Below are 81,092 nucleotides of genomic sequence, written 5' to 3' on the forward strand. Positions count from 1 at the left end.
CTGATGACGGACCGTCCGCACCGCTATCTGGTGCGCTCCAGCGACGACCGGACGCTCGCGGCGGCCCTTATCGCCGATCCCTCGACCACCGGTATCCAGGTCGACGCCAGCGGCGGCGCCGACGGCGGACTGCACATCCAGGCCGTCGACTTCGCCCGCTTCACCGAACTGCTGCCCCGGGTCGCCCGCGCCCAAGGCATCCGACTCCTCACGGTCTCGCCCTCCGACGAGTCCCTGGAGAGCGTCTTCTCCTACCTCGTCGCGGCCTGAAAGGAGCCATAGCGATGTCCTCGCTCTACCATCCGACCGTCGCCCGGCTCACCTACCGGGCCCTGCTCGGCCGCCGCCGCGCGATGATCATGGGCACACTGCCCGCGCTGCTGCTGATCATCTCGGTGGCGGTGCGGCTGCTGACCACCGCCGACGACAGCACGGCCGACGGCATCCTCGGCGGTTTCGCCATCGCCACCATGGTTCCGCTGATCGGCGTGATCGCCGGTACCGGTGCGATCGGCCCGGAGATCGACGACGGTTCGGTCGTCTATCTGCTGGCCAAGCCGGTGAAGCGGCCCACGATCATCGTCACCAAGCTGATCGTCGCGATCGGCATCACGGTCGCCTTCTCCGCGATCCCCACCCTGCTCGCGGGGTTCATCCTGAACGGCAACGGCCACCAGCTCGCCGTCGCCTACGCCCTCGCCGCCGCCGTGGCCTCCGTCGCCTACAGCGCGATCTTCCTGCTGCTGGGCACCGTCACCCGGCACGCGGTGGTCGCGGGTCTGGTCTACGCGCTGGTGTGGGAGACGCTGTTCGGCAGCCTGGTGTCCGGGGCGCGCACGCTCAGCGTCCAGCAGTGGGCGCTCGCCCTCGCGCAGAAGGTCGGCGAGGGCGACCTGATCACCTCGGACGTCGGTCTGCCCACCGCCGTGGTGCTGCTGGTCGCCGTGACCGTGGCCGCGACCTGGTACGCGGCCAGCAAGCTGCGCACGCTCACCCTCGCCGGTGAGGAGTGAGCCGCCTTCTCCCTCGTCACCGGTGGCGGCGGTCGTGACCACGACCGCCGCCACCGGTGTTGACACCGGGCCCCGGTATTTCCTTGGCTCACTCCCGTGAAATCCGACCGGCTGCTCTCGATCCTGCTGCTCCTCCAGACCCGGGGCCGGGTCACCGCCGTGGAACTCGCCGAGCGGCTGGAGGTCTCGACCCGCACCATCTACCGCGATGTGGAATCCCTGTCCACGGCCGGGGTGCCGGTGTACGCGGAACGCGGCCGCCACGGCGGGATCACCCTGCTCCCCGGCTTCCGTACGGATGTCACCGGGCTCACCTCCGACGAGGCCCGGGCGCTGTTCGTACTGGTCGCGCAGAGCACCCATGCCGCGCTCGGCCTCGACAACGCCCTCGGCTCCGCGCTGCGCAAGGTGATGGCCGCGCTCCCCGCCGCGCACCGGCCCGCCGCCGAGCTCACCAGCCGCCGGATCCTCGTCGACCCCGGGCGCTGGTGGTACCGCCCCACGCCCGAGGCCGATCTTGACGTGCTCCAGACCGCCGTGCTGACCGACCGCAGACTGCGCATCCACTACCGGCACGGCGGGGCGACCGCACCGCGCGACTACACCGTCGACCCCTACGGGCTCGTCGCCAAGGCCGGGGTCTGGTACCTGGTCGCCGACCGGGACGGGACCCCACGGCTGTTCCGCGCCGACCGCGTCGTCGCCGCGTCCCTCCTCGACGAACCGGTGCGGCGCCGCCCCGGCGCCGAGCTGAAGGGGGTGTGGGAGGAGCTGCGGCGCGGGATCGAGGAGCGGCCCATGCCGCTGCGGGTACGCGCCCGGGTGCGGCGCACCGGGCTCGACCGGTTCCTGCGGATCGCCGGCGCGCTGGTGGTGCCGCCCCAGGAGATGGCCGGCGACGGGGAGTGGACCGAGCTGGAACTCGCCTATCCGACGCTGGCCGCGACGCGGCATCTGCTCCAGTTCGGTACGGAGGTGGAGGTGCTGGAGCCGCCCGAAGTACGCGCCGAACTGGCCACCGTGGCGACCGCCCTCACCGCCCTCTACGACTGACCCCGGGCCCCTGCCCCGGCGGGGGCCCGTCCGCCCCGGCCGCCCCGTCCGTCGTCAGTTCGGCGGCCACCGTCTCGGCGAACTCCACGACGACCGGGCTCAGCGCGTCCCACCGCCGTACCGCCCATCCGGCCGCCAGCGGCGGCAGCGAGGGGATCGGTATCAGCCGCAGCGCCGGATGCGCCGCGACCGGCTTCCGCCACCCCGGCAGCGCGGGCACCACCGCGTGCCCAAGCCCCAGTTCGGCCAGCAGGATCGCGGTGTCCCAGTCGGCCACGCTGGTGGTGGAGACCGGTTCGGTGCCCTGGCGGGTGAGGTGCTCCTCCAGCCGGTGCCGGGAGACGGAGTTCTCCGGCAGCCGGATATGCCGGATGGACGCCAGCTCCCCGGGCCCGATCTCGGTCCGCTCGGCGAGCGGGTCCCCGGCCCGTACGGCCAGTACCCAGGGCAGCTCGACCACCGGCCGCAGCTCGACACCGCGCGCCGGGGAGCCGATGGTGATCCACGCCAGATCGGCGGTGCCCGCGGCCAGCGCCTCGAAGCAGCGGCGGCTGGAGTTCTCCGTCTGGAACTCCAGGTTCACCCGCGGATGGCGCCGCCGGAAGGCCACCACCCCGGCCGACATGAAGTGCCGCACGGTGGTCGCGCCGGTGGTGACGCGCACCGTGCCGCCGCCCCGCCGGATATCGCGCAACCGCCCCAGCGCGTGGTCGAGCCCGACCAGGCCGTCGGCGGCCGCCCGGTGGAGGATCAACCCGGCCCGAGTCGGCGCCACCCCGCGCGGACGCCGCTCCAACAGGGCGATTCCCAGCTCGCGTTCGAGCCGTTTCACCCGCTGGCTCACCGCCGATTGGGTGCAGCCCAGATCACGGGCGACGGCACTGAGGCTGCCGGCGTCGCAGACGGCCGTGAAGGCCCGGAGATCGTCCAAGGTCACGAACCCAAGCTACAGCTAAGGGGTTTGGAAGAAATCCCGAGGATTGACTAGGGGTTGGGCTCGGGACGACGATCTATACGGCGCCCAGGGCGGCAACCCGCCCCCGGCCACGTCCATCGGCTCCGGACCGAACGGCGTGCTCCCGGGGGCGGGTGCCGACCCGCCCCTCTTTCGACGGATCCTGCTCCAGCCCCCGCCCAGGCGGCCTCGCCGGGCGGCTAGGCGGGGATCGGTTCGGTGGGGGTCTTGGTCTCCGGCGAGGCGGGCGGTGCGGCGGTGGGGCCGCCGCGGACCACGGTCAGGACCAGGAGGCCCGCCGCCAGGGCGGTGATACCGGAGATCAGGCAGATACGGTCGAGACCGGTCACGAACGACTCGTGGACCAGCGTCCGTGCCGCCTCGCCGTGGCCCTTGGGGGCCGCGGCGATCACCGCGTCGGCGTGGCCACCGCTGATGGCCTCGGCCGCCCGCCCGGCGGAGTTGGCCGGGACGGTCTCGCTCGAGTCGACCACGTCACGGACCCGCGACGCGAAGACCGTGCCCAGGAGGGCGATGCCGAGCGCGTAGCCCAGCTGCCGGAAGGTGTTGACCGCACCGCTGGCCATGCCCGCGCGCTCCGGCGGGGCGGCGCCGAGGGCCGCGGAGACCAGGACCGGCATGGCGAGCCCCACGCCCAGGCCGGCCGTGGTCAGCCCCGGGGCCAGCGCCTCCCAGCCCGAACCCGGCTCCAGCAGCGCGGCGTTGAGCAGCGCGCCCGCACCGATCAGGAGGAGCCCACCGCCGAGCGCGCGCCCCGGCGCGACCTTCTCCAGCAGCCGCCCGCCCGCCGCGCCGACGACCAGCGCGGCGCCCGCCATCGGGGTCACCGCGAGCCCCGCCCGGACCGGGCTCAGCCCCAGCACCGACTGCAACCACAGTCCCGCGTAGGTGAGATACGGGAACGCGGCGGCCTGGAGCAGCAGGGCCGCGGCCATCAGCACCGCGAAGGAGGGGCGGCGCAGCAGCCCCAGGTCCAGCAGCGGCTGCCGGGCCCCGCGCTCCACCGCGATGAAGACGACCAGCGCGACGGCCGAGGCGACCAGCGAGATGACCGTCCCGGTGTCGGCCCAGCCCTCCTCACCGCCCCGCATCAGCCCGTACGTCAGAGCCCCCGCGCATACGGTGAAGGCGGCGGCGCCCGGCCAGTCGATGCGCGCGCCCGGCGCACCACGTGACTCGCCAACCGTACGGAGCGTGATCCACACCGCGACCGCCGTCAGCGGCAGGTTGACCAGGAAGATCGCCCGCCAGTCCGCGTACTCGGTCAGCACACCGCCGAGCACCGGCCCGGCCGCCACGGCCGCTCCGCTGGTGCCGCCCCACACGCCGAAGGCGATCCCGCGGGCGCGCCCGCTGTAGGTGGCCATCAGCAGCGGGGTGTTGGTGGCGAACATGGCCGCCGCCCCCACCCCCTGCACCGCGCGGGCGGCGATCAGCACCCCCGCGTCCGGTGCGAGTCCGCAGGCCAGCGAGGAGAGGGCGAAGACGGTGAGCCCTGCCAGATACAGCCGTCGGCGGCCGAGGAGATCGGCGGCCGAACCGGCCGTCATCAGCAGCGCGGCGAGCGCCAGCGCGTAGATGTCCATCACCCACTGGAGGGAGGTGAAGGACGCGTCCAGACCGTGCGCCACTTCGGGCAGCGCCGTGTTCACGATCGTGACGTCTATCAGCAGCATGAAGTTGCCGAGGGTGATGGCGACCAGTGGCCACCATGGGCTGCGCATGAGGTACTCCGGGACATCGGACCGGGGCCCGGCCCGGACGCCGCACCCCCCGTGGTGCCCACCGTCGCGGCGGCCACCGTTACGCTCCAGCCCCTCCCGGACGTGCGGCGCTATCCGACACCGGCTACCGTGCGGCGGTGGAATCCGACAGCTTCGACGATCTGGACCGGGCGCTGGTGTACGCCCTCCAGCTGGACGGCCGGGTTCCCTTCGCCAAGGTCGCCAAGGTGCTGGGGGTGTCCGACCAGACCGTGGCGCGGCGCTACACCCGGCTGCGGACGACAGGGACGATCCGGGTGCTGGGGCTGACCGATCCCCTCGCGCTCGGTGAGGTGGTCTGGGTGGTGCGGGTGCAGTGCATGCCGGACACCGCGGAGGCGGTGGCCGAGGCGCTGGCCCGCCGCGACGACACCTCCTGGGTCAGCCTGATGTCCGACGGCACCGAGGTGGTCGCGCTGGCGCGGGCGGCCACCGGGGCCGACAGCGACACGCTGCTGCTGCGCAAACTGCCCCAGACGCCCCGGGTGGTGGGGGTGAGCGCGCACTGTGTGCTGCACGAGTTCTTCGGCGGTTCACAGAGTCTGATCACCAAGTCCGGTGCGCTGACCGAGGAGCAGGCCGGACGGCTGCGCCCGCCCGAGCCGGACCGTTCGCGGGGCCCGCGCGGACCGCTGGGCGCCGAGGACCAGAAGATGCTGAACGTGCTCGCCCGGGACGGGCGGGCGCAGCTGGCCGAACTGACCGCCGCCACCGGCTGGTCGCAGTCGACGGTCCGCCGTCGGCTCGCCGATCTACGTGCCGACGGCACCCTCTACTTCGATGTCGACTGCGACCACCGGGTGTTCCGGAGCGGTATCGTAACCGCCCTGTGGCTGTCGGTGCCGCCGTCGGACCTGGACGCCACCGGACGCGCGCTCGCGGAACATCCGGAAGTGGCGTTCGCCTGCGCGACCACCGGCTCCAACAACCTGCTCGCCACGGTGGTCTGTGCGGGCGTTCCGGAGCTCTACCGCTATCTGGCGACGCGGATCGCCGCGCTGCCCGCGATACGGCATATGGAGAGCTCTCCCACGATACGGAGGGTCAAGGGTCCGGGGCCGCTGCCGGTCACTCCACGCGGTTCCGGGTCCAACGTCCCACGTACACGGCCTGGTTGGTAGAAAGCTCCGAACCCTGCTTTGTTGAACTCTGTTCATCCAGACGACCGTACAGATCTTGACGCTTGTCAGGGACCTGCCGAATTCTGGGGCAAGCGCTTCCCCCCACGGATCGCGTCGTCTCCCCCACCCTCAGGGATCTTGACGGCGCGTCATCAGCGAAGACGGAGGAAACCCCTCTTATGCGTCGTCTTGTCACCACTCTCGCCACCACGGCCGTCGCCGCCGCCACAGCCGTCGCCCTCGCCGCTCCCGCCCAGGCCGTTCCCGCGGACAAGGAGCAGGTGCTCGCCAGCTGGACCGATACCAGCGCCAGCAGCTACGACACCTGGCTCTCGGCCAGCAACAGCCAGGGCTCCTGGGCCGATTACGAATTCGACTGGTCCACCGACTATTGCAGCTCCTCGCCGGACAACCCGTTCGGCTTCCCCTTCCAGACCGCCTGCGCCCGCCATGACTTCGGGTATCGCAACCACAAGGCGATGGGGATCTTCGACGCCAACAAAGCGCGGATCGACAGTGCCTTCTACGAGGACCTCAAGCGCGTGTGCAACAACTACGACGGTGGCACCAAAACCGCCTGCGACAGCACCGCGTGGACGTACTACCAGGCGGTGAAGATCCTGGGCTGAGCCCGGGACACACATCCCGAAAGCGCCGGGTGGCCCCCCACGGGCCACCCGGTCGACTAGGTCCGGGCAGGGAAGAGCCGCTCCAGGACCACCGCGATCCCGTCCTCCGCGTTCGAGGCGGCGATCTCGTCGGCCACGGCCTTGAGCCCGTCGTGCGCGTTGGCCATCGCGACCCCGTGCCGCGCCCACTCCAGCATCGGGATGTCATTGGGCATATCGCCGAAGGCGATGGTGTCGGCCGCCGTCGCCTTCAGCCGCCGGGCGGCCAGCGACAGCCCGGTGGCCTTCGTCAGCCCCAGCGGCAGCAGCTCCACCAGACCGGTGCCCGCCACCGTGACTCCGACCAGCCCTCCGGCGGCGATCAGGGCCGCGTCCGCGAGCGCGTCATCGTCCAGCCGGGGGTGCTGGATGTAGAGCTTGCTGAGGGGCGCGGTCCAGAACTCGTCCGGGTCGGTGACCGAGGTCAGCTCCATGTCGTAGCCCATCCGGTACCCGGGGCCGAACAGCACCTCGCCGTCGAGACCGTCCCGGGCCGCGGCCACGGCCAGCGGGCCGACCTCCGCCTCGATCTTCTCCAGCGCCAGCACCGCCACCTTGCGGTCCAGGGTGACCGAGGTCAGCAGCCGGTGCTCACCCGCGTGGTAGAGCTGGGCGCCCTGGGAACAGACCGCGAGCCCCTGGTAACCGAGGTCGTCCAGTATGTGCCGGGCCACCGGGACGGTCCGCCCGGTGACGACGATATGCGCGGCGCCCGCCGAGGTGGCCGCGGTGAGCGCGGCCCGCGTGCGCGCCGAGACGGTGTGGTCGGGGCCCAGCAGCGTCCCGTCCAGGTCGGTGGCGATCAGACGGAACGGCAAGGTCTCCGCGGATGTCGGCTGTGGGCCGGTGGCCGCGCGTGCGTCGCTCACTGTGTCTTTCGGGGGGCGACCGGTTCCAGCACCTCGCGTCCGCCCAGGAACGGCCGCAGCACCTCGGGCACTCGCACCGAACCGTCGGCCTGCTGGTGGTTCTCCAGGATCGCGACGATGGTCCGGGTGACCGCGCACAGCGTGCCGTTGAGCGTGGCCAGCGGGCGGACCTTCTTGCCCTCGCGCATCCGGATCGACAGCCGGCGCGACTGGAACTCGGTGGTGTTGGAGGTGGAGGTCAGCTCGCGGTACTTGCCCTGGGTCGGGATCCACGCCTCGCAGTCGAACTTCCGCGTGGCCGAGGAGCCCAGGTCACCCGAGGCCAGGTCGATCACCCGGAACGGCAGCTCCAGCGAGGTCAGCCACTGCTTCTCCCACTCCAGCAGCCGCTGGTGCTCGGCCTCGGCATCCTCCGGGGTGGTGTAGACGAACATCTCCACCTTGTCGAACTGGTGCACCCGGAAGATGCCCCGGGTGTCCTTGCCGTACGACCCGGCCTCGCGGCGGAAGCAGGACGAGAACCCGGCGTATCGGCGCGGCAGTTCGCCCGCGTCCAGGATCTCGTCCATGTGGTACGCGGCGAGCGGCACCTCGGAGGTGCCCACCAGATAGAGGTCGTCCTTGTCGAGGTGGTAGACGTCCTCGGCGGCCTGGCCGAGGAAGCCGGTGCCCTCCATGGCCTTCGGCTTGACCAGCGCCGGGGTGAGCACCGGGGTGAAGCCCGCGGCCGTGGCCTGCGCCATCGCCGCGTTCACCAACGCGAACTCCAGCAGCGCGCCAACGCCCGTCAGGTAGTAGAAGCGGGATCCGGAGACCTTGGCGCCGCGCTCGGTGTCGATCGCGCCGAGCAGCTCGCCGAGCTCCAGATGGTCCTTGGGGGTGATGCCCTCGGCCGCGAAGTCGCGCGGAGCGCCGACCGTCTCCAGGACGCGGAAATCGTCCTCGCCGCCCACCGGGACCTCCGGGTGGACGAGGTTGCCCAGCTGGCGCAGCAGCCGCTGGGTCTCGTCGGCGGCCTCGTCCTGCTCGGCGTCGGCCGTCTTGACGGCCGCGGACAACTCGCCCGCCTTCTTCAGCAGCTCGGCCTTCTCGTCGCCGGCGGCCTTGGGGATGAGCTTGCCGAGCGCCTTCTGCTCGGCGCGCAGCTCGTCGAAGCGGACACTTGAGGACCTGCGCCGCTCGTCGGCGGTCAGGAGCGCGTCGACGAGGCCGACGTCCTCTCCACGAGCGCGCTGGGAGGCGCGCACACGATCGGGGTCCTCACGGAGCAGGCGAAGGTCAATCACCCCACCAGGTTACCGGTGTGACCTCGCGCCCTCGACGCGATATTCCTTTGTGTCCTTATTTGCCCCTTTTAGTGGGTGTGGGAAACCTAGGGAATTCCTGTGGCGCCCGCCGTCAAGGAATACGTACACATTCCCTGAAAAGGGGCAAAGTGGAGGGCCCGGGGTGACGGTTTTCCCTTGCGAGTGGGGCGAGTTGACCGTGAGTTGTCCACAGGGGGTGGATCGGGTCCCAGAGTTATCCACAGCCTGTGTGTGAGTTCTGTGGATGTCGAGGTGGTCAATCGGTCCGCCGGAGTGCTCGGCGATGGATTCCCCTATCAAACCTCGTTCACACACTCCTTGAGAGGGGAATGGCTCACTCCAAAGAGTTGGCCAATCGAATTGCGGTGACGCGCACCCTCTGTCCGATGATGGTGATAAATGGGTCGACTGAACTGATCTGTCGACAATGTCGGATTGGTCTGTCGACTTATCCCCAGCGAGCGACCCCGCCCTGTGGATAACTTCTCCCTCACCCTGGGGACAAACCCCGTGGACGGCGCCGTCAACCGGCGTCCGCGAAGTTCAGGCTCGCCCTTCGCGACGTTCAGGCCCGTCCGTCCTGGCAGCGCGCCAGCCACTCCGCGGCCTCGCCGAACGCCTCGTCCGACGTGCCGTGCCGCAGTGGCGCGACCTCCGACGGGTCCACACCCGCCCGCGGATACGAGCCCAGGAAGCGCACCTTCGGACAGATCCGCTTCAGCCCCATCAGCGCCGACCCCACCCGGCGGTCGGTGATGTGCCCCTCACAGTCCACCGAGAAGCAGTAGCGGCCGATGCCCTCCCCGGTCGGGCGGGATTCGATCCGCATCAGGTTGACCCCGCGCGCCGCGAACTCCTGGAGCAGCTCAAGCAGCGCGCCCGGGTGGTCGTCACCGAGCCAGATCACCACGGACGTCTTGTCCGCGCCGGTCCGGGCGGCGGGCCGGGCGGGACGTCCGACCAGCACGAAGCGGGTCATCGCGTTCTGCGCGTCATGGATGTCGGTGACCAGCGGTTCCAGCCCGTACTTCGGCGCCGCGAACTCACCCGCGAACGCCGCGTCGTACCGGCCCTCCTGCACCAGCCGGGCGCCGTCCGCGTTGGAGGCAGCCGACTCCCACTGGGCGTCCGGCAGATTCCCCGCGAGCCAGTTGCGCACCTGCGGCTGGGCGACCGGATGCCCGGTCACCGTCTTGATATCCGCGAGCGAGGTGCCGGGCCGGGCCAGCAACGCGAAGCTGATGGAGAGCAGCACCTCTCGGTAGATCATCAGCGGTGCGCCGGTGGCCAGCTCGTCCAGGGTCGCGTTGACCCCGCCCTCCACCGAGTTCTCGATCGGCACCAGAGCGGCCGCCGCCGCGCTGGAGCGCACGGCGTCCAGCGTGGCCGGGACCGAGACCATGGGGATCAGTTCGCGCGTCGCGGCCTCCGGCATGGACCGCAGCGCGGCCTCGGTGAAGGTGCCCTCGGGGCCGAGGTACGTATAGCGGCTGGCCGACATCACGGTGGCTCCCTGTGATCAGACGAGGACCGCCACGATACCCAGCGGTGCCCGCACCGCGCCCGCGGCCGGGTCCCACCCGGACCGGCCAGGGACACCCCGCGGTGGCGACGGACAGGGCGGCTCATCCTTCCAATAGTGCCTGACCGACGTACTCTCCCGGACCGGCGCCGCCCGGCACCGCGAACAGCGCGCTCGCCTCGTGCCGCAGAAAGCGCGAGAGGTCGTCGCCCAGGTCCAGCTTCCGCTGCACCGGAACGAACCCCTTCATCGGATCCGCCTGCCAGGCGACGAAGAGCAGCCCGGCGTCCGGCGCACCGTCGTCGCGGAAGCCGTCGTGGTACGAGAAGGGCCGCCGCAGCATGGCCGCGCCCTGGTTCGACGCGGGCGCCGCCACCCGTACGTGGGCCGCCCCGGCGATGGCCAGCGAGCCGTCCCCGTTCACCTTGCCCAGCCCGACCGGGGTGTCCTCCGTACCCCCGGACAGCGGGGCGCCGTCGGACTTGCGGCGTCCGATCACCTTCTCCTGCCGCTCCAGGGAGAGATGGTCCCAGGAGTCCAGCAGCATCCGGATCCGCCGGACCACCGCGTAGGAGCCGTGTGCCATCCAGGCGGGCTCGCCCTTCGCGGGCACGAAGACCCGCCGCTGGAAGTTCTCGTCCGACGGCTTGGGGTTGTTCGTGCCGTCGATCTGGCCCATCAGATTGCGGGCCGTCATGGGATGGCCGGTGGCGCCGGGTGTGCGGTTGAAGCCGTTCATCTGCCAGCGCGGCCGGGCGGTGCCGCGGGCGTCGCGCTGGAGGGCGCGCAGCGCGTGGAAGGCGACCAGGCCGTCGTTGGCGCCGATCTGGATCCACAGGTCGCCGTTGCTGCGCTTGGCGTCCAGGGCGTCCGAGGCGAAGTCGGGCAGCGGAGCCAGCGCCTCCGGCAGCTGGTCCTCGAGTCCCGCCCGCCCGAAGAAGGTCCGGCCGAAACCGAAGGTGACGGTGAGGGCGGAGGGCCCCGCGTCCAGCGCGATCCCCGTGTCGTCCGGCGGCGTCCTGCCCTCGGTCAGCTGCCCGGCCGTCCTCGACCAGCGGCGCAGCAGTGCGGCGGCCGCCTTACGGTCCGCGCCGGGGACCAGGTCGAAGGCGACCAGATGGCCGTGGGCCTGGAGCGGAGTGGTGATCCCCGCCTGGTGTGTGCCGTGGAAGGGCACGGTGGTGCTGCCCACCGAGGTGAGCGGCTCCGGCTCCGAGCGGGTGGCCTCGGCGGCGTACGCGCCGGCGGCGCCGCCCGCCACTAGACCGGCCGCGCCCGCGGCGCCCGCCGTGCCCAGCAGCCGCCGCCGGGAGATCCGCGAGCCGGGGCCCTGCGACGCGTCCTGACTCTGCGACGCGTCCTGACTCTGCGCCGGGACCTGACTCTGTGACGCGTCCTTGTTGTTCTCGGAGGTGTTCTCGGACTTCTTTCCCGGGTTCCGCCGGGAGTGCTGCTGAGTGGTCATCGCGCGATCTTCACGGTCTTCGTCTCCGTCACCTGGTCGATGTCGGAGGTGCGTACGGTCAGGGAGATCTGCCAGGCGCCGCCCAGGGGCAGCCGCACACTCTCGGTGCTCCAGTGTCCGGTGGACAGGTGCTCCAGCGGCACCCGGAGCGGTCCGATGGCCTTCTCCTTGAGGGTCAGCGACAGCTTGACCTCCTCGGCGTCCACGGGCCGGTCGGCCCGGTCGAGGAGGAAGACATGGAGCGTGTTGTCCCCGGGGAGCGCGGGATCGAGCATCACCACGGCCTTGCCGCGGCCGCTCTTGCTGCCGGTGTCGTACGGGATCTCCACGCTCACCGGGTCGACGCCCAGCGGATCGGGCGCGGCCGCGGCCGCGGGCTGTCCGGTCTCGGCCCGGCCGGGCTGGGTGCCGCTGAGCACGGTGGCCACCGCGAGCAGCACCACGGCCACGACCGTCTCGGCAAGGACCGAGCGGCGCAGTCCGCTGCGCACCGGGTCGGTGTCGCGCTCGCGCCGGGCGGCGGTCCGGTCGACGGCGGCGCGCTGGCGGGCGAGTTGGGCGCTGCGCACGGGGTCGTCCGCGGTGCCGTCCTCCGAGGACTCCGCCGCGGACGCGCCGTCCGCCTCCGCGCCCTTGGCCCCGGTTCCGGCCCTGGCGGTACGGCCCGCCCGTCCGGCCGTCGCCGCCGCGGTCACCTTGGCCTTGGCCTTCGCCCCGACAGCCCCGGTCCCGGCCCCGGCCTTCGCCCCCGCCTCTTCGCGCGTCTCCGCGTCGTCCTCCGCCGCGTCCAGCAGACGGCCCGTCCAGCGGCGCGACAGGGCGGCGATACCCACCAGCACCGCCATCAGACCGACCTTGACCAGCAGCCACTTCCCGTATTCGGTGCCGGTCAGCGCCTTCCACGAACCCACCTGCCGCCACGACTGGTAGAGGCCGGTGAGGACGAGCGCCACCACCGAGCAGAAGGCCAGCCGGGAGAAGCGGCGCACCGCCGTCCGCCCGACCGGTTCGCCCGCGCGCAGCGCCACGGCCAGCGACGCCAGTCCGCCCAGCCACACCCCGACGGCGAGCAGATGGACCACGTCCACCGGCATCGCGAGCTCCTTCTGGATGCCGACCGAGGCGTGTTCGGCCATCGCCCAGGTCGCGGCCAGCCCGACCGCGACCACCGTGCCGCCGAAGCCGAGTCCGAAGGCCAGGTCCTGGCGGCGCCCGTGGTCGATCCCCTCGTCCTCGCCCGCCGCCTTGGCCGCCTCGGCCTCCTCGGTGCGCCGGGTGTACGTACCGAAGAGCACCGCCAGGAAGACCGCCGCCGCGCCGAGCAGCAGCAGTCGCGACAGCATCGCCGCGCCCGGTTTGGTCGACAGCACATCGCCGAGCCCGCCGAGGTCGAAGACCGCGCCGATTCCCTCGCCCGCGGTGTACGGACCGCGCAGCAGCAACAGCGCCAGGGTGGCCGCGAAGAGCGTCACCCAGCCGCCGACGGCGATCTTGCGCACCGACCGCGAGGAGCGGCAGACCCCGGCGAACACGGACGCGCCGACCAGCGCCGCGAACCCGCCGTAGGCCACGTAGCGCCCGATCCCGTACAGCGTGCCGACCGTGGTGTCGGACTCCCCGCCCTGGGAGACCTTGACGTCGGTCCTGGACGGGGCGCCGATGGAGAAGGTGAACGCGCCGTTGACCGGGTGGCTGTCCTCCGAGACCGCCTTCCACGCCACCGTGAAGGTGCCGTCCGGCAGCCCGGAGTGCAGCCTGACCGCGGCGGTCGAGGTCTTGCCGGCCACATGGCCGGGTTTTCCGGTGTCCACCCGCTTGCCCTTGGGGTCGAGCACCCGCACCGAGTCGTCGGAGAGCAGCACGCCCTCCGAGAAGTTCAGCGTGACCTCCGAGGGCGCGGTCTTCACCACCGATCCGTCGCGCGGGTCGGTCGAGGTGAGCTGGGCGTGCGCGGACGCGGTGTTCGCACCGACGGTCAGCGCGCACAACAGCGCGGCCAGCAGGGTCGCGCAGACCGCCGTCAGCCGCCGGGCGGTGACGGAGCGGGCGGGCCGGGCGGCGGCCGGTGAGGTCAGCGAGGGCATCGGGCGTCAGTCCTTGGGGCGGTACGTCGTCGGCTCGACCGGGACTTTGATCGCGATGGGATCGGAGTGCGCGAAGCGCAGGGTGAACTCGACCTTCTCACCGACCTTCGGCCGGTGGGTCAGTTTTGTCAGCATCAGATGATCTCCGCCGCTGGCCAGCTCCAGCCGTCCGTTCGCCGGGACGGCCAGCGAACTCACCTGCTTCATCCGGTTGTCGGCGGTGTGGTGCAGGGTGACGGCGGAGGCGAGCGGGGTGGAGACGGAGGTCAGCCTGTCCGCGCCGCCACCGGCATTCCGTACGGTCAGGAAGCCCGCGGCCATATCGTCCATCGACGGCTGCGGGAGGTACGCGCCGCTGACGGACAGCTTCGGCCGCCCGCCGCCCTTGCCGCCCGCGCCGCTGCCGCCGTCGTCGCCGTCACCGGGTCCGCAGGCGCCGATCGCGGCGGACAGACCGAGAACGAGCACCGCGGCGGCGGCCTTGCGGAGAGGGATGCCGCCGGTCACGGGTTCCGCCCCTTGACGATCTTCGGCAGGTCCTTGGCGTACTGCTCGGCGGTGGTGCCGGTGGTGTAGATCCAGTGCCCCTTGTTGTCCTGGGGCGCGTAGCCGATCACCTCGGCGCCATGGCCGACGGTGATGCTGCCGTCCTTCTCCTTCTTCGGCTTGTCGACGTAGATGCCCAGCGTCCGGGCGCCGGCCTGGATGGTGTCGAAGTCACCGGTGAGCCCGACGAAGTCCTTGCCGCCCTGGGCGTCGAGCCAGGAGCGGATCCGCTTCGGATTGTCGCGCTTGGGGTCGGTGGTCACGAAGACGACGCGGAGCTTCTCCCGCTCGGCCTTGGAGAGCTTCTTCTCGGCGATGCCGAGGTTGCTCATGGACAGCGGGCAGACGTCCGGGCAGTGGGTGTAGCCGAAGAAGAGCAGGGTGGGACGGCCCTTGGTCTCCTCGACGAGGTCGTACTTCTTGCCGTCGGTGTCGGTCAGGACGAGGTCCGGCTTGGCCTTCTCCTTGCCCTTGTCGAGCGAGATGGCCTTCCCCGACTGCTGGCCGCCCTTGACCTCGGCGGCGGCCGCGTCCCCCTTGTCACCGTCGCCGTCGGAGCCGCCGCAGGCGGTCAGGGTGAGTGCGGCGGCGGCGACAACAGCGGTGCCCAGGATGGTGGTGCGCATGGAGCTGTTCTCCCGTGAAGGTGTGGATGGGTGCTGCGTGGATGGCCGGGTCCGGCGTGCGGGCGGCGGGCCGGAGGGGCCCGCCGCCCCGCGGGACCGCGGCGTCGGGTCGGGACGCGCGGTCACGCCGTGGAAGCCTCTGGGTCAGGCGGAGCGGCGGCGGCTCGCGAGGACACCGAAGGCGACACCGGCGGCGCCGACGACGATGCCCGCGATGCCCAGCACCCGGGCGGTGGTGTCACTGCTGTCGCCGCCGGAGTCGGCGGCGTTCTCCTTGCCGTCCTCGCCCTCGCCCTTGTTGTCGTCCTTGTGACCGCCGGGCGCACCGTGCCCGTCCGAGCCCTCGGCCGGGGCGACCAGCTTGAGGACCGGCGCCGGGTTCTCCGGCTCGGCCGCGCCCTCCTTGGGCTCCTCGATCCAGCGCACGACCTCCTTGTTGTCGTACGTCTGGAGCGCCTTGAAGACGAGCTGGTCGGCGTCCTCGGGAAGCTGGCCGACGGAGAGCGGGAACTGCTGGAACTGGCCCGGCTCGATCTTGCCGCCGGTCCAGGTGACCTTGCTGACCGCCTCGGTGATCTTCTCGCCGTGCATCTCGATCGGCTTGTCCAGCTTCTTCTTGGTGACCTTCACGTCCCAGCCCGGCACCGGCTGTGGCATGACCGAGGCGAGCGGATGGTCGGTGGGGAGGGTCACCTCGAGCTTGGTGGTCGAGGAGTCGTCGCGCTCGTTGGGCACCTTGAAGTTGACGGTGCTGTAGCCGCCCTTCTCAGCCTCCCCGGGCTGCACGCTGACGTGCGCGAAGGCGGGGCCCGCGGCGAGCAGCACCAGGCCGCCCGCGGTGAGGGCACCGAGAACCGGCAGACGACGAAGACGCATGGCGTTCATGGGGTACTCCAGGGATCCGAAACGGATGATCAGTGGGTGGCGCGCGTGCGGCGAGGCCGCGGCCGCCCTCCGGAACCGCTGGAGGAGCGTCGCGTCGGTCAGGCCGCGAGGTCGCAGCGCGGCGGACCCCGTCTGATCACGCTGTGCTGGAGTACCAGGGCGGTGGTGGCGCCCTCGTCGTGCTCGGTCCCGCGCGGCCGCCGGGGCCCGGCCGAAGGCAGTCCGGCCAGTCCGGCGAGCAGCGTCCGCACCAGCCGCAGCGCGGCGCGCAGCCCCCGGACGAGCGCCACCTCGGCCAGCTCGCGCACCCCGTCCACCGAAAGCCGTACCGCCCGCCACACGGCCATCTCGCCGCGGCGCAGCAGCCAGCCCATGGCGACGGCGGCCAGCAGATGGCCCAGCGCCATGGGCAGCGACGGCAGCAGGCTGTCGAGGCCGGGGACATGCTCGGTGCCGGGTACGGCGCTCAGGGGTGCGGGGTGCGGGGAGTGGGCGGCGTGCGCGTCCCGTACCGAGGAGGGGTCGATGCCCGCGCGCTCGACGATCCGCTGCGCGGTGGCGGCGTCGATCCGGCCGGGCACGGGGGCGCACAGCAGGCGCGCGGCCAGGCCGATGACCCGGCCCTCGTGACCGTCGGCGCGCAGGGCGGCGGCCGCCTGTGCCTGGCCGAGCCCGAAGACGGTGTGCAGCGCCAGCTGGCCGATGGCCAGCACCATGGCTATCCCGGGCAGCGACCGCTCCCGCCCGGCCAGTGGCACCACCACCGAGAACAGCGCCGCGGCCCCCACGCCCACCGTCCACAGCGGCACGGTCGCACAGGAGGCGAACACATGCCCGGCCGCGGACAGCACAACGCAGACCGCGGTGAACACCGCGGCCCGCAGCATGCGCAGATCGGCGCCCGCACGGGCGACAGAGGAAGCCATGGCGGCGCCATCATCCCACTGGGCAAATGCGTTACCTACGGCGGGTAGGGCGTAACGGCGCACACCGGGACAGCCCCATACACCGGTGCGCCCGCCGTGCGCGTCCGCCGAATGAGCGGAGTCACGTCAATCGCACGCTTACGGACCATGGACCCAGGCAATACGTAACGGTATGTCGAGCCGCGGCCGGGAGGCTGGAGCATGAGCATCTGGTGGTCACTCCATTTGCCCCGCGAGGCGGCGAGCGTTCCCCTCGCACGACGACTACTCCTCGGCACGATGGAGACAGCCGGGGTGGACCCGGAGATCTCCTACGATCTGTCGGTCGCCCTCTCCGAGGCGTGTGCCAACGCGGTGGAGCACGGCGGAGCCGACGGCACCGGCGGGGATTACCGGGTCACGGCCTTCATCGACGGCGACACCTGCCGTATCGAGGTCACCGACTCGGGGCCCGGATTCACCCAGCGCGGTACGGTCCGTCGTGGATCGCGCACCCGCAGTGAGCGGCGGCCCGCCACCCCGCGCGGATCCCAGCACCCGCACGGTCCGGCGCCCGCACAGGCCGAGCACGGCCGGGGGCTCTTTCTCATCGAGGCCCTCACCGACCATGTCCGCTACCGCGACCGGCCGGGCCGCGGCGGTGTGGTGGTGAGCTTCGACAAGATCCTCAAGTGGCGTGAGGACTCCCTGCTCAGGGCGTCGTAGGCGGTCGGGTGGTCAGGTCCCGGCTCCTCGCTCGGGGGTCCGTGCCCAGGGCGCCGGTCAGGCGGTCCGCGGCGGCGGCTCGGGCGGCAGCGCCCGGCACAGGGCGTCCAGCGCCGCCGGGAAGGAGTGCTCGGGCGGGGTCGCATAGCCGACGACCAGCCCCTCCAGCGGAGGTGTGGTCGCGTCCGGGTGCCGGTAGCCCGCCAGACCGTCGAGGGCCAGCCCCTGCCAGGAGGCGGCCTGGACGGCGGACCGCTCGGTGCCGGGCGGGAGTTCGAGCACCGCGTGCAGCCCGGCGGCGATCCCGGAGACCCGGATATGCGGAGCGCGCTCGGCGAGCGTCGTCACCAGCGCGTCCCGGCGGCGCCGGTAGCGCAGCCGCATCCGGCGCACATGGCGGTCATAGCCGCCGGATTCGATGAAGTCCGCGAGCGTCAGCTGATCGAGCGCGCTCGCCCAGCCCTCCCGCTCGCCCTTGGCGGACAGCAGGGCGTCGACGAGAGAGTCCGGCAGCACCATCCAGCCCAGGCGCAGCGCCGGGGAGAGGCTCTTGCTGACCGAGCCCAGATAGAGCACCCGGTCCGGATCGAGCCCCTGGACGGCACCGACCGGCTGGCGGTCGTAGCGGAACTCCCCGTCGTAGTCGTCCTCCAGGACGAGTCCCCCGACGGCGCGCGCCCAATCCACGGCCGCGGCGCGCCGCTCGGAGTGCAGCGGACCGCCGGTCGGGAACTGGTGGGCGGGGGTGAGCAGGGCGGCCCTCGCGGTCCGCAGCGCCGGGTGGGCGGCCAGCTCCTCGGTACGGGCGCCGTGCGCGTCCAGCGGCAGCGGCACCGTACGCACCCCGGCGGTGGACAGCAGCGAGCGGTGGAAGGCCAGCCCGTACGACTCGACGGCCAGCGCCGGGCGCAGCACCTTGGTGGAGCTGAGCAGCCGCAGGGCGTGGGCGAAGCCGGAGCAGACCACGATCCGGTCCGGGTCGGTACGCACCCCGCGGGCCCGCGCGAGGTAGTCGGCGAGCGCGCGGCGCAGCTCGGGGCGGCCGTGCGGATCGCCGGGACCGAACGCCTCGTTGGGGGCGGCGGTCAGGGCGCGGCGGGCGGAGGCGAGCCAGGCGGTGCGGGGGAAGGCGGAGGCGTCCGGCTGGCCCTGGAGCAGATTGTGGGTGGGGCGCGGGGCGGGGGTGGCCCGGCGTCTGCGTCCGGCCGGGGCCGGGGCCGCGGGACGCCCACCGCGCTCGCGGCCGCCGGTGCGCCGGGGCGGGGGCGGTGCGGTGCGGGCGGCGACCCGGGTCCCGGAGCCCTGACGGGCGGTGAGCCAGCCCTCGGCGACCAGTTCGGCGTAGGCGTCGGCGACCGTGTTGCGGGCGATGCCGAGGTCGGTGGCGAGGGAGCGGTAGGGCGGCAGCCGGGTGCCGGGGGCGAGCCGCCCGCCGCGGACGGCCTCGCGCAGCGCGCTCATCAGCGCGGTCCGGCGGCTGCCCGCGCGGGTCAGCTCCAGATGGAGGTCACTGCCGAGGATCTCCGCCGAATTGACCCGCGATTCCGCCATGGAAATGCACCCTACAGCCTGTCGCATCGAGGCTTAGATTAATCGTCATGACCACAACGACTGCGACAACGGCCACGACGACAACCGCGACGACCGGCACGGCGGCGGGGGCGCGCCCCGCACGGGTCAACTTCGCCAAGGCGGCCCCCAAGGCGTTCAAGGCCCTCATCGGACTGGACGCCGCCGCGCGGCAGGGTCTGGACCCGGCCCTGGTGGAACTGGTGCAGATCCGCGCCTCACAGCTCAACCACTGCGCGTACTGCCTCCATATGCACACCACCGACGCCCACGCGGCGGGGGAGAGCCCCGAGCGGATCAACCTGGTGGGGGTCTGGGAGGAAGCGGGCGAGGCCGGGTTCTACACCGAGAAGGAGCAGGCCGCGCTCGCGCTCACGGAGGCGGTCACCCTGCTGCCGGGCGGTGTCCCGGACGAGGTGTACGGACGGGCCGCGCGCCACTTCGAGGAGGCGGAGCTGGCCCAGCTCATCGCGCTCATCCTCACCATCAACGCCTGGAACCGGATCGCGGTGACCACCGGCAAGGTGCCCGGCAAGGGCTGACGGCCGCGCGACGGCCCGGGGCAGCGCAACGGGGGAGCGGCGACGCCGCTCCCCCGCTGGGTTCCGCGAAACGCTCCGGCGAACCGCTTCGCGAAACGCCTCGCGGAGCCGGAAGGTGAAGGTCAGCCGGTGAGGCGGGCCATCCACGCCTCGATGTCATCGGCCCGGCGCGGCAGCGCGGCGGACAGATTGCGGTTCCCGTCCTCCGTCACCAGGATGTCGTCCTCGATCCGGACGCCGATGCCCCGGTACTCCTCGGGCACGGTCAGGTCGTCGGCCTGGAAGTACAGCCCCGGCTCGACCGTGAGGCACATCCCCGGCTCCAGGGTGCCGTCGACGTAGGTCTCGGTGCGGGCCACGGCACAGTCGTGCACATCCATGCCGAGCATGTGGCCGGTGCCGTGCAGGGTCCAGCGGCGCTGGAGGCCGAGCTCGAGCACCCGCTCCACCGGGCCCTCGACCAGGCCCCATTCCACCAGCCTGGTGGCCAGCACCCGCTGGGCGGCGTCGTGGAAGTCGCGGTACTTGGCGCCGGGCTTGACCGCGGCGATGCCCGCCTCCTGCGCCTCGTGGACCGCGTCGTAGATGGTGCGCTGGAGCGGGCTGAAGGTGCCGTTGATCGGCAGGGTGCGGGTGACATCCGCGGTGTAGAGGGTGTCGGTCTCCACACCCGCGTCCAGCAGCAGTAGATCGCCGGAGCGGACCTGACCGTCGTTGCGCACCCAGTGGAGGGTGGTGGCGTGCGGTCCGGCGGCGCAGATGGAGCCGTAGCCGACGTCGTTGCCCTCGACCCGGGCGCGCAGGAAGAACGTTCCCTCGATATAGCGCTCGGATGTGGCCTCCGCCTTGTCCAGCACCTTCACGACGTCCTCGAAGCCGCGGGCCGTCGAGTCCACGGCCTTCTGGAGCTGGCCGATCTCGAACTCGTCCTTGATCAGCCGCTGCTCGCTGAGGAAGACGCGCAGCTCCTCGTCGCGCTCGGCGGTGACCTTGTCGGTCAGCGCGGCCTCCAGCCCGGCGTCATGGCCGCGCACGATGCGGACCGGGCCGGTGGCGCCCCTCAGGTCGTCGGCGACCGTGCGCACATCCTTCACGGCCACGCCGAACAGCCGCTCGGCCTCGCTGAGGCTGTTCCTGCGGCCGACCCACAGCTCGCCCTGGCCGTCCAGCCAGAACTCGCCGTTCTCCCGGTTGGAGCGCGGCAGCAGATAGAGCGAGGCGCTGTGGCCTTCGCCGCCCGCCTCCGGCTCCAGGACCAGGACGCCGTCCTCGGTCTGGTCACCGGTGAGGTAGGCGTACTCGGTGGCGGCACGGAACCGGAACTCCGTGTCATTGGACCGGGTGCGGAGGTTGCCCGCGGGAATGACCAGACGCTCGCCGGGGAAGCGCGCGGACAGCGCGGCCCGCCGGCGGGCGGTGTGCGGAGCCTGCTCGACGGGCTCCAGGTCGTGCAGCTCGGTGTCCGCCCAGCCGGACTGCATGTTCGCGGCGAGCTCGTCGGAGACGCCCGGATACAGGCCGTTCTTCCGCTGCTGGATGGGCTGCTCCTCGGCCTCCGGGGTCTCCAGGGCTTCAGGAGTGGGCTCCTCGGTCACAACATCCTCCTCGAACTGGACCTCTCCCATCGTAGGTGGGGGGACAGGGCGTCCGGGAGGGCCGAGAACGCCACGTCGCGCCGGTGCCGAAGCGGTCGGCGCGGCCCGGTGGGAACCGCGGCGCGCTCGGCGGGAACCGCGGCGGGAACGGGGCGGCTCAGTCGAAGCGGACCGCGAGCAGGACCAGGTCCTCGGTGCCGTCCCCGGAATCCGTACCTCCGGGCAGCACGGTGCGCACCATGTGGTCCAGCAGCGCGTCCGGGTCGCCGCGGACGGCCTTGGGCGCGCTCGCGGCGGCGGCCTGGAGCCGGGCGAAGGCGCGGTCCCTGGGCTCCCCGGTGCGGTGCAGCAGCCCGTCGCTGTACAAGAGGAGCGTTTCTCCACAGCCGGGTTCCAGCTCCACGCTGGGCGCCTCCCAGCAGGAGAGCATCCCCAGCGGCGCCGACAGTGTGGTCTCCACGAACTCGGTGCGCCGCTCACCGGTGATCAGCGGCGGGCAGTGGCCGGCCCCGGCCAGCACCACCCGGCGCGGTCCCGGCTCGCAGTACGCGAACAGGGCGGTCGCGGAACGGGCGGGTTCGGTGAGGCGCAGCAGCAGTTCGAGATCGGAGAGGACGGCGACCGGATCCTCGCCCTCCATCACCGCGTAGGCGCGCAGGGAGGCCCGCAGCCGCCCCATCGCGACCACGGCGCTCGGGCCGGTCCCGGTCACCCCGCCGACGGAGAGCCCGAGCGCGCCGTCGGGCAGCGGCAGCGCGTCGTACCAGTCCCCGCCGCCGTACGGCCCGGGGTGGTGGCGGACGGCGAGCCGGACGCCCGGGACCCGGGACAGCCGTGCGGGCAGCAACTCCTCCTGGACGGTCGCCACGGCGGCGCGGGCGCGGACCACTTCGAGGAGCCGGGCGAGGTGGGCGGCGGCGTATCGGCAGTACAGGCCCACCAGATGGCGCTGGCGCTCCCCTGGTTCCGCGGGTTCGTCGTAGAGCCAGGCGGCGGCGCCGAGCCGTCCGGCGGGGCGGGTGGCGCCCATGGCGGTCCCGAGCCCCGGTACGCCCTCGGGGGCGCGGACCGGTCCGGTGCGCACGGGGCCGGAGCCGTCCGCCGCGGGGTCGTCCGCGGTGGCCGGGTCCGCGGTGGCGACCGCCCCGGTGGCGCTGCCCGCGTCGGGCCCGGGGGAGGGCACGGCCGGACCCGGCGGGGTGACGGAGCCGGGTCCGCCGGAGTCGGGGAAGGTGTCCAGCGGTACGGCGTAGCTGGCGGCGAAGCCGAGCCGGGCCGCGACCTCACGGTGGCGCGGGTCGAGATCGGCCTCGCTCGCGATATCGGGGTGGGTGACATCGGCGCGATCGGGGTCGGTGACATCGGCGCGCCGCTCGCCGTCCGGCTCGGGCAGCCCGTCGAGCAGATGACCGGCGGAGGCGGAACCGCGCGGAATCGTCTCGATCTGGCCGAGGTCGGCGTGGCCGAGGCCGAGGCCGACGGTGGTCACCGGGCCGAGCCCGTCGGAGGGTTCGAGCGCCACCAGACCGCGCTGGGCACCCACCAGGGCGGCACCCGCGCGCAGCACCTCGTGCAGTGCGTCGTCGAGCGTGTCGGTGCGGGTCAGCCGCTCGGTCAGCTCATGGAGGGTGGTCAGGTCCGACACCCACCCGGCGAGGCGGTCCTGAACGCCTGAACCGGGATCCGGACCCGGGTCCGGTACGGCGGCGGGTGGCGTAACGGGGTCGGCAGTTTGCGTGGGCGCCGGGAGGGAAGAATCGATTCCAGCCACTTTCGGCAGGTGAGGCGCGTTCATGGCCCGCTGCTTTCGCCCGCCGCGTCCGGCTCGCTCAATAGCATCGCAAACCCCCTGTCGTGCTGCGCCGCTACTGTGCCGCTACTGTCTCCAGATGTACACGCACCCACGGGGCGTGTCCAGCATTGTCCCGGTGGTCTTGTTGGTGTCTGGGGGGAAATTGAACTTGGCTGAAAAAAAGTCGTTAGGCTGTCAATTCGGGGTCGACTGACGTCAATCGACAGCGCGTCGTCTCCACCGCGGCGGGTACACATCGGAGAGGGGCGGGGGGCAGTTCGGATCGCCCCGGAACCCCACGGCCGGTCCAGGCGTCATAAACGACAACGGCCGCGCCCATCCCCGAGTGGCGAGGAAACGCACCACCAGGACGGCAAGCGCCATGCGCGCGCCACCCCTCGCCACGTTCCACGCTCGGCCTGCGGCGTGATGCGCTGCCTCGTACGCGCAGTGTGACTTGTGATCCATGAGCTGTGACGGGTCGAACGATGCCGTACAGCGACACGTAGTGCCTTGTGAAAGTGCCATGTAGTTGCGAAGTGCGACGGATACAGCCCTCGGCGTTAACGGAAAGGAACGAGCGCTCATGCGCGAGATCCTCGGAAGGCGACGCAAGTTCTCGCTGCGGCGCGGCGCACGATCGCCGCTGCTCCGCGCCGCGCTCACCTGCGCCACCGAGTGGCAGTGGCCCGTACTCCCGGGCATCGGGCTCCAGCCCGGCGGTGGACGGCTCCGGGTGTGCGGCTGTCCCGACCCGGACTGCGCGGTGCCGGGCGGCCACCCGTTCGACCCCCCGCTCCTGGCCGCCACCACCGACCCGCGCATGGTGCGCTGGTGGTGGACCAACCGCCCCACCGCGCCCCTTCTGCTGGCCACCGGGGGCCAGGCCCCCTGCGCGCTGAGCCTGCCGGCGGTCGCCGGTGCGCGGGCGCTGGCCGCCTTCGACCGGGCGGGGGTACGGCTCGGCCCGGTGGTCGCCACGCCCACCCGCTGGTCGCTGATGGTGGCTCCGTACTCGCTCGAAGAGCTCGGCGAGCTGCTGCACCAGCAGGACTGGGTGCCCAGCTCGCTGCGGTTCCACGGCGAGGGCGGCTATCTGGTGCTGCCGCCGTCCCAGACCGGTCCGGGCCGGGTGCGCTGGGAGCGCGCCCCGCTGCGGCGCGGCGGGCGGCCGTGGCTGCCGGAGGTGTCCACGGTGGTGGAGGCCCTGGTGGAGGCGAGCAGCAGCGCGCCCGACGGGGGCAGCCGACTGGCCTACTGAGGCCGGGGTCGCGGGCGCGGGAGTCGGTGGGGCCCGCGCCTATGGGCGTTCGCTGACGCCGCACCCGCGCGCCGCGCGTCAGCACGTAGTGCACTCCGCGGGTACGCACACCGCAGGTATGCACTCGCGGTCCTGCGCGCTTATGTACTTCCGCACCATGCGCCGATGCGCCCATGCGCATTCGCACCAATGGATATCCGCACTTCCGCATATCCGCGGAGGGAAGAGCGCGGTGGGGCAGCTGCCCCACCGCGTCGCTGTGGTGTGCGCGTACGTCCCTGTGTCCCGGAGGTCGTCGAGGCGTCTTCCAGGGGCGGGTCCGGGCGCTGTGGGCCTCTGAGCCGGGTTGCCCGCCGAGGGGCCAACTGCCGTGGCCCCGTCGTCCATTGATCGTCCGTCGGATCGCCCGTCGGATCGCACCGGCCGACCGGGGTCCGTACCGCCGTGCGTCGGCTCCGCCGTCGCGTCCGGCTCCGGACATGGAAGCGCCCGGTCGCTGGCGACGGGGGATGCACCAGCGACCGGGCTTTTAGAACCGTAACAAGAGATCGGCCGTTAGCAAATTCGATCGCGGATTTCCGGACGCGTATTTCCAGGCCGTAACGGTGAGTTGTGAGCAGGGTCACGTGTGCCGGGCGGGGTGGGACCGCCCGGCCGTGACGGTCAGCTCAGGGTCACCTGACGGTTGGTGAGACCGCCGCGCGCACGCCGCTGCTCGGGTGTCAGCGGGGCGTCGGAGGCGAGCGCCTCGCCGAGCCGCTCGGCAAGCTCCTGGGCGGGCTTCTCGGTGTCCTCGGCGGCCATCCCCTTGGGCAGGTCCCACACCGGGACGGTGAGCCCGTGCGCCCGGAAGGAGCCCACCAGCCGGGTGTTCTCGCCGAGCGAGGAGGCGCCCGCGGCGTGCAGCCGGGCGAGCGCGTCCAGCAGCTTCTCCTCCGGGGTCGACATCACCCAGCGCAGGTGGTTCTTCTCCGGGGTCTCGCACCAGTAGGCGGCGTCGACACCGGAGAGCCGGGCGGTCGGGATCGCGGCCGCGTTGGCCCGCTCCAGGGACGCGGCGACCTCCCCGCTCGCGTTCGCGGCGTCCTCGAGCCAGAACTCGAAACCCTCGTGCAGGGTCGGCGTGAAAGTGCCCTTCGGGTCGAGCAGATCCTGGAGCCGGGGACCGTCGCCGGGCGCCCGCTCGGCGGAGACCGGAGTACCGGGCTCGGCCGTGAGCGCGCGCCGCAGGGTGTCGGCGAGATCGCGGCTGATGTCACCGGAGGGGGTGTCGTTCTGGAGGCCGATCAGCACCGCGCCGTTGTCACGGCGCAGCGCGGGCCAGGCCATGGGCAGCACGGTGGCCAGGGTGACCGACGGCACGCCCTCGGGCAGCCCGTCGACCAGGCTCAGTTCGACGGTGGCGGCGGGCACCAGCTCGCGCAGGGCCACCCAGTCACATTCGCCGGGGAGCCCTTCGAAGGGGCGCTGCACGAGCTCGGTGACGGCGTGGGCGGCTTCCCGGCCGTGACAGGCCTTGTAGCGACGGCCCGAGCCGCAGGGGCAGGGTTCGCGCGCGCCCACCACCGGGATGTCGCCCGTCGTGGCCCGGTGGGCTGCGGCCTTTGTCTGGGGGCGGCGCTTCTTGGCCATGGTGTGGCTGTCTCCCGATCGTCCGGCAGGGCTGGCTCGTACGGTGCTCGTACGTCGCTCGCACGTTGCTCGTACGTTGCTCGTACGGGCGGGAGCCTAGCCCGTTGGCCGAACCTCGTCGGGTCGATGGGCCGCGTCGGTTACGCGAGCTCGTCCAGATCGGCGAAGTCCAGCTCTCGGTCGAAATCAGGATCGATGTTCGTGTCGAGTTTCGGCGCCGGCGGGTCCGGCTGCCGGGGGATGGCCGCTTCGGCGGTCCGGTTGACGTCCCCGCGTCCGATCTCCCGGTGGCCGATCTCCCGGTGGCCGATCTCCTCGCGACCGGCTTCGCCGAGCTCCGTGCCCAGCCCGGCGCCGAGGCCGTTAGCCAGACCCGCGGTCAGCTCGGGATCCAGATCGGTCGGGATCGTGACCCGCTTCAGAAAACCGTCACCAGCCGGAAGAAGCGCCCATACCGTGACTTCCCCGACGTCGTCCCGGACGCCCCAGTCGTCGGCCAGCGATCGGATGATGTGGAGACCGCGGCCACCGCGCGCGGTGACAGAGGGTTTGGCCGGAAGGGGCCTTGTGGGTCCGCCACCATCCGTCACCTCGACGGTCAGCCGCTCATCCTCGTCCACGCTCCACGCCGCCCGGACCGTGTGGTCACCCTGGTCGGAACGCCATGGACGGCCATGGCGCCATGCGTTGCTGAGCAATTCCGAAAGGATCAATACAGCGTCGTCTATGACCGATTCCGATACCCCAGTCCTGCCCAAATCGCCACGCATCCACTGTCTTGCCACGCGGACACCGGCAGGACCATGGGGTACGGCCATGGTCGACGACGTCGGCACCTGCCGTGCCACCACCAACGCCACCCCCGAGACCTCCTTAGCCCCACGCCACGGGATGGATGCCCCAATGGGCTGGAGCGGAAACAGGCCAAGTGGCATTGTGTGACGCACTCACCACGATTGAATGCGTACCGAACGCGCCGGTGCACGCCGTGTAATGCCCCTTATGTACGCCCGAGTTGGGACAGTACCTGTTTGGGGCGGTTGGTGATCACGGCGTCGACCCCGAGGCGGACGCAGAGGTCCACGTCCTCCGGCTGATCGACGGTCCAGACGTGCACGCGGTGCCCCGCACGCTGCAATCGCGCCACGTAACCCGGGTGGTTCCGGACGATCCGGATGCTCGGTCCCGCGATCCGCACCCCCGGCGGCAGTTGCCCGTCCCGGTGGCGCGGCAGCATGAACTGCATCAGGAAGACGGTGGGCAGGGCGGGTGCCGCGGCCCGCACCCGGTGCAGTGAACGCGCCGAGAAGCTCATCACCCGCACGGGCGAGGGCCCGTCGGGCGGTGGCGCGTCCAGGCCGTACCGCCGCAACAGGGTGAGCAGCCGCTCCTCGACCTGCCCGGCCCATCGGGTGGGGTGCTTGGTCTCGATCGCCAGTTCGACCGGCCGTCCGGCGTCCCGGACCAGCTCCAGCAGCCGCTCCAGGGTGAGTACCGAGGTGGAGTCGTGGTCGTGCCGGTCCGGCTCCTCCTTGTCCGCGGCCTGGCCCTTCCAGGAGCCGAAGTCCAGCGCGGCCAGATCGGAGAGTTCGAGCGCGGAGACCGCCCCCCGGCCGTTGGAGGTGCGGTTGATGCGCCGGTCGTGGACGCAGACCAGATGGCCGTCGGCGGTCAGCCGCACATCGCATTCGAGGGCGTCGGCGCCGTCCTCGATCGCTCTGCGGTACGCGACCATGGTGTGCTCCGGGGCGTCCTCGGAGGACCCGCGGTGGGCGATGACGGAGACGGTGTGCGGACCGGGGCGGATGTCCCGGGCAGGGCGCGCATAGGTCACCGCGTTATGGTGCCACCGCCCGGTGTGAGCCGTTGGACGCGGCCCCGCCGATCGTTGCCCGGAATGGCGGCAGGGCGATTTGTCCGGGATAAAGGGTGGTAGTCCACGGGGCCACCGCTCCTTACGGCGGTCTGACGCGCCGTGGGAAAAGCTGATGACGGTAATACGTACGCGTGGGCCGTCATGGAAAGACTGTCGTGCACCTGAGGAGACAGCTGTGAGCACCGAGAACGAGGGCGCTGCCGTACCGCCTGCGGCCGGACCGCAACCGGCCCCTCCGGCGCCGCAACAGGACCCCGCGGTGCCTCCCGCGCCGGATTTCGCGCCCACCGCGGGCACGGCTCCGGCGCCCCAGGACGCGCCGATAGCCGCTTCTCCGCCGACCGCGCCCCCGGCCCAGCCCCCCACCGCGTCCGCCTCCGGCGGTGCGGGCGAGGGCGGCGGGCCCGGTGGCGGGGTCCCCGGTGCTCCGGGCTCCGGCCCGGGCGGCGACACCGGCGCTGGGCAGTCCGCCTCGTGGTGGACCGCCGGCGGCGGACAGCCGCAGGGCGGCTCGGGCGGCGGACCGGGCGGACCGTGGGGGACCGCTCCGGTACCGCCGTCCGGGGCACCCGAGCGCAAGCCCCGCGGCCTGATCGCCGCCGCGCTGGCCGCCATGCTGGTCGCGGGCGGTATCGGCGGGGGCATCGGCTATCTGGCCGCCGACCATGACGACAGCGACACCACCACCGTCTCCGCCTTCGGCAACCCCAAGTCCGAGAGCCGCGCACCCGGCTCGGTCTCGAACATCGCGGGCAGGACCCTGCCCAGTGTGGTCACCATCGAGGCCCAGGGCAGCAACGGCGAGGGCGGCACCGGCACCGGCTTCGTCTACGACAAGCAGGGCCACATCCTCACCAACAACCACGTCGTGGCCTCCGCCGCCGAGCGCGGCAAGCTGACCGCGACCTTCTCCAACGGCAAGCGGTACGCCGCCCAGGTCGTCGGCCGCGCCAAGGGCTACGACGTCGCCGTGATCAAGCTGAAGAACGCCTCGGACGCCAAGCTGAACCCGCTGCCCCTCGGCAACTCCGACAAGGTCGCCGTGGGCGACGCCACCGTCGCCATCGGCGCCCCCTTCGGCCTCTCCGGCACCGTCACCACCGGCATCGTGAGCGCCAAGAACCGCCCGGTCGCCTCCAGCGACGGCGGCGGGGGCAACGCCTCCTACATGTCGGCGCTCCAGACGGACGCCTCCATCAACCCGGGCAACTCCGGCGGCCCCCTGCTGAACGCCAACGGCGGTGTCATCGGCATCAACTCCGCCATTCAGTCCGCCGGTAGCGGCGGCGGCCTCGGCGAGTCACAGCAGTCCGGCAGCATCGGCCTCGGCTTCGCCATCCCGATCAACCAGGCGAAGAACGTCGCCGAGCAGCTGATCAAGACCCGTCAGGCGGTCTACCCGGTGATCGAGGCCACGGTGAACATGAAGGACACCGGCGGAGGCGCCACCATCGCCTCCAACGGCGCCGGCGGCGCCCCGGCCGTGGTCCCCGGCGGCCCGGCCGACAAGGCGGGCCTCAAGTCCGGCGATGTGATCACCAAGCTCGACGACACGGTGGTCGACAGCGGACCCACCCTGATCAGCGAGATCTGGACCCATAAGCCGGGCGACAAGGTCACCCTCACCTACAAGCGTGACGGCAAGCAGTCCACCGTCGATGTCACCCTGGGGCAGCGCAAGGGTGACAGTTGACGCGCTAGGCTGATCCCCGCGTCACCCTGAGGGCGACGCGGGGAGGCTTGCCCGAGCGGCCTAAGGGAACGGTCTTGAAAACCGTCGTGGCAGCGATGTCACCGAGGGTTCAAATCCCTCAGCCTCCGCCGAGGTCAGCGAAGTAGCTGGTCAGAAGGGGTGTCCCTGGTTCGGGGGCACCCTTTCCGCATGTCCGCCGCCGCGGCGGCGAGCAGCGCTCGTGGGCCGGCCGTCGCCTGATGCACACTCATGTGCCGCATGAGCGCGGACGGAGTGCGCCAGTGGTGCGGGCGGGAGCTAGGCGGAGGCCGCCGCGACGCAGAACTCATTGCCCTCCGGGTCGGCCATCAGCATGTGGTGGCCGTCGAACTCCTCCAGGACCTTCCCTCCCGCCCTCACCAGCCGCTCGGACTCCGCTTTGATCCGTGCCCACCGCTCGGCGGGGCTGCCGTGCCCCGGCACCCGGATGTCGAGATGGAGCCGGTTCTTCGCCGTCTTCGGCTCGGGGACCTTGAGGATGGAGAGCCTGGGGCCGACGCCGTCGGGATCGCAGAGCCATGCGGCGTCGTCCGCGGAATCGTCCTCCGGGAGATCGAACTGTGCCAGCCACTCCTCGCGGGTCCTGAAGGGAGCGGGCGGCGGCTCGTCGACGTACCCCAGGGCCGTCTTCCAGAACTCGGCGAGGAGCGTCGCGTCCACGCAATCAAAGGTCAGATCGATTCTGGCTGCCATATCAGGACCGTACTGCGGACCGCTGACCGTCGCTCTTCCTCGGCCGGGCGTCCCCAGGGCGGCGTCCAGCCTGGCGACGATCTGGCCGAAAACCTATGGTGCGGTCGTTGACGCAGGTCAGAGCCGTCGTTTCGGCCGACTGGCGGGCAGTTGGGGTGCGAGGCGCGGCAAAGGGGCTTTTAGTTGTAGCTAAAGGTGGGAACCTTGGCTGAGGGACGAGCGAGGCTCGTCGACAGCGTGCGGCTGGGAGTGATGTGCATGCCGTGGAAGAGCAAGGGTCCGAAGGGGGAGGCCGCGGAGCTCGCGGGGTCCCGGCTGGCCCGTCAAGCCACCGTGGAGGTCGCGGGGTTGCTGGGCAAGCGGGATATGAGCAGAGCGGATCTGGCCAGGTTGATGGATGTCAGTCCGGGGCGGGTCAGCCAAATACTGTCCGGTGATGAGAATCTGACGTTGAGAAGTCTGGCCGCGGTGGCCGACGCACTGGAACTGGACGTGAAGATCAGCTTCGTTGAGCCCAAGGACGACGGAGCCCGTCGTGCCCTCGGCCGTGGCGACGACTCCTTCGTCTACGCCCCGTGAAGCCATGAACGGCCGTGTGGAGCGCGCGGATCAGGGATGGGGTGTGCCGCCGCCCGTGCTCACCGCCGACAGCGGCTCCTCGGCCAGGGCCTGGTCCCGCAGCCGTACGAGATCGCGGTCGGCGCTCCGCTTGCCCGTCCGGTAGCCGAACTCGAGCATCTTCACACAGGCTTCCTTGGCCATGGCCAGCGCCTGACGTTGATCCTCCGCCTCCTCCCGGGTGGGAGTGTGCAGTTCGGCGCGGAAGTCCTGGAACTCCCGCCGCCGACAGCTGGCCTCGATGTCGGCCTCGACCTTCGCGGCGTCGTCCAGGTACTGATCCACCTCCTCGTACAGGGTGTTGACGGTCGTCCGCTCCTTGGTCACGGGGGTTGAGCCGCGCAGGAACCCACGGGCGTCGAAGGCGAACATCCGCAGCTGGGCCACGGTCCCGAAGTCCCGGACCAGCCGGTGGCAGTGGCAGTACATGTCATGGGCGAGCCGTCGCTCCAGCCGGTCCAGCAGTACCGCGATGCCGAGCGTGATCACCGCCACGAAGGGCGGTGTGGACTGCTGGTTCTGCTGCTGCCGTACGCGCGGGGCCAGCGCCCCGCCCGCGGCGGCCGCGGCCACGGCGGGCGGTACGTCGGCCGCGTGCGGCAGCAGCAGGGTGATGGTGATCAGTGCCGCGGCGCAGGTGCATCCGGTGATCGCGGCGCACAGCGCCGTGGACCGCACGGTCCCCAGCAGCCTGCCCTTGTCGGCGAAACGGTGGATCAGCGAGATCCAGGTGACCAGCGCGCAGGCGGCGAGGGGTAACGCGACCCGCGCGAACCACTCCTGTGCATAGAGCTCGTGCAATGCTCCCCCTGCTCGCGCCTCGCTGCCGGTGCGCCGGAGGCGGGCGGCCGGTCACGGGGAGAGCGGGAGCCCCATCACTGTCCGCCCGGAGGGGCGGAAGGACCGGCGAGTGGTGTGCGGTACGTGCACGGAGCGCCTCGTCGCGTGGTCACGATAGTGCCCCTCGATCGAGTAATGCACGGTTCACGTTCCGCTTACCACCGGATCGCGCCGCCCTCAGCCGTGCCCGGGAGCCCCTTCGGCCCCACGTCCGCGCGGCCCCTCACGGCTGCCCGAGGGGCGGCGGCCAGACGGCCGGGGGCTGGAGGTGACGGGCGGCGCTGCGGGCCGCGGAGGCGACCGTGGCCCGCGCCTCCCGGCAGCCGAGCCCGGTGTCGACGGCGGCCTGGACCAGGTCGGGGGCGAGCTGGGCGCCCGCGCCCGTCTCGTACGCCCGGCAGGCCGCCCAGAACAGCCGGTCGTTGCGCTCGCCCTCGCGGGACTCGCGGACGAACCGTACGAGGGCGGTGAGCGCGGCGGGACGCCGCTCGGACGGGTGGCGGCCGGACGGTGCGCCGAGCCGCACCGTGGGCGGCGGCCGCAGCAGACTCAGCAGCGCGGGCGGGACGGGGGCGGGGGTCCAGGCGGGGGAGCCGGGAGCGAGGCGGTAACGGCCGTGCGCGGCGGCCGAACCGGGGCCGACGAGATAGCCGCCCGATCCCCGGATGTCGATCCCGGGGGCGAGACGGCCCGCGGAGTTGGGGACGGTGAGGCCGGGCGGACCGCTCAGCCAGAGATGACGGCCGCCGCCGGGGGTGAGGACGGTGACGGTGCGGGGGACGGGGAAGCCGTGCGCGCGGGCCAGCCGGGCGAGGGCGGCGGGGCCGTTCGTACGGGTCCGGGGCCGGTCGCCGCGTTGGTCCTGGTGGCGCCGCTGCTCCTGGTGGTCCCGGGGGTTCAACGGTCCGTACGGCCGTATGTCGAGGTCGACGCCGATGAGGTGATGCGGGGCGCGTCCGCACGCGATGCCGTACGCGGTCGCCCAGGGGGCCGCCGCGAACAGCGCGCGGACCGTCTCCGGGTCGGCGGAGGCGTCGTGGATGCCATGGCCCGGCCGGCCGCATGCGCCGCGGCAGGGCGGGGATTCGGGGTCGCGGTGGTGTGGGGAGCGCACGGCGGGCAGCTTCGCGCGGGTCAGCGGGATCACGCGGAAGCCATGCGCCGCGGCGTCGAGAGCGTGGGCGAGTGCGGTGGTCGCCATGACGTCCATTTTCGGACAAGTGTTCGGTAATGGGAAGGGGGTCGGGGAACGTGGTGAGGATGGCCGAAAGTATGCGGAACCGGTTCTCCGTCGTTCTCGCGCGGCGAGTCGGTGAGGGAGAGGCGGCGCATGGGGCGCGCTCCCCAGGAGCGGGGGCGCTCGTCACGTTTAACGCTGTTTCCTCATGCTTGCGTGGTAATTGAGGTGTCAGGTGTGCTTGTTCCGGGATGCGGTGGGGCAACTCTGCTTCCGCGAGGGTTCGTAGACGTCGAAGCAGATCGGAGCAAGCGGGATGGGGAAGATCCGCACCACCCTCAGCGGGCGGAGGTCCGGGAGCGTGCCCGGAGCGCACGGAGGCAGGTCGCCACCGACGAGCGGGGCGTAGCGAGGGGCGGGGAAGCCGGGGGCGTTGGGGCACGGGCGGGTTCGGACCGACGAGAGCGAACAGTGGTGATTCATTGACGCAAGGGGACGGGTGAGGTCATACGGTCGCGCGGTGGCATATCGGTGCCACCGCGCGACCGTATGTGCCGTCATGCTTGACAGCCCGAAATTATCTGACGGATAGTCAGGAAGCTCTTCGCTGAGGTCGGTCACACCACCCGTCCCGTCAAGGGGGTCAACTGCCCATGACCGGTGAGAGGACGGCCGGGAGTCCCGCGCCCGACGAGCTGTACGAACGGCTCAAGGCGTTCGAGGGGCGTACGACCGTACAGGGCGGCGAGGGCCGTGACCCCGTCAACGAGCCCATGATCAGGCACTGGTGCGAGGCGATGGGGGACACCAACCCCGCGTACCCGGGCATCGCGCCGCCCACCATGCTCCAGGCGTGGACCATGGGCGGACTGGCGGGCCACCCGGCCGGTTCGGCCCGGACGGGCGCGCACGACGAGCTGTTCGGGCTGCTCGACGACGCGGGCTGCACCTCGATCGTGGCCACCGACTGCGAGCAGGAGTATCCGCGCCCGCTGCGGCCCGGGGACCGCGTCCGCTTCGACGGGGTGATCGAGTCGGTCTCTCCGCGCAAGACCACCGCGCTGGGCTCCGGGTACTTCATCACCACCCGGATGGACATCCACGTGGGCGACGTGCTGGTCGGTACGCACCGCTTCCGTGTCCTCAAGTACGCGCCCGCCCGCCGGAGTCCACAGCCGAAGCCGAGTCCGCAGCCGCAGCCAAGGCCGCAGCCAAAGCCACAGCCCGCGTCCACGGCGCGGGCGGCGCGCCCCCGTCCCGTCGTCAACCGGGACAACGAGGGCTTCTGGGAGGGCGTCGCCGAGCACCGGCTGCTCCTCCAGCGCTGCGCCGGCTGCGCCACCCTCCGCTTCCCCTGGCTGCCCGGCTGCGGCCGGTGCGGCTCACCGGAGTGGGAGACGGCCGAGGCGTCCGGCCGCGGCACGGTGTTCAGCCATGTGGTGATGCACCATCCGCCCTTCCCCGCCTTCGAGCCCCCGTATGCCGTAGGGCTGGTCGAACTCGCGGAGGGGGTACGCATGGTCGGCGGAATCACCGGGGTGCCGTACGACAAGGTGCGTATCGGCATGCCGGTCGAGCTGGAGTTCCTGCGGGTCGAAGACACCAAGGGCGCCATGGAACTCCCCGTCTTCCGGGCGACGGCGGAGGAGGCCGTATGACCGTCCGCGCGGGCGACGCCCTGCCACCGCTGCGCGTCCCGATCACCCGGACCCTCATCGTCGCCGGTGCCCTCGCCTCCCGGGACTACCAGGACGTGCACCACGACGCCGAGGCGGCCGAGGAGAAGGGCTCCCCGGACATCTTCATGAACATCCTGACCACCAACGGTCTCGTGGGGCGCTACATCACCGACCACTTCGGACCGCGGGCGCGGTTGCGGAAGGTCGCGATCCGGCTGGGTGCGCCCAACTATCCGGGAGACGAGATGGTGTTGCGGGGCGAGGTCACCTCCGTCGCCGACGGTATGGCGGAGGTCGCGGTGACCGGTGCGAACGGTATCGGCAACCATGTGACCGGCACGGTCACCGTGCAACTCCCGGTCGCCGACGCCAGGGTGGAACGCGTCGGGCCGGTGGAGGGCCACCGATGAGCGCCCGCCGGACCGGCACCCTGGGCGGCGCCGCGGCCGTCGTGGGCATCGGCGCCACCGCGTTCACCAAGGACTCCGGCCGCAGTGAGCTGAGGCTCGCGGCCGAGGCCGTCCGGGCCGCCCTGGACGACGCCGGGCTCACCCCCGCCGAGGTGGACGGGCTCGTCACCTTCACCATGGACACCAGCCCGGAGATCACCGTCGCCCAGGCGTGCGGCATCGGCGAGCTGTCGTTCTTCTCGCGCGTCCACTACGGCGGGGGCGCCGCGTGCGCCACTGTGCAGCAGGCCGCGCTCGCCGTCGCGACCGGGGTGGCCGAGGTGGTCGTCTGCTACCGCGCGTTCAACGAACGCTCCGGGCGGCGGTTCGGGGCCGGGGTGCAGCACCGCGAAGCCTCGGCAGAGGGGGCCGCGCTCGGCTGGGTGCTGCCGTTCGGCCTGCTCACCCCGGCGTCCTGGGTGGCCATGGCCGCACAGCGCTATCTGCATGTCCACGGTCTGAGCCCCGAGGTCTTCGGCCATGTGGCCGTCACCGACCGGCGGTACGCGGCCACCAACCCGGCGGCGTACTTCCACGGCCAGCCGATCACCCTCGCCGATCACGCCGCCTCCCGCTGGATCGTCGAACCGCTGCGGCTGCTCGACTGCTGTCAGGAGACCGACGGCGGCCAGGCCATCGTGGTGACCAGTGTCGAGCGGGCCCGTGGCCTCCGCCATCCGCCCGCGGTGATCACGGCCGCGGCGCAGGGGGCGGGCCGCGGCCAGGAGCAGATGACCAGCTTCTACCGCGACGATCTCACCGGGCTGCCGGAGATGGCCGTGGTGGCGCGGCGGCTGTGGCGGGACAGCGGCCTCACCCCGGCCGAGATCGACGTCGGGATCCTCTACGACCACTTCACCCCGTTCGTCCTGATGCAGCTGGAGGAGTTCGGCTTCTGCGGACGCGGTGAGGCGGCCGGGTTCGTCGCCGAGGACGCGCTGGCCCTCAATACGCACGGGGGCCAGCTCGGGGAGGCGTATCTGCACGGGATGAACGGCATCGCGGAGGGCGTACGGCAGATCCGCGGCACCTCGGTCAACCAGGTCCCGCACGCCGCGCGCGTCCTGGTCACCGCGGGCACCGGGGTTCCGACATCCGGGCTTCTCCTCGGCGCAGACGGCTGAACCGCGCGCGTGTCTGCGGCTTCGGCCGTCCCCTGTCCTCCTTCATTTGTCATATGAAACGAAGAAAGCAGAGCGGCTGGACGGTCACGGGCTGGACCGCCGGTCTCGCCGCGGCGCTCGCCGCCTCGATCGCCGGTGCCGCCCCTGCCTCGTCCGAGGCCGTGCCCGCCCCTTCGCCCCGAGCCATACTCCCCGCACCGTCCGAGCTCAGCGGCGTCTCCTCGGCGAGAGCCGCCCTCCCCGACCCTCGTGACCTGGGGGCCAAGGTCTTCAGGGGCTGGGCCCTGGACACCTGCCACACCCCACCCCTCAGCACCCTGCGGGCCTGGAGCGGTTCGCGTTACCGCGCCCTCGGTGTCTACTTCGGCGGCCGCGGCCGGGCCTGTCCGGTCCAGCCCCACCTCACCACCTCCTGGATGCGCGGGGCCGCCGCCCTGGGGTGGCATGTGCTGCCCGTCTACGTCGGCTCCCAGTCGCCGTGCGTCCGCAACATCGACAAGACGCGTGTTCCGATCGGCGCCGCCCCCTGGGCGCAGGGGCGCGCGGAGGCCATGGACGCCGTGGCGCGCGCCAAGGCGCTGGGCATGAAGGAGCGCAGCGCGCTCTACCTCGATATGGAGGCGTACGACCGGTCGCTCGCGCGCTGCGCCGCCACCACGCTCTCCTTCATCCGCGCCTGGAACCGCGAGGTCAGCTCACAGGGCTACTTCCCCGGCTTCTACAGCAGCGCCGACTCCGGGGTGCGCCATCTGGAACAGGCCAGGAAGGCCGGAGTCGACGACCTCCCCTCCATCGTGTGGTTCGCCCGCTGGACCGGTAGGGCGTCGCTGCACGAGGAGCCGTCCATGGCCAGGACCGCCTGGCAGCCGCACCGCCGCATCCACCAGTACCGGGGCAACGTCGAGGTGACACATGGCGGCCGGACGCTGTGGATCGACCGCAACAAGGTGGACGCACCCGTCGCGATCGTCGACTGACCTGCCCCGCACCCCCGGCGGATCCCTGACGCTCCCCTCCCATCCCCTCCCCCCTTAGGAGGTGGTGACAGCCCCACGACTACAACCTGAGATTGACCCGGTTTCGGCACCTGGGACCGATCCGCGATGTCCTGCCCGCTCATAGCGTTGAGACATGACCACGACCGTGTGCACGGGCGCATCCACCGCCGCGTTCCCGTCGTTCTCCTCGTATGTGAAGGCACGGGGGCCGGTTCTGCTGCGCACCGCCCGCTCGCTGACCGCCAACGCCTTCGACGCGGAGGACCTGCTCCAGACAGCGTTGACGAAGACGTATCTGGCCTGGGAGCGCATCGAGGACCACAAGGCGCTGGACGGCTATGTGCGTCGGGCGCTGGTGAACACCCGGACCTCGCAGTGGCGCAAGCGCAAGGTCGACGAGTTCGTATGCGAGGAACTGCCCGAGCCGGACCCGGTGCCCGCCCCCGACCCCGCCGAGCGGCAGGTGCTCCGGGACGCCATGTGGCGCGCGGTCATGCGGCTGCCGGACCGTCAGCGGGCCATGGTCGTACTCAGGTATTACGAGGACCTCAGCGAGGCCCAGACCGCCGAGGTGCTCGGGGTGTCCGTCGGCACGGTCAAGAGCGCGGTCTCGCGCGCCCTCGGCAAGCTGCGCGAGGACCCGGATCTCTCCCGCGCGGCCTGACGACGGCCGATACAGCTGAGCAGCGAAACAGCTGAACGGCGAAACAGCTGAACGGCGAAACAGCTGAACAGCGGAACGGGGTTATCCACAGCGGGTTATCCACAGGGGATGACATACCAGCCGGTCGGAAGGAAAATCGACGGCACTTCTACCCGCGCGCAACCGGAACCCTGGAGGCCCCGGTGCTCAGCACGATGCAGGACGTACCGCTGACCGTGACCCGCATCCTCATGCATGGTTCGGTGGTGCACGGCGCGGCCCATGTGACCACCTGGACCGGCGAGGGCGCGCCCCAGCGCCGTACCTTCCGGGAGGTCGGCGAGCGTGCCGCCGCGCTCGCCGACGCGCTGCGCGATGAGCTCGGGGTCGAGCGCGGGGAGCCCGTGGGCACCCTTCTGTGGAACAACTGCGAGCATCTGGAGTGCTATCTCGCGGTGCCGTCCATGGGCGCCGTGCTGCACACGCTCAACCTCAGGCTGCCCGTTGAGCAGCTCAGCTGGATCGTGAACCACGCGGCGGACCGCGTGATCGTCGCCAATGGCTCGCTGCTGCCGCTGCTCGCGCCGCTCCTCCCCGGCCTCGGCTCCGTGGAGCACATCGTGGTCACCGGCCCGGGTGACCGCTCCGTCCTCGCCGGATGCCGTGCGCGGGTCCATGAGTACGAGGAGCTGATCGAGGGCCGCCCCACCCACTACGACTGGCCGGAGCTCGACGAGCGCGAGGCCGCCGCGCTCTGCTACACCTCGGGGACGACCGGGGAGCCCAAGGGCGTGGCCTACAGCCACCGTTCGATCTATCTGCACTCCATGCAGGTCAACAGCGCCGAGTCGTTCGCGGTCTCCGGGAGCGACACCCTGCTGCCGGTGGTGCCGATGTTCCATGCGAACGCGTGGGGCACCGCGCATGCCGCCTTCATGGCGGGCGCCTCGATACTGATGCCCGACCGCTTCCTCCAGCCCGAGCCGCTCGCCGAGATGATCGAGAGCGTCCGCCCCACCCTCGCCGCCGCCGTGCCGACCATCTGGCACGGGCTGCTCGCCGAGCTGGACGCGAAGCCGCGGGACGTGGCCTGTCTGCGGAATGTCTATATCGGCGGCGCGGCCTGCCCGCCCGCCCTGATGGAGGCCTTCGAAAAGCGCCACGGCATCCGTGTGGTGCACGCCTGGGGCATGACGGAGACCTCGCCGCTGGGCACCATCGCCCAGCCGCCCGGCGGTGTCTCGGATGAGGAGGCATGGCCGTACCGCGTCAGCCAGGGCCGCTTCCCCGCCTCCGTACAGCCCCGGCTGACCGCGCCCGACGGTGGCCGGGTGCCGTGGGACGGGGTGAGCCCGGGCGAGCTGGAGGTGCGCGGCCCATGGATCGCCGGGGCGTATTACGGGGGCGCGGCGGGCGAGCCGTTCCGCCCGGCCGACAAGTTCACCGAGGACGGCTGGCTGAAGACCGGTGACGTCGGCACCATCACGCCCGACGGCTATCTGACGCTGACCGACCGCGCCAAGGACGTCATCAAGTCCGGTGGCGAGTGGATCTCCTCGGTCGAGCTGGAGAACCAGCTCATGGGTCATCCGGAGGTCGCGGAGGCGGCGGTCGTCGCCGTTCCGGACCAGAGGTGGGGCGAGCGTCCGCTCGCCACCGTGGTGCTGAAGGACGGCGCCACCGTCGACTACGAAGCCCTTCGGGGCTTCCTCGCCGAGCGGATCGCGCGCTGGCAGCTCCCCGAGCGCTGGGCGCTGATCCCGGTGGTGCCGAAGACCAGCGTGGGCAAGTTCGACAAGAAGCAGCTGCGGAAGCAGTACGCGGACGGGGAGCTGGACGTGACCGAGCTCGACTGAGCGGGAGCCGGGGGTGGGACCGAGCGGGAGCGGGGGTGGGGTGGCGCGGGGGCGCACCCGGCCCCGCCCCACCCCGGCCCGTCAGTTGGTGCCGATCTTCGCCAACAGGTCCACTATCCGGGCCTGTACCTCCGCGCTCGTCGAACGCTCCGCGAGGAACAGCACGGTCTCGCCCGACGTCAGCCGCGAAAGCCGGCCGGGGTCGATGTCCGCCGAGGTGTAGACGACCAGCGGGGTGCGGTTGAGCAGACCGTTGCCGCGCAGCCAGTCCACGATCCCGGCCCGGCGGCGGCGCACCTGCATCAGGTCCATCACCACCAGGTTCGGCCGCATCTGGCTCGCGAGCGTCACCGCGTCGGCGTCCGTCGCCGCACGGGCGACGTGCATCCCGCGCCGCTCCAGCGTCGCCGTCAGCGCCGCCGCGATCGGCTCATGCTCCTCGATCAGCAGGACGCGCGGCGGGTGCTGCTCGCTGTCGCGCGGGGCGAGCGCCTTGAGCAGGACGGCCGGATCGGCACCGTACGCCGCCTCCCGCGTGGCCTGTCCGAGCCCCGCCGTCACCAGCACCGGCACCTCGGCGGCGACCGCGGCCGTACGCAGCGACTGGAGCGCGGTACGGGTGATCGGCCCGGTCAGCGGGTCCACGAAGAGCGCCGCCGGATACGCGGCGATCTGCGCGTCCACCTCCTCACGGGAGTTGACGATCACCGGGCGGTAGCCGCGGTCGCTCAGCGCCTGCTGTGTGGACATGTCCGGCGCGGGCCACACCAGGAGGCGGCGCGGGTTGTCCAGCGGCTCCGGGGGCAGTTCGTCGTCCCGCGGCGGGGTGTGGTCGTCGACGACCTCGATCGCGCCGTTCGGTCCGTCCAGCGGCTCCGGGCCCTCGGCGCCCTCGTCCGGCGCGCCGATCGCGAAGGCACGGCCCGAGCTCTGCGGCCCCGGCGCGCGATGCGGCTGTGCGCCGCCCCCCGTGCCGGGCTGTGGACGTGAAGGCGCCGCGGGCTGGGCGCCGGGCTGTGTCCCGGCCTGCGGCTGGGCCTGCGGCTGCGTTCGGCCGGTGGCCGCCGCGGCCTCGGGGGCCGGACCGCCCTGCTCCGGATCCTGCATATCGGGACGGGCGGCCAGCTTGCGCCGTCGGCCCGAGCCCAGGGTGGCCGTGCCGCCGGAGGGCGTCTGCTGCTGGGGCTGCGCCGGTGGCTGCTGCCCCTGCGGACGGCCGCCCTGTGGCTGGCCCAGGCGCTGAACTCCGGTGGGGTGCTGGCCGGTCGGGTGCTGGCCGATGGGGTGCTGCCCCGTCGGATGCTGCCCTGTGGCGTGCTCACCGACCTGCTGGGCGAACGGCACACCCTGGCCGAGCGTCCGCACGCTGATCGCGCGCCCCTGGGTGGAGTCCGCGCCCTGCGGTGCCTCGGCGGGCAGCGGCTGGGGCCCGGGCCGGGCGGGCGCACCCGGCGTGCCCGGCCCACTCGGCGCGCCCGGCCACTGACCCGACGGCGGACCGTTCTGCTGCGGGGCCTCCGGCTGCTCCTCGGACAGCGGGCGGCGAGCCCGCCGCCGTCCGGTCGGATGGGGCTGCTCGTCCGGCTGCTGGTCGTGTTCGGGACCGCGGGCGGCGGGCAGCGCGGCCATGGCCGACTCCCCCTGCCCGGGGACGCCGTTGGGCGCCACGGGCTCGCCGCGTACGGCCAGACCGCCACCGCCCTGCGGCTGGGCGGCGCCGCGGGGCGGCCCGTGCTGGGCGGGGACCAGTCCGGCCGGTCCCAGCTCCGGCGGCAGCGCGCCGGGCTCCTGCGTCCGGTCGGCCTCGGCGGGCGGCAGCGCGAACGGGCCCCGGGCGGCGCCGGGCTCCACCCCGGTCTGCCCCTGGGCCTGTTCCTGCTCGGCCACCGGCCGTTCCGGCGCCTCGGCCAGCGCCCGGCGGCCGCGGCGGCGTCCTGTGGACGCCGAAGCCTGTTCAGGCCGGCCGCCGTTGGTGTCCTGCGGGGCCTGGCCCCACTGCGCCTGCTGCTCGTGCGGGTGCTGTTGGCCGTGCTCGTACTCGGGGCCGCGGGCGGCGGACAGCGCGGGCAGGGCGCCCGGTCGAGCCTGCTGCCGCGGGGCGGGGTCGGTGGCGTCGGCCGCCGCCGGTGGCAGTGCGAGGGCGGACCGGGGGGCCGCGCCGTTCTCCTGGACCGGGGCGCCGCGCCGGGCGCGCCGCCCGCCGGGGGTCTGCCCCTGGGCGGCCATGCCCTGAGGCGGCACCACACCCATACCGGTGGGGCCGACCGGCTGCGGACCCTCCGGTGCCTCGTCGGCGCGGGCGTGGCGGTGGTGGCCGGTCCCGTTGCCGTCGGTGTCGGGGGTGGCGGTTCCGGGGGCCGGGGTCTCGTCGGGGTGCGGGCGGGCGCGACGGCGCCCGGTCGGCCGGGGCTCGTCGTGGTGCGCGCCGGTGTCACCACCAGCGGCGGCGGGCTGTTCGGCCGGAGCCCCCGCGCTCTGCTCGCCGTGCCCCGTCCCGCTGCCGTCGGTGTCGGGGGCGGAGCTCTCGTCGGGGTGCGGACGGGCGCGACGGCGCCCGGTCGGTGTGTGGTCGCTGCCGCCCCCGGAGGTGCCACCGCCGGAGGTGCCACTGCCGGAGGTGCCACTGCCGGAGGTGCCACTGCCGGAGGTGCCACTGCCGGAGGTGCCACTGCCGGAGGTGCCACTGCCGGAGGTGCCACCGCCGGAGGTGCCACCGCCGGACGTGCCACCGCCGGACGTGCCCCGCGCCTGCGTACCGGCGCCCGGTTCCGCGCCCGACGCGGCGTTCGCGCGCTCCTCGTCCGCGGCGGCGGCCGAGATCGGTACCTCCAGGACATAGGCGTGTCCGCCCATGCCCGGCATCTCATGGGTCTGGAGCACACCCCCGTGCCGGCGCACGATCCCGCGCACGATGGGCTCGTGCACCGGGTCGCCGCCCGCGTAGGGCCCGCGCACCTCGATCCTTATGACGTTCCCGCGCTGCGCCGCCGCGACGACGATCGTCGAGTCCCCTGTCGCGACGCCGCCCGAGGCAGCCTTGCCGGTCGAGTCGACCCCGGCGACATCCGCGACGAGATGGGTCAGTGCCTGCGCCAGCCGCTCCGGGTCCACCTCGGCCTCGATCGGCGGCGCGTGTACGGCGAACTGCGCCCGCCCGGGGCCGATCAGCTCGACCGCGCCCTCGACACCGGCCGCCACGACCTCGTCCATGGAGACCGGGCGCCGGGCCAGCTCCTCGCCGTGCGCGTCGAGCCGCTGATAGCTCAGGACGTTGTCGACGAGCGTGGTCATCCGGGTGTACCCGGCGGCGAGGTGGTGCAGGATCTGGTTGGCCTCCGGCCACAGCTGCCCGGCCGGGTCGTCGGCGAGGACGCCCAGCTCGTGCCGGAGCTCCAGTAGCGGCCCGCGCAGCGACTGGTCGAGTACGGCCAGCAGCTGGGCGTTCCGGGCGCTGAGGGACTCCAGCTGCTCCGCGTACCGCTCGCGCTCCCCGGCCAGCTGCGCCTGGAGGTCCTCCAGGGCCTGGGTGTGCCGGTTGGTGAGCTCGTCCCGTTCCGCGGTGTGCTGGGCGGCGAGGCCCTCCAGTTCCTCCGCGTGCCGGGAGGTGAGGCCCTCCACCTCCTCGGCGTGGGCCGTGACCAGGGCCTGCTCGGCACGGCGGTCGGTGAAGGTCATCACGGCGCCGACGAGTTGCTCGCCGTCCCGTACCGGTGCGGTCGTCAGGTCGACCGGAACCTGGTCGCCGTCCTTGGCCCACAGCACCTGGCCGCGCACCCGGTGCTTACGGCCGGACCGCAGGGTGTCGGCGAGCGGCGACTCCTCGAACGGGAAGGGGGAACCGTCCGGGCGCGAGTGGTGTACAAGAGAGTGAAGCTCCTGACCGCCCAGGTCACTGGCCCGGTAGCCGAGGATCTGCGCCGCGGACGGGTTGACGAGGACCACCTTGCCCTCGGTGTCCACGCCGACCACGCCCTCCGCCGCCGCGCGCAGAATCATCTCGGTCTGGCGCTGCTGGCGGGCGAGTTCGGCCTCGGTGTCGAGCGTCCCGGTCAGGTCACGCACGATGAGCATCAGCAGCTCATCGCCGGTGTAGCTGTACTGATCGGCGTAGGGGGTCCGGCCGTCCTCCAGATTGGCGCTGGTCACCTCGACGGGGAACTGCGCCCCGTCGGTGCGCCGGGCCATCATCCGGGTCGGCTTCGTACCGTTCGTCCGCTCCTCTTCCACGGGGCGGCGCATCGACCCGGGAATGCGATTGGGATCGAAGGAGGGGAGCAGATCGAGCAGACCACGACCGACGAGGGCGGTGCCCGGCGCCTCGAAGGACTCGAGCGCGATGTGGTTGGCGTTGACCACCGTGCCGTTGCAGTTGACCAGCAGCAGCGCGTCGGGAAGGGCGTCGAGTATCGCTGCGAGGCGAGCAGCGCCTCGGGATGGCCTGCTGCTCACGACGACGCTTCCTCCCTGACTACCGCACCTTGCTGACACTCGCGGTCATTCTGCCGCCCGGTCCTCGGAGTGTCTCTAGGGGAGTCTACGGGCAGCGGCGCCGGGCGCGACGGTAGATGAGAGGGAGCTCGCAGCACGACGTACGCGTCTCGGCGCACGCCCGGACAAACCTCTCCTGGAGCCGGCCCATCTCCGCCCCGGGGCAATCCTCCGGTCGGCTCCCATCACCACCCATCAGCTACCGGGCGTGCGCAAAACCACGGAGAAGCGATTCCACCGGGCGATTTCACACCCGTTGGTGCGGTCGAAGCGAGCGTTGACGGGCCGCCCGGCCCAGTGCCCGGTCACCCGCGCGGTGGCCGGCCCCCCGTACATCCCCGTGCACATCGCCGCGGGCGACACCGGCGCGAAGGGATCCCGACCCCACTCCGTCTGCGAGTCCAGCTGCCCGCACGCCGCCCGCGCCCGCGGATGCGAGCCACCGGTCGGGTGGCAGGACAGCACATACCGCGCGGCATCCATCGGGTCCCCGGTCTCACTCACGGTGATCACCAGACGGTCTGCGCTCTCCCCGTCGATCGGCATCGGAAGCGGAAGTGGTGTTCCCCATGCGGGGGCCATCGTGGCGACGGACGCGGCGGCGGTGACAGCGGCGGTGACGGCGAGGCGGTGCAACAGGGGCATGGGGCACTCCTGGTGTGAGCGATCCGGGGCGCGCTGCCCCTGTCCCCTCTAACGCGCCGCCCTCGCGCGCGTTGCGCCGCCAATAGGGCTTTGCGGTGGTGGCCGCCCGCCGAGTACCGTAGGGCGCGATTGGTGACATCCCGCAGGGCTGTGACATCATCTGCACACACCACATCGCGCTCGCGCGATGAGACCGGTGTGCTGGAGGCTTCGCCTAGTCTGGTCTATGGCGCCGCACTGCTAATGCGGTTTGGGCCTTAAAGCCCATCGAGGGTTCAAATCCCTCAGCCTCCGCTTCCAGAGGAGCCCCGGCCGATTCCGGCCGGGGCTCCTCTTGCTTGCGGTCGTCCCGCGCGGGCGACAACTGACGTTACCGCGAGTGTTCGCTCATATGCGTGAGGCGATCCTCCCCAAGGTGATCACGCCCCCGCAGCGCATCCCGCCGCGTCTCCCAGGCCGTCCGCGACACCTGGCGCGCCGACCCCCAAAAGAGGCGTTTTCGCAGGTCAGGCATGGTGGGGGAAACGGATTTCGCGTGACGCCGCAGGTCATGTAATGTTGTCCTCGCAACGCCGACCGGCAAGAAAAACCGCCGGGAAGCCAAGCGCTCGTAGCTTAACGGATAGAGCACTTGACTACGGATCAAGAGGTTGCAGGTTCGAATCCTGCCGAGCGCGCAGTTCAGGGGCCCCAGTTCGGGGCCCCTGTTTTTGTTGCGTGTCCCTCCGCGTGACGACGGGTCCTGGGCCGGGTGTACGGCGCCTTACTCCGTGATGGCCGACGTGACCACCCCGGCCACGAGGACGAGGGTCACCGCGGAGACCCAAGCGACCGGAGCGACGCCGGGGCGGCGGGAGAACGCGCCCCAGGTTCCTATGAGCGCGGCCAAGGGGGCGGTGAGGGTGGGAATGGCCATGGCGAGGTCCAGCGTGGACTTGTCGCAGACAGCGTGTTGCTCGTAGTCGCAGTTGGTCGTGGTCCAGGGGAGCAGCATCCCCATCAGGAACAGTCCCCCCGCCATCAGCCACAACACGATGGCGCCGAGCGCCCTCAGCCCCATACCGGTCACGTCCGGCCGCCCCTTGCGGGCCGCGGCCCTCGCCGCGTCGCGCTCCGCCTCGACCTGCCAGCCCGTCCGGTCGTCCCCCGCCTGGTCGTTCATGGCCGCGATGCTAGGCAGGCCGTCGCCCGGCCCGGATCCGTCCGCGTACTCAGCCGCTCCGCCGATGTACTCAGCCGCCCCTGCCAGGGTTTGAGGGGTAGTCCGGTCTTGCGTCCGCGGTTGTTGTGCGCGGTCCGGCCCCCGCCCCGCGGATCGTCAAGGGCACGAGACGGGGAAGCCGGACCGCTGACGGCGGACGGTGCAGTGTCCGCCGCCCATCTGGGAGTGGTGGTGACATCTGCGCTCCGGCGAACGGGGCGCTGTCCGCCGCACAGCCACCACACCCAGGGGTGTGAGGGCGGGAGCCGTGAGCCGACCCACGGACATCAGCTCCCGCCCGGTCTTCACCTCACTGGTCCGGCTGCGGGGTGAGGCCGGAGTTCTCCAGGAGGAACTTGCAGGAGTAGCCCAGGCTGCGCACGTGGTCATCGGCGGACTGCAACCCCGAGCCGAGACCCCGGCCGACCTTGTGCGGGATGGTGTTCAACCGGCACCGCCGGTCGTACCAATCCACCGTGCCCCGGTCCATGCGCTCAATCCGAGCCTCAGCCAGCGGTAACAGCGTCCGGATATGTGACCGGAGTGTCTGGTGCAGCTCCACCAGTTCGCTGTACGGAGGAAGCCCCGTCCGCATCACCAAGGCGCGGTCGATCGCTGATTTGATCTCCGCGACGTCTACAGCCGCTCGAAGAGTGTTGTCGGTGCCCATGGAGCGCATCTTCTGATCGCACGCCAGGACGTAGGAACCACCGCCAAACCCCAATTAGGGACGTCCCGCGCGGTGTAGAACGTCCCTAGTGCCGTCCTTGGGAGCAGGGAGAGACTCGGATGCCGAACGAGAGGCTACGTGCCGCCATGGCGGCCGGTTGCTGGACGTACGCCACCCTCGCGCAGAAGGTCGAGGTGGACCCCAAGTCCGCTGAGCGGTGGGTGAACCTAGGGCGTACGCCGCGCCGGACCACGGCCATGAAGGCGGCTGAAACACTGGGAGAAGACGTGCACGCACTATGGCCATCGCTCCGACAGTCGCGGCCCGCACGCGCGGTGAGCCCTGAACTGGTCGCGCTCTACGACCAGCGGGCGGACATCCCGGTGTCCGCGTTCGTGGACCTGCTGTCCGAGGCCCGTGAGCACATCGACGTCCTGGTGTACGCCGCCGTCTTCCTGCACGAGGCGTACCCCCGGCTCAACGACCTCTTGCAGGAGCGAGCCGCCGAAGGCTGTGCGATCCGAATCGCCATCGGTGATCCCGACAGCGAGAACGTCCGGCTGCGGGGCGAGGAAGAGAAGTTCGGCCACGGGATCGAGTCCCGGTGCCGACTCGCGCTCATGCACTACCGGCCCCTCGTAGGGACGCCGGGCATCGAGGTGCGGACGCATGACACGACGCTCTACAACTCGATCTACCGCGCCGATGATCAGGTGTTGGTCAATGCCCATGTCTGGGGAGTGAACGCCTTTGCTGCCCCGGTGTGGCATCTGCGGCGGAGTGGGGTAGGCGGCATGTTCGACACCTACGCCGCAAGCTTCGATGCGGTGTGGGCGACGGCGACACCAGCAGAGGAAGACTGACCGTGGCACGAACCGAGTACTACGACGACCCGAACGCCCCCGAGCCGAACAGCATGGTGGTCGCCGCGTCTGCCGTCGTCACCGATGAGGAAGGCCGCATTCTCCTCCAGCGCCGCAGGGACAACGATCTCTGGGCCCTCCCAGGCGGCGGCATGGAGATGACCGACTCACTGCCGGGTACAGCGGTCCGCGAGGTCAAGGAAGAGACAGGGCTGGACGTCGAGATCACGGGACTCGTCGGCACGTACACCGACCCGCGCCACGTCATCGCGTATACGGACGGCGAGGTGCGTCGTCAGTTCAACATCTGCTTTACGGCCAGAGTTGTCGGTGGCGAACTCGCCATCTCGGACGAGTCCACGGAGCTCCGCTTCGTGCCGCAGGGGGAGTTGGATGGGCTTGCTATGCACCACACCCAGCGCCTACGACTCTGCCACTTCCTAGAGCATCGTAAGCGCCCGTACCTGGGCTGAGAGCTGTACGGCCCGCGCAACGGCTCGAAGAGGACCCGTCTTGCCATGGCCGGGGCAAGGTCCGCAGCAGAGTACGCCAATCTCTCATCCAGGTTGGGGTTCCAGTTCGGCGTCTGCACGGGAGCTTGAATCGGGTAGGTTAATTCAAACTCTGACAAAAGCCCTGCATGTCAGTCACGTAATTGTCGCGATCCCATCGCTTGTTCACTCGAATGGGTGATGATGGGTGACTTTTTCATGAACCGCGCAGCTACGGTGTGCCTCTGCAATGGCGAATCGGGTTGCACTGGAACGCCATGCTCTACGGGGGATTGGGGGAGTGTTTATGTCTGCGCTTGAGGAAACCCTGGATCGATACAGCAAGCGTTCCAGTGATACGGAAAAAGAAAAGCAGGAACGAGCTGAACGCATGGTGCGTAGTGCGGTAAATCGCTGGGAGGGGTTTGACGGCATCGACTGCGAGGTTCTACCAAAGGGCTCCTACAAGAACAACACCAATGTCCGTTCCGATAGCGACGTTGACATTGCGGTGATCCATGAGGGGCTTTTTTATTACAACGACTCGGCGCTAGGTGAAGGAGATAGGGTCCGGCCAGCACCTACTGCGGGAAAGTATTTCGACGGTCCCGGGTTTCGGGCAGAGCTGGAGGAGGCGATGTGCGATGCGTATGGTGGGGACTGTGATACGTCGGGCACTACGGCGATCGAGATTGCTGAGAATGGCGGCCGCGTAAAGGCCGATGTAGTTCCGTCGTTCCGCCACCGACTCTACTACTACGCTGCCAATGGTGTTGTGTCCTACCATCAGGGCACTAGAACGTGGCGTACGAGCGGCGGATGGGTGGTCAACTATCCGGAGCAGCAGTACACGAATGGCGTCGCCAAGAATAGCCGCACCGGCAGGCGCTACAAGAAGATGGTGCGCATTCTTAAGCGTGTCGAGAATGGCTTGGTGGCTGCGGGAAATATTGATCCACTGCCCAGTTACTTCATGGAATGCCTTGTCTATTGTGTGCCGGACAGCCGGTTCAATAGTCAGGGTGTCGCGCCGCTCACGGACGACTTTACGGGTGTTGTTCGATACATCTGGAACCAGACCAAACCCGGTGGCGAAGCAAAGGAATGGCTCGAACCAAACGAGATTAAGGCGTTGTTCGGTGATGGCCAGAAATGGTCGATGGAAGATGCTCATGAGCTGTCCTTGAGAGCCTGGCAGCGCATGGGTCTGGGTGGCTGATGGGAGGCGTAAGAGTTCGCGTTGGCATCGGCATTGCCGCACTTGTAGGGCTGGTGCTTACGATACTCGCTGGTCAGGGCGTCTCGCAAACTCCGCTTCGAATTTACTCGATCGCCGGAATTATTGCGGCGCTTGTGTTCGCGTTGTGGGAGCGGTTTATCTGGAAATGGAAGGTTGTGCGTTACTTTACGGGTGTGCCGCTGGCGAATGGAACCTGGCGTGGTCATCTGGTTTCTTCGTATATTCGACCAGATGGTTCGGGTGTCCCTTCCATCCCCACGGGCCTGTACATTTCTCAGTCCGCCACCAAGATCACCGTTACTCTGTTTACCGGTGAGTCGAAATCGGTCAGTGAGACCGCCAAGATCCTTCGAGACCCGGACGGACGTTGGCGTCTCAGTTGGCAGTACGTCAATATACCCCGTCCCGGTGTCCGTGATCGGAGTGAGCGACACCGAGGGGCCGCTGAAGTCTTTATTGGTTCGCAATCTGGTGAGGGACTGGAAGGTTCTTATTTCACGGATCGCCGGACAGATGGCGAGCTACACCTTACCGAATGGTCGCCCGCTCGATACGGCAAGGCGGAAGTGGCGTTGGCCGCCGACGGTTTTCATGCGGCCCGCCCGTACGTACGGGATAGCTAGAGGTATAGGTCCCTGCGGTTGCATTGGCTGGCAAGCTGTTGAACCGAGTGCTCCCGCTTCGAGGCGCCCCTTCAGCGTGCAGCCAAGACTTAGCATCGTCGGTCTGGGGCTCCTGACGGCAACGCTGACGGCAACGACGGCGCACTACGCTCACCAACAGCCCTCCATGAGCACCGGGCCGGACTGCCGTCGAGACCCGCACCACGCCCCTGCCCGAACCTACGGGTAAAGAGGTCGCAGGTTCGAATCCTGCCGAGCGCGCAGCAGCTCAGAGGCCCCTTCCAGTTGATGGAAGGGGCCTCTGGCGTGTGCGGTGATGATCCAACTGGCATCAGCCGCGGGGCGGACAGTTTTCGCGTGATCGCGTCGGGGCGAGTTGGGCATACCGACGCGATGTGGTGCCGGTGCTAGACGCGGCCGAAGAACAGGCTGCCGGCGGCGTTGGAGTCGCCGGAGAAGAAGTGCTCACGGGTGGCTCGGACGAACTCCTGGCGCGAGATGGCGCCGTCGCCGTCCGCGTCGAGGGTGGTGAAGGTGTCCAGCGCGTCCGGCGAGGTGATCTCCCAGACTTCCCTCAGGTAGCGCGCGAACTCGTCCTTGCTGATCTCGTTGTCGCCATTGGCGTCGATGCAGTCGAAGATGGCGTGGGCGCTGCCCTCGACGATGTTGACGCGGCTGGTGTCGATGCTGGCGAGCCGGTTGGCCTGGATGAACTCATCCTGGCTCAGGCGCTGGTTCTCGGTGCCGGAGTGGCGCAACAGCTCCTGCCAGTACATCTGTAAGAACGCCTGAAGGCTCGTGGCGCGGGTGTCGTCGCGGTCGAGGCCGTAGACCTTGTGGTAGCGGTCGACGAGGAGCTGACAGTCCTCCCACTCGAGGTAGCCGTCCTTGTTGCGGTCCAGAGCCTGGAACTGCCGCCCCAGCTTTTCGCCGATGAGATCAGCCGTGGTGCTCATTTTCTGTCCCCTCCCATAGATCTGTACTGGTCTGACCAGCTTTGTTGATCTTGCAACCTTCTCGGGTTGCAACGTCCATGGTTCACCGGGTTCAGCGGCACCCGCAATGGCGCCGAGCCCTGGTGGGGCTGGGGTTGGTGGCGATGTCGAATGGGGTTGTTGGTGGGGGTATTCCGTCGGTTTGTGGACTCCTGGGCGACGGATCTCAGCCAACACAGCGGGGTGGACGACGCCCGGCTCCTAGCCGGGCGATTCCGGTGTGCGGGCCAGGAAGCTGGCGACGGTTCTCTTCACGCCTCCGGCGGGGGCTTGGATCAGCTGGGCGGTGAGGGCGAATCCGGCATCGGCCAGGAGACCGGTGAGGCGGTCGGGTGGGAGGAGGTGGGACTCGTAGGAGACGGGGTGGTCGCCGTAGGCGCGGGTGGGGCGCAGATGCTCGTCGTTTCCGACGTAGCCGCACAGCATCAGGTGTCCGCCGGGCGCCAGGGTGCGGTGGAACTCGGCGAAGACGGTGGGCAGGAGCTCCGGCGGCGTGTGGTGGGTGGAGTAGAAGGCGAGGACGCCACCGAGGTGGTCGTCCTCGATCTCCAGCGCGGTCATGGAGCCGACGGTGAAGCGAAGGTCGGGCCGGGCCGCTCGGGCCAGTTCGATCATCTTGGGCGACAGATCGATGCCGAAGGCCGGGACGCCCAGGTCGGCGAGGTGGGCCGTGACCTTGCCGGGGCCACATCCGATGTCGGCGACCGGGCCGCGGTCGCCGGTCCGTACGAGTTCGGCGAAGGCGGTCAGCATCGCGCGGGACAGGGGACCCAGCTCGGCGGGCGGCGGTACGCGTGCGGTGTAGGCGTCGGCGACGGTGTCGTACGAGTCCCGGACCGCGGTGAGGTAGGAGGGTTCGGTCACATCGGAAAGGTAGAGGCGGGCACTGACAACCGGGCCCCTATCCACCGGTGGTGGGAAGTTCGCGGGCGAAGCGGCGGAGGGCGTCGGTGAAGACGGCGGGGGCGTCGAAGTTCGCGAGGTGGCGGGCGCGGGGGATCAGTTCGACGCGGGCGTTGGGGTGGGCGCGGGCGAACGCCCGCTCTCCGGCGCGGAAGAGGGGGTCCTTCTCGCCGTTGAGGATGAGCACGGGGGCGGTTACGTGGCGCATCGCGGTCGCGTCGAAGCGGCCGAGGACATCGCCCCAGGCGGCCGGGAGGGTGTGGAAGGCGTAGCCGGAGCGGATGGTGGCGTCCACCACCTCCGGCGGGTAGAGACGGCGCAGGAACCGGTCGTTCCAGCGGGTCAGACGGTCGGCCGGGATACGGGGGACAAGGCCGGCCACCCAGCGGTAGGGGGCCGTCAGCGGGCCGCGGGTGGTGGCGCTGGCCCCGGCGAGGACCAGTCCGCGCAGCCGTTCCGGGAAGCGCCGCGCGAATTCCAGCGCGACGTAGCCGCCCAGCGAGTGCCCGACGACCAGGGCCGGTCCGCGGCCGAGGGAGTCCACGGCGTCCGCGACGGTCTCCGTCGCGGCGTTCATGCTCCACGGTTCGGCGGAACGGGCGCCGTGGCCCGGCAGGTCGGGGGCGGTGACCGGGAAGTCGGCTTTGAGGGAGCCGAGTTGGGAGCTCCACTGTCCCGCGCTGAAGCGTGTTCCGTGGACGAGGACGATGGGCGTCGATTCCATGGATGTCGGAGCTCCCCCAGCTCAACACGGCGCGGATACGTTCATGAACGCGTGTGAACGGACTCTATAGGTGGGGGTGAGGTGCCATGCACGAGGCGGTCGCGCGCGAGGTGTCGTCCTACGTGCGGTTCCAGAACACGGTGCGGAACGCGAGGGGCGGGGGCTGAACGCGGATGTGGCCGGTCCCCGGGTGGGAACCGGCCGCGTCGCGTGGGGTGTTCGGGTGGACGTCAGTCCTTGGTGGCCTTCCAGTAGACCGGGCCCTTGTCGAAGTCGCCGGTGTAGAGGACGACGGACGGGGTCTCGTCCTTGGGGAGCAGGAAGACCTTGCAGATCGTGGCGTTCGCGCCCGGGGCGAAGGTGTCCGGGTCCTTGCCCGGGCAGGACTTCACCGCGTCGCTGGGGGTGATCAGGATCTTGGCCCCGTTGCCCTTGCCGTCACGGAGGTTGGTGGGGGTGTTGAGGAAGGGGTACTTGACGGTGTTGTCACCGATGTTCTTGAAGGCCATCGTGACGTAGTACGGCTGGAGCGCCTTGTCCTCGGCCTTCAGCCCCATCCCGGAGAGGTCGGACTGGGAGCCCTTGGCCACGCTCCGGGCGGTGACCTCGAGGGTGGCCACCTTCTTGGAGCGCTTGTAGGTGAGGGCGGACTTCTGGCCGAGGGGGATGGTCTTGTTGGCGTCGGCGTCGACGCCCTTGCCGCCGGAGCCCTCGGAGCCGCCGGACTCCCCGGATCCGCCGGAGCCCTGGTCGCTGCCGCTACCGCCGTTGCTCTTGTCCTTGGCGGGGGACTCGCTGCTGCCCGCGTCCTGGGCGGCGTCCTCGTTGCAGGCGGTGGCGCCGAGTGCGAGACCGGCGGCGCAGAGGAGGGCGGCGGCGGTGCGGCGGGTGCGCCGGATGGAGCGGTGGTGCATGGTTTCGGTCCCCCGTGGTGAAGTGTGAGCTATGACGTGGTGCGGGTGTTGCGGCAGTGACGCGTGGTGCTGAACATCAGCATGGCCGTGACAAACGCGCCGGTCAGCCGGGGGGATCCATTCGCAGCGGGGCCGAGACGTGGCCGTTGCAAAGTAACCGGCCGTTCGAGGCGGATTTCCCTGCACGGAAACAATGCCGTAGTGTTCATTTCACCGACGCGGGGTGGAGCAGCTCGGTAGCTCGCTGGGCTCATAACCCAGAGGTCGCAGGTTCAAATCCTGTCCCCGCTACTGCTCACCGAGGGCCCGGCACAGAAAATGTGCCGGGCCCTCGGTCATGTGCGCGTACGACCGAGGGCCAAGGGCCGAGGGCCCGGGCACGGAGCCCGGAGCCCGGCCCTCGGGGTGGGGCCGTCAGCCCTTCGCCATGGTTCTTCCTGTGCTTCCCGCCACATCCGTCGCACTCTTCGTATCGGCCTCGCCTGCCCTGCCGCTCGTGTCCCGTTCCGGGGCCTTCCACCGCACCGGCCGCTCGGCCGGGTCACCTGTGCCGTACGTCACCACGGTCGGCTTCAACCCGTTCGGCACCAGGAACACCTTGCACAGGGTGATCCGCGCGCCCACCGCGAAGTCGTCCGGGTCCTTCCCCGGGCACACCGCCACCTCGCTGTCGGTGACGAGTGGCTGGTCGTCCGTACCGCTGCTGTCCTGCAACCCGGTGGGAGCGTTGAGGAAGGGGTAGTGGAGGGAGTGACCGCCGGTGTTCTCGAAACGCATGGTGACGTAGTACGGCCGCGCCGTGCGCGTCTCGGCCCGCCGCCCCGCCTGCCGCAGATCGGTCCGTGTGCCTTTCCGTACGCTCACCGCCGTCACCTCCAGGGTGCCGCGCCGATGGTCCGAGCCGCGCTTGTAGGTGACGGAGGCGGGGGTTCCGAGGGCGAGCCTCTTGCCGCCGCTACCGTCGGCCGCCTGGTGCGCGGAACCGGCTGACTGCGCCCGCCCGGACGAGCCGCTGTCGGCGCAGCCGGTGGTCAGGACGGCGATGCCGAGGGCGCCGATCGCGCAGGCGACTGCGGTTGCGGTGCGCATGCGGACCGGTATGTGGTGCATCGGTGTCCCCCGTTGTGATCTCAGTGTGGCTGTACTGCCGTCAGGCGGTGGGCCGTTGGGCGGCGTCTGCCCCGGCCCAGTCCATCATGCGGGTGGCAAAGGCGCGGGCTGTGCCTGTCATGAACCCGCAGCACCGCCGCGACGCGGCTGTAGCGCGCCGGAACGGCGGTCTACGGTGACCCGTATGAGTGCTCCAGGCATGACGGGCGAGGCGGACGGGCCGGACGACGCGAGCGAGCCGAACGACGCGAACGAGCCGAATGACGCGAGCGGCGCGAACAAGCCGGACGACGCGGACACGGACTCGGTGCGGCGGTTCTGGCAGGGACTCGGGCTGCCCGGACTCATCGATGTGCATACGCACTTCATGCCGCAGCGCGTACTGGACAAGGTCTGGGCGTACTTCGACGCGGTCGAGCCGCTCGTCGGCATCCCCTGGCCCGTCATGTACCGCGACGAGGAGGACGAACGGCTCGCGGCGCTGCGCGGGTTCGGGGTTCGGGCCTTCACGTCGATGCTCTATCCGCACAAACGGGATATGGCGGTATGGCTCAATCAGTGGGCCGTCGAGTTCGCGGAGCGCACGCCCGACTGTCTGCACACGGCGACCTTCTTCCCCGAGCCGGGCGCCGAGGGCTATGTGCGCGAGGCGCTGGAGAACGGCGCCCGCGTCTTCAAGGCGCATGTGCAGGTGGGCGGTTACGATCCGGCGGATCCGCTGCTCGACCCGGTGTGGGGGCTGCTCGCCGAGACGGGTACGCCCGTTGTCATCCACTGCGGCTCGGGCCCGGCGCCGGGCAAGCACACCGGCCCCGAGCCGGTTGCGGCCGTGCTCGCCCGCCATCCCCGGCTGCGATTGATCATCGCGCATATGGGGCTGCCGGAGTACACGGACTTCATGGCGCTGGCCGAACGGTACGACGCGGTGCACCTGGACACCACCATGGTGTTCACCGACTTCATCGAGACCCGCTGGCCCTTCCCGCCCGCGGAGCGCGGGCGGCTCGCCGCCCTGGGCGACCGGGTGCTGTTCGGCAGCGACTTCCCCAACATCCCGTATCCGTACGGGCACGCGCTGGAGGTTCTGACCCGGATCGGCCAGGACGAGGAGTGGCTGCGCGCTGTCTGTTACGGCAACGCGGCCCGGCTGTTCGGGATGTGAGGCCGGGAGGGGAGGGCGCGGGGCTCACCCGGTCGATCGTCCGGCCGCCCCACGGCCTCCTACTCCCAGGTCTGCTCAGCCGTGTAGCGGCAGCGCCCCGGCCAGGGTGCGCCACGCCTCCAGCGGGATGTCCGTGAGGGGGTTCGCCGTCACCACCTGGACCGCCAGATGGTCCGCGCCCGCGGAAAGGAACTCGTCCGCCCGGCGGCGTACCGCCTCGGCGTCGCCCAGGGCGAAGACGGACCCGATGAGGTGGTCGCTGCCGCCGCCCGTGAAGTCCTTCTCCGAGAAGCCCAGCCGCAGCAGGTTGTTGGTGTAGTTGGGCAGCCCCAGGTAGAAGGAGAGGTAGTTACGGGCGGTGGCGCGGGCCCGTTCCAGGTCCGTGTCCAGGACGACCTTCAGCTCGGGGGCGAGCAGTGCTTCGTTCCCCAGGGTCTGCCGGGCCGAGGCGGTGAACTCGGGGGTGACGAGGTACGGGTGGGCCCCGGCGGCGCGGTCGCGGGACAGCTCCAGCATCTTCGGGCCGAGGGCTGCCAGGACGCGGCGGGAGGCGGGGACCGGGGTCGGCGCCGCGTCCAGCGCCGTGAGGTAGTCCTTCATCGCGGAGTACGGGCGGGCGTACCGCTCGACCATCGTGCCGTGGCTCACCCCGAGCCCCAGCAGGAAGCGGCCCTCGTGGGTGGCGTCGATCGCGGCGTACCGCTCGGCGATGTAGCCGGGCTCGTGGTCCCAGATGCTGAGGATGCCGGTGGCCACGGTGATGCGGGAGGTCGCGTCCAGCAGGAACGCGGCCTCGTCCGGGCCGGGGCTGCCGCCGAGCCAGAGCGTGCCGTAGCCGAGCGCGTCCAGTTCCGCGGCCGCCTCCCTGACCCGCGGGTGGGCCGCGGGGTCGGTGGAGTGCAGGGCGCCGGTCCAGATGCCGATGGTGCCGAGTGCGGGATGAGAAGCCATGCCCGGGGAACCTGGTGATCCTTTCCGGAAATTCCCCCGGTGGTCCGTTCGGGGGACACCGCGTGGTGGGCGCGGGGACACCGCGTGGCGGGCGTGGCGGCACCGTCCCGGGACCGGATTCTCAGACTCCTCACAGATTGCGGAAAGGGAGCTCTCAGACGGCTCCCGCAGGCTACGGACCATGATGGCGACACCGCCCGCTGGGCGTACCGAGCTGTTGCGCCCCGACGGAAGCCCCGTCCGGGTGCTGGTGGTGGACGACGAGTCCGCCCTCGCCGATCTGCTGTCCATGGCCCTGCGCTACGAGGGCTGGGAGGTGCGCACCGCGGGCGACGGCGCCGAGGCCGTACGGACCACCCGCGAGCTGCGGCCCGACGCGGTGGTGCTGGACATCATGCTGCCGGATACGGACGGTCTCGCGGTGCTGGGGCGGCTGCGCCAGGAGCTGCCGGACGTCCCGGTGCTGTTCCTGACCGCGCGGGACGCGGTCGAGGACCGGATCGCCGGGCTGACGGCGGGCGGCGACGACTATGTGACCAAACCCTTCAGCCTCGAGGAGGTCGTCGCCCGGCTGCGCGGGCTGCTGCGCAGGTCGGGGGCGGCCGCGGCGCGCGCGGAATCGGTGCTCGCCGTCGGTGACCTGGTGCTGGACGAGGACAGCCATGAGGTGTCGCGCGGGGGTCAGGAGATCCACCTCACCGCGACCGAGTTCGAGCTGCTGCGCTATCTGATGCGCAATCCGCGGCGGGTGCTCAGCAAGGCGCAGATCCTCGACCGGGTCTGGAGCTACGACTTCGGCGGCCAGGCCAATGTGGTCGAGCTCTATATCTCCTATCTGCGGCGGAAGATCGACGCGGGCCGCAGCCCGATGATCCACACCCGGCGGGGAGCCGGGTATCTGCTGAAGCCCGGGGAGTAGGGGCGTGGTGCGTCCGGCGGCCGGAAGGGGCGCGGAGGGCCGTACGCCGCGGTCGGCCCGTCGCCGGACGGGGCACCCGCGCCGTCCCTGGTCGCTGCGGACCCGACTGGTGGTCTCGTCCGTCGTACTGATCGCGGTCGTCTGCGCGGTGATCGGCTCGGTCACCACCATCGCCCTGCGGTCCTATCTCCAGGGCCAGGTGGACGACGATCTGCGCGCCTCGGTCGGGCGCTTCGTGGACAAGCCCGGCCAGCCGCCCCATGACGATGTGCTGTTCCTCGCCTCCCCCGGCCAGCCCATCGGCACGGTCGGCGCGCGATTCGACGCTCGTGGCGCCATCGCCCAGGCGGGCCGGAGCAATGACACCCCCGTGACCTCCGATCCGGACGTCGAGGGCCGGGTGGACCCGCTGACCGGCGGCCAGCTGAAGGCGCTCGCGTCGGTGGCGCGGGACGGCCGCGTCCACACCCTCGAACTGCCCGGCCTCGGCGACTATCGCGTGATCGCCCAGCCCGAGCAGCAGAAGAACGGGATCGTGCTGGCCCATCCGCTCGGCCAGACCCGGCAGACCGTCAACACCTTGATCCTCGTCGAGGTCTGTGTGACCGCGGCCGGGCTGGTCGCGGCCGGGATCGCCGGGGCCGCGACGGTCGGCATCTCGCTGCGCCCGCTGCGCCGGGTGGCGGCGACCGCGACGCGGGTCTCCGAACTCCCCCTGCACAGCGGGGAGGTGGCGCTGCGCGAGCGGGTACCGCCGTCCGAGGCCGATCCGCGGACCGAGATCGGCCAGATGGGCGCGGCGCTCAACCGCATGCTCGGACATGTGGAGTCGGCGCTCGCGGCGCGGCAGGAGAGCGAGACACGGGTGCGGCAGTTCGTCGCCGACGCCAGCCATGAGCTGCGCACACCGCTCGCCTCGATCCGCGGCTACGCCGAGCTGACCCGGCGCGGCCGGGAGGAGATCGGACCGGACACCAGGCACGCCCTGGGCCGGGTGGAGTCCGAGGCCGGGCGGATGACCGTGCTGGTCGAGGATCTGCTGCTGCTCGCCCGGCTCGACGCGGGACGTCCGCTGGAGCGCGCGGAGACGGACCTCTCACCGCTGGTGGTCGACGCCGTCAGCGACGCCCGCGCGGCCGGGGCCGACCACGCGTGGCGGCTGGAGCTGCCCGATGAGCCCGCGGTCGTCCAGGGTGACGCCGCCCGGCTGCACCAGGTGCTCGTCAACCTGCTCGGCAACGCCCGGACGCACACCCCGGCCGGGACGACGGTCACGGCGCGGGTGTTGCCCGGGGTGTCATCTGTGCCCCAACGCCCTTATGTCTCACTGGAGATCGAGGACAACGGGCCGGGCATCCCGTCCGATCTGCTGCCGCATGTCTTCGAACGCTTCGCGCGCGGGGACGCCTCGCGCTCGCGGGGAGCGGGCAGTACGGGACTGGGACTGGCCATCGTGCAGGCGGTGGTGGCCGCGCACGGGGGCGCGGTGACGGTGGAGAGCGCCCCGGGGCGCACGGTGTTCGGCGTCCAGCTGCCCGTGCTCCCCGCCCCTCGGAGGATTGCTACGGAAGGCCCTGACGATCCCGTTGACCAGCGGCTTCGATAGGCGTCGCGGACTCACAGGCGGCCCACAGGCCGACCACACGGCCATGACAGCGCCGCTCGCGAATGTCGGGCCATGCGAATCGATACCTCTCACCTCCGTCCAGGACCTCCTGGACCACCCGGGCCGCCGGTACCTCCTGGACCGTCCGGGCTTTCTGGGCCACATACGCTTTCCGGGTCTCCTGCGGCGTCGCCCGGAACACCCCTCGCGACCTTGCCCGCCCGCGGCCCGGTGGTGGTCGTCGGCGATCGGCCGGTGCTCGACGTCGTCGTCCCCGTCTACAACGAGGAGGCGGATCTCGAGCGGTGCGTACGGCGGTTGCATGAGCATCTGGCCCGCACCTTCCCCTACCGCTTCCGGATCACCATCGCCGACAACGCCAGTACGGACCGCACCCCCGAGATCGCGGCCCGCATCGACGACACGCTCGACGAGGTCACCGCGGTCCGGCTGGAGCAGAAGGGGCGGGGACGGGCGCTGCGCACCGTGTGGGCGTTGTCCGAGGCGCCCGTGCTGGCCTATATGGACGTCGATCTGTCCACCGACCTCAACGCGCTGCTGCCGCTGGTCGCCCCGCTGATCTCCGGCCACTCCGACCTGGCCATCGGCTCGCGGCTCTCACGCAGCTCGCGGGTGGTGCGCGGGCCCAAGCGGGAGTTCATCTCGCGGGCGTACAACCTCATCCTGCGCTCCAGTCTGGCCACCCGCTTCTCGGACGCGCAGTGCGGATTCAAGGCGATCCGTAAGGATGTCGCGGAGCGGCTGCTGCCCCTGATCGAGGACTCCGGATGGTTCTTCGACACCGAGATGCTGGTACTGGCCGAACGGGCGGGGCTGCGCATCCATGAGGTCCCGGTGGACTGGGTCGACGACCCCAACAGCACGGTGCATCTGGTGCGCACCGCGACCGACGACCTCAAGGGCGTCTGGCGGGTGGGGCGCGCGCTGGCCACCGGCACGCTGCCGCTGGACCGGGTGCGCCGTCCCTTCGGGGACGATCCGCGCGACCGTCGGCTGAGCGGGGTGCCGGGCGGACTGCCCCGCCAGCTCGTCGGGTTCTGTGTGGTGGGCGCGCTCAGCACACTGGTCTATCTGCTGCTGTACTCCGCCTTCCGGCTCGGCACCGGTCCGCAGACGGCCAACGCGCTGGCGCTGCTGCTGTCCGCGCTCGGCAACACCGCGGCCAACCGGAGGCTCACCTTCGGGGTACGCGGACGGGACCGGGCGATGCGCCACCAGGCGCAGGGGCTGGTGGTGTTCGGCATCGGCCTCGCGCTGACCAGCGGCTCGCTGGCCGCCCTCAGCGCCGCGCCCGGCACCGCCTCGCACGGCACCGAACTGGCCGTGCTGATCGCGGCGAACCTCGCCGCGACCGTGCTGCGCTTCCTGCTCTTCCGGGCCTGGGTCTTCCCCTCGGACCGCGACCGCGGAGCCGCCGCCTCCACCGCAGACCACACCGTGAGGGCCGACCGATGACCACCTCCTACTCCTACGACCCGGCCGGTCAGCTCGGTTACGCCGGGCCGGCCACCGCTGACGCCGCCCGTCCTGATACCACCCGCACTGACGCTGTTCGCGCCGACCCGCGGTGGGCGCGGCCCGCGCTGTGGGGGCTGCTGGCGGTGACCGCCGCGCTCTATCTGTGGAGCCTGGGCGCCTCCGGCTACGCCAACCAGTTCTACTCCGCCGCCGCTCAGGCGGGCGGTGAGAGCTGGAAGGCGTTCTTCTTCGGCTCCTCCGACGCGGCGAACTCCATCACCGTGGACAAGCCCCCGGCCGCGCTGTGGCCGATGGGGCTGTCGGTGCGGCTCTTCGGGCTGAGTTCATGGGCGATCCTCGTTCCCGAGGCGCTGATGGGCGTGGCCACGGTCGGGGTGCTGTACGCGGCCGTACGGCGCCGGTTCGGCGCCGCCGCCGGGCTTATCGCGGGTGCGGTGCTGGCGGTCACCCCGGTCGCGGCGCTGATGTTCCGCTTCAACAACCCCGACGCGCTGCTGTGTCTGCTGATGGTGACGGCGGTGTGGTGTGTGCTGCGGGCGCTGGAGGACGCGCGCACCACCTGGCTGGTGCTGGCCGGCGTCTGCTTCGGGCTCGGCTTTCTGACCAAGACGCTCCAGGCGTGGTTGATCCTGCCGCCGCTGGCGCTGGTCTACGCGGTGTGCGCGCCGACCGGGCTCGGCCGCCGGATCCGGCAACTGCTGCTGGCCGGGGCCGCGATGGTGGTCTCCGGTGGCTGGTGGGTCGCGATCGTCGAACTGTGGCCCGAGTCCTCGCGCCCGTACATCGGCGGTTCGCAGCACAACAGCTTTCTGGAGCTGACCTTCGGCTACAACGGCCTTGGCCGGATCAACGGCAACGAGACCGGCAGCGTCGGCGGAGGCGGACGCGGCCCTGGCGGCGGTGGCGGAGGCGGCGGCTGGGGCGAGACCGGTGTCGACCGGCTCTTCGGCTCCGATATGGGCGGTCAGATCGCCTGGCTGCTGCCCGCCGCGTTCATCCTGCTGGTGGCGGGGGTCTGGCTGACCCGGCGGGCCGGACGCACGGATGTGCGGCGGGCGACGTTCCTGGTGTGGGGCGGTGCGTTGCTGATGACGTTCGCCACCTTCAGCTTTATGTCCGGGATCTTCCACCAGTACTACAACGTGGCCCTCGCGCCGTACATCGCGGCGCTCGTCGGCATGGGAGCGGTGCTGCTGTGGGAGCGGCGGTCCTCCGGGGCGGTGGCTCCGGCGCTGCTCGCGGTCACGGTGGCGGTGACCGGGGTCTGGTCGTATGTGCTGCTGGGGCGGTCCGCGGACTGGCATCCGTGGCTGCGCTGGGCGGTGCTGTTCGGCGGACTGGCGGCGGCCGCGGGGCTGTTGCTGGTGACGCGGCTGGGGCGTCGGGCCGCCCTGGGGGTGGCCGGGCTGGGGCTCGCGGTGGCGCTGGCCGGACCGGTGGCGTACACGCTGAACACGGTGGACACTCCGCAGAGCGGCTCGATCGTCACGGCCGGTCCCGCGGTGTCGGGCGGCCGGGGCGGACCCGGGGGCGGCGGACCCGGCGGCCCACCGGGAATGCCGGGCGGTCAGCAGGGCCAGAACCAGGGCGGCCAGACGGGCCAGGGCGGCCAACCGGGCGGCCAGAACGGGGCGTTGCCCGGCGGCGGCCTCCCGGGCGGTGGCGGTACGCCCCAGCAGAACGGCACCGGCACAGGCACCGGTGGCGCTCCGGGTCCGAACGGCCAGCAGGGCGGCCAGGGCATGCAGCGAGGTGGCGGCAAACCCGGTGGTCAGGGCGGCGGCATGGGCGGACTGCTCGGTGGCCGTGAGGTCAGCTCGCAGGTGAAGGCGGTGCTGGCGAAGGACGCCGACGACTACACCTGGGTCGCGGCGTCGATCGCCTCACAGAACGCGGCGAGCTATCAACTCGCCACCGAGAAACCGGTGATGGCCATCGGTGGTTTCAACGGCAGTGACCCTTCCCCGACTCTCGCCCAGTTCAAGGAGTATGTGAAGCAGGGCAAGATCCACTACTTCATCGCCTCCGGGACCGGCAACGGCAACGGCACCGGCAACGGCAGGGGCGGCGGCGACAGCGCGGGAACCTCGTCGCAGATCAGCTCATGGATCGAGAGCACCTACAAGAAGGTCACGGTCGGCGACACCACCCTCTATGACCTGACCTCGCCCTCGTCGACCGCGAAGTCCTGAGGCCGGAGGCCCCTGCGGAAATTACCTGTACGGCGTAGAGCGCCGCCTGTACGGTGTATGGCAAGCCCCTGCCATACACCGTATAAGCGCGCTCCCGGGAGAACCCCATGACGGCCTCGACCGCCGACACCGCATCCACCGCTCCGCCGGACAGACCGCCCGGTGGTCATCCGCGGCGCTGGCTGATCCTCGGCGTCATCTGCCTGGCCCAGCTCACCGTGTTGCTGGACAACACCATCCTCAATGTCGCGGTCCCCTCCCTCAGTGAGGAGATGGACGCCACCACCGCCGACATCCAGTGGATGATCAACGCCTATTCGCTGGTCCAGTCCGGACTGCTGCTCACCGCGGGCAGCGCCGCCGACCGCTATGGACGTAAGAAGATGCTGGTCGCCGGATTGGCGCTGTTCGGGGTGGGGTCGCTGTCCGCATCCCTGGCGCAGGGCCCCGGTCAGCTGATCGCCGCCCGGGCCGGGATGGGCATTGGTGGGGCGCTGCTGATGACCACCACCCTCGCCGTGGTGGTGCAGGTTTTCGACCAGGCCGAACGCACCAAGGCGATCGGGATCTGGGGCGCGGTGGGTTCGCTCGGGTTCGCCACCGGACCGCTGATCGGCGGCTCGCTGCTGGAGCACTTCTGGTGGGGTTCGATCTTCCTCATCAACCTCCCCGTGGCACTGCTCGGGCTGATCGCCGTCGTATGGCTGGTGCCCGAGTCCCGGAACCCCACCGGTGACCGGCCCGATCTTCTCGGCGCGCTGCTCTCCACGGTCGGGATGACCGGTGTGGTCTTCGCGATCATCTCCGGGCCGGTACACGGCTGGACCTCGATCCGGGTGCTCTGCTCGGCCTTCATCGGCATCAGCGTGCTGGTCGGCTTCGCGCTGTGGGAGCGTCATATCCCGTACCCCATGCTGGATATGCACTTCTTCCGCAACCGCCACTTTGTGGGCGCCGTCGCCGGGGGCATCCTCGTGGCCTTCGGGATGGGCGGTTCGTTGTTCCTCCTCACCCAGCATCTCCAGTTCGTGCTCGGCTACGACGCGTTGGACGCGGGGCTGCGCACGGCCCCGCTGGCCCTGGCGGTGGTGCTGGTCAATCTCTCCGGTCTGGGCTCCCGGCTGCTGCCCAAGCTGGGCACGCCGCTGACCGTCATCATCGGGATGGGGCTGCTGGCGGCCGGTCTCGCCGCCGTGGCGGTACTCGGCGCGGATGGCTATGGCGGGATGCTCCTCGGACTGGTGGTGATGGGCCTCGGTATCGGCGTGGCGATGCCCGCGATGGCCACGGCCATCATGTCGGCCATTCCCCCGGAGAAGGCGGGGGTGGGTGCCGGGATCAACGGCACACTCACCGAATGCGGCAACGGTCTCGGGGTCGCCGTGCTCGGCGCCGTGCTGAACTCCCGCTTCGCGGCGCTGCTGCCCACGGTCGCCACCGGGGCGGGGTCGCTTCCCGCCGCCGTGGCCGCCGCCCGGACCCCCGAGGAGCGGGCCTCGGTGACCGACGCCTTCGCCTCCGGGGTCGAGACCAGCCAGCTGGTCGGGGCCACGGCGGTGCTGGCGGGCGGGGTGCTGGCCGCACTGCTGCTCGGCCGGGCCGAACGATCTTCACGGACCGCCCCGGCGGCATAGCATCGGACATGTATGACCCGCTCCGCCTCCGGGGTCCCCCGGAGGTGTGGCGAGAGCGCATCGGAGAAGGAGAGCGCGCCATGGCAACCGGCAGCCGTGCCATTCGTCCGCGGTCCAGCGTATGGCTCTCCGAACGCAAGACCCCCAGGCGTAAAGGAGATCAGCAGCCGGTCGGGCTCGACCGTCTGAAGATCGTCGCGGCGACGGTCCGACTGCTGGACGCCGACGGGCTCGCGGGCTTCTCCATGCGGCGGCTCGCGGCGGAGCTCGGGGTCACCGCCATGTCCGTCTACTGGTATGTGGACACCAAGGACCATCTGCTGGAACTCGCCCTCGACGCCGCCATGGGCGAGATCGTGCTCCCCATCGAGGCCGTCGCCCCGGAGATGGCCCCGCCGGTGCCGCTCCCGGTGGATGCGGGCCCGATGGATGCGGGCCCGGCGGAGGCAGGACCGGCGCGGTCGGGGGCGGCGGACGCTGAGGTGGCGGAGGCCGGTGACCCTCGCTCCGCCGAGCCGCGCGACTGGCGTGAGCAACTGCGCCAACTCGCCGAGGAATCACGGAAGGTACTGGTCCGCCACCCCTGGCTCTCCCCGCTGATGGGCGAGTTCCTCAATATGGGGCCCAATGCGATGGCTTTCACCAATGCCGCGCAGGCCGTGATGCGCAACAGCGGTCTGCCGCTGGACAAGGTGTCCAGTGCCCTCGCGCTCGTCACCCAGTTCGTCTATGGCTTCAGCACCATCGAGGGCCGGTTCGCCATGCGCTGCCGGGAGGAGGGCATCGTCCAGGACGAGCTGCTCCAGGAGGTGATGACCACGGTCAAGGACCGGCCCGACTTCGACGGCACCCGGGAGATGTTCGCGGCCCAGGGGGATATCGGCGTCGAGGAGATGCGGGACCGCGACTTCACCTTCGCCCTGGATATCGCGATCTCCGGTATCGAGGCCCTGCGCGACGCCACCCTGCGGGCCCGCGAGGGCTGAGCCCGGACCGCTTCGCGCCCGCCGCCCCCAAGAGCGGACGCGATGCCGTCCTCACGCCACCGGCAACTCCTCGCCCTGCACGGCCTGTATGTCCAGCTCCACCCGCAGTGTGGTGCCGATCGCCGCGATCCCGGCCGCGACCACCTGGTTGTAGTTCATCGCGAAGTCCTCACGGCGCAGCTCCGCCGCCGCCCGGAAGGCCGCCCGTACTCCGCCCCAGGGGTCCGGACCGGTACCCAGATATGTCAGGTCGAGATCCACTTCTCTGACGATGCCGTGCATCGAGAGCTCGCCATGCACCGTCCAGCGATCCGGGCCCGCCGCGCTCAGATGCGATCCGCGGTAGGTCAGCACCGGGTATCGCTCCACATTCAGGAAGTCGGGCGACTTGAGATGGCCGTCCCGCATCCCGTTTCCGGTGTCGATGCTGGCTGCCTGGATCACCGCCTCCACCGTGGACTTCTCGATGTCCTCGGCGATCTCGATCCGCCCGCCGAAGTCGGTGAACCGGCCGTGCACACTGGATATCCCCAGATGCTGGGCCGTGGCGGCCACCGTCGAATGCACCGGGTCCAGTGTCCACACACCCGGCGGCGGCAGCTCCACTCCGCCCTGCCGCGCCAGCACCACCGTGCCCAGATCGGCCCGCCCGGAGGCGGTGACGATGGCCGTCGAGGCGACCGGCGCATAGCCGACCGCGGTGGCGATGACCGTATACGGACCGGCCGCGAGCGGCTCCTCCGTGCGCACCGAACCGTCCTCGGCGGCCTGGGCGCGCAGCACCTGCGCACCCGTCATATCCGTGACGGTCAGCACCGCGTGCTGCACCGCCCAGCCGTCCCGTGTGCGGATCCGGGCCCGCAGCCCCGCTGCCCCGCCTGTGCCCGCTTCCGTGGTCCCCATGCCGCCTCTCGCTCCCGCTCCTGTGTTTCTGGTCTTGGTGCGCCGGATCCGGGCGCCGATGTGAGGCCGTCCCCTGCCTTTAGTACACCGCCGCCCGGATCCGGGTTCCCGGTCACGGCGGACGATTCCGCCGTCCCGGTCCGGGCCGGGACGTGTCTCCGCTCGTCACGCCCCGGCCCGGGGTTCTCAGTCGCCGGGGTGGGCGAGGTCGACGTCGTGTCCGTCGACGCCCTCCCCGGAGACCGCCAGCGCGCCCGCGACCGGCGGATAGCCGCTCGCGATCACCGTGTAGTCGCCCGCGTCCAGGTCGGTGAAGGCATAGGCGCCGTCCGTCCCGGTGGTGGCGGTGGCGACCACGTTCCCGGCCGCGTCCACCAGCGTGACCCGGGCGTCCGCGAGCGGCCGCTGCGCGGCCCCGGCCCGTACCGTGCCCTGCACCCGGGCGCCGGCCTGGAGGGGTATCTCCACCCGGGTCAGCCCTTGGGCACCGACCTCGACAGGCAGCGCGGCGGGGCGGAAGCCGGACGCGTTCACCGCGATCGTGAACGTTCCGGCGATCAGCTCCTCGAAGCCGAACTCGCCCTGCTCACCCGTCTTTCCGGTGGCCAGCACCTCACCGCGGACATCGGTGACCACGACCATCGCGCCGTCCACCGGACGGCCGTCGGCGGCGCCGCGCACGGAGCCCACCAGACCGCTGGTGGCCGACAGCACGATGTCGAAGCCGAGCGGTTCGTCGCCGATCATGACCGTGGACGCCTGCGGCTGATGGGCGTCGGCCGCCGCGATCAGGACGTAGGAGCCGGCGCCCGGCGCGTCCAGGGCGTACGAACCGTCGGCGTGCGCCACCGAGCGGCCCAACTGCCGTCCGGCCAGCGAGATCAGCGTGACCGCTGCCCGCGGCACCGCACCGCCGTCCCCGTTCCGCACAAAGCCGTGCACACCCTGCCGGGGCGGCTGGTCGGAGCCGCCGCCCTGGGCGGCGGCGAACGCGGCCAGGTGCTGCGGGGCGGCCTCCGCGGCCAGCGCCCCGTCCGAGCCCGGCTCGGGCACCGCGGCGGAGGGCGCGCCCACCAGCGCGGGCTCGAGGTCCGCGACCTGGGCCAGGTGCGCGGTCCGGGCGAGATCCGCGGCCCGCGCGTCGGCCACGCCGGTCTCGCCGGTCCCTACGGTCCCGGCCGTCACGGCCTCGGACTCCGCCGGAGCGTGGCCGACCGCGTCGGGGCTCTGCGCACCGGCCTCCTGGGAGCCCGAACTCGTCTTCAACGCGACCTCCTTGATGAACAGCGTCAGCAGCAGCGCGAGCAGCGCCGACGGTGCGGCGTAGAGGAAGACGTCGCCGACGCCGTGGCCGTAGGCGCTCTCCATGACGGTCCGCAGCGGCTGCGGCAGCTTGTCCAGGTCGGGGATGCCCCCGCCGCCGGTGCCCGCGTGCGCCAGGGCCGCGCCCTTGGGACCGAGGTCGGCCAGGCCGTCCTTGACGTAGTGGGTGACCCGGTTGGCGAGCACCGCGCCGAGCGCGGAGACACCGACCGCACCGCCCAGGGAGCGGAAGAAGGTGACGACGGCGCTGGCCGCGCCGAGGTCCTGCGGGGCCACCTGGTTCTGGGTGGCAAGCACCAGGTTCTGCATCATCATGCCGATGCCCAGGCCCATGAGCGCCATGTAGATGGCCAGGTGCCAGTACGGGGTGTCGTACCGGATGGTGCCGAGCAGCCCGAGGCCCGCGGTCACCAGCACACCACCGCTGACCAGCCATGCCTTCCAACGACCGGTCTTGGTGATGATCTGGCCGGAGATGGTCGAGGAGAGGAACAGTCCGCCGATCATCGGGATCGTCATGACACCGGACATGGTCGGCGACTTACCGCGCGCCAGCTGGAAGTACTGGCTGAAGAAGACGGTTCCGGCGAACATCGCGACACCCACGAACAGCGACGCCAGCGCGGTGAGGGTGATCGTCTTGTTGCGGAACAGCCGCAGCGGAATGATCGGTTCGCTCGCCTTGGACTCGATGAGGAGGAAGATCAGCGCGAGGACGAGCGAGCCGCCCACCATCGCGTAGGTCTGCCAGGAGATCCAGTCGTACTTGTCGCCGCCGAAGGTCACCCAGATCAGCAGCAGCGAGACCGCGGCGCTGACGAAGAAGGCACCGGCCCAGTCGACCTTGACGTCCCGCTTCACGACCGGGAGCTTCAGGGTCTTCTGGAGCACGATCAGCGCGATGATCGCGAAGGGCACACCGACGTAGAAGCACCAGCGCCAGCCGAGCCAGTCTGTGTCGGTGATCACGCCGCCCAGCAGCGGGCCGCCGACGGTCGCCACGGCGAAGGTCGCGCCGAGGTAGCCGCTGTAACGGCCGCGCTCACGCGGGGAGATCATGGCCGCCATGACGATCTGCGCGAGGGCGGACAGACCGCCGACGCCGATGCCCTGGACCACCCGGCAGGCGATCAGCATGCCGGTGTTCTGCGACAGACCGGCCACCACCGAGCCCGCGACATAGATCACCAGGGCCGACTGGACCAGCAGCTTCTTGCTGAACAGATCGGAGAGCTTGCCCCACAGCGGAGTGGTGGCCGTCATCGAAAGCAGCGCGGCGGTGACGACCCAGGTGTACGAGGACTGGCTGCCGTGCAGGTCCGCGATGATCTCGGGGAGCGCGTTCGAGACGATCGTCGACGACAGGATCGCCACGAACATCCCGAGCAGCAGCCCGGACAGGGCCTCCATGATCTGCCGGTGGGTCATCGGCGCCGAGGGGTCGGAACCGTGGCCGTGAGGGGCCCGGTGACCTCCCCCCGCGTGCTTGGCGTGGGCGGGGTGCCCCGCGGGTCCCCGCACACCGCCGTCCGGTGTGGTCGTTGCCATGAGCTTCCTTATCGTTGCGAAGGTGTACGGGTTGTGACCTCGCCCTGGTGAGGCAGGGCCCGGCACCGGGTGTCCCCGAAACCGGCCCGCAGCCGGGCGAGAAGTTCGTTGAGACGGCCGACGTCATCGTCGGACCAGTCGCTCAGACAGCGGGCGAGCGCCTCTGTGTAGCGCTCGGATACCTGTCTGAGCAGTTCTTTTCCATGGGGGTTGATGCTCAGCAGCCGCGATCGCCGGTCCAGGGGATCGGCTGTGCGGTCCACCCAGCCACGGTCCGCGACATGCGCCACATGGCGGCTGGTCACCGACATGTCGATGTCGAGCAGCTCGGCGAGTTTGCTCATGCGCATCTCGCCGTAGCGGTCGAGGATCATCAGGACCCCGGCGGAGCCCGCCGGGCAGTCGAGCGGCAGCACTCGGCCCAGACCGCGTTTGATGGCGCCGATGCCACTGAGCTGCCGGGCCAGCTCCTCGTACTGGCTCTGCGCGGCCACGGCACCTCCCGATGGGTTGATCAGTTGCTTCAGGCAACCATAGAAGAAGTTAGTTGCTACAGGCAAATGAAAATGCGATCCGGGCGGTAAACAGCGGTTAAAGACTCGGGCACCTTGTTAAAGGACCCGACGCTGCCACCCCTGGGCCGGGGCAGCTGGGGTGGCTGGGACGGCTGAGGCGTAGGGGGTGATCTAGGGAGTGACAGGGACCGCTGGCCCCGGGGGTGGGCGGGATTCCGCTCGTTCGCTAGGGTCGGGGGCCATGGCGAACAACCCCCAGGGCCCCAACGGCAACCAAGACCCGGCCGGTTCCACGCAGATGTTCCGTGCCTTCGTCGACGAGGGCGTACGGCAGCCTCAACCGACCACCACCTCGAGTGGCGGGTCGCGTATCGGAGTGATCGTCGGCGTGATCGTCGCAATCGCCGTCATCGGCGGGGTGGCCTGGCTGGCGCTCGCCTGAGTCGGGCCGGCGCCTGAGTCAGGCCGGACCGTCGTACGGCTGGGCTGTGTCGTGCCCACACCGTGCCGGTTCCGTGAGTGCCGCCGCTTCAGCGCTTCGCCGTTGCGGCCAGGACTGTGGCTGTGGCTGTGGCTATGACTCGGGCTTCCAGGTGACCGATACGTCCCGTGTCTCGATGTGCATGCCCAGCGGCACCCGCCAGGCGTCCACACACACGGTCCAGGTCTTCTCCTTCTTCTGACCCGCGCCGATCGGCGCGGGCAGCTTTTCCTCCGACTCCCGTGTCGCCCAGTCGATGCCGATCGAGTCGATGATGTGCGTCGCGAAGGTGACGGTGCCCGAGGTCACCGGCTTACCGCCGGTGTTGCGGAACCGCACGGTCACCTTCTCGCACCAGCGCTCGTCCGCCGCGGCCCGCTCCGGGTCACCGACCACTTCGAGCACGGCGGGTCCGGGCGGTGTCGTGGGCGTCGTCGGGGGCTCGGGGGTGGAGGAGCCGCCGCCGGGACCGGAACCCGATCCGGAACCCGATCCGGACCCCGAACCCGATCCGGAACCTGAGCCTGGTCCGGTGCTTGACCCCGATCCGGAGCCGCTGCCGGGCTGGTTGCCGTCCGGGCGCCCCTGGCCGTCCGAGCCGCCTCGTCCCGCGCCGTCGCCCGCCGCGTCCGACCCGTCCGGGTTGTCCGACCCGCCTCCCGCGCGGTCGCCGGGAGCCGCATGGGAAGGCGTACCGCCCCGGTCCGCCGTCCCCTTGCCGCGTCCTTCCGCGCCACCGCCACCCTCGCGGTCCCGGTCGCCGCGCTTGTCGTCCTGGTCCAGCGGTGTCAGCTTGACGCCGCCCTTCGGCGGTACGGCCTTCGCCGTCCGCTCGCCGTCGGGCCCGGCCGCCCCGGCCGCGACATAGCCGTCGCCGCCGGTGCCGCAGCCGCTGAGCAGTGCCCCCAGGCACAGCGCGGCCGCCGAAGCGGCGATTGCCGTGCCCCGGCGGCCCGTTGTCCGGCTCGCTGCGTGTCGCATCGGGCCAGTGTGGCTGACGGCCCGTCAGGTGTACAGATGTGTGCCGACGCCCCTTCAGTGGCGGCCGGCATCCGTACCGTGACGGGCCGATGGCCTCAGGGCTCAGTCCGCGATGAGCCCTTCACGCAGCTGGGCGAGGGTCCGGGTGAGCAGCCGGGAAACATGCATCTGGGAAATGCCGACCTCTTCGCCGATTTGCGACTGCGTCATATTGGCAAAGAAGCGGAGCATGATGATCTGCCGCTCGCGCGGGGGCAGTTTGGCGAGCAGCGGCTTGAGCGACTCGCGGTACTCCACGCCCTCCAGCGCGCTGTCCTCGTAACCGAGCCGGTCCGCGAGCGACCCCTCGCCGCCGTCATCCTCGGGGGAGGGGGAGTCCAGCGAGCTCGCCGTGTAGGCGTTGCCCACCGCGAGCCCGTCGACCACGTCCTCCTCCGAGACACCGAGCGCCGTGGCGAGCTCGGTGACGGTCGGGGAGCGGTCCAGCTTCTGTGACAGCTCGTCACTTGTCTTGGTCAGCGCCAGCCGCAGCTCCTGGAGCCGCCGAGGCACCCGTACCGACCAGCTGGTGTCCCGGAAGAAGCGCTTGATCTCACCCACGACGGTGGGCATCGCGAAGGTCGGGAACTCCACCCCGCGTTCACAGTCGAACCGGTCGATCGCCTTGATCAGGCCGATGGTCCCGACCTGGACGATGTCCTCCATCGGCTCGTTCCGGCTGCGGAACCGGGCGGCCGCGTAACGGACCAGAGGGAGGTTCAGCTCGATGAGGGTGTCGCGTACGTAGGTGGCCTCCACGCTCTCCCGGTCGAGTGCGGCGAGCCGCAGGAAGAGGGAGCGGGAGAGGGTGCGGGTGTCGATGGTGTCGCAGTCGTCAGGCGCGTGCGGTGCGTCAGTGGTGAGCACCTTCGAGCTGCCCAGTTCTACGGACATGCCACCCCCTTGAGGTCGCGGACGGATCCCGGCTGCGCGATGCGCGCGTCCAACGCAGCCTCCCCCTGAATACCGGAGGTTCAGCCACGGCAAACGCGGTTCCAGCAGAATGTCACATGTCGGCAACACGCTGTAGCGCCAAGTCGACATTAGTCCCCCGATCCACCGGGGAGGGCATCGCCCGTCGTGATTAGGACTCGATCCGATTTGCGGATCTCAGTCTGGCGAAGCTCCGGGACAGCAGGCGGGACACATGCATCTGGGAGACGCCGAGTTCCGCGCTGATCTGAGATTGGGTCAAGTTGCTGTAGTAACGGAGCAAAAGGATGCGCTGCTCACGCTCGGGCAGCTGGACGAGCAGATGACGTACCAGGTCACGGTGTTCCACCCCGGCCAGTGCGGGGTCCTCGTAGCCGAGCCGGTCGACCAGTCCCGGCAGCCCGTCGCCCTCCTGGGCGGCCTCCAGCGATGTGGCGTGATACGAGCGCCCGGCCTCGATACAGGCGAGCACCTCTTCCTCGCTGAGCTTGAGCCGCTCGGCGATCTCGGCCGTGGTGGGGGAGCGGCCGTGCAGCACCGTCAGGTCCTCGGTCGCCCCGTTCACCTGCACCCACAGCTCATGCAGCCGGCGCGGTACATGGACGGTGCGGACGTTGTCGCGGAAGTAGCGCTTGATCTCGCCGACGACGGTGGGCATCGCGAAGGTCGGGAACTGCACCCCGCGCTCCGGGTCGAACCGGTCGATCGCGTTGATCAGACCGATCGTGCCGACCTGGATCACATCCTCCATGGGCTCGTTGCGGCTGCGGAAGCGGGCCGCGGCATAGCGGACCAGCGGCAGATTGGCCTCGATCAGCGCGGCACGCACCCGGGCGTGCTCGGAGGTTCCGGGGTCGAGGCCGGACAGCTCGGCGAAGAGCACCTGGGTGAGCGCTCTGGCGTCAGCCCCGCGGCTTCTGCCGCTTTCGCTGCCGCCATCGCCCTGGGGAGGGGTTCTGGGCGCGGTACGGGCCGACACGGTCACGCCACCCCTTCACGATGTACTCACCCGGCAAAGCGGTCATAGCATCACAAGACATGTGCACTGTGTGCAAGCACCGCTTTACTACGTGTTGATGGCGAAATTGCCACGTAGTGGGGCAAATCTGATCGTGAAGTTGTTCGGAAGTGGTCCGGAAAAGGATCAGAAAGCGCTGAGGGGGCGCTCAGAAGGTGCCTGGCAGGCGCTCAGAAGGTGTGTGGACCGGAGCCAGAAAAGGGCGGGAACGCGATCAGAAGGGATAGTCCGCGATCACCCAGGTGGCGAACTCCCGCCACTGCGCGGCCGCCGCCTGATGGGCCGGGTGCTCGACATAGCGCTTCAGGGCGTCCACGTCGGCCACCGCCGAGTTGATCGCGAAGTCATAGGCGATCGGCCGGTCCGTGATGTTCCAGGCGCACTCCCAGTGCTCCAGCTCCGGGACGGTGCCGTCGAGCTCCTCGAACGCCCGGACCCCGGCCTGTACCCGCGGCTCATCGCGCGTCACACCGTCGTTGAGCTTGAAAAGGACCAGGTGGCGAATCACGGGGCCTCCACGGGCGGGGGTGTCACTGGACCAGTTCGGTCATGAACTCGCCAACGCTCTTGGCGGCGTCCGATATGCCTTCGAACCCTATCTGGACCAGATCGGCCGCGCGCGCCGGGGTTTTGATGATCGTGTAGAGCACGAACACGATGAGCATATAGAGCGCGATCTTCTTCGCCTGTGCCATCGCGTGCTGCCCTCCCCGGCGGTCCCCTGTGGCGTTGCGTGAGTCTATCCACACCCCTGGAACATCAGTCGTACCAGTCCGATAGTCGGAGCGGCGCCCAGGGGGCATCCTGCGAACCATTCCGCGGATCATCCTGCGGCCCCTCCGCGCCGAGGTGGGCGCCCACGCATAAATGGGTGGATTCTGGGAGGTGGGAGGGACGGCAACAAGGGACGGCAACAGGGGAGGACGGCGGGGAGGACAGCGGCGGAGGAGGAGGGAGCGGAGATGCGTGTCGGTGTGCTGACCGGCGGAGGCGACTGCCCCGGCCTCAACGCGGCGATCCGCGCCATCGTCCGCAAGGGCGTGGAGGTGCACGGCTTCGACTTCGTCGGGGTGCGGGACGGCTGGCGCGGTGCGCTCGACGGCGGCACCGTACCGCTGGACGTCCAGGCCGTACGCGGAATCCTGCCGCGTGGCGGCACCATCCTCGGCTCCTCCCGGACCAACCCGCTGGCCAGCGAGGACGGGGTCGACCGGATCCGGCGGACGCTCGCCGAGAACGCGGTGGACGCGCTGATCGCGATCGGCGGCGAGGACACCCTAGGTGTCGCCGCCAAACTGGCCGACCAGGGGATCAACGTGGTCGGCGTCCCCAAGACCATCGACAACGACGTCGCGGGCACCGACTACACCTTCGGCTTCGACACCGCCGTCAATATCGCCACCGAGGCCATCGACCGGCTGCACACCACCGCCGAGTCCCACACCCGCACCCTGGTCGTCGAGGTGATGGGGCGCCATGCGGGCTGGATCGCCGTGCATTCGGGCATCGCGGGCGGCGCCAACGTCATCCTCATCCCCGAGCAGCCCTTCGACATCGGCCAGGTCTGCGGCTGGGTGGAGAACCGCTTCAAGATCAGGTACGCGCCGATCGTGGTCGTCGCCGAAGGAGCGGTCCCCAAGGCCGGGCAGATGGTGGTCAAGGACTCCACGCTGGACGAGTTCGGCCATGTACGGCTCTCCGGTATCGGGGAGTGGCTGGCCCGCGAGATCTCCGACCGCACCGGCAAGGAGGCCCGCACCACGGTCCTCGGCCACATCCAGCGCGGCGGTACGCCCAGCGCCTTCGACCGCTGGCTGGCCACCCGCTTCGGACTGCGCGCCATCGACACCGTGAAGGACCGGGAGTTCGGGACGATGGTGGCGCTGCGCGGCACCGATATCGTGCGCATCCCGCTCGCCGAGGCCGCGGCGGGGACCCGCACCGTGGACCCCTCGCTCTACGCCGAGTTCGGCGTGTTCTTCGGCTGAGCCGTCTTTCGGCCGCGGCGGCCTTTCGGCCGCGGCGGCAGCGGCGACTTCGGCCGATGCCCTTTGGCTGTGGTGCGGTGGCGGCCGGGACCGCGTCGGGCGGGCATCGGGCGACCGTCAGGAGGGGTGCGGTACGACCGCCACCGGACAGCGGGCGTGGTGCAGTACGGCGTGGGCGACCGGCCCCAGCCGCCGCTCCGCGACGCGGGAGCTCGTACGGCGTCCGAGGACCAGCAGCCGAGCCCGCCCCGACGTCCTGACCAGCGCCTGCGCCGGGTTCAGCAGCACCACGTCGGCCAGCACCGCCACCTGCGGATACCGCTCCCGCCAGTCGCGCAGCGCGTCCGAGACCACCTGGCTCTCCTGGTCCTCCCACATCCCGCGGTCCTCCTCCAGCACGTTCAGCATCCAGGCGGATGGCGACGCCGGGGGCAGCGCCCACGCGTGCACCACCCGCAGCAGGGCGTCCCGTTCCAGGGCGGCGCCGAAGGCGAAGTCGGCCGTGGCGTCCGCTGGGGCGTGGGCGTTGAAGCCGAACTGCACCTCACGGGTGCCGCCGCGGACCGGATCCGTCCGCCGGGGTTCCCCGGGCACGGTCACCACCGGGCAGTCGGCGGCCGCGGCCACCCGCAGTGCCACCGAACCCACCGCGAGGCCGTCGAAGCCACCCCATCCCCGCGCCCCCACGACCAGCAGCCCGGCTTCGGCGGCGGCCGTGAGCAGCGCCTCGTCCGGTTCGGCGTCGGCATGCCGACCGGTGACCTCGAGGTCCGGATGGCGGGCCGCGAACCCGGCCACGGTCTGGTCCAGCATCTGCGTGCCCATGTGCTGCCAGGCGTCCACCCCGGGGACCGGGGAGACCCGGCGCGGCAGCGGCGGACACGCGTGCACCAGCAGCAGCGCGACCCCGCGGTGCACCGCCTCCCGGGCGGCCCACTCCGCCGCCGCGAGGCTGCGCCGCGATCCGTCGACCCCCGCTACGACAGGGCCGCTCATCGGGCCTCCTCTACTGCGTCCCGTGCCACGTTCCGCTCGGCCGCTCCGGAGGGTGTTCCGTCCGTTCAGTGTAGGTACGGGAGGCGCCCACGGCCGGGCGGAGCCGGGACGGAGCCCGACGCTCGGGTCCACGCCGGGGACGTTCCGGTTCGGCGCGCGCGGGCGGCATATCCGTGGTGAACTGAATAGACGGGGAAGTGAACCGGGGGAAGCGAACGACCCGCTGGAACGAACCCGTCCCCTCATCGACATCCCGCCGGTCCTCAGGACCGGCGCACCAGACCGCGAGGGGCGGCGACCGCCCCCGGACCGAGAGATCGGTCCGGGGGCGGTTCTGCGTTTCCCACGCTCCGCGCCGCGGCCGCCGGAGGTGGGGGTCCGGGCGCGCACATCCGGGGCCAACTCCCCCGACCTCCCCCGAAAGTGGGGTGGCAGGTCAAGGATTCGGGGGACGCGGAGGCCCGTCGCATGGGCGCAGCATGGGGCCGAGGAAGGGAAGGAGTGGGAAATGCGCTCGAGCACATGGCATCTCACCTCGCGCCGCTCAGCTCTCGTCGTGGGACTCGTCGCCGTGATGGCCGCCGTGGTGGTGATCGGGATGGTCTCCCCCTCCGGAAAGGCGTCCGGGAAGGCGGCGGCGGCCGAGTACCGGCGGGAGCCGGTCGGCAAGACCTCGGTTCCGGCGTTCACCCGGTCCGTCGGTCAGGACCGGAACGATCTGGAGTCACCTTCCAACGGCGGCCGGGCCTTCCTGGGCAACACCCCGGGGCTGTACGCCGGGGCGCCCGACCAGCAGTCCTGTGACCGCGGGGCGCTGATCCGCGGCCTCCAGGGCGACGCGAAGAAGGCGGCCGCCTGGAGCCGTATCCAGCACATCGGCTCGGCGAACGCCATCCCGGACTACGTCGACGGGCTCACCGGTGCCGTGCTGCGGTCCGACACCTACGTGAAGGTCTACGGCTCCCGCCCCGGCGCCAAGCCCTCGTCCGCGGTCCTCCAGGCGGGTACGGCGGTCTTCGTCGACCGGCGCGGGGCGCCCGTGGTGAAGTGCAACTGCGGCAGCCCGGTGCGGATGGCGGCTCCGCCGCAGGACACCCGCCCGACCTTCACCGGCCCCGAGTGGACCGGCTTCTCCAAGAGCACGGTCACCGAGATCCAACCGGCCCCGAAGGCCGTCAAGCGGGTGGTGATGCTGGGGGTGGCCGGGAAGTCCGAGCTCTTCAAGCGTGCGCTCGGTGACAGCGGTAAGGACGGGGACTCCTCGTCCGAGGACACGGTCCTGGCGAAGGCCGACTACCCCTCGTACCTGGCGATGCCGGGTGAGCAGGGCGCACCGGACCTGCCGGAGGCGCCGAAGGTGGGCGAGGCTCCCATCGCTCCGCTGGAGACCAAGCGGCCGTCCGGTTCGCCGTCCGGCGGGATGCCCGAGGCGCAGCCCACCGACCAGTCCACCGACCCCAGCCAGCAGCCGTCCGACCCGGGTCAGCAGTCGCAGCCCTCGGATCCGGGCCAGCAGCCGTCCGACCCGGCGCAGCAGTCCCAGCCGCAGCCGGATCCGAACCAGACCCAGCCGCAGCCCCCGCCCTCCCCGAACCAGCCCCCGCCCAACCAACCGCCTCCCAACCAGCCTCCGCCGAACCAGCCTCCGCCCAACCAGCCGCCTCCGCAGCAGCCGCCGGACCAGAACCAGCAGCCGGACCCCAACCAGACCCAGCCGCCGCCGCAGCCCCCGCCGTCGGGCCCGTGAGGCCCTGAGCGAGGAGCGCTCCCCGACCGGCGTCCGTTCGGTGCAATCCGCGGACGCCGGCCGCGCGCCCCGGCCCCGTACCGGCAGCCCCGGACGGCAGCATGGGCGCCATGGTCCTGCCCGTATTCCTGACCAGGACGATCAAGCTGCTGCTCGGCCGCGAGGACCGGCCGCTGCACACCCAGGCCGCCGCCGCGGCCACGCTCGGCCTGGGCGCGGTCATGCTGCTGGGCTCGTACGCCGTGGTGGCGGCCGAGCGCGACGCCCCCTCCGCGAACCTCACCAGCTACCCCAAGGCCCTGTGGTGGTCGGCCGAGACGGCGACCACCGTCGGCTACGGCGACTTCTACCCGGTCACCCTCTGGGGACGGCTGATCGCCTGTGCGGTGATGTTCGTGGGCATCACCACCTACGGCATGATCACCGCGGCCATCGCCGCCTGGTTCGTCGGCCGTGAGCAGAAGCGCCAGCACCGGCTGACCGAGGCCGTCCACGAACGCGTCCTCGGCGGCGAGCGCCGGCTGTCCGCCGATGCCGAGGCCCTGTCCGCGCGCTTCGACCGCCTCGAGGGCCTGATCACCGCGACCGGCCCCCACCACCCCCACGACGACGACCCCACCCCCTGACCCCCTCGCCTCAACTGCCCGCCGAGCCCGGCCCGTTGAGGACACGACGAAGGGCCCGGCTCGTGAGAGCCGGGCCCTTCGTCGTCGCGCGGTAGCGGTGGGATTTGAACCCACGGAGGAGTTGCCCCCTCACACGCTTTCGAGGCGTGCTCCTTAGGCCGCTCGGACACGCTACCGAGAGAGAGCCTAGCGGACGGGTGGCCGGGAACCGAAATCGGTTCCGGGTGGGGTGGGGGCGGGGTGGGTCAGGGGGCGCGGAAGAAGGCGGTGAGGGGGGCCGCGCACTCGGTGGGGAGGACCCCGGAGATCACCTCGGGGCGGTGGTTGAGGCGGCGGTCGCGGACGACGTCCCAGAGGGAGCCGACCGCACCGGCCTTCTCGTCGGCCGCGCCGTAGACCAGGCGGTCCAGGCGGGACAGGACGATCGCGCCCGCGCACATGGTGCACGGTTCCAGGGTCACCACCAGGGTGCAGCCGGTCAGCCGCCAGCCGCCGAGGCGGCGGGCGGCGGCGCGGAGGGCGAGGACCTCGGCGTGGGCCGTGGGGTCGCCGTGGGCCTCGCGCTCATTGCGGCCGCTGCCGAGGACCGAGCCGTCCGGGCCCAGCACGATGGCGCCGACCGGCACATCCCCCGTTTCCGGTGCCCGTACGGCCTCCTCCAGCGCGAGGCGCATCGGGGTGCGCCAGGGCTCGCGCAGGGGGTCGGGGTCGGGACCCGGCGGGAGGCCGGTCAGCGGATCGGTCATGGCACCAGTGTGGGCGACGGGACGGGGTGGCCGCGGACCGCGGTCAGCGCACCGCCTCCAGCCCCTCCATGCTGCACCCCAGCATGTCGGCGATCGATTCGAGCGCGTCCCCCTCCAGGGCCTTCAGCTCCTTCTCCTCCATGCCGAGGTCGGCCAGGATGTCGCCGTCGCCGAGCGGGCCCACCGGGACGGGCGCGTCGGGATCGGCGTCTTCGTCGTCCTGGTCCGGCTCGCCGTCCTCGGTGCCGTCGAGGTCGACGAGACTGTCCAGGTCGTCTTCGGGGTCACGGCCGAGCAACTCGTCGGTGAGCATCGAACCGTACGAGGTGCGGGCGGCCGCGGCCGCGTCGGATACATAGATGTGCGGGTCGTCCTCGCCGTCCACGCGGACGACGCCGAACCACGCGTCTTCGTGCTCGAGGAAGGCCAGAACCGTGTCGTCGTCCTTGGAGGCTCCACGGGCGAGTTCGATCAGATCGGTCAGGGTCTCCACATCATCGAGCTCTGTGTCGCTCGCTTCCCACCCGTCTGCGGTGCGCGCGAGCAATGCGGCGAAGTACACCGTGACTCTCCCACTGGTCATAGGCGTGCCGGGGCGGGCGGGACAGAGTCCCGCCCCAATCGGAATCGTGGCAGAAACCGTCGCTTCGCGAGAGGTCTTCCGCGCTGCGTCGTGCACCAGTCCAAAGAGATGTCGCTCACGCGGTCCGGGGGTGAACCGGCCCGGAGGCAGCCTCCGGCGGGGCATGAGCGCTCATCCGGACGTCACCAGCCGAACGTCCGCAGGTGTATCGCCTGGCGCATCCGGGCCGAGCGGGTCCGCCGCGGGCGGACCCGGTTCCTTATCGCCCGGGCCTCGTTGAGCGCCCGCAGGAAGCGGTCGCGGCGTCGGCGCCGCTCGGCGGCGCTCTCGTTCGGCCGCTCTGCCATGGGTCAGATCACCCCTCGAGCCGAGTCCCCGTCCGGATGGCAACCGGACGCTCTTGCCCACTTTCCCCCGAATCAGCGGTTTGATGCCACTGCCGCGACAGACTGTCGAAGGGGATCCGAGGGGTTACCGGGGGCGGCCACGGCCCGCGGCTCGGTTACTGTCGATGCCATGCGGATCCATGTCGTCGACCACCCGCTGGTGGCGCACAAACTCACCACGCTGCGCGACAAGCGCACCGACTCCCCCACCTTCCGGCGGCTCGCCGACGAACTGGTGACCCTGCTCGCGTACGAGGGCACGCGCGATGTGCGCATCGAGCCGGTCGACGTCGAGACCCCGGTGACGCCGACGACCGGCGTGCGGCTGTCGCATCCGCGCCCGCTGGTCGTGCCGATCCTGCGGGCCGGTCTGGGCATGCTCGACGGCATGATGCGGCTGCTGCCGACGGCCGAGGTCGGCTTCCTCGGCATGGTCCGGGACGAGCAGACGCTCACGGCGTCCACCTACTCCACCCGGATGCCCAGCGACCTCTCCGGCCGTCAGGTCTACGTCGTGGACCCGATGCTGGCGACGGGCGGGACGCTGGTCGCGGCGATCAAGGAACTGATGTCACGGGGCGCGGACGATGTGACCGCGCTGTGTCTGCTGGCCGCGCCGGAGGGCGTGAAGGTCATGGAGCGCGAGTTGGCGGGCGCGCCGGTGCGGGTGGTCACCTCGTCCCTCGACGAGGGGCTGAACGAGCACGGCTATATCGTCCCGGGGCTCGGCGACGCGGGCGACCGGATGTACGGGGCCGCGGGCTAGAGCCTGTCCGGCGGATCATTGTCACGGCAGGTCAGCCTTGATGATGATCCGCGGGACGCGGCTGGGGGTTGGTTGTCAGGTCATCGCGAAC

At 71.0% G+C, this 81,092-nt stretch carries 73 protein-coding genes, 5 tRNA genes and 1 pseudogene (1 of these 79 only partly in view); 36 read left to right on the forward strand and 43 right to left on the reverse strand.

Annotation, left to right across the window (positions count from 1 at the left end):
• From AB0C66_RS21785 to AB0C66_RS21795, 3 genes are all read left to right on the forward strand, one after another.
• A protein-coding gene (locus AB0C66_RS21785; RefSeq protein ID WP_362440871.1) for an ABC transporter ATP-binding protein crosses the window boundary here: on the forward strand, positions 1–270 show its end. Its footprint begins 657 nt before the window's first position; only the last 270 of its 927 coding nucleotides appear in the window; the start codon falls outside the window, past its left edge; its stop codon occupies positions 268–270.
• A 14-nt stretch (positions 271–284) separates the two neighbouring features.
• Positions 285–1,013 carry an ABC transporter permease subunit gene (locus AB0C66_RS21790; protein WP_362440874.1) on the forward strand — a complete coding sequence of 243 codons (729 nt, stop codon included), beginning with the start codon at positions 285–287 and terminating at the stop codon, positions 1,011–1,013.
• A 96-nt stretch (positions 1,014–1,109) separates the two neighbouring features.
• The gene (locus AB0C66_RS21795; RefSeq protein ID WP_362440877.1) at positions 1,110–2,066 is read left to right on the forward strand and encodes a YafY family protein; all 957 of its coding nucleotides are present in this window, start codon (positions 1,110–1,112) and stop codon (positions 2,064–2,066) included.
• Here AB0C66_RS21795 and AB0C66_RS21800 read toward each other — a convergent pair.
• A complete protein-coding gene (locus AB0C66_RS21800) occupies positions 2,047–3,003 on the reverse strand; it encodes a LysR family transcriptional regulator (RefSeq protein WP_362440879.1) in 957 nt (318 codons plus the stop codon). The two genes, AB0C66_RS21795 and AB0C66_RS21800, sit on opposite strands and share 20 nt — an antisense overlap.
• Before the next feature lie 218 nt (positions 3,004–3,221).
• Positions 3,222–4,766, reverse strand: a complete 1,545-nt coding sequence (locus AB0C66_RS21805; protein WP_362440882.1) for an MFS transporter — start codon at positions 4,764–4,766, stop codon at positions 3,222–3,224.
• 137 nt (positions 4,767–4,903) lie between these two features.
• Here AB0C66_RS21805 and AB0C66_RS21810 point away from each other — a divergent pair, with 137 nt between their 5' ends.
• Positions 4,904–5,926: an Lrp/AsnC family transcriptional regulator gene (locus AB0C66_RS21810; RefSeq protein ID WP_362440885.1), complete on the forward strand. Its 1,023-nt coding sequence runs from the start codon at positions 4,904–4,906 to the stop codon at positions 5,924–5,926.
• A 179-nt stretch (positions 5,927–6,105) separates the two neighbouring features.
• Positions 6,106–6,555: a phospholipase gene (locus tag AB0C66_RS21815; protein WP_362440888.1), complete on the forward strand. Its 450-nt coding sequence runs from the start codon at positions 6,106–6,108 to the stop codon at positions 6,553–6,555.
• A gap of 56 nt (positions 6,556–6,611) precedes the next feature.
• Here AB0C66_RS21815 and AB0C66_RS21820 read toward each other — a convergent pair whose 3' ends face one another.
• The 9 genes from AB0C66_RS21820 to AB0C66_RS21860 all read right to left on the reverse strand — a co-directional run bounded on the left by AB0C66_RS21820 (position 6,612) and on the right by AB0C66_RS21860 (position 16,824).
• Positions 6,612–7,463, reverse strand: coding sequence for an HAD family hydrolase (locus AB0C66_RS21820; protein ID WP_362440891.1), 852 nt, complete (start codon positions 7,461–7,463; stop codon positions 6,612–6,614).
• Positions 7,460–8,749, reverse strand: a complete 1,290-nt coding sequence (serS, locus tag AB0C66_RS21825) for a serine--tRNA ligase (RefSeq protein ID WP_362440893.1) — start codon at positions 8,747–8,749, stop codon at positions 7,460–7,462. The genes AB0C66_RS21820 and serS overlap by 4 nt, the downstream gene beginning before the upstream one ends.
• 586 nt (positions 8,750–9,335) lie before the next feature.
• Entirely contained in the window at positions 9,336–10,271 is a 936-nt protein-coding gene (gene pheA, locus AB0C66_RS21830) for a prephenate dehydratase (RefSeq protein ID WP_362440896.1), read from the reverse strand.
• Between the two features lie 124 nt (positions 10,272–10,395).
• Complete coding sequence (gene efeB / locus AB0C66_RS21835) at positions 10,396–11,757, reverse strand: iron uptake transporter deferrochelatase/peroxidase subunit (protein ID WP_362440899.1); 1,362 nt, start codon at positions 11,755–11,757, stop codon at positions 10,396–10,398.
• On the reverse strand, positions 11,754–13,841 hold the full coding sequence (locus AB0C66_RS21840) for a copper resistance protein CopC (RefSeq protein ID WP_362440902.1): 2,088 nt from the start codon (positions 13,839–13,841) through the stop codon (positions 11,754–11,756). Before AB0C66_RS21840 ends, efeB begins: the two co-directional genes overlap by 4 nt.
• Positions 13,842–13,847: 6 nt before the next feature.
• The gene (locus AB0C66_RS21845) at positions 13,848–14,348 is read right to left on the reverse strand and encodes a copper chaperone PCu(A)C (protein WP_362440905.1); all 501 of its coding nucleotides are present in this window, start codon (positions 14,346–14,348) and stop codon (positions 13,848–13,850) included.
• Positions 14,345–15,013, reverse strand: a complete 669-nt coding sequence (locus tag AB0C66_RS21850; RefSeq protein WP_362440908.1) for an SCO family protein — start codon at positions 15,011–15,013, stop codon at positions 14,345–14,347. Before AB0C66_RS21850 ends, AB0C66_RS21845 begins: the two co-directional genes overlap by 4 nt.
• Positions 15,014–15,157: 144 nt before the next feature.
• Positions 15,158–15,889 carry a YcnI family protein gene (locus AB0C66_RS21855; RefSeq protein ID WP_362441110.1) on the reverse strand — a complete coding sequence of 244 codons (732 nt, stop codon included), beginning with the start codon at positions 15,887–15,889 and terminating at the stop codon, positions 15,158–15,160.
• A gap of 107 nt (positions 15,890–15,996) precedes the next feature.
• Positions 15,997–16,824 (reverse strand): hypothetical protein, encoded by an 828-nt coding sequence (locus AB0C66_RS21860; protein ID WP_362440911.1) that lies wholly within the window; start codon positions 16,822–16,824, stop codon positions 15,997–15,999.
• A 201-nt stretch (positions 16,825–17,025) separates the two neighbouring features.
• On the opposite strand from AB0C66_RS21860, the gene AB0C66_RS21865 reads away from it, so the two are divergent.
• On the forward strand, positions 17,026–17,529 hold the full coding sequence (locus AB0C66_RS21865; RefSeq protein WP_362440914.1) for an ATP-binding protein: 504 nt from the start codon (positions 17,026–17,028) through the stop codon (positions 17,527–17,529).
• Positions 17,530–17,586: 57 nt separating this feature from the next.
• Here AB0C66_RS21865 and AB0C66_RS21870 read toward each other — a convergent pair whose 3' ends face one another.
• Positions 17,587–19,080 (reverse strand): PLP-dependent aminotransferase family protein, encoded by a 1,494-nt coding sequence (locus tag AB0C66_RS21870; protein ID WP_362440917.1) that lies wholly within the window; start codon positions 19,078–19,080, stop codon positions 17,587–17,589.
• A 47-nt stretch (positions 19,081–19,127) separates the two neighbouring features.
• On the opposite strand from AB0C66_RS21870, the gene AB0C66_RS21875 reads away from it, so the two are divergent.
• On the forward strand, positions 19,128–19,640 hold the full coding sequence (locus tag AB0C66_RS21875) for a carboxymuconolactone decarboxylase family protein (protein WP_362440919.1): 513 nt from the start codon (positions 19,128–19,130) through the stop codon (positions 19,638–19,640).
• Between the two features lie 122 nt (positions 19,641–19,762).
• Here the strand turns inward: AB0C66_RS21875 and AB0C66_RS21880 are convergent, their stop codons facing one another.
• Positions 19,763–21,265: an aminopeptidase P family protein gene (locus tag AB0C66_RS21880; RefSeq protein ID WP_362440922.1), complete on the reverse strand. Its 1,503-nt coding sequence runs from the start codon at positions 21,263–21,265 to the stop codon at positions 19,763–19,765.
• 127 nt (positions 21,266–21,392) lie between these two features.
• Complete coding sequence (locus AB0C66_RS21885; RefSeq protein WP_362440925.1) at positions 21,393–23,030, reverse strand: PP2C family protein-serine/threonine phosphatase; 1,638 nt, start codon at positions 23,028–23,030, stop codon at positions 21,393–21,395.
• A gap of 583 nt (positions 23,031–23,613) precedes the next feature.
• Between AB0C66_RS21885 and AB0C66_RS21890 the strand changes: the two genes are divergently transcribed.
• A complete protein-coding gene (locus AB0C66_RS21890) occupies positions 23,614–24,288 on the forward strand; it encodes a bifunctional DNA primase/polymerase (protein WP_362440928.1) in 675 nt (224 codons plus the stop codon).
• A gap of 663 nt (positions 24,289–24,951) precedes the next feature.
• On the opposite strand, the gene AB0C66_RS21895 is transcribed toward AB0C66_RS21890, so the two are convergent.
• The 3 genes and pseudogenes from AB0C66_RS21895 to AB0C66_RS21905 form a co-directional block, all read right to left on the reverse strand.
• Complete coding sequence (locus AB0C66_RS21895) at positions 24,952–25,920, reverse strand: DUF5926 family protein (RefSeq protein ID WP_362440931.1); 969 nt, start codon at positions 25,918–25,920, stop codon at positions 24,952–24,954.
• 440 nt (positions 25,921–26,360) lie between these two features.
• Positions 26,361–26,855 (reverse strand): annotated as a pseudogene (locus AB0C66_RS21900) (ATP-binding protein); the annotation flags it as partial.
• A gap of 65 nt (positions 26,856–26,920) precedes the next feature.
• Complete coding sequence (locus tag AB0C66_RS21905) at positions 26,921–27,754, reverse strand: glycerophosphodiester phosphodiesterase (RefSeq protein WP_362440934.1); 834 nt, start codon at positions 27,752–27,754, stop codon at positions 26,921–26,923.
• Between the two features lie 217 nt (positions 27,755–27,971).
• On the opposite strand from AB0C66_RS21905, the gene AB0C66_RS21910 reads away from it, so the two are divergent.
• Positions 27,972–29,489: a trypsin-like peptidase domain-containing protein gene (locus AB0C66_RS21910; protein ID WP_362440936.1), complete on the forward strand. Its 1,518-nt coding sequence runs from the start codon at positions 27,972–27,974 to the stop codon at positions 29,487–29,489.
• 41 nt (positions 29,490–29,530) lie between these two features.
• Positions 29,531–29,617, forward strand: a tRNA-Ser gene (locus AB0C66_RS21915).
• Positions 29,618–29,786: 169 nt separating this feature from the next.
• Here the strand turns inward: AB0C66_RS21915 and AB0C66_RS21920 are convergent.
• On the reverse strand, positions 29,787–30,221 hold the full coding sequence (locus AB0C66_RS21920) for a VOC family protein (RefSeq protein WP_362440939.1): 435 nt from the start codon (positions 30,219–30,221) through the stop codon (positions 29,787–29,789).
• A 204-nt stretch (positions 30,222–30,425) separates the two neighbouring features.
• On the opposite strand from AB0C66_RS21920, the gene AB0C66_RS21925 reads away from it, so the two are divergent.
• Positions 30,426–30,800: a helix-turn-helix transcriptional regulator gene (locus AB0C66_RS21925; protein WP_362440942.1), complete on the forward strand. Its 375-nt coding sequence runs from the start codon at positions 30,426–30,428 to the stop codon at positions 30,798–30,800.
• Between the two features lie 30 nt (positions 30,801–30,830).
• Here the strand turns inward: AB0C66_RS21925 and AB0C66_RS21930 are convergent, their stop codons facing one another.
• Together AB0C66_RS21930 and AB0C66_RS21935 are read right to left on the reverse strand one after the other, a co-directional pair.
• On the reverse strand, positions 30,831–31,640 hold the full coding sequence (locus AB0C66_RS21930; protein WP_362440945.1) for a hypothetical protein: 810 nt from the start codon (positions 31,638–31,640) through the stop codon (positions 30,831–30,833).
• A gap of 262 nt (positions 31,641–31,902) precedes the next feature.
• Positions 31,903–32,880: a bifunctional DNA primase/polymerase gene (locus tag AB0C66_RS21935; RefSeq protein WP_362440948.1), complete on the reverse strand. Its 978-nt coding sequence runs from the start codon at positions 32,878–32,880 to the stop codon at positions 31,903–31,905.
• Between the two features lie 629 nt (positions 32,881–33,509).
• On the opposite strand from AB0C66_RS21935, the gene AB0C66_RS21940 reads away from it, so the two are divergent.
• From AB0C66_RS21940 to AB0C66_RS21965, 6 genes are all read left to right on the forward strand, one after another.
• On the forward strand, positions 33,510–34,514 hold the full coding sequence (locus AB0C66_RS21940) for a bifunctional MaoC family dehydratase N-terminal/OB-fold nucleic acid binding domain-containing protein (protein ID WP_362440951.1): 1,005 nt from the start codon (positions 33,510–33,512) through the stop codon (positions 34,512–34,514).
• On the forward strand, positions 34,511–34,945 hold the full coding sequence (locus tag AB0C66_RS21945; protein WP_362440955.1) for a MaoC family dehydratase: 435 nt from the start codon (positions 34,511–34,513) through the stop codon (positions 34,943–34,945). Before AB0C66_RS21940 ends, AB0C66_RS21945 begins: the two co-directional genes overlap by 4 nt.
• Positions 34,942–36,108 (forward strand): lipid-transfer protein, encoded by a 1,167-nt coding sequence (locus AB0C66_RS21950; protein WP_362440958.1) that lies wholly within the window; start codon positions 34,942–34,944, stop codon positions 36,106–36,108. The genes AB0C66_RS21945 and AB0C66_RS21950 overlap by 4 nt, the downstream gene beginning before the upstream one ends.
• Before the next feature lie 53 nt (positions 36,109–36,161).
• The gene (locus AB0C66_RS21955; protein WP_362440961.1) at positions 36,162–37,085 is read left to right on the forward strand and encodes a DUF1906 domain-containing protein; all 924 of its coding nucleotides are present in this window, start codon (positions 36,162–36,164) and stop codon (positions 37,083–37,085) included.
• Between the two features lie 154 nt (positions 37,086–37,239).
• Entirely contained in the window at positions 37,240–37,770 is a 531-nt protein-coding gene (locus tag AB0C66_RS21960; RefSeq protein WP_362440964.1) for a SigE family RNA polymerase sigma factor, read from the forward strand.
• Between the two features lie 182 nt (positions 37,771–37,952).
• Positions 37,953–39,605: a long-chain fatty acid--CoA ligase gene (locus AB0C66_RS21965; protein ID WP_362440967.1), complete on the forward strand. Its 1,653-nt coding sequence runs from the start codon at positions 37,953–37,955 to the stop codon at positions 39,603–39,605.
• 81 nt (positions 39,606–39,686) lie between these two features.
• Here the strand turns inward: AB0C66_RS21965 and AB0C66_RS21970 are convergent, their stop codons facing one another.
• Both AB0C66_RS21970 and AB0C66_RS21975 read right to left on the reverse strand, forming a co-directional pair.
• Positions 39,687–44,054 carry a PAS domain-containing protein gene (locus AB0C66_RS21970; RefSeq protein WP_362440970.1) on the reverse strand — a complete coding sequence of 1,456 codons (4,368 nt, stop codon included), beginning with the start codon at positions 44,052–44,054 and terminating at the stop codon, positions 39,687–39,689.
• A gap of 234 nt (positions 44,055–44,288) precedes the next feature.
• Complete coding sequence (locus tag AB0C66_RS21975) at positions 44,289–44,738, reverse strand: SSI family serine proteinase inhibitor (RefSeq protein WP_362440973.1); 450 nt, start codon at positions 44,736–44,738, stop codon at positions 44,289–44,291.
• 203 nt (positions 44,739–44,941) lie between these two features.
• Here AB0C66_RS21975 and AB0C66_RS21980 point away from each other — a divergent pair.
• Together AB0C66_RS21980 and AB0C66_RS21985 are read left to right on the forward strand one after the other, a co-directional pair.
• Positions 44,942–45,032 (forward strand) — tRNA-Ser (locus AB0C66_RS21980).
• A gap of 310 nt (positions 45,033–45,342) precedes the next feature.
• Positions 45,343–45,415: transfer RNA gene (locus tag AB0C66_RS21985), tRNA-Arg, on the forward strand.
• 86 nt (positions 45,416–45,501) lie between these two features.
• Here the strand turns inward: AB0C66_RS21985 and AB0C66_RS21990 are convergent.
• Entirely contained in the window at positions 45,502–45,900 is a 399-nt protein-coding gene (locus tag AB0C66_RS21990) for a hypothetical protein (RefSeq protein ID WP_362440976.1), read from the reverse strand.
• A 349-nt stretch (positions 45,901–46,249) separates the two neighbouring features.
• A complete protein-coding gene (locus AB0C66_RS21995; RefSeq protein ID WP_362440979.1) occupies positions 46,250–46,609 on the reverse strand; it encodes a DUF6415 family natural product biosynthesis protein in 360 nt (119 codons plus the stop codon).
• Between the two features lie 119 nt (positions 46,610–46,728).
• On the opposite strand from AB0C66_RS21995, the gene AB0C66_RS22000 reads away from it, so the two are divergent.
• The 4 genes from AB0C66_RS22000 to AB0C66_RS22015 all read left to right on the forward strand — a co-directional run bounded on the left by AB0C66_RS22000 (position 46,729) and on the right by AB0C66_RS22015 (position 49,826).
• Positions 46,729–47,472, forward strand: coding sequence for an XRE family transcriptional regulator (locus AB0C66_RS22000; protein ID WP_362440981.1), 744 nt, complete (start codon positions 46,729–46,731; stop codon positions 47,470–47,472).
• Between the two features lie 2 nt (positions 47,473–47,474).
• A complete protein-coding gene (locus AB0C66_RS22005; protein WP_362440984.1) occupies positions 47,475–47,945 on the forward strand; it encodes an NUDIX domain-containing protein in 471 nt (156 codons plus the stop codon).
• Between the two features lie 325 nt (positions 47,946–48,270).
• Positions 48,271–49,182 (forward strand): nucleotidyltransferase, encoded by a 912-nt coding sequence (locus AB0C66_RS22010; protein ID WP_362440987.1) that lies wholly within the window; start codon positions 48,271–48,273, stop codon positions 49,180–49,182.
• A complete protein-coding gene (locus tag AB0C66_RS22015) occupies positions 49,182–49,826 on the forward strand; it encodes a hypothetical protein (RefSeq protein ID WP_362440990.1) in 645 nt (214 codons plus the stop codon). The genes AB0C66_RS22010 and AB0C66_RS22015 overlap by 1 nt, the downstream gene beginning before the upstream one ends.
• A 407-nt stretch (positions 49,827–50,233) precedes the next feature.
• Here AB0C66_RS22015 and AB0C66_RS22020 read toward each other — a convergent pair whose 3' ends face one another.
• The 4 genes from AB0C66_RS22020 to AB0C66_RS22035 all read right to left on the reverse strand — a co-directional run bounded on the left by AB0C66_RS22020 (position 50,234) and on the right by AB0C66_RS22035 (position 53,362).
• A complete protein-coding gene (locus tag AB0C66_RS22020; protein ID WP_362440992.1) occupies positions 50,234–50,782 on the reverse strand; it encodes an EF-hand domain-containing protein in 549 nt (182 codons plus the stop codon).
• Positions 50,783–51,022: 240 nt separating this feature from the next.
• Positions 51,023–51,685, reverse strand: a complete 663-nt coding sequence (locus AB0C66_RS22025; protein ID WP_362440994.1) for a class I SAM-dependent methyltransferase — start codon at positions 51,683–51,685, stop codon at positions 51,023–51,025.
• Positions 51,686–51,722: 37 nt separating this feature from the next.
• The gene (locus AB0C66_RS22030) at positions 51,723–52,448 is read right to left on the reverse strand and encodes an alpha/beta hydrolase (protein ID WP_362440996.1); all 726 of its coding nucleotides are present in this window, start codon (positions 52,446–52,448) and stop codon (positions 51,723–51,725) included.
• Between the two features lie 230 nt (positions 52,449–52,678).
• On the reverse strand, positions 52,679–53,362 hold the full coding sequence (locus AB0C66_RS22035) for a hypothetical protein (RefSeq protein ID WP_362440999.1): 684 nt from the start codon (positions 53,360–53,362) through the stop codon (positions 52,679–52,681).
• A gap of 217 nt (positions 53,363–53,579) precedes the next feature.
• Between AB0C66_RS22035 and AB0C66_RS22040 the strand changes: the two genes are divergently transcribed.
• Positions 53,580–53,653, forward strand: a tRNA-Met gene (locus AB0C66_RS22040).
• A gap of 123 nt (positions 53,654–53,776) precedes the next feature.
• Here the strand turns inward: AB0C66_RS22040 and AB0C66_RS22045 are convergent.
• A complete protein-coding gene (locus AB0C66_RS22045; RefSeq protein WP_362441002.1) occupies positions 53,777–54,451 on the reverse strand; it encodes a hypothetical protein in 675 nt (224 codons plus the stop codon).
• A 205-nt stretch (positions 54,452–54,656) separates the two neighbouring features.
• On the opposite strand from AB0C66_RS22045, the gene AB0C66_RS22050 reads away from it, so the two are divergent.
• On the forward strand, positions 54,657–55,634 hold the full coding sequence (locus AB0C66_RS22050; RefSeq protein ID WP_362441005.1) for an amidohydrolase family protein: 978 nt from the start codon (positions 54,657–54,659) through the stop codon (positions 55,632–55,634).
• Between the two features lie 75 nt (positions 55,635–55,709).
• Here AB0C66_RS22050 and AB0C66_RS22055 read toward each other — a convergent pair whose 3' ends face one another.
• Positions 55,710–56,585, reverse strand: a complete 876-nt coding sequence (locus AB0C66_RS22055) for an LLM class F420-dependent oxidoreductase (RefSeq protein WP_362441008.1) — start codon at positions 56,583–56,585, stop codon at positions 55,710–55,712.
• Between the two features lie 181 nt (positions 56,586–56,766).
• On the opposite strand from AB0C66_RS22055, the gene AB0C66_RS22060 reads away from it, so the two are divergent.
• From AB0C66_RS22060 to AB0C66_RS22085, 6 genes are all read left to right on the forward strand, one after another.
• Positions 56,767–57,504: a response regulator transcription factor gene (locus AB0C66_RS22060; protein WP_362441011.1), complete on the forward strand. Its 738-nt coding sequence runs from the start codon at positions 56,767–56,769 to the stop codon at positions 57,502–57,504.
• 106 nt (positions 57,505–57,610) lie between these two features.
• Positions 57,611–59,110, forward strand: coding sequence for a HAMP domain-containing sensor histidine kinase (locus AB0C66_RS22065; protein ID WP_362441113.1), 1,500 nt, complete (start codon positions 57,611–57,613; stop codon positions 59,108–59,110).
• 72 nt (positions 59,111–59,182) lie between these two features.
• Positions 59,183–60,586, forward strand: a complete 1,404-nt coding sequence (locus AB0C66_RS22070; protein ID WP_362441014.1) for a bifunctional glycosyltransferase family 2/GtrA family protein — start codon at positions 59,183–59,185, stop codon at positions 60,584–60,586.
• Positions 60,583–62,802, forward strand: coding sequence for a glycosyltransferase family 39 protein (locus AB0C66_RS22075; RefSeq protein ID WP_362441016.1), 2,220 nt, complete (start codon positions 60,583–60,585; stop codon positions 62,800–62,802). The genes AB0C66_RS22070 and AB0C66_RS22075 overlap by 4 nt, the downstream gene beginning before the upstream one ends.
• Before the next feature lie 107 nt (positions 62,803–62,909).
• Positions 62,910–64,436, forward strand: coding sequence for an MFS transporter (locus tag AB0C66_RS22080; RefSeq protein ID WP_362441019.1), 1,527 nt, complete (start codon positions 62,910–62,912; stop codon positions 64,434–64,436).
• A gap of 80 nt (positions 64,437–64,516) precedes the next feature.
• Positions 64,517–65,422 carry a TetR/AcrR family transcriptional regulator gene (locus tag AB0C66_RS22085; protein ID WP_362441022.1) on the forward strand — a complete coding sequence of 302 codons (906 nt, stop codon included), beginning with the start codon at positions 64,517–64,519 and terminating at the stop codon, positions 65,420–65,422.
• A gap of 51 nt (positions 65,423–65,473) precedes the next feature.
• On the opposite strand, the gene AB0C66_RS22090 is transcribed toward AB0C66_RS22085, so the two are convergent.
• The 3 genes from AB0C66_RS22090 to AB0C66_RS22100 all read right to left on the reverse strand — a co-directional run bounded on the left by AB0C66_RS22090 (position 65,474) and on the right by AB0C66_RS22100 (position 69,690).
• Positions 65,474–66,325 carry a YceI family protein gene (locus AB0C66_RS22090; RefSeq protein WP_362441025.1) on the reverse strand — a complete coding sequence of 284 codons (852 nt, stop codon included), beginning with the start codon at positions 66,323–66,325 and terminating at the stop codon, positions 65,474–65,476.
• Between the two features lie 186 nt (positions 66,326–66,511).
• Positions 66,512–69,196 (reverse strand): MFS transporter, encoded by a 2,685-nt coding sequence (locus AB0C66_RS22095; RefSeq protein WP_362441028.1) that lies wholly within the window; start codon positions 69,194–69,196, stop codon positions 66,512–66,514.
• 8 nt (positions 69,197–69,204) lie between these two features.
• Complete coding sequence (locus AB0C66_RS22100) at positions 69,205–69,690, reverse strand: MarR family transcriptional regulator (protein WP_362441031.1); 486 nt, start codon at positions 69,688–69,690, stop codon at positions 69,205–69,207.
• 262 nt (positions 69,691–69,952) lie between these two features.
• Here AB0C66_RS22100 and AB0C66_RS22105 point away from each other — a divergent pair, with 262 nt between their 5' ends.
• A complete protein-coding gene (locus AB0C66_RS22105) occupies positions 69,953–70,153 on the forward strand; it encodes a hypothetical protein (protein WP_362441034.1) in 201 nt (66 codons plus the stop codon).
• Positions 70,154–70,285: 132 nt separating this feature from the next.
• Here the strand turns inward: AB0C66_RS22105 and AB0C66_RS22110 are convergent, their stop codons facing one another.
• The 5 genes from AB0C66_RS22110 to AB0C66_RS22130 all read right to left on the reverse strand — a co-directional run bounded on the left by AB0C66_RS22110 (position 70,286) and on the right by AB0C66_RS22130 (position 73,858).
• Positions 70,286–71,173: a hypothetical protein gene (locus tag AB0C66_RS22110; RefSeq protein WP_362441036.1), complete on the reverse strand. Its 888-nt coding sequence runs from the start codon at positions 71,171–71,173 to the stop codon at positions 70,286–70,288.
• A gap of 102 nt (positions 71,174–71,275) precedes the next feature.
• Entirely contained in the window at positions 71,276–72,106 is an 831-nt protein-coding gene (locus tag AB0C66_RS22115; RefSeq protein ID WP_362441039.1) for an RNA polymerase sigma factor SigF, read from the reverse strand.
• 190 nt (positions 72,107–72,296) lie between these two features.
• A complete protein-coding gene (locus AB0C66_RS22120) occupies positions 72,297–73,124 on the reverse strand; it encodes an RNA polymerase sigma factor SigF (protein ID WP_362441116.1) in 828 nt (275 codons plus the stop codon).
• 253 nt (positions 73,125–73,377) lie between these two features.
• On the reverse strand, positions 73,378–73,671 hold the full coding sequence (locus tag AB0C66_RS22125) for a Dabb family protein (protein WP_362441042.1): 294 nt from the start codon (positions 73,669–73,671) through the stop codon (positions 73,378–73,380).
• A 22-nt stretch (positions 73,672–73,693) separates the two neighbouring features.
• Positions 73,694–73,858 (reverse strand): hypothetical protein, encoded by a 165-nt coding sequence (locus AB0C66_RS22130; RefSeq protein WP_176181969.1) that lies wholly within the window; start codon positions 73,856–73,858, stop codon positions 73,694–73,696.
• 267 nt (positions 73,859–74,125) lie between these two features.
• Between AB0C66_RS22130 and AB0C66_RS22135 the strand changes: the two genes are divergently transcribed.
• Complete coding sequence (locus tag AB0C66_RS22135; RefSeq protein WP_362441045.1) at positions 74,126–75,151, forward strand: 6-phosphofructokinase; 1,026 nt, start codon at positions 74,126–74,128, stop codon at positions 75,149–75,151.
• Positions 75,152–75,268: 117 nt separating this feature from the next.
• Here the strand turns inward: AB0C66_RS22135 and AB0C66_RS22140 are convergent, their stop codons facing one another.
• On the reverse strand, positions 75,269–76,147 hold the full coding sequence (locus tag AB0C66_RS22140; protein WP_362441048.1) for a universal stress protein: 879 nt from the start codon (positions 76,145–76,147) through the stop codon (positions 75,269–75,271).
• Positions 76,148–76,655: 508 nt separating this feature from the next.
• Between AB0C66_RS22140 and AB0C66_RS22145 the strand changes: the two genes are divergently transcribed.
• Both AB0C66_RS22145 and AB0C66_RS22150 read left to right on the forward strand, forming a co-directional pair.
• Positions 76,656–77,894 (forward strand): DUF6777 domain-containing protein, encoded by a 1,239-nt coding sequence (locus tag AB0C66_RS22145; protein WP_362441051.1) that lies wholly within the window; start codon positions 76,656–76,658, stop codon positions 77,892–77,894.
• 110 nt (positions 77,895–78,004) lie between these two features.
• Positions 78,005–78,520, forward strand: coding sequence for a potassium channel family protein (locus tag AB0C66_RS22150; RefSeq protein WP_362441054.1), 516 nt, complete (start codon positions 78,005–78,007; stop codon positions 78,518–78,520).
• Positions 78,521–78,609: 89 nt separating this feature from the next.
• Here the strand turns inward: AB0C66_RS22150 and AB0C66_RS22155 are convergent.
• The 4 genes from AB0C66_RS22155 to AB0C66_RS22170 form a co-directional block, all read right to left on the reverse strand.
• A tRNA-Ser gene (locus AB0C66_RS22155) sits at positions 78,610–78,696 on the reverse strand.
• Between the two features lie 69 nt (positions 78,697–78,765).
• The gene (gene tadA / locus AB0C66_RS22160; protein WP_362441057.1) at positions 78,766–79,266 is read right to left on the reverse strand and encodes a tRNA adenosine(34) deaminase TadA; all 501 of its coding nucleotides are present in this window, start codon (positions 79,264–79,266) and stop codon (positions 78,766–78,768) included.
• Positions 79,267–79,309: 43 nt separating this feature from the next.
• Positions 79,310–79,849, reverse strand: a complete 540-nt coding sequence (locus AB0C66_RS22165; protein ID WP_362441060.1) for a hypothetical protein — start codon at positions 79,847–79,849, stop codon at positions 79,310–79,312.
• A 182-nt stretch (positions 79,850–80,031) separates the two neighbouring features.
• Positions 80,032–80,196, reverse strand: coding sequence for a hypothetical protein (locus AB0C66_RS22170; RefSeq protein ID WP_362441063.1), 165 nt, complete (start codon positions 80,194–80,196; stop codon positions 80,032–80,034).
• Positions 80,197–80,365: 169 nt separating this feature from the next.
• Between AB0C66_RS22170 and upp the strand changes: the two genes are divergently transcribed.
• On the forward strand, positions 80,366–81,001 hold the full coding sequence (gene upp / locus AB0C66_RS22175) for a uracil phosphoribosyltransferase (RefSeq protein WP_362441066.1): 636 nt from the start codon (positions 80,366–80,368) through the stop codon (positions 80,999–81,001).
• The last annotated feature ends 91 nt before the right edge of the window (positions 81,002–81,092 follow it).

Origin of the sequence: Streptomyces sp. NPDC048636, assembly GCF_040650655.1 — a bacterium.
Classification (GTDB): domain Bacteria; phylum Actinomycetota; class Actinomycetes; order Streptomycetales; family Streptomycetaceae; genus Streptomyces.

What these genes read in the sequence shown, in the direction of transcription:
- AB0C66_RS21875 (WP_362440919.1), top strand. Translation starts at nt 19,128, where the DNA reads ATGACCACAACGACTGCGACAACGGCCACGACGACAACCGCGACGACC.
- AB0C66_RS22150 (WP_362441054.1), top strand. Translation starts at nt 78,005, where the DNA reads ATGGTCCTGCCCGTATTCCTGACCAGGACGATCAAGCTGCTGCTCGGC.
- AB0C66_RS22000 (WP_362440981.1), top strand. Translation starts at nt 46,729, where the DNA reads ATGCCGAACGAGAGGCTACGTGCCGCCATGGCGGCCGGTTGCTGGACG.
- AB0C66_RS21890 (WP_362440928.1), top strand. Translation starts at nt 23,614, where the DNA reads ATGCGCGAGATCCTCGGAAGGCGACGCAAGTTCTCGCTGCGGCGCGGC.
- AB0C66_RS22060 (WP_362441011.1), top strand. Translation starts at nt 56,767, where the DNA reads ATGATGGCGACACCGCCCGCTGGGCGTACCGAGCTGTTGCGCCCCGAC.
- AB0C66_RS22010 (WP_362440987.1), top strand. Translation starts at nt 48,271, where the DNA reads ATGTCTGCGCTTGAGGAAACCCTGGATCGATACAGCAAGCGTTCCAGT.
- AB0C66_RS21880 (WP_362440922.1), bottom strand. Translation starts at nt 21,265, where the DNA reads ATGGGAGAGGTCCAGTTCGAGGAGGATGTTGTGACCGAGGAGCCCACT.
- efeB (WP_362440899.1), bottom strand. Translation starts at nt 11,757, where the DNA reads ATGACCACTCAGCAGCACTCCCGGCGGAACCCGGGAAAGAAGTCCGAG.
- AB0C66_RS21860 (WP_362440911.1), bottom strand. Translation starts at nt 16,824, where the DNA reads ATGGCTTCCTCTGTCGCCCGTGCGGGCGCCGATCTGCGCATGCTGCGG.
- AB0C66_RS22165 (WP_362441060.1), bottom strand. Translation starts at nt 79,849, where the DNA reads ATGACCAGTGGGAGAGTCACGGTGTACTTCGCCGCATTGCTCGCGCGC.
- AB0C66_RS22020 (WP_362440992.1), bottom strand. Translation starts at nt 50,782, where the DNA reads ATGAGCACCACGGCTGATCTCATCGGCGAAAAGCTGGGGCGGCAGTTC.
- AB0C66_RS22070 (WP_362441014.1), top strand. Translation starts at nt 59,183, where the DNA reads ATGCGAATCGATACCTCTCACCTCCGTCCAGGACCTCCTGGACCACCC.
- AB0C66_RS22075 (WP_362441016.1), top strand. Translation starts at nt 60,583, where the DNA reads ATGACCACCTCCTACTCCTACGACCCGGCCGGTCAGCTCGGTTACGCC.
- AB0C66_RS22135 (WP_362441045.1), top strand. Translation starts at nt 74,126, where the DNA reads ATGCGTGTCGGTGTGCTGACCGGCGGAGGCGACTGCCCCGGCCTCAAC.
- AB0C66_RS22055 (WP_362441008.1), bottom strand. Translation starts at nt 56,585, where the DNA reads ATGGCTTCTCATCCCGCACTCGGCACCATCGGCATCTGGACCGGCGCC.
- AB0C66_RS21840 (WP_362440902.1), bottom strand. Translation starts at nt 13,841, where the DNA reads ATGCCCTCGCTGACCTCACCGGCCGCCGCCCGGCCCGCCCGCTCCGTC.
- AB0C66_RS22015 (WP_362440990.1), top strand. Translation starts at nt 49,182, where the DNA reads ATGGGAGGCGTAAGAGTTCGCGTTGGCATCGGCATTGCCGCACTTGTA.
- AB0C66_RS22050 (WP_362441005.1), top strand. Translation starts at nt 54,657, where the DNA reads ATGAGTGCTCCAGGCATGACGGGCGAGGCGGACGGGCCGGACGACGCG.
- AB0C66_RS21995 (WP_362440979.1), bottom strand. Translation starts at nt 46,609, where the DNA reads ATGGGCACCGACAACACTCTTCGAGCGGCTGTAGACGTCGCGGAGATC.
- AB0C66_RS22090 (WP_362441025.1), bottom strand. Translation starts at nt 66,325, where the DNA reads ATGGGGACCACGGAAGCGGGCACAGGCGGGGCAGCGGGGCTGCGGGCC.
- AB0C66_RS21815 (WP_362440888.1), top strand. Translation starts at nt 6,106, where the DNA reads ATGCGTCGTCTTGTCACCACTCTCGCCACCACGGCCGTCGCCGCCGCC.
- AB0C66_RS22170 (WP_362441063.1), bottom strand. Translation starts at nt 80,196, where the DNA reads ATGGCAGAGCGGCCGAACGAGAGCGCCGCCGAGCGGCGCCGACGCCGC.
- AB0C66_RS21940 (WP_362440951.1), top strand. Translation starts at nt 33,510, where the DNA reads ATGACCGGTGAGAGGACGGCCGGGAGTCCCGCGCCCGACGAGCTGTAC.
- tadA (WP_362441057.1), bottom strand. Translation starts at nt 79,266, where the DNA reads ATGACCGATCCGCTGACCGGCCTCCCGCCGGGTCCCGACCCCGACCCC.
- AB0C66_RS21865 (WP_362440914.1), top strand. Translation starts at nt 17,026, where the DNA reads ATGAGCATCTGGTGGTCACTCCATTTGCCCCGCGAGGCGGCGAGCGTT.
- AB0C66_RS22030 (WP_362440996.1), bottom strand. Translation starts at nt 52,448, where the DNA reads ATGGAATCGACGCCCATCGTCCTCGTCCACGGAACACGCTTCAGCGCG.
- AB0C66_RS21950 (WP_362440958.1), top strand. Translation starts at nt 34,942, where the DNA reads ATGAGCGCCCGCCGGACCGGCACCCTGGGCGGCGCCGCGGCCGTCGTG.
- AB0C66_RS21990 (WP_362440976.1), bottom strand. Translation starts at nt 45,900, where the DNA reads ATGAACGACCAGGCGGGGGACGACCGGACGGGCTGGCAGGTCGAGGCG.
- AB0C66_RS21935 (WP_362440948.1), bottom strand. Translation starts at nt 32,880, where the DNA reads ATGGCGACCACCGCACTCGCCCACGCTCTCGACGCCGCGGCGCATGGC.
- AB0C66_RS21920 (WP_362440939.1), bottom strand. Translation starts at nt 30,221, where the DNA reads ATGGCAGCCAGAATCGATCTGACCTTTGATTGCGTGGACGCGACGCTC.
- AB0C66_RS22095 (WP_362441028.1), bottom strand. Translation starts at nt 69,196, where the DNA reads ATGGCAACGACCACACCGGACGGCGGTGTGCGGGGACCCGCGGGGCAC.
- AB0C66_RS22105 (WP_362441034.1), top strand. Translation starts at nt 69,953, where the DNA reads ATGGCGAACAACCCCCAGGGCCCCAACGGCAACCAAGACCCGGCCGGT.
- AB0C66_RS21975 (WP_362440973.1), bottom strand. Translation starts at nt 44,738, where the DNA reads ATGCCCCTGTTGCACCGCCTCGCCGTCACCGCCGCTGTCACCGCCGCC.
- AB0C66_RS21805 (WP_362440882.1), bottom strand. Translation starts at nt 4,766, where the DNA reads ATGCGCAGCCCATGGTGGCCACTGGTCGCCATCACCCTCGGCAACTTC.
- AB0C66_RS22145 (WP_362441051.1), top strand. Translation starts at nt 76,656, where the DNA reads ATGCGCTCGAGCACATGGCATCTCACCTCGCGCCGCTCAGCTCTCGTC.
- AB0C66_RS22035 (WP_362440999.1), bottom strand. Translation starts at nt 53,362, where the DNA reads ATGCACCACCGCTCCATCCGGCGCACCCGCCGCACCGCCGCCGCCCTC.
- AB0C66_RS22085 (WP_362441022.1), top strand. Translation starts at nt 64,517, where the DNA reads ATGGCAACCGGCAGCCGTGCCATTCGTCCGCGGTCCAGCGTATGGCTC.
- AB0C66_RS21885 (WP_362440925.1), bottom strand. Translation starts at nt 23,030, where the DNA reads ATGAACGCGCCTCACCTGCCGAAAGTGGCTGGAATCGATTCTTCCCTC.
- pheA (WP_362440896.1), bottom strand. Translation starts at nt 10,271, where the DNA reads ATGTCGGCCAGCCGCTATACGTACCTCGGCCCCGAGGGCACCTTCACC.
- AB0C66_RS21945 (WP_362440955.1), top strand. Translation starts at nt 34,511, where the DNA reads ATGACCGTCCGCGCGGGCGACGCCCTGCCACCGCTGCGCGTCCCGATC.
- AB0C66_RS22130 (WP_176181969.1), bottom strand. Translation starts at nt 73,858, where the DNA reads ATGGCACAGGCGAAGAAGATCGCGCTCTATATGCTCATCGTGTTCGTG.
- AB0C66_RS21955 (WP_362440961.1), top strand. Translation starts at nt 36,162, where the DNA reads ATGAAACGAAGAAAGCAGAGCGGCTGGACGGTCACGGGCTGGACCGCC.
- AB0C66_RS21895 (WP_362440931.1), bottom strand. Translation starts at nt 25,920, where the DNA reads ATGGCCAAGAAGCGCCGCCCCCAGACAAAGGCCGCAGCCCACCGGGCC.
- AB0C66_RS21855 (WP_362441110.1), bottom strand. Translation starts at nt 15,889, where the DNA reads ATGCGTCTTCGTCGTCTGCCGGTTCTCGGTGCCCTCACCGCGGGCGGC.
- AB0C66_RS22115 (WP_362441039.1), bottom strand. Translation starts at nt 72,106, where the DNA reads ATGTCCGTAGAACTGGGCAGCTCGAAGGTGCTCACCACTGACGCACCG.
- AB0C66_RS21850 (WP_362440908.1), bottom strand. Translation starts at nt 15,013, where the DNA reads ATGCGCACCACCATCCTGGGCACCGCTGTTGTCGCCGCCGCCGCACTC.
- AB0C66_RS22110 (WP_362441036.1), bottom strand. Translation starts at nt 71,173, where the DNA reads ATGCGACACGCAGCGAGCCGGACAACGGGCCGCCGGGGCACGGCAATC.
- AB0C66_RS22045 (WP_362441002.1), bottom strand. Translation starts at nt 54,451, where the DNA reads ATGCGCACCGCAACCGCAGTCGCCTGCGCGATCGGCGCCCTCGGCATC.
- AB0C66_RS21790 (WP_362440874.1), top strand. Translation starts at nt 285, where the DNA reads ATGTCCTCGCTCTACCATCCGACCGTCGCCCGGCTCACCTACCGGGCC.
- upp (WP_362441066.1), top strand. Translation starts at nt 80,366, where the DNA reads ATGCGGATCCATGTCGTCGACCACCCGCTGGTGGCGCACAAACTCACC.
- AB0C66_RS22080 (WP_362441019.1), top strand. Translation starts at nt 62,910, where the DNA reads ATGACGGCCTCGACCGCCGACACCGCATCCACCGCTCCGCCGGACAGA.
- AB0C66_RS22140 (WP_362441048.1), bottom strand. Translation starts at nt 76,147, where the DNA reads ATGAGCGGCCCTGTCGTAGCGGGGGTCGACGGATCGCGGCGCAGCCTC.
- AB0C66_RS21870 (WP_362440917.1), bottom strand. Translation starts at nt 19,080, where the DNA reads ATGGCGGAATCGCGGGTCAATTCGGCGGAGATCCTCGGCAGTGACCTC.
- AB0C66_RS21960 (WP_362440964.1), top strand. Translation starts at nt 37,240, where the DNA reads ATGACCACGACCGTGTGCACGGGCGCATCCACCGCCGCGTTCCCGTCG.